Source organism: Paenibacillus sp. FSL E2-0201, from assembly GCF_037963325.1.
Classification (GTDB): Bacteria; Bacillota; Bacilli; order Paenibacillales; family Paenibacillaceae; genus Paenibacillus_AQ.
Window position 1 is genome coordinate 1,153,426 of the sequence record NZ_CP150154.1, and the last position, 115,343, is coordinate 1,268,768.

Genomic DNA, 115,343 nt, shown 5'->3' on the forward strand with positions numbered 1-115,343 from the left:
ATTCAAGGGAAGCGTCATCTTGAATTTGATGTTTATGGCAGGATTATTTATCAATGTGAATTATATTGTTGTTCCGATCTTCCTAATGCTCAATAACGGTGACAAGGTCGCTCGCAATTTATTTGGACAGCCGATACTCCTGAATAATTTATTCATTCTGGCACTTGTCTATGCTGCAATGGCGCTTCCGTTCACGATTTATCTATTGGGGGGCTACTTTAAATCATTACCCAGGGAATTTGAAGAAGCTGCTTCTGTAGATGGTGCAAGCTATTTCCGAACGATGGTGCAGGTTATTATGCCAATGGCTAAACCTAGCATTGTAACGGTTATCTTGTTTAATTTCCTCTCCTTCTGGAACGAATATATCATTTCGATGACTTTACTGACGAAGCCAGGACTTCGAACATTACCAGTTGGTTTAATGAATCTGATGGCTGCTCAGAAATCAGCTGTCGAATATGGACAAATGTATGCAGGTCTAGTAATAGTCATGCTGCCAACCCTTATTCTTTATATGTTAGTACAAAAGAAGCTTACCCAAGGCATGACCATGGGCGGGTTGAAAGGTTAAGGTGATACCATGAGTAATCCGTTACGCAATTTGTTGATGCTGATTGTCTTCATCTTCGCGCTAGTACTCGTTATTATTGGGCAAAAAAATATTGGTGCACCCGGGCTCGGAATTATGCTACTGGGGCTGGCACTTCTAATAGGTCTTCTCTGGTTCTATAATCGGAAATTTAAATAAAGGGAGAGTTATTTAAGATGAACAAAGGACGGGTCACGATTCCAACAGATCTGGATGTTATTCCTGAAACCATAGAAGTCATGAAACGTTGGGGTGCGGATGCTGTACGTGATTGCGATGGTACTGATTTCCCAGCAGAATTGCGGGATATCGATGCTAAGGTGTATTCCACTTACTATACCACTCGTAAAGAAAATGGCTGGGCAAAAGCAAATCCGGATGAAATCCAGCAGATGTATCTTATGACGCCTTTTTATACTGCTGAAGGCACCAGTCTCACTATCCCTTTAATGAAGGGACTATATCCAGATATGCTGAAAGTGAATACTCATGACGATATCAAGCGCTGGTGGGAAGTTATCGATCGTACCACAGGAGATGTGCTATCGACTGAGCAATGGAGCTATAACGAAGAAACGGGCAGTGTTATTATTCATGCAAGTCCCTTCCACGATTACACGGTTAGTTTTCTAGCCTATATTATGTGGGATCCCGTTCATATGTACAATGCGGTCACGAATGGTTGGGAAAATGTTGAGCCCCAGATCACCTTTGATGTTCGCCAACCGAAGTCGCGTGAGTTCACAATGCAACGACTACGTCAATTTATTGATGAACATCCATATGTCAATGTCATTCGATTTACGACCTTCTTCCACCAATTCACACTCGTCTTCGATGAACTTGCACGTGAGAAATATGTGGATTGGTATGGCTATTCAGCATCGGTTAGTCCTTATATTCTTGAACAATTTGAACAAGAGATGGGCTATCCGTTTAGAGCCGAATATATCATTGATCAGGGCTACTATAATAATAACTATCGCATTCCGACCAAGGAGTTCCAAGACTTTCAGGCATTTCAGCGGCGTGAGGTTGCCGCGCTTGCCAAGGAATTAGTCGATATTACTCACGAATATGGAAAGACAGCCATGATGTTTCTTGGTGATCACTGGATTGGTACCGAGCCATTTATGGAAGAATTCTCATCGATTGGGGTAGATGCTGTTGTCGGTAGTGTAGGCAATGGCTCCACCCTTCGGCTGATTAGCGATATACCTGGTGTGAATTATACAGAGGGACGTTTCCTACCGTATTTCTTCCCAGATACGTTCTATGAGGGTGGAGATCCTGTACGTGAAGCCAAAGTAAACTGGGTCACAGCAAGACGGGCGATCCTTCGTAAGCCAATTGACCGAATTGGTTATGGCGGATATTTGAAGCTGGCACTGGATTTTCCGGATTTCATGAGCTACATCGAGAGTGTGTGTGATGAATTCCGTACTTTGTATGATAATGTACACGGAACAACACCGTACAGTGTCAAAACCGTTGCAGTACTCAACTGCTGGGGTAAAATGCGTGCATGGGGTAATCATATGGTTCATCATGCCCTTTATCAAAAACAAAATTATAGCTATGCAGGGATCATAGAGACGTTATCTGGTGCACCCTTTGATGTCAAATTCATTAGCTTTGATGATATTAAGAATGACCCCTCAATCCTTAAAGGAATCGATGTCGTTTTGAATGTAGGGGATGGCGATACGGCCTACACAGGTGGGGATTGGTGGCTGGATACAGATATTGTAACAGCAGTAAAGCAATTTGTTCATGAGGGCGGAGGATTCATCGGAGTGGGCGAACCCGCAGCTCATCAAGCGAACGGAAGGTACTTCCAGCTTGCAAGCATCCTCGGTGTTGAGCAAGAAAAAGGATTCACTCTCGGTTATGATAAATATAACTGGGAAGAGCAGGATCATTTTATTACTGAAGACTTCGGAGTAGATGATAAAGGAAAGAAGATTATCGATTTCGGTGAAGGAAAGAAGAATATATTTGCTCTCGAAGGCACCACTGTCCTTCGTCAGGTTGATAAAGAAGTTCAACTTGCAGTGAATGAATTCGGTAGTGGACGATCTGTCTACATTAGTGGATTGCCTTATAGTTTTGAGAACAGTCGCTTACTGTACCGTGCAATCCTCTGGAGCACTCACAGCGACCACGAGCTAAATCGCTGGTTCAGTGAAAACTATAACGTTGAGGTTCATGCCTATGTTAAAAATGGTAAATACTGCGTCGTGAACAACACTTATGAGCCACAGGAAACTGTCGTTTATCGTGGTGATGGCTCTAGCTTCTCACTCAAGCTGGAAGCGAATGAGATCAAGTGGTACGAAATCTAAACATAATATCAGCACAAAGAAGCTGTACCAAAGTCATGAAAATGGCTACTTGGTACAGCTTTGTCTTTTAATTAGGATTAACGTGTTCGCTTAGGTGAACGCTTCGCTTTTATCTCTTTGTATGCGAAACGGGTACGCCTCTTGCTACTTTATACTTTTAAACTCGTTTCTTATATGTTATAACTAATGCTACATTCTGAAGATCATTTGCGTAGATTTGATTACTTGAGGGGAGATTTAGTTTTTGCAATCACCACAGACACAAGACAACAAGAATTCGTTATATATTATTTTACTTATTACGGGGATTGTTCTGGTAGCCTTTAATTTACGGCCCGCTATTACATCGGTTGGTCCACTAGTGGGAATTATTCAAGAGGATGTAGGGCTTGCACATTGGAGTGCAGGTTTATTAATGAGTATACCTTTGATATCCTTTGCTGTTATGTCGTCTCTCGTTCCCAAAATCGCTACTCGTTTATCCAACGAGAAGACACTATTGTTAGGTTTGGTTGTTCTTTTGGTCGGTATTTGTATCCGTTCTATTTCAATGACGCTCTTTATTTTCTTTGGAACGTTATTGGTGGGGGTAGGAATAGCCATTGGAAATGTTCTTTTGCCGGTAGTTGTGAAGGAGAAATTCCCTCAAAGGTTCGGTCTAATGACAAGTGTGTATTCCACTTCAATGGGATTATTTGCATCGTTAGCATCAGGTATTAGTATTCCTCTAGCTCATGATCTGAAGCTTGGGTGGGACGGAGCTTTAATTGTATGGGGAATACCGACAATCATAGCGATCTTGGTATGGATCGTTCTGCTTCGATTAAATCCAGCCAAAGGTAAGGCAATAAAAAGTGTAAGTGTCAGTGCTAAGCAAATCTGGCGTTCACCACTCGCTTGGAAAATAGCTCTATTCATGGGGTTTCAGTCTTCATTATTTTATATAACAATGTCTTGGTTACCTGAAATCTTATATAACTATGGCATAAGTAGAGGTACAGCAGGCTGGTTGCTATCCTTCACACAAATTGTAGGCGTACCTGCTAGTTTTCTTGTTCCTATTCTGGCTGGACGACTACGCTCTCAAGTGTGGATTGCATTTGCATTAGGCATGTGCTCCATTGTTGGTTATGGTGGACTATGGATGGGCGCATCTTACCCAATAATGATCCTAAGTATTATCTTAATTGGTATTGCTTTGGGAGGGAATTTTCCACTGGCGTTAAGTTATATCGGAATTCGTGCCCGAAACGGAAATCAAGCTGCAGAATTATCTGGGATGGCTCAATCAACGGGATACATGCTTGCAGCCATAGGACCTATATTGATCGGGTATTTATACGATATGACCCAAGTGTGGACGATTCCACTGATCACACTGATCGTTATTTCTGGACTCGTGATGACGTTTGGAATGTTGTCTGGCCGAGATAAGTATGTCTAAGAAAACTCCCCATATAGTAGACAGGTGAAATAATGAACCCTGCTGCTGTATGGGGAGCTTTTTTTTAAATCGTTTTGTTTAAAATGCTATATATCTTTAATGCTAATTGAATCCGCAGTAGTTCTTCTGAATGCTTTAAGTCCAGATTTAGGATTTCCTTAATTTTCTCGATTCGATAGATAAGTGTGTTTCTGTGCAAAAACATAGCCTTTGAAGTTTCGGTGACATTCAGATTGTTAATAAAGTAATTTTCTAAAGTTAACATATAACTTGTACCATGTAATTGATCATGATCAAACACTTTACCTAGACATTTTCGGAAAAATTCTTCTAAGGCTACGACTTTGATATTGGCTTCCAACAGGTGGTAAACCGAGTAATCCTCGAAATGTGAGACCTTGTTTTGAAGGTTTTTTTGTTGCATTAATTTAATCATTTCGTTCGCCTCAGAAAAGCTTTTATGCAGCGAGCTGATTGTACTATATTGCTGACCAATGCCTATTAAGAGTGTTTCCTTCGTTTTTTGAATAAGTACCTCGAGTAGTTCATTCGCATATAACTTGGCATCACTAATCGAAACAGGAGGTCTTTCTTCATTTTGTCCCACTAGAATGATGACTCTGTTATTTCTATAAAAGCACTTAATTTCTCCAATCGCTTGATGTGAATAGCCATAAATGATATCCACACACTTTTTGGCAGTGGACTCCATTTTGTACTTTCCAATAATCATATCTTCAAACTTATCTGCTTCATTCATTTCAATATTTATCACCATACTGTAATACATATAGCTCGGATTTAATCCATGAAGATAGCATAAGGTTTGCAGCGCTTCCTGCGAAGAGATTTTCCCCGAAAGTAAATCATCAATGGAGTCCTGCTTAATTCTTATTTCAAGTTCGCTAATTTCCTTTGCTTTGATCAGCTCGAGTGCCATGATGGTGGAGGCTTGCTGCAAAATAATATAATCAAATTCGGATAGCTCTTGCACTGTCTGCCAAATCACAATATAGCCATAAATATAGTTAGAAGCAGCGACAGGAATGACCCGACATTTTATTTCCGCACCTTCTGAACGATAGGTCCTCTTAATAGACTTTTTCATTTCATTTAGATTGGTGGGAATGGTATCGATGAACGCTTTATTAAAAACAGGCTGTCGATTTGAAAAATCAAGATAATACTCGAGTGGGCTGTTGTTCTTCGCATGTTCTGTGTGATGTAGTAATCGCCAATCCTTGTCTACGATGATAATAGGATTACTAATCGTTTCAGATAACATGGAGGTTATCTTTTCGATACCGCCGCCTTCAAGGGTAATTTTAAAGAACAAGTTATGTATATCTAAAGTTTTTCTATTGAGCAGATCATATCTTCCGGAAACCTTCTCATTAATGATCGAGATCATGTTAGAGAGTGTATATTCAAAAGGCAGTTCCAGAAGGGGTAAGCCGTACTTATTGGCTTCATCAATCATGTTCTGTGGAAGCTTGTCAAAGTACCGTTTCATTTTCACAACCAATCCTGAACAGTTGAGCTCTGCAAGCTCCTTAATTATTCGGTTTTGTAATTCTGCATTATTTTTAAAGATATAGCCTGTTGATAAGAGTAGTTCGTTAGGTGAAAGCCAGTCAAAGGCATCAGGATTCTCTATAATGTTAACGATGGATATGGATTTATCAATTCCTGTTTCTCCAGCCACAATTTTGATTCCCTCTATAGCCTTGATCTTCATTAAGTCTTTAACGGTTAGCAATTTTTGACACGCTCCTCAGACACACTTTTAACACATTCCCTTGTATAACATGCACAAATAGGATGCACTCTTTTTGGTTCGCTTAAACGATGACGATCCCTACCAGTATATTATATATTAAGTGCGTAAGGTAGTTACGCTCTAAGTTACCTTTGTACGATGTAACCAAATGATATTATCCAATCCATTTATCAATCTTTAGACGTGTAAAGGAGGTCAATCACCTTTTTTAAAATAAGGAATTAAAACAGAGGTGACGCTAGTGAGATTTGCAAAATCCGGTGATGACGATTTTATTCAGCAAATCAATCATCATAAGTTTCATGGTTTTGTTCATAGCACGTTTAATCGTACACTCAATATTCAATGTTTGGATAGTGGTGATTTGTATACTATTGCGTGTAAGGGAATCGATAATGCGCCTAATACACTTATTATTGACTTAGAAGACTTTGAAGAAGCAGATATTAGGGTGAATGACCTTGTAAGTTCGGATCATTCGGTTCTGTCGATTACTAATAAGATGTCTATAACAATAGAAGGTATTAAGAATTGGACTTGTATATTGCCCGAGTACCCTTCAGTAGCGGATGTCTTAGAAATGAATTTATCCACCATGAAGCAATATATCAAACTTCACGGAAATAACAGTAGAATTGAAAGGGCTTTCAAAAGTGGCAATCCTTTTGACGATGAAATGTCTAGAATGCTTCATGAACGGACGCAGTTACTTGTATCGGAATTGCAAAATAAGCGAATGGCTACTGCAATCATACATGCAGCTTCGCTCATAGGCCTTGGACCAGGCTTAACGCCAGCCGGTGATGATTTCTTGGTGGGATTGTTTACCGTCTTTAACATCGAGAATCATCAATACTTTTCACACCATTCGTTTTGTGAAGAAGTCGTCTTACATGCGAAAGCTTTAACCAATGATATCAGCTATATGGCATTAGCAAAAGCAGCCGCTGGCCAGGTAAGAGAGTCCATTATTGATTTAATGGAGGCTTTATTTAGAGGTAGTGAAGAAGTATTAATCTCATCTTTACGTAGGGTATTGGCTATAGGCTCCACGTCGGGTACAGATATAGCCCTAGGAATTATTGCAGGGCTGGAAATGAACATGTAAATGGGAGGTACAAATATGACTGTACAAGTTTTAGTAAAACCAAACACTTATATCGATTCCGTATCTTTGATGTCACTCTCAACAAAAGCGAATCAGATCGAAATCGTAGAACAAGCCATTATTGCAATGGGTACTGAAATGAATAAAGAGGTCATTAGAAATGTGGGCTTGATGACCCCTGAAGTAGAAAGTGCCAAAACAAGTGACTTAGTGATTATTGTGAAGGCTGCCTCTGAAGAGCTATGTGAGCGTGCTTTCGAAAGTATCAATGAATTATTAACGAAAAAGAAAGATTCCTCTAAAGGAAAGAGTGAAGTTAAATACTCAACAATTACCTCAGCTGTAAACGGTACTCCTGATGCTAACTTAGCGATTATTGCGGTAAATGGGAGTTACGCTCCTAGAGAAGCAAGAAAAGCGCTTGAAAATAATCTTCACGTCATGTTGTTTAGCGACAATGTAAGTATTGAAGATGAAATTGAATTAAAAACTTTAGCCCAAGAAAAAGGCTTGCTAATGATGGGGCCAGACTGTGGTACTGCAATTATTGGTAATGTCGCTTTGTGTTTTGCAAATGCCGTGAGAAAAGGCAATATTGGGATCGTCGGCGCATCAGGAACAGGTAGCCAAGAGGTAACGGTTCGTATTCATGAATTTGGCGGTGGAATCACACAGTTGATCGGTACGGGCGGTAGAGATCTAAGTGAAGAGGTTGGCGGCATTATGATGCTGGCTGGAATTAAAGCGCTAGAAGAGGATGATGCAACAAAGGTTATTGTTCTCGTATCTAAACCACCAGCACCAAGTGTAGAAGAGAAAGTACTAGCACAAATTAAACAATGTAAGAAACCAGTTGTGGTTTGGTTTGTGGGTGGGAATGAAGAAAAGGTCACCCAAGCTGGCGGTCATTTTGCAAAAATGTCAAAAGAAGCGGCACTTAAAGCGGTGCTTTTAGCTGGAGCAGACGAATCGAAGCTTAACAAACGTGCGTTAAATCTTCCACTTATTGAAGAAGTACGTGCGAAATTAAAGCCTGAGCAAAAATATATCCGTGGACTATTTAGTGGCGGTACGCTCTGTGATGAAGCGATGCACATTGCTATGGAGAAATTCGACAATGTCTACAGTAACATTCAGAGAGATCCTGAATATCGCTTAAAAGATGTTAGAGTAAGCCAAGATCATACCTTTATAGACTTCGGAGACGACCAATTTACACAAGGTAAACCACATCCAATGATAGATCCATCCACTCGGATTGAAAGATTTATTCAAGAAGCGAAAGATCCTTCTGTCGGTGTTATTGTGATGGACTTTGTACTAGGCTTCGGAGCACACGAAGATCCTGTAGGCGCAATGCTTCCAGCAATTATCGAAGCGAAGCAAGCCGCGGAAGATGAAGGAAGACATCTAGAGATTATTGGATACATTCTTGGAACCGAGCTAGATAGTCAAAATATTGAAGGTCAAATTAATAAATTGTTAGCTTCTGGTGCTACACATGCTAGCAGCAGTCAGAACGCAGGTCTACTAGCAAGAGAATTCGTTGTGAAAGGAGAATAGTCATGAGTAAAATCAATGAACTTTTTACGAATAAACTAAATGTCATTAATGTAGGCATTGAGAACTTTAGAGATGATTTGTTAAAGCAAAACGCGAATGTAACTCACTTGGAGTGGATGCCGCCAGGGAGAGGGAACCCAGAATTAATTGCTGCGCTGGATAAGCTTGAAGATCCAAGTGTTACAGATAAGATTGAAGCTGCTAACAAAGAGGCTGTCGAGCGAATTATTAATTCCCAGCCGGTACTAATTGGCTTTGACCAAGCGATCAATGTGGTTCCGGGCATGACGAAAAATACGATTTTACATGCTGGCCCGCCAATCACTTGGGAACGTATGAATGGTCCGATGAAAGGTGCGGTAACAGGAGCCATTGTATTTGAAGGCCTTGCCCCAAATATTGAAGAAGCCGCTGAACTAGCTGCATCTGGAGAGATTACCTTCTCGCCATGTCATGAACATAACTGTGTAGGCTCCATGGCTGGTGTCACATCCGCTTCCATGTTTATGCATATTGTTGAGAATAAAACTTATGGCAATATTGCTTATACAAACTTAAGTGAGCAAATGTCCAAAATCCTTCGTATGGGTGCCAATGATGAGAGTGTTATCCAGCGTCTGATTTGGATGCGTGATGTCTTGGGTCCTATTTTAAGAGATGCGATGAAACTAAATCCAAATGGCATTGACCTGCGTTTAATGCTATCCCAAGCCCTTCATATGGGGGACGAGTGTCATAACCGAAATGTAGCTGGAACAACCCTGCTCATTCAAGCGCTAACGCCTTATATTATCCAAACCGATTTTACCGTTGAACAGAAAAAAGAAGTGTTTGAATTCGTTAGCAGCAGCGACTATTTCTCGGGTCCAACATGGATGGCGCTTTGTAAATGTGCCCTTGATGCTGCGCACGGCATTGAGAATAGTACCATTGTTACCACAATGGCTCGTAACGGAGTGGAATTTGGTATTCGTGTGAGCGGAATAGCTGGAAACGTGTGGTTTACAGGTCCTGCACAACAAGTAATTGGTCCTATGTTTGCCGGTTACAAACCAGAAGATTCTGGTCTTGATATAGGTGTCAGTGCGATCACAGAGACCTATGGCATTGGCGGATTTGCTATGGCAACTGCACCGGCGATTGTGTCGCTTGTGGGTGGTACCGTTGATGATGCAATCAGCTACACCACAAAAATGGCGGAAATCACAACCACTGAAAATCCGAACGTGACGATTCCAATGCTTGACTTTATAGGGATTCCTACAGGTATTGATATTCAAAAAGTTATTCAAACTGGAATTATGCCGATTATTAATACAGCTATTGCACATAAAGATGCCGGGATTGGAATGATTGGTGCAGGTATCGTTAACCCTCCAATCGAAGCATTTGAACAAGCATTACTTGCATTAAGTGAAAATATTAAATAAGAAAAGGGCTAACTTGTTTAGCCCACCATTCTTATTTCGAACTAGACGGACATCTCGTGTTAGGTTGTGAAGGAGTGAACAATTTTGGATAGTCTATCCTTGAATACAAAACTTATTGAGGCGAGTGAACAGGGAGAACTCGCTTCTGTTGAGAAACTATTAGGCAAAGGTGCCAGTGTTGATTATAAAGATGCTGCTGGGCGAACAGCGCTAATGGCGGCAACACAAAACAATCAAATCGCGATTGCTAAAAGATTAATAGAAGCAGGAAGTGACGTAAACACCAGAGATATTACCCAACTCTCACCGTTTATTTGCTCGGCAGCAAATGGATTCTATGAAATTCTGCGTCTCATGATTGCTGGTGGTGCTGATTTGAAGAGCGTGAATCGATTTGGAGGAACAGCGCTGTTACCATCGAGTGAAAAGGGCTACTTAAAAACCGTAGAAGCGTGTATTGATGCTGGGGTGCCAGTGAATCATGTCAATGACTTAGGCTGGTCAGCCCTGCTTGAAGCAGTCATATTGGGGAATGGCGGACGACTATATTCTGACATTATTGAAGCGCTTGTTCATGCAGGGGCAGATGTGCATTTGCCTGATCGAGATGGGCTCTCATCCCTACAACATGCCGAAGAGAACGGTCAGCATAAAGTCGTGAAGATTCTAGAACATAGCTTCCAAGAAAATAACGAATATGTGAAGCAGGCAAAGGCTCTCGCTAACAGCGATCAATATGAAGAAGCTATATCTGTCATGGACAGGGCGCTGGAAGTGGATGCTGACAACCTGGATTTCATCTATTATAAAGGTTATTTCTTGCAGGAATTAAAGAGATACGAAGAGGCACTTCAATGCTATGAAAGCGTTTTATCTATGGATCCTGCTAATTTAGAATTCTATTTCTATACAGCGAATTGTTTAAGACTATGGAAAAAACCTGAGGAGGCTCTTCAGGAATATGATAAAGCCTGTGAGCTGGCACCTAATGAAACGTTCTATCGTTACCACAAATCAAATTATTTAAGAGAGCTTGGGAGACACGAAGAAGCAGTTATTGAGATGGATAAGCTGCTAGCTGTTCAGCCGAATAGATATGACTTCTTCTTCCATAAGGCGAACAGTCTAAGATCGCTTGGGAAGCATAAAGAAGCCATTGAAGCCATCGAAAACGCAATAAAGAATGACCCAACGAACCCGTTATACCATTCACACAAAAAGCAATCTATTGAGTTACTCGGTTAGAGCATAAGAATTGCAACATAGGAGGCACCAGATGAAAGAGACTATAATCGTTGCTATTGGAGGAAACTCATTGGTCAAGGAAAATGGCTTGGATTCGATTCATGACCAATCTGAAGCAGTAAAAGAAGTGGTCGTCAATATTGTTGATATGGTGCAAGAAGGCTACAATGTCGTCGTTACTCATGGTAACGGGCCACAAGTAGGGTTTGGACTAAGAAGATCTGAGATTGCACATGAGATTGCCGGTATGTCTCCTGTTCCACTAGTGAACTGTGGAGCTGATACACAAGGTGGAATCGGTTATTTAATTCAACAAGCTTTAATTAATGAATTTGCAGTTAGAGGGATCCATAAGAATGTGGCTACGGTTATCACGCAAGTTGAAGTAAGCTCAGAAGATCCTAATTTTAAGAATCCGACGAAGCCGGTGGGATCTTTCTTTTCCCAAGAGCAAGCTGAAGAAATGAAACAAGAGCATCCTGAATGGAGCTTTGTAGAAGACTCTGGCCGAGGATACCGTAGAGTTGTTCCGTCCCCAAGACCTATAGATATTGTGGAGAAAGACGCAATTAAGTCATTAATCGATGGGGGATTTGTCGTTGTCGCTGCAGGCGGTGGAGGTATCGCAGTCGTGAAGTCTGATGATAACACGTACAAAGGTATCGATGCAGTTATCGATAAGGATTTTGCCACGAGTCTTTTAGCAGAACAAATCCATGCGGAGACATTAATTATTACAACGGGAGTGTCTAGAGTATGCATCAACTATGGTAAGCCGAATCAAAAAGAGCTTTCCAAAATGACGGTTGATGAGACTAAACAATATGTACTGGAAAATCACTTCCCAGCAGGAAGTATGCTGCCTAAAATCGAGGCAAGTTTAAGCTTCTTAGAGAACAGCGGAACGCGGGTTATTATTACGAATCCGGAAAGCTTGAAAGATGCGATTAATGAAAAGGCAGGCACTCATATCGTAAAGTAAATTTAAGATTTTAGTTCCTCCAGACTTCCGTAGTACACCTAATAACTATATTAAGAGGCGGGAAGTGTAGACATGGATCAAGCAAAATTGGAACAAAATTATGATAAGTACAAATCATACGGTTACGGTGAGGAATTACTGCCTAAAAAGCCTGACCAAAGAGACTGGGGAATGTCCAACTATATAACACTCTGGATGGGCGCTGTTCATAATATTATGTCGTATATGACAGTAGCAGGTTTCTTCGTCTTAGGGTTGAACACAACACAAGTGCTTTTTGCCGTCATGCTTTCAGCCATCATTGTCTCCGCATTTTATGCTTTAAATGGGTATTCTGCTTCCAAATACGGGCTGCCATTCGCGATGTTGCTTCGTGATTCGTTTGGGGTAAAGGGAGCGATTATACCTGCATTAATACGAGGCCTTGTTGCCGGATTAGTATTCTTTGGAACCACTACTGTTGTAGGTGCAGAATCGCTAAATGTTATATTTGCCAGATTTATTCCGAATTATATGGATTTAGGCGGTGGCTTTACATTATTCGGGTTAGCATTCCCGACAATGATCTCTTACGCAATTCTTTGGACAGCAACGGTTCTGTTGTTCTTAGGCGGAATGAAAACATTAGGTAAGTTCGGTAACTGGTCATCTCCAGTAGTGTATGTGTTTATTATTGGTGCTGCTGTTTGGGCGATCAAGATTGCTGGAGGGTTCGGACCGATTTTAGAGTATGTACCAGCGAATCCAAGTTCCAGTCCGCTAGTCTTTATCGCTTGCGTGAGTGCATTGGTATCTAACTGGGCGGGTCCTGTGGTGAATATGTCAGACTTCACGCATCGTGCGAAATCACCAAAAGCGGCTATGATTGGATTGCCTGTAGGGTTTATCTTGTCTTATATTCTTTTTGCCATCACTTGTGTGGCTTTAATCGCGGGTACTGAAATTGCCTTTGGTGAACCGATCTTTAATATCGTTCATGCCATTGATAAAATTGAAAACACTTTCGTGGTTGTTGTATTGATTCTTGCGCTAAACGTAGGAGCAATCGCCTTCGTAGTGTTTGCAAACTTATTACCAGCGGGCTTGCAAATGTCATCCCTTTTCCCGAAAAAATTCACTGTAAAGACTGCAGGTGTCTTAACAGCTATTGTTGGAACTTTGATTTTGCCATGGAAGCTTGTAGAAAGTACGACGACCTTATTTTACTTCTATAGCTTTATCGGGTCCATCTTTGGTCCAATTGCGGGTATTATGCTTTCAAGCTTCTTTATTCATCGGAAAAGAGTATTAAATCTTGATAATATCTATGTCCCAACAGGCAGCAACGGTGAATATAAGAATGGTTACAATCCTGTTGCGATGGCTGTTCTAGCAGTCAGCTTCATCCTTCCTATGTCAGGTGCATTTCTTAAGGGTATCCCCTTCCTAGTTAGGATGAATGATTTTGCTTTCTTTAGTGGTTTAATTGTTTCGTTTGTTCTATACACCATCTTTAGCAAAACACTAAAATCATCCCAATTAAACTAGAGGAGGAATTTTGAAATGGATTACATGAAATTGGCGGTAGATGCAACGATCGAGGGTATGAATAAGAAATTTGGGGGCCCGTTTGGTGCAACGATTGTTCGAGGCGATGAAGTAATTGCAGCGGTTAGCAATACGATGATGAGAGATACGGATCCTTCTGCACATGCGGAAATGGTAGCCATCCGAGAAGCCTGCAAAAAGCTAGACACCATGGACTTATCGGATTGCGTAATATACGCAACCTGTGAACCCTGTCCAATGTGTATGGGCGCTATCATTTGGTCAGGTGTTAAAGAAGTTCATTATTGCAGCACAAGAGACGATGCGAAAGAGCATGGCTTCTCTGACATCCACCTTCGTGAATATTTTGTGGGTCATGATGAGAGTATTGTCAATATGATTAAAGTGGAAGCAAGAGAAGATTGCGATCATTTATGGACGCATTTCCACGAATTAAACAAGAAATAATTCAGGCGGTATCCTATATTTTCCGGCACTATTTTAGTGCCGGATTTTCCTGTTCTTTTACAGAACTACTCAGTAAGATGAAGCTGAAGGAAATCAATCACCTGATGAAGAGCTTTTTGCACTACAGGATTATTGAAATCTTTTTCAAATACATGCTCTCCGTTAGGAATGGTTATAAGCTTTGCGGGTACCCCTTCTTTCACTAGCGCAGCTCTCATGAATGCTGATTGTTCATAGGGTACATCTACATCATTTGTTCCGTGCAATAACAATGTAGGGGGGAATTCCTTAGTTACATGATGAATAGGACAGAATTTGAGGAGTTCTTCCTTATGTAGAGAAGGATTCAAACCCGTCACTTCTTGTATCCACTGACCGGATTGTCTAGCATATAAATAGAGAAGAAAACGTTCGTCAACGGTTGCGTTCGTAATGATTTGATCAGACACCGTACTTTTTGCAATCTCCATAGAGACGATATCTTTTTCACAATAGAATTTACTAGGTTCTAGTGCCCATTGTGCACTAATATCGCCATATCCATAGAAGGAGACAATCGCACGCGGCTTATGGGTAAACATTCCTGTGCATAGCGCAAGGAAACCACCTGCGGAGCTTCCCACCACAGCAATCCTTGAGGGATCAATGGAGAATTCCTTGGGTCCTTCATTCACTAACCAAAGAAGGCCGTCTTGGACATCTTCAAGGATGTCAGATAGGGTTGATCTAGGAGCTAATCTATAATCAATCGAAAACAGCGCAAAGCCATTATTGGTGTAGAGTTGTATCATTTCCTCGGATAGATCTTCTCGATCACCCCAAAGTAGGCCGCCTCCGTGAATGTATACAATAGCAGGGGCTTGGGAACGGTTTGTTTCATAAAAATCAGCTTTAATTGTAAATTGATCATTTTCTTTAAAAATAACGGTCTTCTTCATCACTATCCAATACACCTCATCAAGTAAGTAATTTTTAAAGATTAGCACTACCTCTATTGTATATCATTCACGAATTTTGATGAAACCATAATCATGAATACCCAGGATTGGAGATACTGGCATGGATAGAAAGAGCAGATATCAGGCATTATTTGATAATATTAATCAATACAATTCGGGTGAGAAGGGCATCACTAGAATTGCCTATACAAATGAAGAGCAGACCTGTACGAGTGCTTTTATGCGGATGTGTAAGGCTGAGAATTTAGATATTCGGATGGATCATTGCGGAAATGTGATTGCTAGAAGAAATGGGAAGATAGAAGGGCTTCCACCCGTTGTAATGGGCTCTCACTTGGATACGGTATATCAAGGAGGGAAGTACGATGGTGTGGTAGGTGTAACGGCTGCCTTGGAAGTAATCAAACGTTTAAACGAAAAAGGGATTGAAACGGATCATCCGATCGAAGTTATTTCATTTGCCTGTGAAGAATCCTCGCGGTTTGGTATTTCAACAGTAGGCAGCAAAGTAATGGCAGGGTTATTTCAGAAGGAGAAATACAAAGGTTTAAAGGACAAAGATGGGATTACCATGGAAAAAGCATTTTCGCTATGCGCATTAGATTATAACAGTATTGATCAGGCGAGTAGAGGGGATGAAGTACTAAAAGCGTTTTTCGAATTACATATTGAGCAAGGTCCCGTCTTAATAAACAATAATAAAAAAATAGGAATTGTGACTGGAATTGCTGCACCCGTGAGACTTCATATTCAAATATCAGGGAAAGCATCCCACTCTGGAACGACCCCTATGAATATGAGAAAAGATGCTTTTCTAGGTGCGTCAGAAATAGCACTTGAGCTTGAAAAAGCAGCTAAACTCGAGCAAGAATATGGAACGGTTGCGACCCTTGGGGTGATAGACATCTTAAATGGTGCTATGAACGTGGTTCCGGGAGAAGTTGAAATTAAAATTGATATCAGATCTACTTCAGTGGCATCCAGACAACGTGTGTTAAGCCATTTATATCAAACGATATCCTCAGTACAAGCAAGCAGACAACTTGAAATTGCGAGTACGGAGATCATTTCGGAGGAACCTGTCCTATTATCAGATGAGATCAGTCATGTTCTAGAATCCATTTGTGAAGAGAAGGGGATATTGAGTCAACGGATGATCAGCGGGGCAGGACATGATGCTATGAACATGAACAAACTTTGCCCAGTAGGGCTTATCTTTGTTCCTTCTGTAGATGGACTTAGTCATCATCCTAATGAATATACAGAAATGGACGATATTATTTTGGGAATTGATATCTTAGAAGAAGCTGTTCTTCGTTATGCGTTCGCAAGACAAGCGTAGGTTCATCTTTCACTGAATTTATTAATGGCAGAGGTAATTTGAAACCGAACAGCCTTGTGATTCTTCACATCCTGAACAAGGCTGTTCTCTTTTATAGTGTTTGGTTGACAATAACAAAGGAGTGTGTTAAATTTATCTTAAGTTAAAGATAATTAATGTAAAGATAGTTTAAAAGTATTGTTTTATGAAACATAGGAACAATGTTGGAAAACAAATTTTTTTGATAGATATCTTAACATTAAGATAATTCAATTAATCTTTCTTAATTTAGGGAATTATATTGCAAAATCAAACTAAACTTTAGGAGTGTATAATCATGAGAAATCTAAAAGGGATTCACCACGTAACAGCCATCACCAGCAGCGCAGAGAAGAATTATGAGTTTTTTACTTACGTATTGGGAATGCGTCTAGTGAAGAAGACCGTCAACCAAGATGATATCCAAACGTATCACTTGTTTTTCGCGGATGATAAGGGCAGTGCCGGAACAGATATGACGTTCTTTGACTTCCCTAACATTCCTAAAGGGGTACACGGTACCAATGAGATTGCTAAAACATCCTTTCGAGTACCAACAGATGCTGCATTAGACTACTGGGTAAAGCGTTTTGATCGCCTTGATGTGAAGCATTCCGGAATTAAAGAGCAATTCGGCAAAAAGATATTATCCTTCGTAGATTTTGATGACCAACAATATCAACTGATCTCGGATGAATTTAATGAAGGGGTTGCATCAGGTACACCATGGCAAAAAGGACCGATTCCTTTAGAGTTTGCGATAACGGGTTTGGGACCGGTTTTTGTACGTATAGCTGATTTTAGCTATTTTAAAGAAATGTTGGAAAAAGTCATGATGTTCAAAGAAATTGGCCAGGAAGAGGCTTATCACTTGTTTGAAGTCGGCGAAGGCGGAAATGGTGCGCAAATTATTGTAGAGCATAATGAGGACTTACCGAATGCGCGTCAAGGCTTTGGTACCGTTCACCATGCTGCCTTCCGTGTAGAGGATCGTACCATGCTAGATGAGTGGACAAAGCATTTTGAAGAATTTGGGTTCCGTACCTCAGGGTATGTGGATCGTCATTTCTTCGAGTCGCTGTATACACGTGTTGCTCCACAAATTTTGTTCGAGCTTGCAACAGATGGTCCCGGGTTTATGGGGGATGAGGAATACGAAACGGTTGGAGAGAAACTCTCACTGCCACCATTCTTGGAGCCTAAGCGGGAGCAAATTGAGAAGTTAGTTCGTCCAATTGATACGGTAAGAAGCACGATCGATTTCGTGAAAGAGTGAAGAAGGAGCTGGGGAGATTGATTTCGATTGATCCGAAGCAAAATAGTGAGCGGGAAAATTATAAATTATTAATTGGTACTGTAATTCCTAGGCCCATTGCCTTTGTCACCACACAATCAGAAGATGGTATTTTGAATGGTGCACCGTTTAGCTACTTTAATATCGTCTCTTCTAATCCTCCGATGGTTTCACTGTCTATACAAAGACCAGCAGGGCGATTAAAAGATACAGCCCGTAATATTTATAACAATCATGAGTTTGTTGTGCATATTGTGGATGGTGAGAATGTTGGGAAGATCAATCAAACCGCAGCCTCATTGCCAAGAGCAAAAAGTGAAATTGAACTAGCGAATCTTACACCGGTCCCAAGTGAAAATGTAACTGTACCTGGTGTATTAGAAGCAAAGGTTCGAATGGAATGTAAGCTTATACAAGCGATACCTCTAGGGGCAGAAGAACCTGGGAGTGATTTATTTATCGGCGAAATCGTTCAGTTTCATATCGATGAATCGATCTATCAGGTGGGTCGGATTGACCCTAGAGCCTTAAATGCAGTGAGTCGTTTGGCGGGATCAAATTACGCTACGATTGGTGAAATTTTTGAAATTGAAAGACCGGAATAATAAACTAAGACCTGTTCGTAAGCGATGAAGCCTATCGAGCAGGTTTTTTTGTGGGCTGTTTATAGTCATCAGCTATGCCAAGCAAACCGTAAGGTTATCTCTCGAAGTTTATCTGGACTGATCGTTCCAGATATGTTATATTGCCATTACAGGAGGTGTTACTCATGGCAAGGACAAGAGAGTTTAACGAGGATCAAGCACTACATCAAGCGATGCTGTTGTTTTGGAAAAAGGGTTATGAGGCAACAAGCATACCGGACTTGCTGCAGGTTATGGGCATTAGCCGATCTAGTCTTTACGATACTTTTTCTGACAAGCAAACGTTGTACATTGCCGCACTGGAACATTACAAAAAGGTTAGCTTCAATAAACAGGTCATTCTTGAACGGGCGTCAAGCGTTAGAGCAGGGATTCAACAATTTTTTGAGCAACATATTACTTCAGCGTACGATACGAGCCTACCCGGCGGGTGTTTTGTAACGAATGCAGCTACAACACTAGAGTCGCGGGATGAAAAAATAAATGAATTGATAAAGACTAGTTTTTTGAATTTAGAAGAGGCTTTTTGCGAGCTTTTGGAAAAAGGCCGACAATCAGGTGAAATTGATAAAACCACTGATGTCAAAGCGTGGTCTTATTTATTGCTGAATCTACATCAAAGCATAAATATTATGGCAAAAGCAGATCAAGATCAGCAACGTGCCAAAGAGATGATAAACTTTGTAATTGCAGAAATATAATTTTTTTTGGTTATTCTGGAACGATCGTTCCGTTATTGTAAATCATCCTTAATGCGGAGAAGAGACTTATGAAAATATCATTTATCGGGCTTGGGAAAATGGGTTTTCCAATGGCCCAAAATTTGTTGAAAGCTGGTTATGAATTAATCGTTTTTAATCGTACTCGTGAAAAAGCGCAACCCCTAATAGATCAGGGAGCGTATTATGCCGAGACACCATTGGAGGCAGCAAAAAAGAGCGATATGGTCATAACCATGCTTTCTGACGATGCCGCTTTGGAGGAGATTGTTGAGGGTCCGAATGGAATTTTGAATGGATTATCAGAAAAAGGAATTCACATATCTGCCAGTACGATCAGTGTAGATCTGGCTCGGAAATTATCCGCGGCGCATGCGGAGAGAAAGCAATACTTTGTGTCTGCCACAGTGCTGGGGCGTCCGGATGCCGCTAAAGCAGCTAAATTGCGCATCATTTTGGCAGGTCCGGAGCAAGCCAGACAACAGTTAATTCCTGTTTTAGAACAATTAGGTCAGGAAATATTCGAGATTGGGGATTATAGCGAAGAAGGAAATGTTGTGAAAATAGGTGTAAACTTTTTAATTGCTTCTATGCTGGAAGCTTTATCAGAAACGCAGCTGATGGTAGAAAAGTATGGCATAGAGCCAGCCCGTTTTATGGATGTGGTGAATGCTCTTTTTCAATCTCCCTTATATCAGAACTATGGGGCGATAATGACAGAACAGCGGTTTGAACCAGCTGGGTTTAATATGAAGCTAGGGCTGAAGGATGTTGCACTGGCTATAGAGGCAGCGCAGTCCGTCCAAGCTCCTCTACCTTTGGGCCAACTTATCCATCATCATTTATCTGAAGGAATAGCCCGTGGTTATGGTGAGATGGATTGGACCGCTTTAATCCGTTGTCTAGAGCATTCTTCTTAAAAAAATAGGTTTGCCCCAATCTCTGTTGGTTGTAGTCCAGGAGAAAAATTAAAAGAGGTGTGATAAACCATGGAAATAGGTGTTACTTCGTTCGTAGAAACAAAGCCGGATATTGAGACTGGAATTGTAATGAGTCACGCACAGCGATTACGAGAAGTAGTCGAAGAAATCGTACTTGCGGATCGGGTGGGACTTGATGTTTTTGGCATAGGTGAGCATCATCGTGAAGATTATGCAGCTTCTTCACCAGCAATCGTGTTGTCCGCTGCTGCGTCCTTGACTAAACGGATTCGCCTGGCTAGTGCTGTGACGGTCCTTTCATCTGCTGATCCTGTACGTGTGTTTCAGGATTTTGCTATGCTTGACGGCATCTCCAATGGACGTGCCGAGATTATAGCGGGCAGAGGTTCATTCGTTGAATCCTTTCCGTTGTTTGGTTATGGCCTACATGACTATGAGGAGCTATTCAATGAAAATATCGAACTGCTTATGAAAATACGGGATTCCGAGAAAGTAACATGGAAGGGAGGCCATCGGCCAGCAATTCATAATTTGGGCGTATACCCGCGGCCCGTCCAAAACTCTTTACCTATATGGATTGGCAGCGGAGGTACGCAAAGCTCTGCCGTTCGTGCAGGACTTTTGGGTCTGCCATTGATGTTGGCGATCATTGGCGGGAATCCAATGAATTTTGCTCCGCTTGTAGAGCTGTACAAGAAGGGGGCGGCCCGCGCTGGACATGATGTATCGCAGCTTCAGGTGGGATCTCATTCGATTGGATTCGTCGCAGAAGATACGGAACGGGCAGCAGATATCTTTTTTCCATCTACCCAATATGGCATGAACAAGCTCGGGAAAGAACGAGGATGGTCGTATTACGACCGTTCCAGCTATGATGCGGCCCGAAGCTTTGATGGCGCATTGTACGTTGGAGATCCAGAAACAGTTGCTCAGAAGATCATTCATCTACGGAAGCATGTAGGTATTACACGCTTTATGATGTATGTTCCACTAAGCACGATGCCACATGAGCAGGTGTTGCGGGCTATAGAACTGCTCGGAACGGAGGTTGCTCCACGAGTACGAGAGGAAATTGCCAAGTGGGAAGCTGAGAAGGAATAGGGATTATACAAGCAATCATTATTGTATTGGAGGATTTTCATGAGTATCGATAAACGTATACTACCAGAATTAAGAGAGGCATATTCACAATTTCCAGGGTTTCAATTGGAAGAGAATTTAGAGTGGAGCAGAAGTTTAGTGTCGGCTCCGCCAGTGAAGAGATCAGAGCATGTAAACACAACCAGTCGAAAAATACCGGGTGTTGCAGGGGAGATGCTGGTAAAAATATATGAACCTGCTGGGCGAAATGCTGACAAGCTTCCAGCTATGCTGTGGATTCACGGGGGAGGATACGTATTAGGACATCCTGATATGGATGACGAGTTGTGTGAACGCTTTGTTCAGACGGCTAGATGTGTTGTCGTGTCGGTTGATTATAGGCTGGCACCCGAGCACCCCTATCCAGCTGCAATCGAAGATTGTTATGCTGGCTTAGTATGGATGACGGAAGAGGCGGAATCGCTTGGCATTGATGAGAATCGGGTTGCGATTGCTGGTGCAAGCGGTGGCGGCGGGCTGACAGCAGCACTTGCGCTGATGGCACGAGATAAAGGTGGACCCTCCATTATCTTTCAGATGCCGTTGTATCCGATGCTCGACAACCGTAACATTACGCCATCAAGCCATGAGATTACGGAAGAAGGTGCAATCTGGAACCGGACGGACAACTTAACGGCTTGGAACATGTACCTGGGCGAGGAGAACGATGCCAGTAGGATATCTTCCTATGCGGTACCAACGAGAGCGGAGAACTTAGCAGGACTGCCACCAACCTATACATGTGTAGGTCAGCTTGATCTATTCCGAGATGAGACGATCGAATATGTAACACGACTTGCGCAAGCAGGTGTAGATATCGAATTTCACCTGTATCCCGGATGTTTTCATCTTTTCGAAATATTCGTTCCAGAAGCGGAAGTGAGTCAGCGCGCCGTTCAGTGCTATATAGATGCGATGGCCCGGGCACTTCACCCCAAACACTCGCCCTCCCCAAGCGAGAGCTGTTAATAATGCAAGCACAAACCATATGATCATTGCTCCTTGTTCTAAGGTGGTCATTTCATCACACACAAAAAATACACCCTTAGAATCGACCGGATAACCCATAGGTTTATCCAATGTCTATTCCAAGAGGTGTATTTCATAAGATTAAAGCAGGTTAATCTTAACGCAATGTTTTAAGCGCACCGCTCCAAGCCAATACTTGATCAAGCATGCCGTTTACATTGGTCAGGTGAAGATCCGCTGGTTTGAACACAGAACCGTTCTCGAAATCAGTGAACAGGGACAGGGCTGGATGTACACGAACGTCTGCTACTGACAGTTCTCCCAAAATTCCACGTAAATGCTCAGCTGCACGAGCGCCGCCTACGGAACCATAACTTACGATACCCGCTGCTTTGTTGTTCCAAGCTTCACGCGCGTAATCGAGTGCATTTTTCAGTGATGCGGAAATACTGTGGTTGTACTCTTGAACGATAAATACGAAACCGTCTAATGTAGCTAGCTTTGTATTCCAAGCAGTTGCTTGTTCAGTGGCATCTACTTCTCCCATTAGTGGAAGTTTGAAGTCCGCGATATCTACGATCTCATAATTAGCATCTCCACGTGCATCTGCTACCTTTTTAACCCATTCCCCTACTTGTGGGCTTAAACGACCTTGTCGAGTACTTCCCAGAATGATTCCGATGTTTAATTTAGACATTGTTTGTTCCTCCTCGATTTTTGTTCTACCAAATAGTTTGTCTAGAAATCCCATGAATTACACAACCTTCAAATAAATAATATTAAGCGTGTTACGCTCTAGTTGTCTTTAAGTTAAGTATCTTTAACATGAGATAATAATACTTCATCAAGTTTACTTTGTCAAGCAACTTAATAATAGTTAGCATATATTTTTGTCTCACCTTTACAAAATTAGTTGTCTAGAATATAATTGTTTAAGCAACTATTTAAAATGAGCTGAAATGAGAAGAGGGCTGATCATGACAACACAGCATAACCAATCCGAACTTACGTTAGGGTTTATGATGGGAACGACCTATCGTAAATTAAGTGCGTTATTCCAAAATGGGCTAAAAGAATATGATATTACACCTGAGCAATGGTCAGTTCTTTTTCAAGTCGATAGAACGGAAGGGCTGATTCAGAAGGACATCGCGAAGCGTTCAGGTAAGGATAAACCAACTACGACGCGAATTCTGGATCACTTGGAGGGAAAAGGACTGATCTATAAAAGAACGGGAGAGAATGATCGGCGTTCTTTTAAGGTTTATATTACCGAAAAAGGAAGAGCTTTGATTAAGGAGACCTTTCCTATTGAGGATCAAGTCACAGATGAGATTATGAACTGTATTTCTAGTGATGAATATGAGCTGCTCATGGGATTGCTGCTAAGAATAAACAATCATATCGATCAAATAAATGATGGAGAGTAGGAACGTAAGTTATGCCAGAACAACTAGAACTACGTACGAAGCTTTGGACCAAGTCTTTTATTGCATTAACGATTAGTGCTTTATTTTTATTTATGAATTTACAGATGCTGCTATCTTCATTTCCGTCTTATGTAAAAAGTGAATTTCAAGCCGGAGATATTATGGTCAGCTTGGTTACAAGTGTATTTGCGCTAACTGCGATTGCTTCACGTTTTATGACTGCTTTTCTGATGCGGAGGGTTAGCCGCAATGTACTATTATATATTGGGTTAGCTATCGCGGCCGCCATAACCGGTCTTTATGTGGTAGCAGACTCCATCGGTTCACTATTGCTGATGCGGGTAGGCTATGGGATTGGGTTCGGGATTGCCAGCACGATTATTCCCACGATTGTTTCACAGATTATTCCTAGCAAAAGAATGGGCGAAGGGATCGGCTATTTCGGCTTATCAACCAGTCTTGCAATGTCCATTGGTCCTATGATTGGTTTGAACGTAATGAAGCAATCGGGGTTTGGAACACTGGCGATGATGGGAACATTTACCTTGCTTCTTGCCTTTCCAGTTCTGTTCTTCTCACGTTCGCTTCCTGCTGTACCGAAAAAACAGCCTATTGAGCGATCCATTGCACCATCCAAACCACTCAAGGTTCCTTTTAATACAAAGTTAGTATTGCCTGCAATATTGAATGTCCTGATCGCGATCACTTACGGGGGATTGCTTAGCTTTATCGCTTTGTTCGGTGAATCGGTGCATTTAGAGCAAGTAGGGCTGTTCTTCTTATTTAACGCGATTACGATCATCATTATTAGACCTATCTCCGGCAGACTATTTGATAAAAAAGGACCCGCTGCTGTTCTGATTCCTGCAGCGGTTTGTGTTGTCGCGAGCTTAACGGTGCTCTCGTATACGACATCCATGCCAATGCTCATTGTATCCGCACTGCTGTATGGACTCGGCTTTGGAGCCATTCAGCCAACTATACAGGCTTGGATGCTTCGGACGTCTACACCTGCACAGTATGGTATGGCGAACAGTATGTTTTATAACTCTACAGATTTAGGGGTAGCCAGTGGGGCCATTATTCTTGGGGCAATCTCGGCGGCATCCGATTATGGGATGATGTATCGTTATTCTGCTGGGTTCATGGTGCTGTTCCTAATGATTTATATTGGGATTCAGATTACTAAGGCCAGAAATAACCCTTCAACTTTAAGTCAATAAGGGATGATTTCAGATTAAGCTAATCTTTAGGTACTATTCATATCGTTTTAAGCTAAGAGGGTTATAGTAATCACATACCCCCCTTAAATATAGACCTTGACCCTGCCGGACGTTGGCAGGGTCCTTTTTTGTTAATGAAGAGGGCAGGGATCTTTAGTTTAAGCCAATCTTTATCTACTATTCATATTCTTTTAAGCTAAGAGGGTTATAGTAATCACATAACCCCCTTATAATATAGACCTTGACCCTGCCGGACGTTGGCGGGGTCCTTTTTTTGTGTGAAGAGAGGAAGTACATTATGTCGATGCACTTTTCTGTCGTTATGGATTATGCTTAGAAGAAAGTAATTGATGGGGAAGAGGTTTGCGAATGAATATGACATGGAATTTGGATATCTTATATCCTTCCTTTGAGTCAGAGAAGTTAAAAGGGGATCGTGAGCTACTGAGTCAACATATACAAGATTTAAAGATGTGGGCTGAGAATCATTTGAAAGCGACAGCTGTTACGGCTGCACCTGTGGAGAACTTTTTAAGACTCTACAATGATTATAAAAGCGTATATGTATGTTTATTGGCCTATGCAGAGTTAACGCTTAGTGCAGACAGCAGTTGTGAGGAAGCTATGAATCTTGCGGATGATATTGAACATATAAGCTCAGAGATTGCTGGAGTAGTTGCGGGTTTTAACCGTTGGATTAGTACTTGTGATCACATAGATGAGCTTATCGTTAGCTCAACTTATCTTTTGAAGCATCGATTTTATTTAAAGGAGCTTCTTCTGCAATCCCGTTATGTATTAAATGAGGAAGTGGAAGTTGCAATTGCCAGAATGCAGAGCACGGGTTCTAAAGCGTGGGGAAGGCTCTACATGGAGAGCGTATCGAGTACACTAGCAGATGTGGTAGTACAAGGGGAAACTAAGAAAGTAACGCTTGCGGAACTAAGGAGTATGGCCTATGAGAATAACGCTGCATTAAGAAAAGCGGCTTATGAAGCCGAGGCTGAAGCTTGCAGCCGTATTGCTGGGGTTTGTGCAGCTTGCATGAATGGAATAAGCGGTGAGGCGCTAACGGTTTATGGCATGCGTGGATATCAATCTTCTCTGGAAAAGGTGTTAGTGGCATCGCGAATGGACAGTGAAACTTTATCGGCAATGCTCGCCGCTCTTCAGGAGAGTCTGCCAGCTTTTCATACCTATTATCAAAAGAAAGCCGAATTGCTGGGACATTCTACAAAGCTGCCTTTTTACGATATTTTTGCACCGATTGGCGAAGAAAGTGTAAAAATCTCTTATGAAGATGCTCAAAAAACAATTGTTTCTAGCTTCGGAACCTTTAGCGAGGAATTGGCCAGTTTAGCGCAAAAGGCTTTTGATCAGCAATGGATTGATGCAGAACCTAGAGCGGGTAAGGGTGGATATGGGCTCTGCATTGATATTTTTCCGATAGGCGAGAGCAGAATCATGACCCAGTTCACCGGAAATGCTATAGATATTAGTATCCTTGCCCATGAGCTCGGCCATGCGTATCATAGCTCCTGTCTGGGGAATGAAACGATGCTGAACACAGATTACCCGATACCGATTGCTGAAACGGCTTCGATCTTTTGCGAGACGATTGTAAATCAGGCACTACTCACTAGTTCGACCAAGAAAGAAGCGCTGCTTCTATTGGAAAGAAGTATTTCCGATGCTGGGTATTATCTTGTAGACTTCTATGCTCGTTATTTATTTGAGCTTAAATTATATGAGAGAAGAGCCTTAGGTCCGCTTCCTGTTCAAGAGCTGAACGAATTGATGATTACTTGTATGGTGGAAGCTTACGGTGAGAGCATTGATCCTGACACGATCCATCCTTACATGTGGATGAACAAGGCCGGCTATTTTATGGCTGGTTATGAATTTATGAACTTCCCGTATTCTTTCGGACTATTATTCGCTAAAGGACTCTACGCAGAATATTTAAAAAAGGGCGAGGGATTCGTCGCCCGGTATCGTCAGTTCCTTAGTGCTACCAGCAAGCATAATATTGCAGATGTAGCAAAGTTTATGGATATTGATGTACATTCCATTGATTTTTGGAGAGGGGCTTTAAAGCTGATAGAAACCGATATTAAGGCATTCATCAGCACAACTTAAACCACTCTCCAGTTGTGATCACAGGTAGCTTCAATTTGACCGCGTTTTTCAATGTAATTCGTGACAATTTCAGACATGTCGATCAGTACTTCTTTGACAATCGGCTTGCCCTTATACATCTCATAATCTCCACCGCCGCTTGCTCTATAGTTGTTCATAACAACATCATATTCCTTAGAGTCCTCTACAGGCTGTCCACGATACAGCAGATGGAGGACTCTTTTGCCTACAGGTTTATGGACATGAAGCTCGTAGTGGATGCCTTCCCACATATCATAATTGTAATGTTGCGATTTAGGTTCTACATAAGCAGGGTTAACCATTACATTTCCCTCTATATCCTTTTGAAAATAATTGGCGGTTTGTTCCAGTGCCTCTTTTATATCTCGCCCGGTCAGTCTTAGTACAGTTAGCGTGTTAGGGTAAATGAAGTTAGAAAGAATGTCTCTCCGTGTAATGGTGTTACTGAAACCCTTGCAATCGTTACTGAGCAAAGCTGATGTTGAGATTTCTACACCGGTAGCCTCCATTTGTACCTTATTCATGAATTCTATAAAGGGATGGTCAGCCATTCGGCATTCATCTGCACTAGAAATAGATAAATCACCGATAACTGTACCTATTCTCTCATCCAGCCAGATTTCTGTTTCTGATTCAAGAGTACTGCTAAGCTCTAGAAGTGCATCATCTACAGCGGTCTTGTCGTCCACAGCAAGGAGTTCGGCTTGTTTACTCTTAATCTTCCAATGCTCGTTTTCTTTTTGAAAGATTACTGAAATCTTACCTAGGGAATGCCCATTACAACCAGGCTGTATGATCGTCACACCATTTAGCTCACTAGCTATGAAGCGATGCTGATGTCCGGTAATTAACACATCTAAGCCTTCAACCTCTGTGCACATTGCGTAGGCTTGATTCTCCCCGGTTAGTCTCTCTACAGGTTCACCACTAATGAGGTCGCGCTCAAATCCGCCATGATAAGCTACAACGAGTAAATCGGGCTGTTCTTCTTCTCGTATCGTGGCACACCAAAGTTTTACAGTCTCTAACGAATCCTTAAATTGAAGTCCTTCTATATGGACAGGATTCTCCCAGTGGGGAATGTAATGTGTGGTAACCCCTAGAATGGCTACCTTGATTTTTTGGTCTACCCACTTGATGATATAAGGTTTACCAAATGCGGGCTTACATGTCGTGCGATCTATAATCCCAGCAGATAACCAAGGGAATTTGGAATCCTGAATGGCTTTATTGAGCAGTGGCTTACCAAAATTAAACTCATGGTTGCCGATAATTGCAGCGTCATATTTTAATTCGTTCAGTGCAGCTATGCCTGGATTTAATTCGTCACTGTACTGTGTGGCTGCATAATAAGCTAGCGGTGTCCCTTGAATAAGATCGCCGTTATCCAGAAGAATCAGTTCCGGACAATGGGATCTTTCTTGTTTAATAAGGCTGGCAATGGTTGCTAAGCCCTTTTGTCGTTTCTCACCTGTACGGTAATCAATGGGTCCTAAGTGCCCATGTAGATCACTTGTTATGAGGATTTCACAGGTTAAAGTGTTGTCTTTATTCATGGGAAGCCTCCTGCAAATTATAAGTTCAGACCCCCATTCTATCAGATAATTTGGAAATTTTAAGAGATTAAAATAAATTTTACATATATTTAATAGTTAGATGCCCTAGATTTAATACAAAATATTTATAGTCTAGAAGTACTAAAAAAAAAGAAAACAGTGGAGGTCTTTCGTTTGAGAAAAATAAGTAAATTCGTATTGCCGCTAATGATGTCTATTACACTGCTTAGTGGTTGTGGTGCTAATAACACTACTAATACTGCAAACCAAGGATCTACAGATGGAACAAATGCACCGAAGGAAACGGCAGCTCCTGTAGCAGAGGGTTATGTTCCAGAGAAGCTTACAGTACAATTTGTCCCTTCCCAAAATGCAGATACGCTCGAAGCTAAGGCGAAACCTCTTGAAAAATTACTGGGTGATAAACTCGGTATTCCTGTAGAAGTAAGTGTCTCGACTGATTACAACACAGTTATCGAAGCTATGGCTTCCAAAAAAGTGGATGTGGGCTTCCTTCCTCCAACAGCTTACGTATTAGCAAAAGAAAAAGGAGCTGCTGAAGTTATTCTTCAAGCTCAGCGTTTTGGAGTAAATGATGAAACGGGTGCTCCGACAGATGAATTAGCTGATTTCTACAAATCTATGATTATTGTTAAGAAAGATTCTGCGATCAAATCCGTTGCCGATTTGAAAGGCAAAAAAATTGCCTATCAAAACGTTACATCCTCAGCAGGTTTTGTATGGCCGGCTGCAACGCTGATGGATGCAGGACTTGATCCGTTGAAAGATGTACAAGCCATCACGGTTAAGGGACATGATCAAGGCGTACTTGCTGTGCTGAACGGTGACGTAGATGCAGCAGCTATTTTCCAAGATGCTCGTAATGTAGTCCTTAAGGATTATCCGAAAGTATTTGAAGATACCCAAGTTCTTGCCTTCACTGATAAAATCCCTAACGATACGATTTCGGTTCGTTCAGATATGAACAAGGAATGGATGGAGAAGATTCAGCAAGCATTCATTGATATCGCAGCTGACAAAGAAGGACATGAGATTGTTAAAGAAATTTATTCTCATGAAGGATATGTGAAGTCACAAGATAGCAACTTTGACATTGTTCGTGAATACAACAATAAAGTAAAAACAGAGTAGTCCAAGCCGTTCAAGGATACAACGATGTTGGTGTATAACAGTCATTAAGGATAGCCAGCTCCGGATTCCCCCCCCGGATCTGGCTATCTCTTTCTCTTTTATACGATTATACGAAAACACACACAAAGGAATGATTTCATGATAAAGATTCAGAATGTATCCAAGACGTATCAAAACGGAACTAAAGGCTTGAACAACATAAATCTGACTATTCCAGCTGGGGAATTTGTAGCTATTGTTGGTCTTTCTGGAGCGGGGAAGTCCACCTTGCTGCGTTCCATTAACCGGCTTCATGATATTTCAGAAGGCGATATTCTTATCAATGGGCAATCCATCACGAAGGCAAAGGGAAGCCAGCTCCGAATGATCCGTAGAAATATCGGAATGATCTTCCAAAGCTTTAACTTAGTCAAACGTACGACGGTGCTTCGTAATGTATTGGCAGGGCGGGTCGGCTATCATTCTACAATGCGGACGATCATTGGGAGATTCCCACAGAAGGATATCGACTTAGCCTTTGAGTCACTCGATAGGGTCAATATTGCTGAGAAGGCCTACACACGTGCAGATCAACTATCTGGAGGTCAGCAGCAGCGCGTGGCTATTGCCCGTGTTCTTGCGCAGGAGGCGCAAATTATCCTTGCAGATGAACCTGTCGCTTCACTGGATCCGCTCACGACCAAGCAGGTTATGGATGATTTGAAAAAAATTAATGTGGAGCTTGGGATCACCACCATCGTGAACTTGCACTTTATCGATCTTGCTAGAGAATATGCTACCCGGATTATCGGACTCCGAGCAGGAGAAGTGGTCTTCGATGGCCCTGTATCGGAGGCAACCGATGAGAAGTTCGCTGAGATTTACGGAAGACCGATTCATCAGGATGAGTTGTTAGGTGAGCCTGTAATCGGGGGCATGTGATATGAATTTGAATGCAGAGAAACTACACCCCAAACCGCCAAGGAAAATAAAGCATTATTTCACAGTCATCATATTAGTAGTATTACTGTGGAGAAGTGCAGTTTTGACCGATTCATCTATCGGTGAGCTGATCTCCGGTCTGCCGAATATGCTGGATCTGTTTAAGGAAATGTTCCCTCCAAACTGGGGGTATTTTGACAATATTATAGATGCGATGCTGGAGACGATCCGGATGGCATTGGTCGGTACAACGTTTGGTGCCATTCTTGCAGTTCCCATTGCACTACTGTGTGCAAGCAATATTACGCAAAGTCGATGGCTTCATTATCCAGTGCGTATGCTGCTGAATTTGATCCGCACAATTCCTGATCTATTGCTGGCTTCTATTTTTGTCGCCATTTTCGGTCTCGGTGCGCTTCCGGGAATATTTGCTTTGACGGTATTTTCGCTGGGGCTGATCGCCAAGCTTACGTATGAATCGTTGGAGACGATTGAAAAGGGACCTTTGGAAGCAATGACTTCAGTCGGAGCGAATAAGACGCAACGAATTATATTCGGAGTCATTCCGCAGGTACAGGCTCATTTCATGTCCTATGTGCTGTATGCCTTTGAGATCAATGTCCGTGCTGCAGCAGTTTTAGGTTTGGTAGGCGCGGGTGGAATCGGCCATTACTATGAAGTGACATTAGGCTTTTTAGAATACGATAAGACTTGCACCATTATCTTGTTCACATTAGCAGTAGTATTGATTATTGATTATGTAAGCACTAAGCTGCGGGAGAAATTAATATGAGTAAATCATGGAATACCCTTGTCCCTAAACCTCGTAAAAATCGCTTCCGCCTACTGATTTATGTGGCATTAGTGATAGTCTATATTTGGGCCTTTTCCGGAGTACCGTTTAATGGATTTAAAGAAACCGCCGGGGTCATTACTAAGGCGATCTTTGCCGGGATATTCTCACCTGACTGGGCCTTCGTTTATTTACCAGATGGGGAGGATCTGCTTCGTGGATTGCTTGAAACGCTTGCTATTTCAATTTTAGGAACTTTTATCTCGACCTTCATATGTATCCCTTTTGCTTTTTGGGCTGCGGTCAACATGAGCAAGGGAAAGGTGATTTCGGGTTCCGGTAAGCTGGTGTTAAGCTTTATACGGACATTCCCTGAGATCATTATGGCTTTGCTGTTTATCAAGGCTGTTGGGCCGGGTTCATTTGCAGGTGTACTGGCTCTGGGACTGCATTCCGTGGGCATGCTCGGCAAATTGTTCGCGGATGAGATTGAGAATATTGATAACGGTCCACTTGAAGCCTTAATTTCTTCTGGCGCCAGCCGCATGCAGGTGTTATGGTTTGCTGTTGTACCGCAGGTATTGCCAGGCTTTCTATCCTACACTTTATACAGGTTCGAAATTAACGTTCGCTCAGCTACGATTCTGGGTGTGATTGGAGCTGGGGGGATTGGTACGCCGTTAATCTTCGCACTCAGTTCACGGAATTGGGACCGGGTCGGAATTATCCTACTAGGCATTATTGTGATGATTACGATTATTGATTTGATTTCCGGCATGATTCGGAAGAAGCTAGTATAACTGAATCGCGTAATTACATGTTAGACAAAGACCTCCTTAGGGTATGAATGGGACTGACCCCCGTTTGTGAGACAGGGATCAAAACACCTTACAAGTTTAAGTAGCCAGTCGCCGGAAATCCATCGGTGACTGGTTATTTAGTTTCGCTTGAATTCGAAATGAGTTATAGTAAATGATGTAGTCTCGAATGGTCTCTACAACGATTGCAGTCGTTGTAGATGTGAGATCTTCGAGGTAGAACGTTTCAGACTTTAGGGTGGAATGAAACGATTCAATGGGGGCATTATCAGCGGGCGTTCCTTTACGGGACATGCTCATGGTAATGCCTTTTCCTTTTACAGCTTCCTGGTACGCAAAGGACGTATACACGCTGCCCTGGTCGCTATGCAGCAACATCTTTTCCTGCTTTGGAAGTTGATTTAACGTATCCAACACCAAAGAGGTATCTTGTTTATCTGCTATACTGTAAGCCACAATCTCACCATTGTACAAGTCTAGAATGCTGGAGAAGTACAACATCTTCCCGCCAAATGGCAAATAGGTAATGTCCGTGACGAGTTTTTGCAGAGGTGCTTCTGCATGAAACTGTCGCTTGAGCAGATTTTCAAAGGAGTGTACAGATTGCCCAGTCACCTTTCGTTTTTTCATCCTCACGCGGCACTGAAGCCCCTCACACTGCATGATCCGCTGGACTCGCTTGTGATTTATACTCTGCTCTATCCGAAGGAGCGCCGTGATTTTCCGGTACCCGTAGCGGAATTTATGACGGATGCAAAGCTCCCGGATTTTCTCCACCACTTTGTCTGTATGCTTTGTCCCCACAGCTGCTTTCCAGCGGTAGTAAGTCGTTCTTGCGATTCCGAGCCATCTACAAGCCTCAGACACCGTCACTTCGTTTCGAATGGATTCGATCCAGGCAATAACGGCCTCTGGTTCCACCTCCTCTCCAACTCCTCGTACTTTTTTAGCAGTTCTAATTGTTGTTTTAAGAATCGGTTCTCTGCCTTTACTCTTTCGAGCTCCGAAGAGTCCTCCGGACCTTTTCCATAGCTGTACTGTTTACCCACCGGCTGCTGCAAACGATGCCGTTCACCATTTCGATTCCATCTCATCCATGTCTTTAGCTGTGTCTTATTCCGTATTCCGAGCTGCTCCATAACCTCTTTCACAGGTACGCCTGCTAATCTCATTTCTATAGCTTTCATCTTTATTTCCACGGGATAACTTACTCTGGTTGCCAATGCAAAAACACCTCCAAGATGATCTCCTTATCTTACGACAAGGTTCCATTCTTTTGAAGGTGTTTTGATTTGTCTCACGTTATGGGGTCAGTCCCAATAGAGCCTATGGGGGTCTTTTTATGATTAGCGCATTATTCGGAAAAGCTATATAGAAGTAATAATACTTTTTGTGTTAACATATGTTGGTCTATCCGAACTTGTACCAAAGGAGTTGAAAACTTGGAAACTGCGCTTATTGGCAGCTTTGTATCAGCAATGGCTACGGTGCTTGGAGCGTTTCCGATCCTGTTTGTGAAGAGGTTATCTGAGAAATGGAAGGACGTTCTCGTTGCTTTTACAGCAGGTATTATGGTATCGGCTTCTACATTTGGACTCATGCCGCAAGCGATTAAAGAATCGGGGATTATCGCTTTAACCTTAGGCTTGATTACAGGTGTACTGCTTCTCGATTTAATTGAAAAAAACATTCCGCATATCGACGTGGAGAATAAACCCGGATACACCAATATGGATTCGAAGGCGTTGCTCGTTTTGATCGCGCTATTCATTCACAACATACCAGAAGGTCTTAGTACGGGATTCAGTTATGCCAGTGAACAGGCGAGCCTGGGTCCGACCGTGGCCATTGCAATTGGTGCGCAAAATATGCCCGAAGGATTGATTCTTGCAGTCTTTTTGATGAATTCTAGAACAAGCAAGTTAAAAGCCCTGGGAATTGTTACGCTTACCGGACTTATGGAAATGGTATCTGCGGTGATCGGCTATTTTACAGCCAGTTATCTGCAAAATGTAGTGGGTTATGGTCTTGCTTTTGCAGCCGGGGCTATGCTATTCATCGTCTACAAGGAACTTATTCCAGAGAGTCATGGCCATGGTTACGAACGGCCTTCGACGTATTCATTTATCTTTGGATTATTAATTATGGTGTATATTACGCAGATATTTGGGTGAGTAGGAAAAAACGGCCAATGAAGTGCCAGAGCAGCATAAGCTGCCTGACCTCATTGGCCGTCTTTATGGTTTAATCTATAATTATCCTCGCAAAATCGTCTCGATTTGCTCCAGCTCTTCTGCGCTTAGCTCCGGTGCATTCAAGGAAGCGACAGCATCTTCAATCTGGCTCACCTTACTTGCGCCGATCAGAGCAGAAGTGACTTTACCTCCGCGGAGTACCCAAGACAATGCTAGCTGAGACATTTTTTGTCCACGTGCAGCAGCAATCTCGTTCAGTTTACGAACCTTACCGATAGCCTCTTCAGTGATAGCGTTCTCGGACAGGAATACACTTGGTCCAGCAGCGCGAGAATCAGGAGCGATTCCGTTCAAATAACGGTCGGTCAAAATGCCTCCTTGTAGTGGGGAGAACACAATCGAACCGATACCTTCCTCAGCTAATACATCTTGCAAGCCGTCTTCAATCCAGCGGGACATCATGGAGTAGTTTGGTTGATGAATCAGGCATGGCGTTCCAAGGCGACGCAGAATTTGTGCCGCTTCACGTGTCTGTTCAGGGTTATAATTCGAAATCCCAACATACAACGCTTTACCTTGGCGTACAATGAGATCCAGTGCAGCCATAGTTTCTTCCAGTGGTGTATTCGGATCTGGACGGTGGTGGTAGAAAATATCTACATAATCGAGTCCCATACGTTTCAAGCTTTGATCTAAACTGGAGACGAGATATTTCTTGGAGCCCCATTCGCCATAAGGGCCGGCCCACATATAATATCCAGCCTTAGTAGAGATGATCATTTCATCACGATAAGGAGCAAGATCCTTCTTAAGGATTTGACCAAAGCTTTCTTCAGCGGAGCCTGCTGGAGGACCGTAGTTATTAGCGAGATCAAAATGAGTGATTCCAAGATCGAAAGCTCTTCTTGCCATGGCGCGACCATTCTCAAATAAGTCGTTGCCGCCAAAGTTATGCCATAGTCCAAGCGAGATCGCCGGAAGGAGTAGACCGCTTTTTCCAGTGCGGTTATATTTCATATTGTCATATCTGGTAGCGCTTGCGTTATACATCATTATTTCCTCCTAAAAAGACTTATTTCTGATTACGTTACGTCCTTATTGTAGCGAAAGATCCCGGACAAACGTATGTCAGCAAGGAAGGAGTTTATAGTACAATGTCATTTTCGAGATGACGGACACGGTATTCTTTTGGAGAACAACCTTTCACCTTCTTGAACATCCGCGAAAAGAGTAAGGGGTCCTGATAGCCGACGGAACGCGAGATCTCACCGATAGTACAGAGGGTTTCTGTCAGAAGCTCGCAGGCTTTAGCGACTCGGTAATTCAATAAATACTGCTGTGGCGGCATACCGATGGTCCGTTTGAACAAGGAAGATAAATATTTGCGATCCAGCTTGAGAGAAGAAGACAGCATTTCTACCGAAATGTTCTCACAATAATGGGTATGCAAAAAGTGGAGACTTTGCTCGACATAAATACTCTTTTGACGCGGTAAAGGAAGTACATCCGGAACAGCTGGCACCGCTTGTAGCAAAAGGGAGAAAAAATCATACATGATCGCTTTTAGTGGTAAGTCAAGACAATCCGAATTGTCGGCTGCTTCTGTCAGGCGTTCGTAGAGATTAGGCATAAGCTGTTCATCCATTGGGAAGATCGGCTGCTCAGGGGTTAAGGAGGTTTTGGATAAAATATAGGATACCTGTTCTCCGGTAAAGGCTACCCATGAATAGATCCAAGGATTGGTCAGGTCCGCTGCATAAGAAGTAACGATATGAGGGTAGGTAAGAAAAGCTTGACCCGCTTGCAAGATATGGGTTTGTTCTCCCACAGATACCTTGCCCGTTCCCTCATGAATGAAATGTATTTTGTATACGTCACGAACCCCAGGTCCGAAAAAATGCCCAGGGAGACACTGCTCCCGACCCCAGTAATGGAGATGCAGATCGGGATTACCTCTGAAGGGACGCTCAGAATTATAATTAAATATCGCCATGATTGCTTCCGTCTCTTTCTTTTATAGAGTTAACCAAGGGCAAATTTGCCCGTCTTCTTTTATTATACAGTATATTTTAGCAGGCACATTACTTGGAATACTTTATGAATTCTGAGATAGAAGTTTATCCCTGCCCAGTTTGGTTAAGTAAGCTATGAAGCTGAACGTATGAGCTAACTTCGATCACTAGGAGGTAATGGAGATGAATAAGAGAATAGTGGGTGTCTTTGCTGCCGAATACGAAGCTTCGAGGGCTATTGAAGAATTGAAACGTCAAGGCTGCAGGACGGAGGACATTTCGATTATCGCGAGAAATAATGATAGCGTGGATACGCTTAGAGATGAATCAGGGACTCAAGCGCCGGAAGGAATAGCTACTGGTGCGGCTACTGGTGGTCTGCTGGGTGGTTTGACAGGGCTCCTGATGGGAATAGGCGCTTTGGCTATTCCTGGTATTGGACCGATTATCGCAGCCGGACCGCTTGCGGCAATGCTGGCTGGAGCGGCAATAGGTGCTGGTAGCGGTGGACTAGTTGGCGGTCTTATTGGTCTTGGCATTCCTGAAGAGGAAGCCAAGCGTTACGATAACTACGTAGGTGAAGGCCATATTCTTGTAATGGTGGATGTGGAGGGTGAGCGTAAGGAGGAAGAAGTGAAGCGGATTTTCGTACAGCATAATAGTCTGAACTCAGACCGTTTTGAGGATATCGCAAATATAAATACAGCTGAGAATCGAAACTATGATGGCAGTGTAAAAGAAAGCGATGCGCTCCGGGCCGCTGATCAGCAAGAAGCGAGAAATTTAGCTCAAGCCACCGGAACCATGGATGCCATGGATACCTTAGCGAGTGAGCGCATTAGAAATAAATAAGAGTGAATAGCTATTTAGTAAAAACAGACTATTTCACTAGCCATGGGTGAGCTGGTGAGATAGCCTGTTTTTTGTGATTTATAAAGAGGCGACGTTCTGTCTAACAGTCAGTGCATCCGGTATTTCTTTACCAGGAAGGAAATGAATGCTGCGGATGTAGCGGATCGTCCGACTCTGTGCCCGCATAATGACCGAATGTGTCTCTGCGCGTTCTTTCCCAATGAAACGGACGCCGTTCAGGAATTCGCCTGACGTTACACCCGTGGCGGCAAAGAGAACGTCACCTGTGCCAACCATGTCCTCCATGTATAGCACTCTCGTAGGATTGGTAATTCCCATACGTACACAGCGCTGTAACTCTATTGGTCCATCTGGGAGCAATCTGCCTTGCATTTCTCCGCCAAGGCATTTCAGTGCAGCGGCGGCAAGGACACCTTCGGGTGCTCCGCCCGAGCCCATGTACAAATCCACATCGCTATCCGGCAGTGCAGCCGCAATAGCGCCAGCTACATCTCCGTGACCTAACAGCTTAATCCTTACACCCGCTTCTCGAAGGCTATGAATGAGTTGTTCATGCCGTTTGCGGTCAAGAACCATTACGGTTAGCTCGGAGAGGGACTTGCCACTGAAGTGGCATGCTTTCTGGAGAGTGACCTCTACAGGGTCTTCGAGACTAAGCTTACCGGCAAGCTCAGGACCGCAAGCGAGTTTCTCCATATAAATGTCTGGAGCATGAAGCAGGCTGCCCTTATCTGCTATGGCAATCACGGATTGGGCATTGTGTAGACCACAGGCCACCACTTCAGTGCCTTCCAGAGGATCGACGGCTACATCGACAGAAGGGCCCTTTTGATTCCCAACTTTCTCGCCAATATAGAGCATTGGAGCATCATCCATCTCTCCTTCACCAATGACGACCGTTCCGTCGATGGAGACAGAATCAAACATGGAGCGGATGGCAGTCGTGGCTGCATCATCTGCCGCATTTTTATCTCCCCGCCCGATCCAGCGAGCCGAGGATAATGCACCTAGTTCAGTTACCCGTACAATCTCAAGAGCCAGTTCGCGATCCATTCTAATTCCCTCCAGTACATCCCATATATTTTATAAAATATAAGAATTTATAAGTTTCACGCTATATATTATCCTTATATTTCTCGCATAAACGCTTACCGTCCTTATTAGAACGCCGAAGGCGTTTTTGCTTGATTCGAATGTTAGATATAACCCATAATAATACCAGCGGTTTCTTCTATAGCTTTGTCGGTAATATCGATTACAGGACAGCATAGTTTATTGAACAGAGAAGAGGCACATTCCATCTCCTCTGTAATCCGCTCCAGACTTGCATATTGGGAGCCAGTCGGTAACCCAAGCACCTTCAGCCGCTCGGAGCGAATCTTCAGCATATACTCCGGCTTCATGGTTAGTCCGATTAGTCGGTTCGGCGGCAGACTTAGCAGCTCTTGCGGAGGAGCAATTTCCGGAATAATCGGATAGTTAACGACCTTTTTCCCCCGATGAGCCAAAAAGATACTAAGTGGTGTCTTCGAGGTACGGGACATCCCTAGCAGAACGATATCGGCTTTTAGCATGGCGCCGAGATCCCGGCCATCATCACAGGCAACTGTGAATTCGATAGCCTCCATGCGGCGGAAATAGTTCTCATCAAGCTGGTGCAACAGACCCGGTCGCTGCTGTGGAGCATCGTCAAACGTATCGATGAAAGCTTGCATCATGGGGCCCATGATATCGACGATACGAAGGTCAAGCCGTACGGCCTCTTCTTTAATCATTTCTCTTAGCTCCGGCTGCACCAGCGTATAGACGACAAAACCTTTATGCTGCGCGGCTTCTTCCATAAGCTTCCGGAGCTCATCTTCATGTCTAATGTTCCCGTATCTTTTGATGGTGATCTGCTGATTCTGGAATTGATGAATGACGGCCTGCACGACAGCTTCTGCCGTATCTCCTATAGAATCTGAGCAGATCGTTATTAGGTTGGAAGATTGCTCGATGCTCATGAATTCCTCCTGTTATCCTTTGGCTTCAAGTTCGAGGAGAAGTTTTACGATAGCAGTTTTCGTCAAACGTCCTATGACATCCAGTTTCGTACCACTGTCCTCAGTGGCGCTGGGAACAACTACCGGTAAACTATCTACCTCGTGAAAAATCATTTTATGTGCGGCGTCAAGCACCGTCTCATCTGGTGAAGTTGTAACTACTTTGGGCTGGCGTGTCATGACCATGCTTACGGGCATGGAGACAGCACCCGGATTGCCAAGGGTTACCTTCAGGAAATCCTTACGTGAAGCAACACCGGTGAGCTTACCCTCTTCGTCACAAATAATAAGGGTGCCAACATCCTGTAGAAACAGCGTAACTACGGCATCTTGAACCGTAGTAGTCTCACGGATAATGATAGGTACACTTTGAATCTCTTTAACCTTTGTCTCCTGCAACAAATAATTGCTTCCCAGACGATTAGATGATTTGAGTCCTGGGAAGTAACCGACTTTAGGTTTAGCATCAATATATTTGAGCATAACCAGAACGGAGAGATCAGAACGAATCGTTGGCCGCGTTAGATCTAGACATTCGGCAATCTGTTCGCCGGTAATCGGAGCTCTTTTGTTCACAATATCAATGATTTCTAGTTGACGTGATGTCAGTTCGATCGCAATTCCCTCCACTTCAGATAAAAAGGCATTCCTCTTAGAAAAGAAGCGCCGTTAAGCGAATCCTCCTTTCATATATGAGTCATATATAGACATTTTTAATTTAACTTGGTTATATAATACGCAATAGTGGTCATAAATGCAATATATAGTACGTCATATATTTGATTTTTTTAAACCGGATGTACTGATCCTACGCTTTAGCATTAATTGCTTCAAGGCGTCAGCGTTCACTAGGATAGTCCCAGCAATAATGGTGAATACACCGAGGATCGTAACCCAATTCACGGCCTCATTATAAAAGAAAAAGCCAACCCCTACGGCAATCGGTGGAGAAATATAGAGCCAGGTAGAAGGAAACACAGGATTTGTCTTAGCGACGAGCCAGTAGAACAACGAATGACCGACCATCGAGCCGATTACGATTAGATAGAGCAGTGAACCTGCGGTCTCGTAAGAGAGCAGAAACTCAGGATGTACATTTTCGGTCGCTAAAGAAAGAATGAATAATAACACGCCACCATACATCATTTGGGCTGCATTAAGTGCGATTGGAGAGACCTCGGGCATACTGTTGATTACTTTTTTAGAATAAATCGCACCTACTGCGTAACAGCATTCCCCAATGAGGACAGCTGCGCAGCCGATGATCCATAGCGGTGAAATATCAACGACAAGATTAGGTAGAACGAGCAGCAATACACCAGTTAATCCGATAATGCAGCCATATAGGGAGATGGCGGGTGCTTTTTGACGAAGAATAGAGGTTTGGAGTAATAGAATCATGATCGGTCCGGTCGCAGAGAGTACGGCTGCAAGCCCAGAAGATACATATTGTTCAGCCCAGTAAAGACCCGCGAAGGTGCCAAAGGTTAATGCAGAGCCGGTGAAGAGCATTTCTTTACGCAGGAGCAGGGAGAAGCTTGCCTTTCGTTTCCAGACCATCCATAGAAATAGTACAGCACCTGCAACGAAAAAACGTAAGCCAGCTGAAAAGAAGGGCGGCGCACCAGCATCCACACCGATTTTGATCGCTAGAAAGGTCGTGCCGAAGATCAGACATACAAGTGCATAAGCGAATAAGATCATTTTGAAAGTCCCCTTTAATGTGTTAAATCATTTTGTTAATCATATAGGGGAGTATACAGAACAGATGACGTTGAGTAGAACAGATGACTTCGGAAATCGTGTACAATACTGTAAATAGGAGTTGCTCGGAGAGGAGTTGCAGTGAGGTGAAGAAGTCAGCGAGCGCGGAGCATAATCATCCCTTGTTTCGGCAGGTATATGGATTTCTAGTGAATCGCATGGAGCGAGGAGAGTGGGAGGCACATGATAAGCTTCCTTCTATACGGCTGCTTGCGGAGGAATTAAAGGTACATCGACTGACGGTATTCAAAGCGTATAGAATGCTGACGGAGGATGGTAAGGTATATGTAAAAGACAAATCGGGTTATTACGTATCACCAGTAAGCAGGCTTCCTTCAAATGAAGAGGGTGCCGCAGTATCTGCTTATGCGCTCACTAATCCGCTATCAGATATACAAAGAGTGCCGACCAAGTATCAGTTCTCGCAAGCGCTGATTGATCCGGGATTACTGCCGAACCTTTTTCTATCCGACTATGTCAAAAAAGTGTTCGATTTATATCCAAAGGTAATGGGGACATATTCTTCGGTTCAGGGAGATGAAGAGCTACGTGAGACGTTAAGTCGTCATTTTCGGAAGAAACATCGGTTACAGTTATCCTCGGAAGAGCTGCTTATTACTTCAGGCGCGCAGCAGGCGATCAATCTGATTGCTCGAATTGTGCTCGGGCCTATGGACACGGTGCTTGTGGAGCGACCAACCTACAGTGTGGCCATGGATGTTTTTCGCCGGGAGGGGGCACGGTTGATTCCAGTGGAGATTACTCCGACGGGCTATGACTTGGAGAAAGTTGAAGCTTTGATGAAAAAGCATAAGCCACGCATGTTCTACATCAATCCGACCCATCACAATCCAACCGGATATACGGTGCCAGTGCAGCAACGCAAACTGTTAGTAGAGCTAGCTGAACGTTATCGCTGTCTACTGGTAGAGGATGACCCATTTCGCGATATGTATTTTGAAGAGGAGCCCCCGCCGCCTTTTTTTGCTTATGATACGGAGGGCTGGGTGATTTATATCAGCAGCTTCAGTAAATATGTAGCTCCAGGCTTACGGATCTGCGCGGTGGCTTGCCGTTATCCATTTATGGAACGCTTGATCACAGCTAAATCACTCGCGGACAATGGAACTCCGCTGCTTAACCAAAAAATATTCTTGCATTACTACACTTCAGCACGCTTGCAGAATCATCTCGGTAAGCTGCGTATTGCGCTTCAGGTGCATAAGGAAATTGTGGAAGAAGAGCTAGCTGCAACTGGGTGGGAGTGGACGCCTCCGCAAGGTGGTTTAAATCTATGGGTGAAGCTGCCGGATCATCTTTCGGTGGATCGACTGTTTGCCTCAAGTATGGCGCAGTCGATTGCATTTGTGCCAGGAGAGCTGTTTGATCCGCTGGGGGAAATGAAGTCGAGAATTCGAGTTAGCTATTCCTTCGCAAGTGAAGGGGTGCTACGTGAGGGGATTCAGCGGTTGATTGCTATAGCGCGGGGGTTATGAGTAGGTACATTAGATATGAGAGACCAATGAAGACCAATCCGGGTAGAATTGACTAGACTTGTATAACTTGTTTTAAAATTCCTGTAACACTTTCCACATCTGCTCCGTCTGTAAGATAAAGAAGGAGGTCATTAAGGTGCGAAAGTTCAATTTTCGAAGTCCAGTGATGATAATTCTATGTATTACATTAATATTTATGGCCTTGCTGACGGTGCGGCCCTCCGTTACTTATGCATGTTCCTGTGTTGTACCTGCGGAGCCGCTTGAGGCTCTGGAGTCAAGCTCGGCCGTCTTTGTTGGGAAGGTAGTAAAGATAAAGGAGCCAAGGGGAACTATAATCTCGTCCGCGGATCCAGTAAAAGTAACCTTTGAGGTTGGTTCCAGTTGGAAAGGGGTCGAGGGGAATAAGGTTACCTTGACAACTGCTCTATCGTCTGCCAGCTGCGGGTTTGAATTCGTGGAAGGGGAAAGTTATATCGTCTATGCAAATGATAATAGGGAAGGAGATTCAGGTGAAATAGTGGCCAGTTTATGCAGTCGAACGAAGCTGCTTGCCTCGGCATCAGAGGATCTGAAGGAGCTTGGACCTAGTATATCGGCAGGGACTCCTACAGCTACTCCGGAGGTAACATCAAATCATTCGCCGAAATCAGGAGCTGGGAATAATGGTGCGACTGATGTTGAGGGGAAACCAGCTGCGGACAGTGACTCTTTTCCACTTGTGAATGTTGGGATCAGTGGAGTCATTATCGTTTTGATAGCGATAGTTGGCACTGTGCTCTACCGTCGTAGAGATGGTGGAACGCGAAAAAAATGACGCTGTGATGAAGCGGTCGCCCGGGAGTTATTCGTGCGACCGCTTATTTATTTGAGCTGACCTTAACTACAGTAACCAATAATTAGGGAAATCCTCCCTTAAATTAACGTGTTTTACTCGATATTATTGATAATAAGGGAAAACCTCCCTAAAATTCAGCGGAAATTGTCCATTTTGGCAATATTCTGCTCATTTATAGGGAGGTTTTCCGCAAAAGGTACAAAATACGCTTATAAAGTTCGATTTATAGGGAGGTTTTCCCTAAACTTAGTTTCAGGGAGGGCTGATTCTGTGAAGCCAGCTGAAAGTGAGGTGCTATAGGTGTTGCAAGTGTTACAGCCGCTGCAGGTAGTGTGCGGTTCTTTACGGTGATGCAGGTGATGTGCAGTGATGTAGATGATGAACAGTGATGTACGTTGAATTTGGGCAATTTTATGCCGCAAGCTTACGTCACACCCACCCGAACAACCGAGCGAGTTGTGCAACAACGAAGGTTACTCCAATGGCGATACCGAGTGGAATGACTGCGGAGAGAACAGCCCACTTCATGCTTTTCGTTTCCTTATAGATGTTCACGAGTGTCGTACCGCAAGGATAGTGGAGCAGGGAGAACAGCATCATGTTAAGTGCGGTCAGCCAAGTCCAGCCATGTGATAAAAAGACATCTTTGATGCTGCCCAAGCTGTCGATATCGACCATAGCTCCTGAGGACATATAGCCCATAAGCAGGATAGGCAGGACGATTTCATTTGCAGGAAGACCAAGAATAAAGGCCATGATGATAAAGCCATCCATGCCGAGCATGTGTGCAAAGGGATCAAAGAATGCAGCCATATGATTCAGGACAGAATCCCCGCCAATAAACAGATTACCTAAAATCCAAGTGATAATCCCAGCAGGCGCAGCTACCACGATTGCCCGAGTAAGTACGTTTAAGGACTTATCTTTGGAGGAAATAAGTATGGTCTTCCAAATTTGCGGCCGGCGATAGGGTGGGAGTTCCAGTGTGTAATGTGTTGGAACACCGCGCAGCGCAGTTTTGGACATGACCCAGGAAACCGTCAGTGTAACAACGATGCCGATTAGCACCATCCCCATAAGTACGGAGGCGGTTGTGAGCGAACGGAGTACGCCTGTCGTAGCGGCACCTGCCATGAATAAGGAAGACAGTAGAATCAATGTCGGCCAGCGGCCGTTACATGGAACGAAATTGTTGGTCAAAATCGCGAGCATCCGTTCACGCGGCGATTCGATGATTCGTGTGGAGAGGATAGCGGCGGCATTACAGCCGAAACCCATAGACATGGTCAACGCTTGCTTGCCGTGGCCTCCTGATTTTTTGAACAACCGGTCCATGTTAAAAGCAACTCTTGGCAGATACCCGAAATTCTCAAGCAGCGCGAACACTGGGAAAAATATCATCATTGGCGGCAGCATGACGCTGATTACCCATGAGGTTCCTCGATATAATCCGAGAACAAGCACACCGTGCAGCCAAGCGGGAGCATGGATCGCCTCGAATCCGGCCGTCAGATAACCTTCAATGAAGCCGAAGAAGGAAGCTAGCCAGCTTGAAGGATAGTTGGCGCCGGCAATTGTAATCCAGAACACGATACCGAGGATGGCGAGCATAATAGGGAATCCCCATATTTTTGAGGTAACGATATTATCTAGCTTATAAGTGCTGTTCAGCTTTTTCTTATCTTGATAAGTGACTGCATCCCCGCAAATGCCTGCGGATACGCCGTAAATGCCGCTGACAATCTCATCTCGAATCGATCCGCCGTCAGCGAGCTTCTTCGCTGTAGACAGCAGGGAATCTAAAGGATCTAATCCCTTAGTGATATGCGGTGACTCCATGACCGATGACCTCCTTTGCTTCAGGTAAATCTTTATCCGTCATATTCTCTTTAAGAGAAGTTAGTAGGCTGTCATCACCGTCCAGCAGGCGGAGTGCAATCCAGCGGGCTGGGTATTTGCTGCCGATGGTTTGTTCTACCAGTGGGGTAAGCTCTGCAATTCCTCGTTCAATCTCCTCGTTGTACGTAATTCGCAGTGGTTGTGCGGTGAATGCACCTGTAGCGACTCTCTCCACCTGGTCCAATAACGCCTCAATGCCGATTTTATTACGAGCTGATATCGCTACAACAGGCACGCCGAGACGTGTCGATACCCAGTTTTCGGGCTTCATCAATGAGGTTGATGCAGACGACAGTCTGCCCGGTAATCTCTAGCACTTGCAAGGCAAGGTTGAGGTTTCGTTCTAGCGAAGTAGCATCAAGTACGACTAGTGTCACATCGGGTTGTTCAAAAATAATATAATCTCTAGCCGCTTCTTCATCAGCGGAATTCGAGTACAAGGAATACGTACCAGGAAGATCTACTGCTAGGTACGTATGGTCTTTATGCTTAAACTCGCCTTCAGCAGTAATGACGGTTTTACCTGCCCAGTTTCCAGTATGCTGGCGCATGCCGGTCAGCAGATTGAAAAGCGTGCTTTTGCCAGTGTTAGGATTGCCTGCAAAAGCGACTGTGAACTGACTCATGCCTCAACACCTCCGATTACTTCTCCGAATATTAAAGAACTTTCTTCTCTACGCAATGCAATGGTCGTGTTGCTTACCCGAAAAGCTATAGGATCTCCTAATGGACTGCGTCGCAATACCTCTACGGCATTCCCCACTACAAACCCGAGATCCAGTAATCTTCTTCTAAGTACGCCCTGAACTTCAATGCCGCTGATACGTAGCGTGCTGCCTTTAGCCGCTTCTGATAATGGAATACTAGTTCCAGACATAAGATCTCCTTCTTTCATTTATTGTTATTTGTATTTTTATGGTTATTATTTTGTGCATTGGAATTTTTCTTGCGGTCTAACACAATATTAGTATATGCGAACAACTTTGTCCCTGCAACAAGAATGTTTCCCTAAGGCAAAATTAATTTAGGCAGCAAAAAGCCCCTAACGGAAGAAGGCTTGCGCTCTCCAGCCGAGGGGCTAAGGTTGAGTCTACTCATAGGCTTGTCTTTAATTGGAACAGTCTAATCCAAGTTGTATCAGCCGTGATGTTACGTCCAGCTTCCAAAATCAAGCGTGCGACCAGTCTCTACTAAGGTTTTGGTATTACTTAGAATTTGCCACCAAGCGCTGGTGCTTCCGGCATACGAAGGATCTTCAGGATGCCATTCATCGTGGATAAGCGTGAGCTTTGTAGTTCCACCCACCGGTTCAAGCAGCCAAGAAATACGCGATTCATATCTTTCATGTCCTTTATGATAGGAGGGGCCGACCTGATGAGTGAAACGTAGTGCTTTTTGTGGGGTGAACTCGAGCAGAGTCCCATAGACATGCAGCGTTTCATCTCCATCTGCACCGGGCCCGATGTATTCCAGTAATTCTCCTTCTTTGAAGGTCGAACGAATAACGCTGCCGTAATAAATCTGCTTCGTACCTTCCGGAGAGATTAAGGTTTCCCATACCTGCTCAGGTGTTCCGTTAATATAAAACTCATAGTGAAGTTCTTTCATTGGTTATTCCTCCTTGGTTTCTACTTTCCTTAACTCCTCTTACTCTTTTACACTATATAAAAGGATCACTGACAACTACGGTCAGTGATCCTAAAGAATAATTTAAGTTTTATAATGAGCTGCTAAGTTGGAGGCAATGTCAGCTAGTCTTTCTTTCAGTGAAGAAGGTTCTATGATGCGTAACGTGGTTCCATAAGGCAACAAGAAATAGGGCAAATAGGTGAGTAAAGAAGCTTCGTCTACTAGAAAGCGGGCTTGTCCTTCCATGCGCTGTACCAGCGTATGCCCGAATAACCAATGGCTGCATAAATCATTCAAGATTCCTTCGTCTGATGCGATGATTACTGTAACTAGTTCCGCATCCGTATTGCGTGCAGGCAGTAAGTTTTTTAACAAAAAATCACGTGCAGAGAAGTCAGCAGGACGAGCAAACACAGCTTCTGTACGGTGGAGTTCAACCATTCTATCGACCCGGAAACTGCGAATTTCTTGCCGCTCGTGGCAGTAAGCTACGGTGTACCATTGGCCCTTCCACAATACAAGTCCGTAAGGATCAATAGCTCGGGAGGATATGTTTTCTCCATTCCCCTTACGATACTCCATTTGCAGGGTGTACCCGTTGGCTGTCCCCAGCTCTAATTCTTGGATCAGGTGGCTAAGCGGCGGGGAAGGAGAGTGGATCGTCTCAATACCATTCTCATGCCGCTCCATCTGTTCTAATTGCTGCGCATTGCTATACCTTTTGAGCTTAGAGAGGGCTCGGTCTAGAGCATCTACATAAGGATAACCGGTTCCCTTAGCAAAGGATGAGGCTTGTAGAAGGGCGCGTTGTTCTTCGGAATCAAAGAATAATGGAGCTTCGATAAAATGTTCGGGTAAGCTATAACCGCCGCCAGGTCCGCTATCTGCGATAACGGGTACACCACTGATGCAAAGCGCATCGATGTAACGGTATACGGAGCGGACACTGATCTCTAACGCTTCAGCTAGTTCTCCGGCGGTTCTTCCCCGCTGCTTGAGCATCCAGAGAATAGATAACATATGATCGGCCTTGGACATGAATCAGGGCCTCCTTGCCAGTGGTATTGAATAACTATAGCAAGTTTAACGTTAAGTCACTGTTTCGCCAACCGGAACCGGAACCGGATTCATTAAACCACTATTTACTTGACTAACCCTTTTAATAGAGGCAGGTAGAGATTCATTCAACTTTATTCTCAGTATCGCTTAGGAGAAACGCTAACTTGCTTCAGAGGGTAAGCTTAATTTAAGTGTGCTTTGTACATCTATTTCTGCTTAAATCACCACCAGAATCCGTTTAGTTGTACTTTGTACATTTAACAGTTCGGTAGAGGTATTGATTTTTACTCGGAGATTGGTATTTTGTGAACGCACTATTCATTTTTTGGCGTATTAAATAATAATAACTAAATTTGACATGTTATTGATTTTTAATCCCCTGTAATATGAAATTAAAGGAAAGGGGTGTGGAAAATGAAATTTAATTTTAGACCTTACCGTTCTGAAGATCTGCTTAAGGTCCGTGATTTTCTTATACATAGTTATAGTAAGCTAAAAGGTCCAAATACTTGGCTTATAGACCGCTGGGAATTCGTTATTTATTTTCAAGAGACGCAAGGTGGGACGCTGGATCAGTGGGAACGAAACGTAGGCTTATGGGAGTATGATGATGGAGAGCTGGCTGCCGTAGTATGCATGGACGATGGATTTTACTTTCAATGTGCAGAGAAGAACCCTCCAGAAAGCTTGCTTGATGACATGTTTTCCTTTGCTGAACAGAGAGTTGGGGATGAGAATGAGGGTTTCGTACAGCTGTATGTTCCAATACCGGAGTTCATGTCCTCTGCTGCAGCGGTTGCTAATAAGAGAGGTTATAGTCTAACTAAGAAACGGGAGAGTGTAAACTCTCTGCAGTTGGATAAAGAATTTCCTGTTGCGCTACCCTCTGGCTTCAGAATCTGTAGTGGTGATGAGATCGATGTGACTTCAAAAGCACTCGGACATATTATGGCCTTCGACTATGCAGACACACCGGAGGCTGAGCTAACGCTGCAGCATTATGGAAATATCAGAAAAGCGCCGAGCTACAACTCACATTTAGATCTCAGTATCGTGAACGAAGCTGGTGAAGTCGTCTCCTTCTGTAATATTTTTTGGGACAGTGTTAATGGAATTGGCATACTGGAGCCTGTAGGCACATCCATTAGATATAGATCACTGGGACTTGGTCGGGCGGTTTTGCATGAAGGATTTAACCGTTTAAGAGAGCTTGGTGCTATCAAAGTCTATGTAGGTTCGATGCAGCCGTTCTACGAAAAATTGGGGTTTAATACCGAAGTTTGGCTGCAAGTATGGGAGTACTCTGGTCACATATATGAAGCTGTTCGTGATGATCTCAACACTGGAAACGTGAGTAGTAAGTAGGTTGGCAGCACGTCATAAATAATCCCCTTGATGCGTAAGACATCGAGGGGATTATTGTTTTTTTATTTTGGCTGAACAATACAATGATACGTTAAGATATGCTCGCATAGGAGTTGAAACTTCTGTTGTTGATTGCACTTTGTACAATAGATTCTATCAAAAAGCAGCTGGAATCTGCTTCTATTGCACATTCTGCAATCAATTGTTGTGAGAACGGCTGACTATTACAAATGCGTCGTATTCTAATGTACAAAATACAACAGAATCCCATTTTCCTATAAAAAAGAATGCTTCTATTGCACAAACTGCAATAGAAGCATCAAAAGAAGTATTCTTAGAAGCCGAAGCCGAAGCCGAAGCCGAAGCCGAAGCCGAAGCCGAAGCCGAAGCCGAAGCCGAAGCCGAAGCCGAAACCAAAGCACGGAGCGTAGCACAACGCGCTTACGATCCGCCGCCTAGATCGTTCTATTGATATTTAACTACAATCGCATTGCTAATCTGACGCCCAGGGGTCGTGAGATATTTGCCATTGTAGTACAGTCCGCTCGACGCGCCGCCATCCAGATTCATGGCTTGATACGCACCAGCCTGCTTCATCATTTCGGCCAGTTGCGGGATAGTAGCTCCACCAGTGGTCAGCAGAATCAGCTTGTGGTCCCGAGTGAGACCAAGTGCGCTGCGGGCGCCGCCGCCGGTTAAGATTTTAGGATCTTTGAAGCCTTCTGCCGCTACATTAAGAGATACCTTGCCGTTCACAAGAAGTCGCGGACCGGCTTGAAGTGCTCCTTCCATGGAACCGGAAGCGAAGCGGCTTGTGAAATCCAGCCCTGGAATAAGCGAGGCAAGATGGTTACTGTCATAGGTGAAAATTGTTCGGCGATCCCCGGAGCTATTTTTGAGCATTTTTCCGCCACTGACCATGTAGCCGTAAGGAGTCTTGTAAGCCCCTTTGGTGTAAGCATCAAAGAAGGTACCATTAATTGCAACTACGGCATTATTGCGCTTAGCTAGACTGCTCAGGTCCTCTACCTTTCCAATTGTATTTCCTGCTAATACAACATCAAGCTTCACCTTAGGATGCAGTAGGGATACCGTAACCGTCTGGGCTTTGTAAGATTTGCCGCCCACCTTGAAAGTTTTACTAGCACTGACAACGGGGGAGGAATCTGTTTTGATAAGTGCGCCAGTCTGTACAGGAACGGTCGATGAAATATCGCTATTAGTCAGGGTTACAGAAGAGGCTTCCTGATTCCAATCTAATTGAATGCCCAGCGTTTTGCTGATAAAGGACAAAGGGATATATACCGTACCGTTATCACTAAAAGCGGAGTCGGTTAGTGTAACGGACTTGTCATTGACGAGTGCAGCTGCTTGTCCTACAGTAAGTGTAATCTTAGTGTCTGCGTTCGTAATGGTTATACGTTTGTCACTCGCATTCATTTCAGCATGTATGCCCGTGAAATTATTTAAGAGGCGCAGTGGGATGTACGAATGGTTATTTTTGGTCACATACACGGTGTTTTTCGGAACCGGAGCAGCACCAACAGTGGAGGAACAAAATGTGTAAACCGGAATGAAACATAGAAGGAATGCAAGAAAGAACGGGAACAATAACTTTTTCATATTAACCAAAATCTCCTTATCCTGTAGCTGATGTAAAAAGCGGTAAGGTTTATTATACCTCAAGTTCTAAAACATGGATAACTCTCATTTTTCAAATACTCATGGAAGGATTCTGATAGAATATAGATACCATTAAAAGAATAGTACTAGAACTCAACAACTAAAGGGAGATCTTTATGACTACAATAGGCTTAATTCGCCATGGAAGCACAGCGTGGAATAAGGAAGGCAGAGCACAAGGACATACGGATAATCCATTGGATACTGAAGGCTTGGAGCAGGCGGCTCTTCTTGCCGAACGGCTAAGCACTGAACAATGGGACTATTTATATTCAAGTGATTTACTAAGAGCAAGACAAACAGCAGAGGTAATTGCTACAAGGCTCGGCATGGAGATCGCCGGTTTAACACCGGGTATCCGTGAGATGAACGCAGGGCTAATTGAGGGGACTACGGAACAAGATCGCGTTGAACGCTGGGGAAGCGGGTGGAAGACATTAGATTTGGGACTGGAAAATCCAGAAGCCAGCGAGATCAGAGGTAGTCAGGCGATCGAAGAAATTGCGGAGAAACATCCGGGCAGTCGTATACTGGTGGTTAGCCACGGTGCGATTTTGCGTAGTACGCTTAGACGACTTATTCCAGATCTGAACGTAACCGTTTTGCTGAGCAATACGTCTATCACTCAGATTACTAAATCCGATGCAACCTGGAACTGCGAGCTGTACAATTGTGCGCAGCATTTGACGATGTAATTAGTGTTCAGAAAATGTTCAGAGCATTTTAATATAGTAATTGCTCAGAAAGCTAATCATTTTTGTAGTCAGAAGGATGTGCGAATCTAAGGTGGCAGAGGTCCAGATTTACTTACAAACGTTATTATCCATTCTCATCGCAGCAGCGGCCGGTTATTTAGTACTAAGGCTTTACCGGGATATTTCTTCTAAAACGCCTCAAAAAAGAGCGATTCATACCGGCCTTTCCGTTATCATTATCGTCGCCTCCCTATGGAGCATGCACCAGCTAGGCGTAAAAACTTTACTGGGAAATGAAGTGGCCGATGATGGGATTATTATACCGCTATTGGTCTATGGACTTACGATAGCCCTAATCATGTTTTTGATTACACGAATGAATCTAGTATGGGCTGAAAGAGAGCAATTGAAAGAGCTGGCATATAAGGATGCTTTGACAGGGTTACTGAATAAGAATGGAATGGATCATTTTTGGGATCGGTGCAAGGTAAATGAACAGCTTGCTGTGTTGTTTCTAGATCTGAATCGTTTCAAATCGATCAATGACAGCTTGGGGCATCATGTGGGGGACTTACTGCTGCAAGAGGTGGGTAAAAAGTTAATTCAATTCTCCAGCAAAAGAAAACGTCATATCTTCCGCGTGGGCGGGGATGAATTTGTAATTGTCGCTAAAGGTTGCTCCCAGAAGGAAGCGGAGCAGCTTGCTGTGCGGATTCTGGAGAAGACGACTAAGAGTTACCAGCTAGGTGAGCATAACTTGTTCGTCTCCATGAGTATAGGGATCAGCATAAGTCATGGTAAGGTGGATCATTTTAGGCTGCTTAACGAAGCAGATACAGCGATGTACGCCGCCAAACAACTCGGTACGGGGCGTTACTCTGTCTATAAGAATTAGAATTGAGTTTGTGTAAAATACAAGCGGCAGCCATGGACCTCATCATAAGTCCTGGACTGCCGCTATTTTTATTGGACTAACTATACTCTTGGGATGAAATTATGCGCCAGGCGAATGAATACTATTAGTCACTTGTTTGCTGCCCTTCATGAGGAACAAGCAGACAAGAGCAACTGCCATACTAATCGCCGCCACGTAGAACAGGATCGAGTAATCAAAGATATCAATCATAAGTCCCAGTAGTGGAGGCGAACTGATGGCAGCCAGAGAAGAGACCAGATAATACATCCCTGTTCGTGTCCCAATACTTTCTTCTGTTCCTGTTGCCACAACATAAGGATAGGAATTGATATTAATGCAAGCCCAGAAGACTCCACCCAGCAACAGTAATCCACGAAGGAGCAAAAGGTCCTTTGCAAAACCGACAAGAGCAAAGATGGTCATTAGTCCGCATACGCCGATGATGATCATCTTTTTCTTCCCGAATCTTCCACCCAGCCAGCCGCTCGGTATGGCGAACAGCACAAAAGCTAAAGAGAAGAAGGTGAGCGAGAAAGAAGCCGCTTGTTCACTAAGACCGAGATGATGTTTGCCATATAAGGTAAACAGTGTCTCAACGCCTTGATAAGCTACGAACCAGAAGAAAATCGCCGCTAGCAAAAATACTGTTGTACGGTCAAGCTGACTTCGAAAGGAAATACGTGAGGGCTTGGTGGCAGTAGCAGTAGCAGCTTCTGAAGGAAGCTTCATTTGCACGTTTACGCCATCCCGATTTTCTTTTATGAAGCGTGATACGATAAACAGACATAACAAGGTAATCAGTCCAGCAACGATAAACGGAAGCGCTGGATTTGATTTATACAGGATCGAACCTACGCCGAAAGCGAGTATAGAACCGAACCCACCCATGAAATTAATCAGCCCGTTTGCCTTCGTACGCTGTTCTTCAGGTGTAATATCCGGCATAAGGGCGACGGTTGGTGAACGGTATAAGCTCATGGCCAGATTCATTAGCATCATAAACAACAGAAGTGTAAATAGTCCGGTATGGAACGGAATCAGCATGGTTAGCACGGCAGCGAAAGGCATACCGATCATAAGATAAGGCATTCTGCGTCCAAAACGCGAGGTAGTGCGGTCACTGCGGTTGCCGATCCAAGGCTGCAGGAATAAGGCAAAGTAATTATCAATCGTCATCAAGAAGCTGATAAGTGCCACACTATGTACGTATTTTTCTAGAAAAAAGGGTACAAATGCGTTATACAGACTCCACGTAATGCTGATGCTGAAAAAGCCGAATCCGAGCAACTAGACTTTTTTCACACAGTCACACTCCCTTATTATTTAGCTAGAAGCTCAGCCAGCACATCTGGATGATCTGTAATAATACCTGATACTCCAGCTTCGATTAAAGCCTTCATCCGCTCTGGATCATTAACAGTCCAAGGATGATAAGCGATGCCATGCTTAGCTGCTTCTTCGACAAATTCAGGAAGTACCGCTTGATGATAAGCATGTAGTGCGTTTGCGCCAAGCGTAGCTGCATAATCCCAAGGGCGATACAGACCTTCCCCGTATAGAATTCCTGTCTTGATCTCAGGTGCGATCGTTTTACTGTGAGCTAGTGAATAATGGTTGAAGCTCGAAAAAATCACGCGATCGCTCATCTTGAAATCCCGTACAGCCGCGATAACCTTTTCCTCCATACCCGGGTAAAAGAAAGTACCATTTTTAAACTCGATATTTAGTACTGTATCTCGTCCTTGCAGCAGATCTAACAAATCCTCTAGCATCGGAATGCGCTCAGCTTTAAATTCGGGACTGAACCAAGAGCCCGCGTCCACTTCCAAAATTTCTGCAAGGGTCTTATCCTTCACATAGCCGCTTCCGCTTGTCGTACGGTTTAGAGTTTCATCATGAATAAGAACAAGTCCGCCATCTTTGGTCATTTGTACATCGGTTTCAATACCGGTTGCACCTAACTCAAGACCTTTGCGGAACGCTGCCATAGTATTTTCCGGACACACTGCCGATGCGCCGCGATGCGCAAAATTAATAATGTTTTTCATCAGCTATTCATCCCTCCAACTAAGTGTTTGCTGTCGCCCTGTAGACGAGGGCTACTGTTCATATTCCACACAGAGTAAAGAAACCCTGTTAAGAAATGCTGACAGGGTTCTTTTTCTTGAAATTTAACACACAGTTAACCTTACTATTGTTTTCGGTTCAATGGTTCATAGCGCCATAAGGGATTCGTTCCAGCAGACCTGATCCATAGATGTTTTGCAGCTTCAGCTCTGGCATATGAATATAACCGATATAACAGTCGCACACCTTCATTCGGCAGCTTCTTATAGCGGATAGACCCTCCAAGCCATCGCGGTAGAGATTGCCAATAACACCTCTGTCCTTATAACAGCGTTTCACCAGTCCAGCACCTTGTACATAAAAAACTTCATTGCCAGCATTGCAGGTTTGACCAAGACTTTCGTAATCCATAGCATTCACAGCAAAATGCGGATCAATCTTGTTAAGAAAGGAAAGATCCTCGGCTGTATAGTAATCCGGTTTATCTTTATAAGCATTGACCCACAGATATACACGCTCCGGTAATGCTGCGCGAAGCGAAGCTATCGCTGGAAAGGCGCTGCGAATCCCAACGCTCCCTACACTGAAGGGCACTTCTTTCTCGTACAAGGTCATGCATTGCGTTAGAAACTTATCCTCGCTCACTTGCCCGGGGTGGTAAGTAGCCCAAAAGGCAACCTTGCTTCGATTCAGCTTTTGGACGAAATCAAGATTTGCCGAAAGGTTCGTTTGAATCGCTACCTTCTCCACATGCTCCATATTGGAGAGCGTGATCATCGCTTCTTTGTACCAGCGGTGAATCAGTCCTTCGCCGTAAGGATTGAAAAAGATAGACAGCCGATGACCCGCTGCACCTTGCAAAGAGGCCCACTCGACAAAGGTCTCCAGACCTTGCCGATCCTTCGCGAGAGTAGCTGCGCTGTCTCTTGTTTTGCCGAAAGGGCAGTACGGGCAGTCATAGTTGCAGGAGGTGAGAGAGCCGCGGTAGTAGAGGACCGCATTCATGGCAATACGAACCTTTCCATCTGCGCTCGAATCTCTCCTGAAATAAACCAATCACCGATGGAATCGGAGTAGCCCATACCTTCGGTAGTAAGGTGCAGTACGCCGTCTGCTTCCTTCCCTAAGCCGGTATGAAGCAGGCGCGACAGTTCAGGATAATCATCCCAGAGTGAATTTCCGAAGCGCAGGTTGTAATCTTCAATCCTCAGACCTTCGCTATGTAAAATCGCCTTCAGAATAAAGCGGCGCTTCTGTTCTTCCAGACTTAGCACAATTCCGTAATCTGCCGTATCGTAACGATCTGTATTGACGTAATCGGCAATAATGCTCTCGGTTGCTTTACGGCTCACCCCATAACGGGAAGCGTAATGCACATTGCGAGTATAGGATCTAGCCCCGCAGCCCAGCCCGACCATTCCTTCTTCCTGACAGCTATAGTCAAGAATGGGTTTATCCGTTCCTGCGGTTTCCTTGGCGAAACGCCGCATGGAATATTGACGGTAACCTCTGGCATTAAGCAGTTGCCTAGCGGCTTTGTAGCAGTCTAGGCGAATATCCTCCTGACGCTGGATATCACCTGGCTTCACAATCGTATGCTCACGCGTGTAGAGCGGATAAATAAAGATTTCCTCTGGATCATGGCTAAGCGCCTGATTTAGCGAATACAGCCAAGAGTCGACGGTCTGGCCCGGAAGCCCGTAAATGAGATCCAAATTTAGAATGGGAAAATCATATTTCCCCAGTAGCTCCAGCGCCCGATATACCACATCCGGATTCTGCGGGCGATAAATGGCCGCTGATTCAGCAGCGACAAAGCTTTGGATGCCCATGCTTACCCGATCCACCGTATATTCTTTTAGAATATTCAGCTTCTCTTCGGTAATGGTCTCCGGTGAAGTTTCCACTGAGATGGAGGCTGTATTCGTATCCAGTCCCATCGTATCTACGGCAATGTGGAATAAACGGCGCAGTTGATCTGCCGCCAGTAATGTAGGTGTTCCACCACCAATCGCAAAACGGGCATACGGTTTATGTCTGGTGAATGCAGCCCACTGCTTGGCCTGACGTTCTAGCGCGTCTACGTATGTAGCGTGAACATTCGCGCGTTTATCAGGCAAGGTGAACAGGTTGCAGAATCCACAACGAGCACCGCAAAACGGGATATGCATATATAGAAAAAAGGATTCTGCAGGCTCATCTTGCCATAAGGATTCTAGTGGAATCGGCGGCTGTAGATCCCTGTAAGCTGTTTTGTGTGGATAGGAATACAGATAAGATCGGTAAGGGTGAGCAGTAATGCTGTCTTTCCACCCGTGAAGCTCTTCTAAAGAGAAGGACGATAACGTCATAACAGTTCTCCATCCTTTCCTTTTCCTTGAGATATAATAAAGTATAAGTTTCACACTATACTTTATTGTCTTATATTTCTCGCATAAACGCTTACCGTCCTTATAAGGACGTCGAAGGCGTTTATGCTTTATAAAATAAATTCCCGGTAAGGGACGTTCCATACGGTCTCGTGAGCCAAGCGATGCCCCTGATAGCCATCTTCGCCAAAAGCGGTTCCATGATCAGAAAACGCCAGACAGAAGGTAGGATTGCCACGTTCCCGGAAGGCATCGAACAATCGCCCAAGTTCACCGTCGACATAACGCAGTGCGGCACGTTGGCTGTCCACGGAGTCCTTTTTAGCACCGGGTATAAAATAATGGTTCGGCCCGTGGATGGCTGAGACATTGAGGAACATGAACAATCTTTGCTCGCTTGGAGTATCCTTCAGCAGCTTCAAGGCATGGTTCACCTGATGCTCTGTGGAACGCGGATTGGTGACCCCGAACGTCATCCGCCAGTAGCTGTGCTGGAAATAGCTTGGTAGCACACGGGCGAGTGGATTTTTTTTGGTGAAAAAAATAACCCCCCCAATACAAATCGTACGGTAGCCCTCGGCAGCAAGCCCGGATACGATATCGGGTGTATCGAACAGCCAGGTATGGGGATGTGTCTTCATTCCGGTGTTCCGGGAATGGAACATGCGGATATGTTCTTTCTTATCCGTTGTGGCTGGAGTAGGCAAGAAGCCGCCGAAGAAGGCATGATGAGCGGCATAAGTAAAGCTGCCTGGGGTATGTCTTTTCTCCCATGATCCGGTTCCGCACAAGTTCGGGCAGTTTGCTTCTTCCATAACAGCAGCATCATAACGAAGCGTATCGAGTGTGATCATAAGAATGTCATGAGTGCCGACGATGGTGTTCATATCCATTAAGATAATCCTTCCTTTATAAGCGGTGTGGAGGGAGGCGTGATATAGTCTCTAGCCGACAATACCTTCATCTCCCATTCGTAGGTGCTGCAGCCGCGGTATTTCACATCGTAAAGCAAGTCGCCAAACGGATTGACATCCGCGACAAAACATTGCTGTGAACCCCCGGATACCAGTACATCGATTCCGGCTACCCCGGAACGGGGAAAAGCAGCCAGTGCTTGCACAGCGGTATTCTGCACCTGCTCCTGTACGGATTCAGACAGCCCGGCTTCCGAAAGTGACATCCGCTGGTTGCGTAAATGCAGATTCGTAATTGGTGTAGGGCTGACCCGAGCAACCGCATGGCAGGCCTCGCGGAGAACGACTAGCTGGCGAATATCGAATGCTTTTCCCTTAAGCCCCGCTTTAGGGATCCATTGCTCAGCATAAGCACCATGCTGGAAGATCCAGTTCATAATTCCCGAGATTGTGGCGGTATCCGTGTACCGTCGCAGTGTACCGGAATTATAGTAAATGGGTGGTCGAGTGATGTAATTCTCGACCCCCACTGTTGTTAAGGCAATTTCGGCACCCGTCACGGGATGGATCTGATAAGCGACCACTCCGGAAGCGGCAGAGCCGAAGGCCAGCTTAATGAATACCCGGTGCATGCGCCGGGATAACATCATCTCCCGGAGAGAGTCGTAATCCGTAGGCTGCTGATCTTCGCCTAGTGGGCGAGGGATTGGAATCCCCGCCTTACTCAGAATCTGTTGAGTCTGGCGTTTATCGGTCATAGCCGCTATCTCGGCAGGGTCATTTAACCATAACGAACCCGGACATGCGGTTTTGGCTTCGCGCTGTAGTCTAGCCAGCATTCGGCAGTAGCCGCGGAACCATTGGGATGGATGATGCAGGACACCTTGCATGTCCTTCAATTGACGGGCTACCTTCACGCGGAGTGGCCGCGGATCAGGTCTATCGGCGTAGGGGTGAAGCGAATCATCCATATCATCCGAATCCGGCGCACCCAAAGCGATTAAGGCTCGTTCTATCTCGAAGCTGCTGCCAGGTGATTCCAGTCTCAGTAAGGGAGGAGCTGCATTGAGATCTATTCCGTTATAAACGGAGGGCTGACTGGATAACGGCTTCTGCTGCTCCTCCATAAGATCACTTAACGATCTACCTTGCAGAAACTCAGCGTACGATAAAATGATGGCAGGAGGCATTCCGAGATCGGAACGCGCTTGCTGGATGCCGCTAGTCCGTTTATCACCAGGAATACCGATAACAATCATCGGCCTCATGAGGGGCTCACTCTGTGATGGAAGGATAACGCCAGTCTTCCTCATCATCGCTTTCCTGCTTGTCGCTTACATCAACAGGTAATCCACTCTTCTGCCAGCGGTTAATCATTTCGTCAGACATATAATGATGGCTAAGGTTTAGTGCTTTCAGTCCTTTGATTCGATCGCTGGCGAGAAGTAATTCAGCACCTTCGTCGCTAAGGGTACCAAGTGACAGATCGAGCGTATCCAGTTGATCCAGAATAGGAGCGTCTGCTAATGCACCTGCGATCTCATCTTGAATCTGACTGTTTTTTAAACCAAGATAAGTAAGTTTAGGGAACTTTCCTACTTCTATAAGAGGGAGAAGATCTGCGAGACTGCCGTCAAATCCGTAATCTTCTACGCCTAGATATAGCTCCAGCTTGCGCAAATTCGGCAATTGGCTAGCTGCAATATGTTCAAGAACAGTTGTGCCTAAGCCTCCACTTATAATAATCAGTTTTTCTAGCTTGTCGTGTTTTAGTTCTGAGAGACTCAGCTCATTCCCACCTTGAATCGTGAGTGATTGCAGCTCTGGAAAAGCGGGGAGCAGCGGTGATAGATCGCTTTGGGTAATCCAAGAAATCTCACATTCCTCAGAGCTCATCTCGCCTATGAAAAGCTTGCGTAAAGCAGGGAAGCTAGCACTATGCGTAACGAGTGCCTCTACAACCTCTTCGGAACCATTCTCGTAAGCTTGGCCCCAATCGCCGATAATTAGGCTGGTCAGCGAAGAACTTTCAGAGCTGCTGCTAAGCTTCTCAATTTCTGTGCCGATTCTTTGGCCTTCCTCAAATTCGTCGTATCCGATGCTAAGCTTTACTTCCGTCATGGGCATTCCCTCCCGGAAAAATTTAACTTCGGAAATACCCTATCATCTGTAGGCGAGGGAGTCAAATCACAGGTGAAAATAATTATAGTCAAATTCGTCATGTCATTGTGCTAAGAATTTATGGTAGGTTTATGCTAGGGAGAATTACATTATTTTGAAATATAAGAAAGCGACGTTTCACACTATACATTATCCTTATATTTCTCGCTAAACACTTACCTTCCTTATAAGGATGTCGTAGGCGATTATATTTGAAGGAGCTGCTCTAATGAAGATCAAACTTCAGGAATGGATAATAGAAGCGGATATTGCAAAACTGCAAGCGGCTATGGAAGCAGGAGTAGTTAACTCAGAAGATTTGGTCGCTGCATATTTGGAACGGATTCATAAGTACGATATAGATATAAACGCAATCTTAGAAATTAATCCAGACGCTAAGGACATCGCGAGAGCACTGGATATTGAACGTAAGGAACAAGGAAGCCGGGGAATTCTACACGGTATTCCTATATTATTGAAGGATAATATTGATACCGCGGATAAAATGCATACGAGTGCTGGCTCAATAGCTTTAGCAGGATCATTTGCGGCAAAAGATTCCTTCGTAGCTGCTAAGCTTCGGTCGGCAGGGGCTGTTTTGCTTGGGAAGGCGAATATGTCGGAGTGGTCTAACTTTATGTCCAGTTCAATGCCGGCTGGGTATAGCTCACGGGGAGGGCTAGTGCTGAATCCTTATGGACCTGGGAGTGTATTTGTCAGCGGATCTAGTTCTGGCCCTGCGGCAGCTATTGCGGCGAATTTGGCAGCAGTATCGATTGGAACGGAAACCGCAGGATCAATTGTTGGTCCAGCCAGTCAGCATGCTCTCGTCGGGATCAAACCCACGGTCGGATTAGTCAGTCGTACTGGAGTAATTCCTATTTCAGTTAGCCAAGACACCCCTGGACCTATAGCTAAAACGGTTACGGATGCGGCGATTATTTTGGGAGCATTAACGGGAGTAGATGACAAGGATGAAGCGACATTTTCGAGCGAGAAGCATGCTTTCACAGACTATACTCCATTTTTAGATAAAAGCTTTATACGGCAAGCAAGAATAGGCATCCCACGGCATTATTATAACCATTTAGATGCAGAGCGGCTTTCAATTATGGAAGCAGCTATTCAGACCTTGAAGAACGAAGGGGCTACGATTATAGATCCAGTTACACTTTACGTTGAACAGCAAAACTGGAATAATGATGTGATCTGCTATGAATTTAAAAAGGGGCTCAATGCGTACTTATCTGGGGTAGATGATTCCGTTCCGGTTCACTCTTTGCAAGAATTGATAGCGTATAATGAACGTCATGCCGAAATCGCATTACAATATGGGCAAGACACATTAACAAGGTCAGAGGAAGTAACTTTAACCGAAGAAGAATATCAGCAAAAGAAACAAGAATACAGAGCAGTAGCACTCGAGCAAGGAATAGATTACGTGTTGGAACAATATAGCTTGGATGCATTATTATTGCCTGGTGATGTAGATGGTATGTATATTGCAGCGCGTTTGGGGTATCCGTTAGTTACCGTTCCGGCAGGATTTGTAGCTCAAGGCATTATTGATGCTGACGGTGATCCTACAAGGGGGCCCTTTGGTATAGTTTTTTCCGGAAAAGCCTATAGTGAGTCTACGCTCCTATCCATAGCCTATGGGTTTGAACAAGCTACGCAGCATCGTGTTCCACCGGAACTGGAATAGGTATTGACTACTTTATTATAGAAGGAAGAGATCAGCTTGAAATATTGTCTCGAATGTGGAACTGCGTTAGTAATGAAAGAAAGCGATGGGGAAGGGCAAGTGCCTTATTGTAATGCATGTGAAATGTTCAGATTCCCTATTTTCAGCACAGCTATCAGTACGGCGGTATTAAATCGGGACATGAATAAGATTCTATTAATCCAGCAGTATAACCGTCCAGATTACATATTACTTGCAGGGTACGTGAATAAAGGTGAAGATGCGGAAACAACACTTATTCGTGAGGTAAAAGAAGAGGTTGGAATTGATATTGTAGCTTATGAATATATGCGCAGCTTGTATTTCGCACCTTCTAATACGCTGATGCTGAATTTTATAGGTGTTGCAGATACGGAGGACTTAAGTCAGGTGAGTGCTGAGGTCGATCATGCACAATGGTTTACTTTGGAAGAGGCTGCCAGAGCTATTAAAAAGAACAGTCTTGCGGAAACCTTCTTATTGGCGATTATTGAGAAATTAAATGCGGGACAGGTACAGGTGAATTCGAATCCAGTAACTGTAGGAGGAACAATGTAAGATGCGAGTATATAACTTTGCCAAAGAAGCTGGTAAATCGATAGATGCATTCGGCAGTCAACAGCTTTTGATGTCGAGAATACTGACAGTGGCAGATTCTCCGCATGTAGGTTGTATGCACTTGGGTGAGAATGGACTTGTGGGCTGGCATCAGGCTCCGATACCACAGCTTTTTCTGGTCGTTAGTGGAGAAGGCTGGGTCAGAGCAGGGGAAGAAGCAGATATTTCAGTTAGCGCGGGTTCTGCCGTGTATTGGGACAAAGGCGAATGGCATGAGACACGCACGGAGACAGGACTAACAGCGATAGTGATCGAAGCGGAGAATATGAGTTTGGCGATGCCGATGGTGTGAGAGATTGTTGAGCGGAGGTAAACCAATGTTTAATCAAGAGAAGAGAACAATTACGACCGAAAGATTGACTTTGAGACCCTTTGAATTAGCTGATGCAAAACGTGTCTCTGATCTCTGCAATAATTATAATGTCTACAAAAGTACGCTGACCCTACCTTATCCATACCCTGTCGAATGTGCAATAGCATGGATTGAAGCTCATGAAGAGAACTTTATCAATAATATACATTATGAGTTTGCGATTACTGATAAAAGTTCAAACGAGCTCTGTGGAGCTATAGGACTGACAAATAAGCAAGCACACCGAAACGGTGAAGTTGGCTATTGGATCGGTGAGGAATATTGGGGTAAAGGATATGTAACTGAAGCAACAAAAGCGATCCTTGCGTTTGCTTTTTCAGAAAAGCATTATCATAAAGTATTTGCAAGACACTTTGCTTCAAATCCAGCCTCTGGGCGGGTGATGCAAAAATGTGGCATGGTAAAGGAAGGCATTTTATTACAGCATATCTACAAAGAAAATAAATATGATGATCTTATTCATTATGGAATTATAAACAAGGAAGGTTAAGCTACAAAAAGTGAATTATTAATGTTCTTACAAGTAAATAGACAAGCAAAAAGGAGCCGAGCGGCTCCTTTTTGTAGTTCTGCTATTGAACTTAGATAAACAGATCCAGTGGGTTCGATTAGCTAAGCTTATATACACGAGCTTCATAAGGACGAAGCTGAATCGTGTTTAGTTCTTCTTCTGGATTTACTTCGTAGTTGGCAATGAGCAGTTCCTTCGCTTGGTATTTCACAGTAGAAGGAAGCTCGAAAGTCGCAGGCTCTCCGAAGAAATTCAATACAACAAGCAGTTGTTCTTCTCCAAGAGTTCGCAGATAAGCATATACCTGCTCATGCTCTTCAGCCAAGATTGTATAATTTCCGTATACGATAATCTCATGCTGTTTACGAAGTTCAATAAGCTTCTTATAGTAGTGGAAAATAGAATCAGGATCAGCCAAAGCCTTCTCCACATTAATATCTTTGTAGTTAGGGTTCACAGCTAGCCACGGAGTGCCGGTAGTGAAGCCTGCCTGAGGCTCCGAGTTCCATTGCATCGGCGTACGGCCATTATCCCGACCTTTGATGTAAATGGAATTCATGATTTTTTCTTCCGAGTGTCCGGCGGCCGAGTATTCCTTATACATATTTAGAATTTCAATATCTTTGTAGTCGTCGATGGAAGCAAACTGTACATTTGTCATACCGATTTCTTCACCTTGGTAGATGTAAGGTGTACCTTGGAGCGTGTGAAGCAGTGTTGCCAGCATTTTGCCAGACTCTTTCGGGAACAGCTTATCATCTCCAAAGCGGGATAACATACGCGGCTGATCGTGGTTGTTCATATACAAGCTGTTCCAACCCTTACCGTCCAGTGCGACTTGCCACTTGGAAATAATGGACTTAATGTCCGCCAGCTTCCAAGGCTGCACATTCCATTTGCCTCCAGGTCCAGAATCGACGTCCATAAGCTCAAAATGGAATACCATGTTCAGCTCATTTCGATCCTCTGAAACATACATTGAAGCTTCTTCTGGAGTGACATTAACGGCTTCACCCACGGTCATGATATCGTACTTGGATAGGACCTCACGGTTCATTTCCTGCATATACTCATGTACGCGCGGACCATTAACAAAATAGTCTCCTCCGAAGTGGTACGTAGGCTGATCTCCGTTACTTTCTTCAGAAACGCTAGGTAATTCCGGTACTTTGGAAATCAAGTTGATTACGTCCATGCGGAATCCGTCGATTCCTTTATCCAGCCACCAAGTCATCATATCGTAGATTTCCTTGCGCAGCTTTGGATTCTCCCAATTTAGGTCCGGTTGTTTTCGTGAGAAGAGATGGAGGTAATATTCTTCCGACTTCTCATCGTATTCCCAAGCCGATCCACTAAAGAAGGAGCCCCAGTCGTTAGGCGGCTGGCCGTCCTTTCCAGGACGCCAGATATAATAATCACGATAAGGATTATCCTGTGATTTACGGGATTCCACGAACCAGGCATGTTCATCTGAGGAATGGTTAACCACGAGATCCATAATCAGCTTCATGCCACGGCTGTGAAGTCCAGCTAGCAGTTCCTCCCAATCGGAGAGTGTTCCGAAATCATCCATAATACTTTGATAATTGCTGATATCATAACCGTTATCGTCATTAGGCGACTGGTACACTGGGCACAGCCAGACCACGTCAACACCAAGATGATTTAAATAATCGAGTTTCAAAATAATCCCTTGCAGATCACCAATGCCATCCCCATTGCTGTCTTTGAAGCTGCGGGGGTAGATTTGATACACTACGCTTTCTTTCCACCATTTCTTTTCCAAGGTTATAATCTCCTATCTCTGTATAGATCTAGCTGTTTTATTTAATAGACCCTGATGTTAGTCCGCTGATAATCCATTTTTGTGCGAACAAATAGACGATGAGCATCGGGGTTAATGCGAGCAGATATGAAGCAAATGCTAAGTTGAAATCTGTGCTGAACTGCCCCTGGAAGACATATTGTACCAGCGGAAGTGTGTAGGAATCCTGATCGCCGAGCAGAACCAGCGGTAGCATAAAGTCATTCCAAGTGGATAGACAAGACAGGATACCGATCGTTGCACTAACAGGAGCAAGAAGTGGAAAAATAATCTTCCAGAACGTTCCGAAGGTTGATGCACCGTCTACTGTAGCCGCTTCTTCCAGTTCGTACGGAATGGAACGGATATAACCGGTGTATACAAATACGTTAAAGGCCAGACCATAAACAACGTATAGAATAATAATCCCTACAATGTTGTTCATGTGCAGGTCCGTAGTCACTTTGACCACTGGCAGCATAATAATCTGGAAAGGGATAAACATAGCGCTAATAAAATAGAAGTAAAGTACTTTGAAAAATCTTCGTTTCATATTACGTGCAATAGCATAGGCTACCATGGAGTTGGTAAGCAATATGAACACAACTGTTGTAATGGTAATTACGGTACTATTTCCTAATGCATTGAAGAAATTCGTTGCCTTAATGGCATTGGAGAAGTTCTCAAAATGCAGGCCGGTTGGCAGCGAGAATATAGATTGAGCCATTTCCTCGGGATTCTTGAGTGCGATGGCAATGGTCATGTAAAGCGGAAACAGGATCAGTAGTGAGCCTAGGGCGATAAGAATCGTTACTGGCCAATTGGTTGATTTTTTGATCATAAGTCCATCTCCCGTTTCTGCAGAAATTTAAGCTGAAGGGCGGAGATAACGACAATCACGATAAAATAAATTACGGCGTTCGCCGATTGATAGGCAAATTCTCCGCCTTGGAAGCCGCCTGTGTAGATTAAGTGGGCAATAGATTGTGTTGAACGACCTGGACCCCCGCCTGTCAAAGCGACGATTTGGTCAAATACCATCAGACCGCCCTTCATCGCGAGCACCATATTAATGGTGAAGAAGGAAGCAAGCATTGGGAACGTAATGCTCCAGAATTCTCTCCAGCGGCTAGCACCATCCAGATTGGAGGCTTCGTACAGATCATGAGGAATAGTTTGAAGACCCGCCAAATAGAGGATTGTGTTATAAGCAATCCCTTGCCAAACGGCTACAATGACGATACCGATCCAAGCCCAATCCGAGTTACCGAGAATGTTCTGTGATAAGAATTCGCTGCCGAGTTTCGCACCCCAAATAGGGAATACATTAGCGAATAAGTAGTTAAAAATAAAACCGACAATCAATACGCTGAGGATATTCGGCAAGAAATATACGCCACGGAAAAAGTTTTTGGCTTTAATTTTGGCGTTAAGTCCAAGTGCAATCAACAAGCTGATGATGTTGATAAGAATTGTGGTTAAAATGGCATATTTAAAAGTGAACACATATGAATTCAACACATTTTCATCTTGAAAAATGTTAATGAAGTTCTTAAATCCTACGTAATCAAAGCTGTCACTAAAGCCGTCCCAGTTTGTGAACGAATAATATATACCCTGAATTGCAGGAAAGGTATGGAAGGCAAAGAAAAGAAGTAATGCCGGTATAGTCATCAGATAAAAGGCGACTCGGCGTTTGGCCATCATGTAATCCTCCTCATTGTAAAAGCGAAAGAGAAGTGGGGAAGCCCCGTTCTCTTTCGCGGTTCATGTTTGTCTGATCTGGTTATTTCCGGTTAGCTACTTTATCCCATTCCTTATCAAGCTGATCTAGGTAAGCTTTAATATCTTTCTTTTGTAAGAAGGATTGGTTAATGGTATCCACTTTCATCGCACTTGGAATGTAGTGGTCAGCAAAGTCAGCCAAGTTGCCTGCGGTAAACGCTTCTTTGAAGCCATCCATCGTTGGATCATCTTGTGTTACACCTTGTACAGCTGGGAATGCTTTTTGCTCATTAATGTATAGGCTAACATTCTCAGGTTGAAGCAGGAAATCTACGAATTTCTTAGCTTCTTCTTTATGTTTAGTGTTCTTGGAAATCGTCAGCAACGTATCTACGCCAGAAATGACTTTGTTATCTGCAGCATCATTTGTTGCTGGGAATGGGAATACGCCAAGTTCAATGGATGGATTGGCTTTCACGATTTCCGGGATTGCCCATACGCCTTGCAGGTACATTGCGGATTCACCTTTAGCGAATGCTGTGTTTCCGTCATTGTAACCTTTACCAAAAATATCTTTTTGTCCGTATTCCGTCAGCTTAAGCAGCTTTTCAGCAACCTCGTTAAAGCTGTCTGCGAAGGTTACAGTGCCTGCTGCACGCTCCTTGAAGAAATCATTCCCTTTAATGATCGTCGCAAGGGAGTTGAACGGTGTAAGTGTTGTCCATGAATCCTTCAGTGTCAGGTAGAAAGCATTCTGACCGTTATCTTTGAATTTTTGAGCGACAGCCATGAACTCATCCCAAGTAGTTGGAACAGTCACACCGGCTTCAGCGAACATCGCTTTATTGTAAATAACACCACTTGCGTTTGAAGAGAATGGAAGACCATTCAGTTCGTCCGAACCCGTCAGGTCTTTCAGCATTTGAAGATATGCTGGCTGGATATTCTCAGCGAGTGGATCGCCTGTGAAATCTTCAAAAAGACCGCTGCCAGATAACGTCTTGTAGGTGTCAGTTGCTCCGATCCCTACCACGTCAGGAATATCTTTCTTCGCTGCACGAGTTTTCAATACCGTTTCAGCATCTGGCGGGTTAACCTGTGTGACAACAATATTTGGATTGGCTTCATTGAATTTCGCAACCAGCTTGTCGAAGGTGGCTTTGGCTTCGGTTTTATTTTGGAAAAACTCGACTTTTACCTTTTCACCGGAGGAGGCATTTCCACCACTATTTGCGCTGTTGTCAGCCGCATTGCTACCACAGGCACTAAGCACGGACATGGCCACTAAGCTAACCACTACGGGTTTGATTGTTTTTTTCATGATAAATCCTCCTAATAATTTGTTGGTATTATGAACATGTAAGAGATTAAACATGTACGTAAATGAAAACTAATTGATATTCTGCTACTTTAAGGCTGCGGATATGCATGAACCGATAAAGAGTAAACGTTTACGTAAAAGGGGTAAAAAGACTCAGGTAAGTGACCTTACCGTTTGTCTTTCCACGATGGAGTGATCGACAATTTTGCTTTCTACAGTCTCACCTGTTTCAATCATATGAATAAGTTTCTCTACGGCGATCTTACCAATATCATACAGCGGTTGACGAACTGTAGTTAACGGAGGAATGATCATTTTCGCCATTCCAAGATCGTCATAACCCATAATGGATATATCCTCGGGAACACTTAAACCATATTTGATGACAGTGGAGAGGGCACCTATCGCCATTTCATCACTAGCGGCAAAGACGGCGGTGACATCAGGGGCTTGCTCCAAGAGCGTTTCCATTGCAATGCTCCCGCTTTCATACAGAAAGTCTCCAAAGGTGAGATACCGATTGTCGAAAGGAATTCCATTCGCTTCAAGCGCTTTACGATATCCCTCGGCTCTGGGTGCACCAGCGATAGCATCGCTTGGATTTCCGCTGATCATGGCGATTTTGCTATGACCTTTGGATATTAAGTAGAGAGTAGCATCATAAGCAGCTTGAAAATCGTCTACTTTCACGTATGGCACACTGGCAAACTCCGTTTGGGAAGAAACCAACACTACTGGGATCTTCATCGTTTCTAGCACATCATAATACTCTTTCTTCAAAACCTCACTAGCGTAAATAATGCCATCGACCTGCTTCTCCCTTAGGAGTTGTAAGTACTTTAACGTTCGTTTACCATCCTGGTCGGTATTACAGACCATTACACTGTAATTGCGGTCATTGGCCAATTCCTCAATGCCTTTAAGCAGATCGGAGGAGAAAGCTCCAGATACACTCGGAAACATTACACCTATGGTCTGCGTACGCTTATTGATAAGGCCACGAGCAATTGCGTTAGGTTGATAGCCAAGTTCTTTGATAGCCTCATTTACCTTTTGTTTCGTCTTGTCGGAGTACCCACTTAAGTTGTTTAGCACGCGAGAGACTGTCGCAATGGAAACGTTCGCTTTTTGTGCAACATCTTTAATTGTTGGGTTCATTTCATACGTGCTCCTTAAATTACGGTTAGCCTTAGATTAAACGTTTACGCTTTGAAAAATGAAAGAAGGTAAAGTGAATTACGTAAACGCTTACCCTGAATATAAATCCTGGCAGGTATACTTGTCAACTCCACTTAAAAAATTTGTGGACCCTAAGAACTATGAAAGAGAATTAATTTTTAATAGAATGAAACCGATTTAATTACCAATAATTTCTTTTAAAACGAAGATAGAGTGCTGAAATGCAGTAAAAGCATGATATTAAGGACCGTGTACATCTAGAATTGACAAAAGAATATTAGAGGGCTACCATTTAGAGAGTAAACGCTTACGTAAAAATCGAATTTGCATGTTCAACTTGTGTTTAAATGTTCGATCGGATAAGGAGCTGCACACATGAATATTTATCTCGAAATTCCGGATGTGGATAAGCACTTTCCCTTTAGAAGTTTACTTTGTGGAGGGGATACGCTGTGCTATCCGCATTGGCATAAAGAAATTGAAATTATCTATGTAACTAAAGGAAGTCTAAATCTGGGAATTAACGATACCCCTATTCACATGGAGCAGGGTGAGGTTCAGTTCATCAATGGTGGGGATGTGCATTATTTTCTTGCCTCACCTGAGAGCGAACGGGTTGTGATCCAATTTGATCTTAACTTGTTTCAGGAAGTCGCAGCTTTGAGCGGAAATGACTACTCGCTTCGTGAGGTTTTTACGCTTATGGAGCATTCTAGTTCAAAATGGCCTGAGGGAACCGCCGAGAAGATCAAAGAGCTCATTGAGAGTATATACGAGGAAGACGTACAGCGGAGAGAGGGGTACGCCTACTTAATCAAAGCTAGATTGTTTGAATTACTGACCGTTATTTTGCGGGAGGTTCCGAAGAGTACAATCAATAAACAGCCTAAGTTCTCGGAAGATACACTGAATCAGTCCAGAGAGACGCTGGAGCGATTAGAGCGGATTTTTATTTATGTGGAGCAGCACTATCAGGAGGCCATTACACTGAACGAGGTAGCTAATTATATGGGCTTTAGTCCTTATTATTTTACCAAGCTATTTAAGAAGAATACCGGCATGACCTTTATAGCCTTCTTAAATGAATATCGGCTTAACAAAGCCAAATGGATATTGATCAATGATGATTTGCCGATGTCAGCAGTGGCGGAAGCCGCCGGGTTTGGAAGCGTAAAGACCTTCCATCATTTTTTTAAAGAAGCAACGGGGATATCCCCACTTAAATACCATAAGACAATATTCGGGAATAAAAGAGCAAGAATGCAGGAAGAAAGCAGGTCCCGGGCTTTGTATGATAGAGATATCAAAACAGGAACAAGTGGAGGTTAGAATATAAATGACATTAACAATAGGAATTATCGGCTGCGGAGGCATTGCGAACGGTAAACATATGCCAGCGTTAAAAAAAGTAGAAGGTGCGAGAATGGTTGCTTTTTGCGATATCGTTCCTGAGCGTGCGGAGAAGGCAAAAGCGGAGTTTGGGGATGAGAATTCTGCGGTTTACACAGATTATAAAGAACTGCTTAAAGATGCAAGTATAGATGTGATTCATGTATGTACACCGAATATTTCTCATGCTGAGATTTCCATTGCGGCTATGGAGGCAGGTAAGCATGTAATGTGCGAAAAGCCAATGGCTAAGACTACAGCAGAAGCGCAAGCCATGATCGATGCCTCAGAGCGAACTGGGAAAAAGCTAACTATCGGTTATCAGAACCGTTTCAGACCAGATTCAGCTTATCTGCATACGGTATGCGAGAATAATGGTCTTGGAGAGATTTATTATGCTAAAGCTAAGGCGATCCGTCGTCGCGCTGTTCCAACATGGGGCGTGTTTTTAGATGAGGAAGCACAAGGCGGAGGTCCATTGATTGATATCGGTACGCATGCCCTCGATTTGACCCTTTGGATGATGGATAACTACAAACCTAAATATGTTGTGGGTAACGCTTATCATAAGCTGTCCGGTCGTAAAAACGCTGCGAATGCTTGGGGGCCGTGGGATCCTGAGAAATTTACAGTTGAGGATTCCGCGATTGGATTCATTACGATGGAGAATGGCGCTAGTATTGTTCTCGAAGCAAGCTGGGCGCTGAATACCCTCGATGTTGGTGAAGCCAAGACGGTGCTTTGCGGTACTGAAGGTGGAGCGGATATGGAGAACGGTCTGCGTATTAACGGAGAAGAATACGGCAAGACATTCGAGAAGCATATTAGCCTAGAAGCTGGTGGCGTTGACTTTTATGATGGCGCAGGAGATGATCCTGCGGTGACGGAGGCTACTCAGTGGATCGACAGCATCGTCAATGACACCGAGCCTGTAGTGAAGCCAGAGCAGGCGCTCGTTGTTACCCGCATCTTAGAGGCTATTTATAAATCCTCTGAGACTGGCATGCCTGTATTTTTTGACTAATTTGAATAATCAATAAAGATTAACGACATAGATAACTATGAACTAGGAGTGTGTCCAAAGTGACCAGAGTAACGGTATGGAATGAATTCCGCCATGAACGGCAGGAAGAGAGAATTCTCAAGGTCTATCCGCAAGGGATTCACGGACAATTGGCAAGCTTCCTTCAGGAAGCCGGATTGGACGCTCAGACAGCTACGCTGGATGAACCGGAGCATGGACTGACACAAGAAGTGCTGGATAACACGGATGTACTGATTTGGTGGGGGCATGTCGCCCATCAAGAAGTTAGTGATGAGATTGTAAACCGCGTTCACCAAAGAGTGCTGCAAGGTATGGGGCTAGTGGTGCTTCATTCGGGTCATATGTCCAAAATATTCATGAAGCTGATGGGCACTAGCTGCGATCTAAAGTGGCGTGAAGCAGGGGAGAAAGAGCGTCTTTGGGTTATGGACCCAAGTCACCCGATTGCTGAGGGCATTGGCGAATATATCGATTTGGAGCAAGAGGAAATGTACGGAGCACATTTTGATGTGCCAGCACCGGAGAGTCTTATTTTTGTCGGCTGGTTTGAAGGCGGCAATGTGTTCCCAAGCGGATCGACCTATCGCCGTGGGAACGGGAAGATCTTTTATTTCCAACCCGGTCATGAATCTTATCCAACCTACTACAACAAAGAAATCCAAAGAGTCATCATCAATGGCGTGAACTGGTGTGCACCAACGAAGCGTGATTATCCAGTTTACGGACATTCTGAAGCTTTGGAGCCAATCAAAGAAAAGGTGGTATTATAAATGAAATTAGGCGTATTTGATCCTGTATTTGGAAGTTTAACTCTCGATGAGATGCTTGATAAAATCGCTGCTGCTGGTTTGAATGCGGTAGAGATCGGTTCAGGAGGCAATCCCGGAAATGCCCACTGCCCAACAGATGAGCTGCTTGCCAGCGAATCAGCACGTAAGGAATATCTGGAGAAGTTCACGAAACGTGGCATTATGATCAGTGCTTTCAGTTGCCATAATAACCCGATTTCGCCGGATAAAGAAGAAGCTCGTGAAGGCGACGAAATTTTGCGTAAGTCGATCAAGCTAGCTTCACTAATGGGCGTTAAGGTAGTGAACACTTTCTCGGGAACCGCGGGAGACAGCGACGAGGCAAAAGCACCGAACTGGCCAGTTACCCCTTGGCCTACCGTGTACAGCGACATCAAAACCTGGCAGTGGGAGCATAAACTGATCCCTTACTGGAAAGAAATCGGTAAGCTGGCAGAGGAGCATGGTGTTAAGATCGGTATCGAGCTTCATGGTGGATTCCTCTGCCATACTCCTTACACGATTCTGAAGCTTAGAGAAGCAACTTGTGATGCGATCGGCGCGAATCTAGACCCGAGCCATCTGTGGTGGCAAGGCATCGATCCTGTCGGCGCGATCAAGATTCTTGGTAAAGCTGGCGCGATCCATCATTTCCATGCTAAGGATACGTACCTGGATCAGGACAATATTAATATGTATGGTCTGACGGATATGCAGCCTTACGGCGATGTGCAGACCCGCGCATGGACCTTCCGTTCCGTTGGCTGTGGACACAGTATATCTGAATGGTCAGATATCATGAGTGCGCTGCGTACTTATGGCTATGATTATGTGGTCAGCATCGAGCATGAAGACCCACTTATGACAGTAGACGAAGGCTTCCATCGTGCAGTAACCAATTTGCAATCCATTCTTATTCGCGATCAACCACAAGGTATGTGGTGGGCGTAAGGATAGTTTAAGAACGAGAGGTCTTGATTCTCTAGTTTCTGTAGAGGATCATGGCCTTTTTTTTTGCGTGTTTATGTGGATATGGATAAGAGTAATTTTCTACGTTCCATAGGAAAGAATAGCAAGGGAGAAGGTTCTGAGATGAATGAAGGAGAGACAACAATGCTACTAGAGGTTATTGCTACAACATTAAGTGATGCAGTGCTGGCCGAGCAATACGGTGCTGACCGGATTGAATTGATCACTGGGATCAGTGAAGGAGGATTGACGCCCAGTCTGGGGCTAATAGAAAAAGTACGCGACAGCGTTTCGATCCCGGTTAGAGTAATGGTTAGACCTCACGCAAGGTCTTTCTATTATGATAAGGATGATATAGAAACCATGGCGCGGGATATTCAGCATATTGCATATATCGGTGGATTAGCTATCGTAATGGGCATGCTGGGCCAGGAGGGGTCCATTGATGAGGAGTCCCTTCAGAGGCTGCTTCATGTTGCAAAAGATCTAGAGGTGACGTTCCATCGTGCCTTTGATGAAGTGAGGGATCAATTTGAGGCGTTAGAAATATTGACGCGTTATCCTCAAATTACTGACATTCTAACATCGGGTGCTCAGACTACAGCGCCTAGAGGTGCGGAACGCATTGCTGCGTTGGAGCAGCGTACTTCGGGGCGAACTATCTCCATTTTGGCGGGGAGTGGGTTAACAGTGGAAGGGATAAGCAATTTTATACAACAAACAGGTGTGCATCGGGTGCATTTTGGTTCAGCAATTAGAGAAGATGGTGATGCGCTGAAGCCGATAGACCCTCTTCGTTTTCAGGCAGTTCGAAACCTTCTGGATCAAAGAAAAGGTGACTAGCCATACCGATCATTATTGATTCCTTCCCTCGATAGGCTTGTTAGCAGATTTCGGTTTAATTTGCGTTAATTGGATGGTATTATGAAATCGGAATATTAAAATTGTGAATGCTGATCTAGCATTAGTTGTCTAAACATGAAATACTGAGCATATACAATACAGAGCCGATCTTTGGTTATCCAAAGGTCGGCTTTTTTTAATGTGCGTTCACGTGGTTACAGTATTGCAATCTCTGCGTCAAATGCAGGGGGACGAGTTGAAAAGAATAGGTACAGGCTGGTATGCAACTAATTTGAAATGATTTCGTCTTTATATATGGAGGTGGAGAAAATTGGGATTTTTTGTTTCGAGTAGCTGGTTTCAATCTTCATTACAGCGGAACATAAAGCTGATGCTTGTGTTTGGGCTTCTGTTCGCTGCATGTTTTACAGGTGTGGGAAAGGCGGAAGCTGCTGCTGGATCCGATCTGATTATCGTGAACAAAAAAACAAACAAACTCGCGTATTTCAGTGAGGGTAAGCTGGTAAAGATCTTTCCAGTCGCGACAGGGAAGTCGAAGGAACTGACACCCGAAGGCAGTTTCAAAATGGTAGTTAAAGTAAAGAACAGACCCTATTACAAAGAGAAAATACCCGGGGGTGATCCGGCCAATCCACTTGGCGACCGCTGGCTAGGACTAGAAGTGAACGGAACGTATGGTACCACGTATGCGATTCACGGCAACAATAATGAGTCCTCCATAGGAAAGTATGTTAGCGCCGGATGTATTCGAATGCATAATGATGACATCCACTGGCTTTACCCAAAAATAGCTAAGAATACAAGGGTTATCATCACAACAAGCACACTGGCGATGGAGAACATTGCGACTAAAAATGGATATTCCGTAGGAAGTAAGACGTTTGCTGGAGCTTTTGAGATGGATGGAGTCACGACAAAGCTGAAAGATCCTTTTTTAATGGATAACTCGCGTGTATTTGTTCCGCTGAGAGAATCTGTAGCCCTGTTAGGTGGAAGTTTACAGAGTGAAGCTGGAACGGGTGCGTTGCTAATTACGATAGGCAATCGTACGGTGTCACATAAGCCGTTATCCGGTCAGGCTGTTGTGAATGGAAAAACACTTACGATGCCAGCATCCCGCAATGAAAATGGTCGATTGATGATTCCACTTAGCACCTTGCCTGAATTATTTGGTATTCAGGTGCAGTGGAGCTCGGAGTCTCAGTCGGTAAAGATTAATTTATAACTGTTCTTGAACTTTTATTTCTAAGCTGTGTTGTTATATACTGTACTCATTAAACAAATTCGGACAATGACGGAGGGCCACCGACTGATGAATAACTAACACGTTTCCTAGAAGTAGACCACTTAAGCTTGTGAAGTGCATATGCACAAGTCACGGAGCACCCATGCAGGGTGATAACGGTCAGGGATACGTGTGTCGGTCGGGAACCTTACGTTGCTTTTATATGAATAGAACGATCTATGGTTTAGTTTACTCTGCTTGTGCAGGTGATCACGGCCGTGGTCTATTCATGTTATGGCATATTCCCCCCAACATACGCTATTAGACCGCAGACCGCTGGCTGCGGTTTTTTATTTTGTAATACAATCGGAGGAATGGAATATGACCCTAATAAAAGCGAAGAACTTACGTAAAGAATGGAACGGGAACCTGTTATTTGAGAAGGTGTCCTTTGAGATTGCAGAAGGAGAGCGTGTGCTCTTGTTCGGTCGTAATGGAATCGGCAAAACCACACTGCTTAAGGGATTGATCGGTCGCCTCACTTTTGAGGAGGGAAGTATCTATCATGGCTTGCCACGCGAGGAATGGGGAGTGCTGGATCAGCAGCTAGAGATATCAGAAGAAGTAACCGCATTGGATTATGTTCTCTCCGGGTCGGCTGAGCTCCCCCAATTGAAGCGCCGGCTTGAATCCCTCAGTCAGAGGCTACAGGAGCAGAACGACGAGAGCGAAGCGGGATTGGCAGAATACGCCGAAGTATACGATCAATACTTGCAGCTTGATGGGTATGACTGGGAGGCTAAAGCGGAAAAATGTCTGAAGCAGCTCAAGCTTGATCGTTCGGTTTGGAATTTGCCATACCCATCGCTAAGCGGAGGGCAAAAGACACGTGTCCAACTGGCAGCATTACTAGCCCAGCAGCCGAAGCTGTTGATTCTGGATGAGCCGACGAATCACTTAGATGGAGAAACGATGGAATGGTTGGAACATTGGGTGTACACCTACCCCGGAACTGTGCTTTATGTTTCGCATGATCGTACGTTCATCGATCGAACGGCAACGGCTTTGCTGGAGCTTAGTCCAGAGGGATGTCGTCGGTATTCGGGTGGATATACTCAGTATCGGGAGCAGAAGGCGGTAGAGGCGCGAACGCTAGAGGGACAATATAAGAAGCAAGAACAGGAAAAGGAGAAGCTGCTTGAGAGTATCCGGAGATATGCCGAATGGTTCCAGCAGGCACACCGTGCTGCCGGCCAGCATGATTTTCTGCGTGCGAAATCTAAGAAAAATGTGTCTCGTCTTCATGCCAAAGAAGCGGCACTCGAACGCTTAAATAAGAACCGTGTGGAATTGCCGCGGGAGACAAGCAAGCTGAAGATGAAGCTGGAAAGTGAAGCGTTTATGGCTGACACTTTGCTGTCACTCCGTGAGATCGATTTTGCATATAAAGGTAGTGCGCCTGTATTAACAGATTGTAGTTTGTCATTGCATCGAGGAGACCGTCTCGCTATTCTGGGTCCTAATGGGGTTGGTAAGTCTTCTTTGTTGAAGCTGATTGCTGGGATTCATAAACCCACCAAAGGCGAAGTGCAGCTGCATCCGCGTACGAAGATTGGCTACTATGCGCAAGAGCTGGACAATTTAGCGGTGTCATCCACCATCCTGGATAGTTTGCTTGAACTACCCGGTATGACACAGACGGAGGCGCGAACGATTCTGGGTTGTTTTTTATTTTCACGGGAGGATGTCTTTAAACGAATCGGTGATTTAAGTCTGGGAGAGAAATGTCGTGTAGCCTTCCTTAAATTGTACTTTGGAAAAGCTAATCTATTGGTTCTGGATGAACCCACTAATTATCTGGACATTGACACTAGAGAGCGTGTAGAAGAAGCGCTAAGGGGATATCCGGGGGGACTTGTGATGGTCTCGCATGACCGATATCTTCACGCTAAAGTAGCTAATCGTTTGGTAATCCTAGCACCGACTCAGGCACCGAAGTTTTTTCAAGGCTCCTATGAGGAATACATCTCCAAAGATAGAAGCCGTGTGCTTACCCGTAAAGAACAAGCTCGGGAGGATGATCTTGCTCTTCTGGAGCTGCGTCTGAATCAATTGATTCAGAGCGGAAGTAGGGATACGGAGGCGGAGAATGAGGCGTTAATGGCGGAAATTGTTAATCTGAGGACACAGATCCAGGAAATAGGGATTAAGGGAGAAGTTACATCATCATAGGGAAGAAGCGACAGAACCTAGCTCAGGATAGAATGTATCTTGGGCTGGGTTGTTTTTCTAATATTTCGATAGGAGTCATCGCAGGCAAGGTGTATAATTGGATGAATATGGATGTTTTGTTGCGGCGAGGAGATCTGGAAAGGACGGTTATGTAATGATAAAACTGGGTTCTTTTATTGTGGAATTGTTTCGATTGTGCGTATTGCTTGTGTTGACCTTATTTATTTTAGGCGGAGTAGAAAGATTGGTTTATCAATCTATTTTTGGTCAGCCCTTGTATAACTGGAGTATGGGGCTTGGAAATCTATTGATATTTTTTATGCTGTATCGGAATCATTTTCAGTTTAAAGGATGGTATAAATCAGAAAAAAATGTAAAACTACCGATCCTCACCACGAGAGTCATTACTGTTATTTCCCTAGGACTTATCATCCTGCCGATTGGGCTCAGCCTGAGCCTATGAGGATTAGAAATTTGAATGGAATCGGGGATATGATCAGGAAGCGATACATAGAATAATTGAATGAATAAAGTAAAGCATAGAGAGCGGGGCCCTGATATGGATAACAATGAAGTTGAGCGTTTGGAACAGGAGGATTTCATAGGCTTTTGGAAAAGAGTTCTCGCTACTATTCTTGATCTCCTTATCATTCTGATACCTGCGGTTATTGTATACTGGATATTCAATTCATTAGCTGTATCCTTGCATTCGGAAATTCCCATCATCCTTGAATATATTTTCTTCGTCGTGTTTGATATTTTTATGATCGTTAGATTTGGCGGATCGCCTGGAAAGCTGGTTTTAAAGATAAAAATTGTCAATCAGCAAGGGAATATTCCCACGTTGAAGGAAGCTTTAATTCGAAATATTTTCCGAATCATTAGTACGATTTTTTCAATGATTGTTGGCGTAAGCCTCTACGATCTTACTGTGATTTCCACCACGCTTAATTTATGGGCACCTTTGGCTACTGACCTTAGTAAAATACTTGGCCCCATCATGCTTGTAGATTATCTATTCGTTGCATTTACTCCCCGTAAACGGGCGCTTCACGATATGATGGCTGGTACTTATGTTGTTGATAAATCTGCAATTTAAAGGATGCTTTCAAAAGCATTCTTTTTTAAATATTAAGTGTTTTACCGTTAAATAATTTACTATTAAATATTTTAGTGTTAAAATACATGTAGAAGTAGCCAATGATTATGAATATCTAAGGAGGATGTCTTGGAAAACCCAGATATTTTTAGACTTATACATGCCGTTGAATTATTCACGAATGAAATTATTGTTCGATGGATGAATGCTTTTGACCACAATATTGGGATATCACCTGTTCTCGTCTTGGGAGAATTGAATAAAAAGGGTCCCCAGAAGCAAACTACTTTGGCTAAGAAGCTAGGTTATACGCCGGGAGCGATGACGAACATTGCCAATCGCTTAATTAAGCAGGAAATGGCCGAGCGCAAATATAACGAGGATGATCGCCGAAATGTACTGCTCTCTATCACGGACAAAGGTAAAGATGTACTGAAGGAAGCACAGCTAAAAGGGCAGGAGCTCCGAGTTGAAATGTTTCAGAAGCTCGATGAGGAAGAACTGCATCAATTCTTGAAAATCTATGAGAAGTTGTTAACGAGCTTTGATAGCTCTGAAACATAAATGAAGTCATCTAAGAATCTTAATCACATTATAAAGGGGTATGAATATGGGAAGAGTTCAAGGTAAGGTTGCACTAGTAACTGGAGGCGCTTCGGGTATTGGCTTATCAGCCGCTACTTTATTGGCTAGAGAAGGAGCTAAAGTTGTCATCGCCGATTTTAATGTAGAGGCTGCTAAAGAAGCAGCGGCTAAGATTAAAAGTGAGGGTGGAGTGGCGGAAGGTCTTTTCTTGGATGCATCCCAAGCGGATTCGATTAAGGAAGCCGTTGATTTCACAGTTGCTCAGTATGGCACAATTACAGTTTTATTCAACAACGTAGGTCTAACTAATCTGCAAAAAGACCTAGATGTCGTCAACATAGATTTGGAAGAATGGGATCGCCTGATGAACGTGAACACCAAAAGTGTTCTGTTAGGCAGCCGGTTTGCCATTCCACATATGATTAAAGCGGGCGGGGGCTCCATCATTAACACAGCTTCCATGTCAGCATTTGCAGGAGATTCATTGCGTACGGCATATGGCTCCTCTAAGGCAGCTGTTGTGAACCTAACTCGTTACATCGCCACACAATATGGCAAGGATAAGATTCGTTGTAACGGAGTGGCTCCAGGCCTGATCCTAACACCTGCGGCTGCAAGAAATATGCCGCCAGCTGTTCTGGATATTTTCCAGAAGTTCAACGCTCTGCCTTATCATGGTGAAGCAGATGACATCGGAAACACAGTGTTGTTCCTGGCATCGGATGAATCTAAATTCATTACTGGCCAAACGATTGAAGTAGAGGGTGGTCACTATATGTCCAACCCAAGCATTACGGACTTCCAGAATTACATGATGGAAGCTAAATCTAAATAAAATCATGCGTAAATAAAAATCCGGTCCATGCTCGTATTTATCGAGAGGGACCGGATTTTTGTATGCATAAATGAGTTAGCTTACCTCTAGTACGGCTTTCATAAAGGTCTTTAGGGCGGAGGACTTTGCTCCTTCAATCCATTTCTTCAAAACATCCGTCTGACCATTCATGTACCATCCGAGTTTTTCCTTCAACTCTTGTTCAAAGTTACTAGGCTGTTTTGTTCGTTCGGTCATTAGCTGTTTAACCATTTGTGGCCAACGATACCCATTAAGACCAAAGCTGTGTTCTGGGTAACGTTCAGCAAGTGTTAAGACAGAAGAGAGTGACTCGCCTGCGTATAATTCTGCTGCCAAATAGCTGCCAATAAAACGATGGCTGTTATCATGCTCTAAGGCGATAGCAAATTGTTCCCGAGCTTCTTTAAGCTTGCCTTGATGCAAGAGTGCTGTCGCGTTAATAGAGCGTACATAACTGTTTAATTCGATGGAGTTTAACTCGTTGTAGAGGGAATGAAATTCGTTATATGATTTCCAGTCCTTATGATCAAAATAATACTGCGTCAATGTGAAGGCATAATTAGAATAAGGATGTAACTGTATGAGCTTTTGGAGTGAAGGAATCGCCCGATCTTCTAATGAGTCATCCTTCGTGATGGATGATTTGGCGAGCAACAGCTTTACAAGCATATGCAGGGCATGAGCATCCTGTGGATCATCCAAGACATTTTGTTGGTACATTTCAAGGGCTTGCTCTGGGTTCTTATAAAGCAATAGTCTATCAGCCGTGGTCAGTTCTCGTTCCTTGAGATAGAAGAAAGGAAGATTTCCGACGGTGTCTTCGTTTAACCTGTAGCCATTACTGCGGGTAATCAGGCGTCCATCCGCATCAAATGCCTCGATATTCCAAGAAAAGCGTGCTTCCGGATTCATGAACACGAGAAAAGAAAGAGGATCAATCGATTCAAAGCCCTCTCCGCCGCTGCCGTAGGAGAAACCACTGTTGTAATAGAGTTCATCTACTGGAATGGAGACTTGATTATCTGTAATATAGTCCCGAATCTGCGAACTGAAGGAGCTTCCCACCGTCGATACCCCTCCGCTTAAGCGATAGTAAGCCGCACCTTTAACAGCCTTCCAGCGAAAATCTACAGACTGACCTATTATCGTCTCTTGATTAATAGGAGACTGAAGCTCTAGCAGAGGTTGTAGAACAATGCTCTCATTCAACCTATCATCCGGTTTAACTTCAATCCAATCGTCATACTGTACAGGCCAAGTCCAGCCGTCGATCTGATCATAGCTAAGTCCAAGCTGGAATTGATAGAAGCCCGGAATCACACCGTGGAATTCGAAACGCCCTTTATCGTCGGTAACGACTCGGTACGGTTCAGCCTCAGTAATGCTATGATGAACCTCGCTTTCAGCACGGAGAAAAATACCTGCACGTGAGACCGGCAAACCATCGCTACGAGTCAGTGTTCCGGATACGACAGCTGTAGAGGTACTTCCCATATCTACAGCTGACTGAATGGCGGATTTTAGCGCTTCAAGCTGCATTTCGGTTTCTGAAGTACCTATCTCTGGCGCTGAACTTGATGATGGACCTGCTGTATGAATATCCTGCCAGAATTTTTTGTAGCTTGCTAAGCCATTGTCTACTTCGGCAAGAGCTTCCAGCGCTTCTCCTTTCGTGAAGAGCACGCGTCCAGTAAGCCATGCTTTTTGTGCATTTAAATCTTCCTGATTCTCGGATGGAAATGTGGTTTGTTCAAGAATAGCTTCAGCGGTTATTATATCCCCACGATTCAGGGCACGTTCTGCACGAAGGAGAGCTAGCTTTTTTGCCACGCTAGAATTGCTGTCTAACTGTTTTGCAGCGGTGTATAGCGCTTGATCTCCGTCGTCCCTACGACCAAGAGCATCATATTCATAGACAAGCAGCTTAGCCGCAAATATCCGTGTATTATTCGCTGGTCCATCTAGGATGTATTCCTCTAACAAAGCGATTTTATCCTCCGGTAGCAAATCGGAAATACTCGGTTCATCCTGATTCCACTGACTCATAGAGGGACCAATATTTACGTCGTATCTATAGGGATCGTAGCCGTGCTCCTTATCGATGATATTGGTTTGAATAAGCTCCATACGTTTACTGCCAGTTGTAGACTCTAGCTTTTGCAGCAGTTCTGTACGGGCCAGGTTAGATTGGATAGCTGGGCTTTCCTCCATTTGCGCCTTTGAGGAGGGCAGAAAGTTAAATAGAAGAATGAGCAGGGAGGCCGGGAGTAGCACGAATGACACCAGATGTTTGACCTTGATTTTAATTCGCATGTTTCTTCACCGCCTGCTCATAGATATCTTTCCAGTACGTATTGCCTCCGGCCTCAATGAGTTCCCGGTTTTTTTGCTGCTGGACGCCTTGTTGTGGATGGTGTTTAACCTCTGGTTGATGCAGGGTCAGTGTAACGACTAGAATAATGGCGCCGATCGCGCCTATAGGTTTGACAGGGATCTCAATTTCCTTATTCCAGAATGCTAAGAGGCGGGCTCCAAAGGTTGGAGGGTGGGTCATTTTGAGGACGCGTTCGTGTCCTTCAAAGTGTATGGATTGTAGTTCTTCGTCTAGTAATTGCTTGATAGCTTCGCGTTCCGTATTCTCCGTGTTCATTAGAAATGTCCCTCCTTCTCCAAAATCTTTTTTAAGAGCGTCCGTCCTCTAGCGAGCCGGGATTTAATCGTATTCTCAGGGGTATTTAATTGCTCGGAAATTTCTCGGATGCTCATCTCATGAAAGTAATATAATGTCAGACATTCTCGGTATACATAATCGAGAGTCCTCATGGACTCAGCGAGTCTGATATTGTGCCATTCCACCATAAAAAGCTCTTCCGCTCCAGCAGTGAAGCCTGCATCATCGCTTCCTTGAAGCTCTGACCCGCCCGAAGGGAAAATATTACGCCAGCTCCAAGTCCGTTGCTTCATACGGCAGCGGTTAACTACGATGCGAATGAGCCAAGCCTTTAACCGTTCCGGGTCCTGCAGCTGACTCATTTTGGCATAGGCTTGAATAAAAGTATCTTGCACCGCCTCTTCGGCACTGTGCCGATCTTTGAGCAGCAAGCAAGCGGTTCGGAGCAGCATATCGCCGTAATCGTCCATTAACAGGCGGAGAGCTGACTCATCCTTTGCTTTGATTCTCTCTATAATATTCAGATGAAGCTCCCCTCCCTTTACTAATAAGATGCGGCTTGGAGGATTAAGGTTGCGTTTGTGTGGAATATTTTTACTTAGGGGGAGTATTTCCTGAGATGATGATCCGAGACGACGTTCCCGAGACGACGTCCTATGAGCTTCCCGAGATGTTCCCTCATTGCAGTTTGTGCAATAGAATCTATCCTGAAGTGAGCGGAAATCAATTCTGTTGTACTTTGTACATTCAAAATAGTTAAGAAACGCCTAGTTAGGGGGTTTTTATGAATTCTATTGCACGTTCTGCAATGAAATGCCCTGATAGTGCGCATTAATCCGTAATTTATTGATGTTCCGCAGATTTGGGTAAATGATAGATATGTCCGGTTCCATTTTTACAATCGGCTTTAAGCGAATTTACTAAGGAGATGTCATCATGTCAGCACAGATTAAATTTTTAGCAGCCACTATTTTGCTCACAGGGATGATTGGATTAGCCGGATGCAGCTCGAACAATGAACAAGCAAATTCAGCTACCCCAACCACAGCACCTACTGAAACTGCCGTAACAGCAACCTCTGAACCGGAAGTCAGCCCATCAACCACACCTACGGAAACAGCATCAGCAGCGACCACTTCCCCTACGGAGACTAATAAAAATGCAGCCGACGCTAATCCGCAATATAGCGCTGAACAGCTTAAAGAACTACTTGTACTTGCCAAAAAAGGAAAGGTGCCCGGTGTTGAATATGCTGCACATACCGGTCTTATTGATGAGGTAGAAGCGGACTGGGGTAAGCCTGATCAACAAGAGTCAGCTGGAAAAGGTATTTATGCTACTTACACTGACAAACATGTTGTATTTGGATTTAACAAAGGGAGCCTGATCTTCGATGTTCGTTCCAGTGATGCTGCACTGCAAAAGCTGACACTGAAACAAATCGAGGGAACACTTGGCAAACCGGATGACACCACAACAAATGGTGACGATAAGATTTACACCTATCAAGCCAATGACCAATACCAGCTGAAATTTATTATTCCAAGCTCAACCGGCACAGTAGATCATATTTCTGTGTTTAGTGAACAGGATTCCTTTAACAATATGGCTGGGTAAAACCAGCAATGGGTGCATAGAGCAATCATACAGAGAAATCTGTAGGTTGCTCTTTTTGTATGTTTTCTCTTTGTTCTGGAGTACGCCTTGGACGGACTGATATAATGTAATCAATGAGCGGATTCGGGGGAAAGTGAGGTTCTATCATGCAACTGGAATTAAACGAAAGCGAATATAAAGTGACCACAGATGGGATAACGATAGAATTATTTCCAAAGGAATTTACGCTTTTTCAGTTCTTGTACAAAAATAGAGGACGTACGTTCAGTCGAGAACAGTTGCTGGATAAGGTCTGGCCCTTGGAATATCCGGTAGAGCGAACGGTAGATGATCATATTTATCGGCTTCGTAAAAAGCTAGGGAAGCTACAAGACTTAGATATTAAGACTGTTCGGGGATTCGGCTATAGCCTGACGATGAAGGATTCCTCTGCCGCCATGGCTAATCCGACTACATATGACCTGGAAATGCAAAAGACGATGCGGGAAGTATTCGTAAAATATCATCAATACGGCCAAGGCCGATCCATGTTAACCTTAGCGCGACAACAGGATGTTTTGGGTTATGAAATGGATCCGTTCTATTCGATCTATATTCATTTTGTACAGGGAGATTTGGAATGGCTTCTGAACACGGAGGAAGTTGAGATAGAAGAGCGATTCTATTCGCTGTTAATATGTTATATGTTTTTGGGTGATCCAAAGCAGAAACTGGAGTTCTGCGAGCTAGTCCTTGAGAAAAAGATTCTTTTGCCGCCCCAGCATGTTGAAATGGAGATCCTTAATATTCTGGATTTATACACGCTGGCCGGGCAGCCGGAAAAAGCATTAGAACGATTAAAGCTGACGCATGAAGTGATTAAAGAGCCAGGGTATGAGAACTTCATTCCTGTAACGGCAATTTCTGAAATGCTCGTACACTTGTGGATGGGAACAGAAGATCAGGAATTAGAACGGATGGCGAAAGACATTGAAGCGCTTTTGCAGGAGAAGCCTTTTTTGCGGGAGATCGGCAGTTATAAAGTTGCAAGAGGCCTGTGTTTTCTACGGCGCAAGTCTTGGCGTGAAGCAGAGCAGTTATTGGATGAGGCACTTCAGGTGCTTGAAATGTCAGGATTCGTGCCGATGCAGATATATGCATTATACAGAATTGTTCACTATTGTAACGAGTTTTCTCCACAGTCAGCTTTACATCGGAAATATGCAGATTTATTTGAACGAGAGAAGGAAGAACGGGGATTCCATCGTTTGGAGCAATCCTTGGAAACCGTGCTTATGAATATCGTGACAGCTCTCTGATAATTCTCTGACAATTCTCCAGTACATTAAGGTCATGCTTCATATGTTCTTAATCGTAACTTGGAGGAATGTCCGATGAATGCTTCATCACAAGCAGGAACGAGTCTGCTAAAAAACAAAGTGTATATGCGTGTATACAGCGCATTCGCGACAGCTACTTTTGGGGATTGGTTCGATGCGCTGGCGATTCAGGTACTCGTAGGATACCGTTGGCAAGCTAGTCCGCTAATGCTGGCTTTGATTCCAGTCTCTATAGCTTTACCTGGGATTCTGCTTGGCTCCGTGGCAGGAGTAGCGGCTGACCGACTGAATAAGCTAAAGCTAATGCGGATGTGTGATCTACTTACGGCATTGTTAACAGTACTAGTACTTTTCGCTCCCAGTATGGTGTGGTTGCTCCCATTACTGATGCTGCGAGCTGCTATTTCTACCTTAAACGTACCTGCCCAGCAGTCAATGACTCGCAGTTTGGTTAGAGAGGATCAGCTTCTGCAAGCGACTTCACTGAATGGAATTGTAAATCAAGGCTCCAAAATCGCTGGACCGTTACTAGGAGGTTTCGCATTGTCAGTGCTAACACCACAATGGTGTATATTGATCAATGCTTGTCTCAGAGGTTGCTCGTACCTGCTTCTACTGACCGTTAAGAATAATGAGGTAGGACAAGTCAGCTCAGATCAGGGCGATAAAGAGGAACAGGTTCCCCTTCGTACGATGTGGAAGGAAGGCTGGGGCTTTATACTGCGCAGCAGACTGCTGCTAAACAGTATGCTGTTTGGTTTAATCGGTGCGTTAGCTATTCAAATGATCGACTTCCAGTTTACAAGTCTATTCAGAATTATTGCACCTGCTGAGGAATCTATGCTGGGCTGGCTTGTCGCGGCAACTGGCGTGGGTGCTATATTCATGATCATGGTCATGAACAAAATGAACCGGGGAACAGGCTACGGCTGGAAGCTAGGAACGGGTTATGCACTCATTGGCGTATCGGTCGGAGGGCTTGGTCTGCTTCAGCCAGGCGTCACAAGCCTTCCTGTATTGCTGTTAGGATTCGTACTGGGTCTCGGAAACGGAATGTTTATGATTACCTTCAATTATTGTTTGCAAAAAGAAACTCCCCCGCATATGACAGGGCGTGTGTTCGGTATTCAGAGTACGATTCTTAGCGGTGTGATGATTGGCGCTCCACTCCTTGGTGGTATGCTGGTTCAGGCCGCTGGGCCTAGCCGGATCTTTTTTAACTTTGGTATCGTAATTGCTCTGATTGGTGTGCTGGGCATCGCATTCGGACGCGTGCTGTGGCCTAAGGAGAAGGAGATGACGGATAGCATAGTGGAGCAATCGGCGAAGGTTAAAGTGATGGAAACTTAAGGCTGCTGATTTATTCAGAAAAAAGCTTGCAGAAGTCTGAGTGGAGGTCAGGCTAACTAGCCAGACTAGAAAGCTTGAGTAGCACAGACTACCTAGCGAGGATACCTAGCATTTAGTTGCAGAATCTGCAATTAAATGCTGTTCCATCGTTCAGAGCGAACGTTAGTTGTATTTAGTGCAGCTATAATTTGATTTTTTCTCCATTTGGGTAGAAATGATGGTTTTTAGATGTACGAATTACACTTAGTTGCTCAGCAGAGCTCTTTTTACGATTAATAGTTGTATAGAGTGCAATTAAGAGACTTTTCTAGCTCGCTAGGATTGATTCTTGCCCGTGAGGGCTTTTTTTATTTTATTGTATGGAGGAGTTTAGATAGAACACGAGAAATTATAAAGATAGAAGGAGGGAAACGAATGGCTACTTATATTTATATGGTTAGGCATGGAGAATCACCCAAGCTGCCCGGAGGAACTGAGAGAACACGTGGATTAACAGCGAAGGGGGAGGAGGATGCCCGCAAGATAACGGAGAAGTTACGTCCCGAAGGAATTCAAGTTTTCTATTCAAGTCCATATCTTCGGGCGATACATACGATTTCTGGATTGGCGCAGGAGGTAGGTGCAGAGATTCAGGGTGTTGAAGACCTCCGAGAAATCCATTTTCCTGACGGAAATAAGATCATGCCTGACCAGGAGTTATACCCATTACTGACAACAATGTTTGCTGATCCGGATTTTGTTCCGGTTGGTGGGGAATCCATTCATACGTGTCAGAAACGATCTGTTAACGTGTTGCAAGAAATACTGAATAAACACCGTGGTCAAAAGGTTGCGATTGGCACTCACGGTGCAGTCATGACACTAATGATGAATTATTTTGACACCAAATATGATCTGAATTTTCTGCTTCAAACCACTAAGCCGGATGTTTATAAAATGGAGTTCGCCGGCAGAACGCTAATGGGCGTGGAGAGGTTATGAACTCCCAAATTGGGATAAAGCTGTGATTATTCATAAGGATGGCCTGGCATTAGCCGTTAGCTAGGGGCCATCCTTTTGTCTATCTACAAGCTATAAAATCGCCTAGTATTCGCAATCAGTATTTCTTCCGCTTGGCCAGTGGTGTAGCCATGGAGCGCTCCCCAAGCGGCGGCGACGTCTAGAATCATAGATGGATGAGTGATTTTTCCCGTAAAATGTCCTTCAAACGGCCAAGGGCCATCGGTTTCCGCCATGACAAGCTGAGGAGGGTAGCGGCGGGCAAGCTCCTGAATCTCCGGCTCGTATAGGATATCAGGGGTGAAAGAAATATAGCAGCCGTTGTTGATCATGCGGACAATGGCTTCTTCGGGTCCCTTAAACCAGTGGAAGTGGGCACGCTTTATAACATGCTTCTCTAGTAGATCGCAGGCAATCAGCGCATCCTCATAAACAGCGTGCAAGACCACTGGTTTATCTATACGGGCGGCAAGTCCGAGTAACTGATCAAGAAGCTGAATATAAGGCTCCATATCAAAGGCTTCGCCGCGCTCCAGTGCCTCAGCACGCGAATAATAAGGCAGTCCGATTTCACCCACAGCGATGAAATCCTCCCGATCTTGACGCTCAATCCATTCCAGCAGATTGGAAAACTCAGTTTCCTGCGGTAGTGGTTGCTCCGGATGAAAGCCATAAGCGGGGTGTACCACTCCGGGATAGGTAACGGCAAGCTTTTGGGTACGGAAGCAAGAGTTTAAATTCATAGAGACAGCAATCAAGGCTTCGATCCCTAAGGTAGGCAGCTCACTTAACATTTGTTCTGAAACCTCAGGATCATATTGCTCTAAATGGATATGGGCATCAATCATAGCTGCTTACCCACTACATAAGAGGCATACTCCTCATGAGGCTCAAAGCGAATGGATTCAGGTTCCATTCCAGTCTTTCCCGATTTGTAGTCAAAGGTTAGTGTGCCAATGCTCTCCAGAAATCCAATATAAACATTGGTTTCAGCCTTCAGCCTGCCTTCTTCCACCATGTAGTAAGTAACAGCACCAATACCCGCTTCTTCGCCAAGATTGTCATCCTCTCCACGATCTGGATACCGCATAGTAACCATAGATGGAGTTGAACCTTTAACCTGAATTTGTATGAGGGCATCGCCTTTTTCATTGAAAATTTTTGAAGTAACCAATGCGGAGACCGCTTCATCTGCGGAAGGTATATTCATTTCTTTCCACTGGTTAGGTTTAATCACGTGAAGCTCTTGCATAGACATGCCCGTTCCTGTACCGAGCCACAGTATGACAACAACTTCTTCCTGCCCATCCTGATCTATATCGGCATAATGAATCTCAGGAGTGTAACCTAGCAATCTTGGTGCTTCCCAATTAAACGTATGCTTATTGCCGTTCACCTCTACAACAAATCCCTCGTAGGTATCTCCATTTTTAAGGGCAGTATACAGCTTAACTTGGTCATTTTCTGTAGCAATAGCGAGAGGTTCGTTGGGGGTTCTTACGGTCGTACTAACATCTCCAGATGTAATTGATATTTCAGTTTGCGAGGCATTCAGCTTCACTTCTGCTCCGGAGAGGCTGCTTAATGCGTCAGCAGGAATATATAAATTGCCGTTTCGTAGAATCGCAGGTCCCCCCAGCGTATTTTGATATTCGTCACCTTGCATATATTCATTGCCCGGCTTCAGTACATAACTACTGCTTCCGTCAGAGATGGTTAAGGTTTTCGTAGCACTATCCCATCGTTGTTCAGAAGAATAGTACTCCATGAGTACTTTTGCAGGTACATAGACCTTATCACCTGAGAAAAAAGGTGGGAGAGATGGAAGAACTGTTTCTCCATCAACGATTAGCTTCAGGGGTGCTTCAGTTGTTTGTGTTTGGTTAATTGCTATTGATGTATCCATATCTATAGATGCCGATGTTCCGCATCCGGCTAAAAAGAGCATGCTAGCTCCGATTACGATGATTTTATTCATAATTACCTCCGAGGATTAAGTCCAGTCCTCATAAGTATAGATTAAATCAGCGCGTAGTAGGTCACTTTCTGTAAACAAAGCAGATACAAGCTTGTTACGTTTGCTAATGATTTAAAAACTCGGTCCGATCAACTTGTGATTTCGGGTCTACTGTTAGACTTTTGCTATAGCGGATCTCCCCGATAGAACAACCCGGCCCGATGATGATATCTTCCCCGCAGACGAGATCGGCTGTTGTTCGGTATAAAATGATGCTAGTTCCTTCAATCGTTTCGCAAGTAAGCTTCCGGAAGTAGGGGATTAGCGCATTCATTAGTTTCAAAGAAGGCTTAATAGTAATTGTTCCGCTAGATTTCATGACCTCAATTGTGCTTCTGTTTCCTAAACGTAGCTCAATCGATGAGCCAGCAGTTAATCTATGGATCTTCACAGCACCTTCGGCATAAAAGGTTTCGACTGCAACATTTTGTGCTGCGGAGAAGTATCCTGACGATTGCAGTCTATTGGCTTGGAGTTGTTGTACACGGAGTCCTCCCAGATTTATAACCTGCTCGGCCCTGCAATGACCTCCAATCGAACAATCACCAGATACTTTTAGCTTCACGGTAGTTACATTCTTCTGAGCACTTAAATGTCCAACAACATCGACAGTATCCGCACGAATATCCTCTTGGAGGATTAATGAACCTCTCACCTTCAGCGGTGGACCGATCATTTCATTACGTTCAAAAGTATCACTAGCATGGGGCATTTTATAGGGAGCCGCCTTTCAAATTATATTTTAATGATTAAAATATATATCCATTATAATATATAGTCAATATAACATTTCGGAGTTATAAGCATAAAAAAACTGCCGTCAGTTTCCTGACAGGCAGTTATATAAACATTAGTTCATCATTTTATCCATTAACTCATTGATTTGTTCTAAGGTTCCTGAGATTTTATCCAACTCCGAGGTAGGAAAGGCTTCGAAGATATGGAGAATCCGCTGATGTCCTTGTTCTGTAAGGACTATGTTGACGACTCTGCGATCTTCCTTCGTCCGCACACGTTCGATAAGACCGGCATCTTCCAGCTTATCACACATCGAGGAAGCGGCTCCCGGTGTAATAATAAATCGTTCGGAGATGTCAGTAATGTTCAAGCTTCCAATAAGTCTGAGCTGGAACAGCAGTAGGATCTGATTGTGAGTCAGTGTCTCCTGCTTGGTGATCATATCAATGAAGAACTGGGATTTCTGCTGCACATTTGCCATAGATTCCATAACCTTATGGATAGCGTATTGTTTATCTTGCTCTGTGCTCATAGCCACGCTCCAATTTACTTTAGTTTCTAAAATATATAGAAGCTATAATAAGCTTGTCAAGTTGAGGAGTCGAGTTGACGCTCAAAATAAATCGAACGATATCTCTTTTTTTTACCAATATATATTGTAAGACCGAAGGAGGGGGTTGAAAGGGATGAAACATCCAAATGAAAATTCTAAGCTCATTACGCTTGCGCAAGCCGGCAGTCGTGAAGCGTTCAGTGAGTTATATGATGCAACGATCCGGGATGTATATCAGACCGTTCATTTCCTCGTTCGTGAATCATCTGATGTGGATGATATTGTTCAAGAAATTTATTTGCAGATGCACCGGTCTCTTGAACGCTTCGACATGGAACGCCCCTTTAGACCCTGGCTTATGGGATTGGTCATGAGACAAATTTATGCCTATCGGAGGAAGAGATGGACGCATCTTCGAATCCTGAAAAAGGCAGAGCATGCTGATTTGATCATGGAACACGAATTTACGAATGATGTTGTGGACAGATTATCCAACCAAGCCCTGCTAGCAAGTGTAGAGTGTCTTCCATTTAAGCTGAAACAGGTGATCATTCTGCATTATTTAAACGAATTTTCCCAAGAAGAAAGTGCCTTGATACTAGGTATTCCTCTCGGAACCGTGAAATCTCGTATTCATGCTGCACTGCACAAGCTTCGCCAGAAGCCAGCGAACCATATTCTTTTTAAGGGAAAGGTGGTGGACCTGGATGAATTTCAATGAAGAGCTACGGACAGCTCTGCAGGAAGAGGCTAGAAATTGTACAGCCCCACCGGAACTGAAGGAGCAAATACTAAATAGGACTGCACCCAAACAAGGGGGAAGACGAATGAAAAAATGGCTTGTAGCAAGTATTTTGGCGGCAGCATTATTAATTCCTACTGGAGCTTATGCCGGATATAATTATTTGGCGGACACCCTATATGGCTCACAGATAACCGTTGCTACGATTGGAGTAACCCAGCAACAATACGATAGGCTTGAAGCCAAGCTGCAGAACGCGAAGCAAACCTTTAACGAAGAGGAATTCACAAAGCTGATGTCCTTACTGAAAGAATTGGGAGCTTATAATCTGCAAATGGCTGATGCTGAAGGCGTCTTTCACCTAGAACAATTAAGTGCGCAGGAGAAGAAGGCTTACAAGAAATTACAGATGGAGCTTGAACCTTATTTTGAACAAATGAATGAAGCCAAAACATCAAAGAAATCAGTGAAATCCGTTGATCGTGATACTTTCTGGAATAGCTTGCTTGAAAAAGCTGAACAGAGGCTTACAAATAAGGAGTTTGAGGAAACTAAACGATTAATAATTGAGTTACAAAGCTATGATGCCAAGGTATTTGATTCAGATGGTAGTGTTCATATGGAACGGCTTTCAAATGAGGAGATACAAAACCAAGAGAAGTTAATGGAAGCGCTAGACCCTTACATTAAAAAGCTAGATTTGATGATTAAACCCAGCTCATAGTTGAATTTATATGCATGTATTGAATAACAATAGATAGAATTATCATCGGAAAAACCATCGGAAAAGGTCTATTACACCTTGCATTCTGATGGTTTTTGCTTTTTACTAATCTATAGTCTATACATTACTCACCGAATAATTGTATATTGAAGAGCGATAGGAAAAAAGTATTTGACCACTGGAATAATTAGACATATATTTATTAAAATACTATTAATTTATATCTGTATTATGTTGGGCGAAAGGTGGCTTTGATCATGAAGCGGATGACCATTCGTGCAGAACTGGCGGACTATCTCAAGAAGCATGGGACTACGATCAATCAGTTCTCAGAGGTGTCTAAGGTAAATTCAGGCACGATCAGTAATATCATTAATGGGAATCGTCCAATAGCCATGCAACAATTAGATCGAATTACAGAAGGTATGGGATTAGAAGAAGGCAGCTACTATGATTTATATGTGGATGAGTGTTTTGTACATTCCAATCCGAATTGGAGACGCCTTCGGCCATTTCTATATCGCTGTGCAGAGCTGGATAAGCTGGATTGTATTGCACGGGTAGTTGGGATCATGATGGACAGCTTATCTTATACGCCTTCGTTATTTGATACTGCGGAAGATTTTTTTGCGCAAGGGAAATATGAAGCAGCAGCGATGTTATATCAGAGTGTGGCTGAGAGTGAGAAGTATCAGCATTCAGAGCGTTTGGCTCTTTGCCAATACAGACTGTTCACAATCGCTTTGGGTGAGGATCAGGATGCTAATTTGCGAGCAGCGGTGCAATTTGAAGGATTTGTTAACCGGCTTGATGAGGTGGACCAGCTCGATGCGCTGAAAGATTTGGCGAATACATATAGCGCTTTGCGACATTGGGACAAGGTAAAGGCAATAGCTAAGGAAATGGGGAATAAAGCAACGATTCAATATCATTCCAAATACGAACGTGCCAGAAAAAGCAAGCTTCAAAAGGAACCCGAAATACCACTATTCTCGTATATTCAATACTCTTACATGTTACGTTCAGTAGTTTATAGAGAGCTTGGCAATTATGATAGAGCATTACATTATGTTAACTTATATATGGATATGAGCTGGATTCGTGAAGACACGGAAGAAGCTTTGCAGCATATCAATCAATGCATGGAGTGGGCGCGGGCTAATATTTACTTGCTGCGAATTTTAAAAGGGGATGTAACGGTGCTGCCGGAATATGTGGCATACATTGAACAAAGAGAGGAAGAAATTCTTTCAGGTCTGTTCAAAATCCTTCAAGCAGCTAATTACTATCAATTTAATGTGGATGATATTCTTCTGCGGTTTAAACAAAAAAAATCAGAATGTAGAGATCATCGCCTAGAAAATAGATCCTATAATCAACAAATCCTCGAAGATAGATATACCAACTTGATGGCTGAGATCGCTTCTTACTACATAAAAAGAAATGAATATGAGATTAGTATAAAGTATATAATGATAAGTTTGGAATGTTCAGTAAAGATAAATAGCGAATCATGTATTATAAAATGTGTTGGGATGTTCGAACAGCTAAGACACATAGCATCCATCGAAACGCAAAAAGAATATCAAAACCTAATTAGTAAGGTGCAGCGAATCAACGAAAAGAAAAATGGCTTTGTATCTAATATTTCTTGATCCTAAATCTTTATAGTACTGCACTCTATTGTAAAATTTGGAATTTGACATATGCCTCTAATATATTACTTTGAGGAGGTTGTGTTAATGAATAAGCCAGAAATTATCCAAAAAAGAATAGAGGGTGCTAGAGCCAAACTTTATTTAATGGAAAGGCAACACGGAGGATTGTTACATCCCAATGTGATCAGACAGTCCATGAGGTTGGATGAATTAATTAATGAGTACAATAAAGCCGTACATAACGATAACGAGAGTTGAAACAAGAAATTGATCCTATAATTTTCGCTCTATTCAATAGATAAGACTTACATAATGTTATTGCATTTCTGTATAAAACATAAAGCCAGCGCTTTGCGTGGGCTTTTTTTGTTTGTATATTCCTAAAAAATAAATCTAACTCCCAGCTTGTCATGCCCGTCTGCATATTGCGGCCAAGTCCCTCATAGACATGTACTAATCAATGCATTCAAAACAGGTTAAGGGGATGATGTCATGCGCCGGACAATATGGGTACTCGCGATCATTATGAGCGTGGCCCTGGTGATGACGGGGTGCGGGAAGAAGGATGCCGCTTCCGTGGTCAAGGATTTGAACAATGTGGCTGACAAGTTGGAAAGTAAGCAGGGAACGTACCAAGCTTCAGGCATTATGACCCTATTCACCGGCGAGCAGCCGCAGGAGTATAAGGTAGAGGTATGGTACAAGAACCCTTCTTATTACCGGATCAGCTTGGCAAATGTTCAGAAGGATATTACGCAGATCGTGCTTCGTAATGATGAGGGAGTATTCGTACTCACACCAAGTATGAATAAGAGCTTCCGCTTCCAGAGTGATTGGCCGGACAATCAAGGTCAGGTTTATTTGTATCAGACGCTAGTTCGGGGCATCGTCTCTGATAACAATCGTCAATTTGTGGAAGATGGAGATAACTATGTGTTTGAGGTAGCTGCGAATTATCAAAGCAATGCTCTTGTGCGGCAGAAGATTTGGTTGGATAAAAAGACTTATGAGCCTAAACAGGTTCAAGTCTCTGATTCTGAAGCTAAGGTCGTTGTGGATGTGAAGTTTGACACCTTTAAATTCGATACAGATTTCACAAAGGATTCCTTTGATATGCAAAAGAATATGACCACAGGTGCTGCTTCAGAAAGCACAGTAGCTGAGGTTGACGAAAATGGAAATCCAGTAGTAGTTCCGGAAGGTCAGGAGCAAGAGGGGCAACCAGTCGCTGCTGAGCTTGGTGACTTTGGGATCATCGAACCGGGATATGTTCCGGCAGGTGTTGAGTTGAAGGACTCCCATAAAATGGAGGGGAACAAAGATCATGCCGTTCTCATCCGGTATGATGGGGTTTATCAATACACCATCATGGAGGCCCGTCCATTGGACCGTGCAGTAGCGTTGGCTCCTGGAACACTGATAGATCTTGGTTTTACCGCAGGACTTCTTAGTGGTGATGAGCAGCAGACGTTGACATGGATGTCTGAGGGTATAGAGTACAGAATTACAAGTGCTAATCTTCCTGTTAACGAAATGATGCAAATTGCCGCTTCTATGGAGGCACAATCGGGTAAATAATATAAAGTAGGCGGATACTGCGTTTTGTGGGATTCTTTCCTCTACAACGTAGTATCCGCCTTTCTATATTTGCCAGCACTCCAGCCTCTTTGATCTGAAGGCAAAAGATAACTGAGGTCACATTGACAGCCACCTTCCATAGCATTACCATGAGTACTAAGACAATGATTGATGTTATGCAGCTATGACGTTTTACTACAACGTAAGAAGGTGACTTTGAAGTGCAAGCAAGCTATCGACCGACAGTAGCCGAAATTAATCTGGATGAATTGCGTGCCAATTACGAAGCCTTTCGCCGCTACTTGCCGGCAGAGACAAAGTTTATGGGATGCGTCAAAGGAAATGCGTACGGCCATGGAGCAGTGGAAGTAACACGGGAACTGGAAAGACTCGGAGCAGATTATGTTAGTGTGGCTTTTTTGGATGAAGCATTGGAGCTGCGTCAGGCGGGAATACTGATTCCTATACTGGTGCTTGGCTACACTTCTCCAGAAGGGATAGCCGTTGCCTGGGAGAACCATGTAACTGTAACACTGTTCACTCCGGAAGTATTAGAGGCTATCAGACAGCTTCCTATAGATCCGGATCATCGGCTGAAGGTGCATATCAAGATTGATAGCGGGATGGGGAGACTGGGGCTTTTACCAGCTGACGCACCTGCATTTATCTCTGAAGTGCAGTCTGTTGCGCAGGCGGAGCTGGAGGGTATGTTTACCCATTTTGCCAAGGCAGACGAACTAGACAAAAGCTATACACTGGAACAGCATCGACGGTTCATGAGCGTGGCGGAAACGCTGCGGGAGCAGAACATTCAGATCCCGATCATACATACGGGCAATAGCGCTACGGCCATTGATTCACCTTATTTATCCAGCAACATGGTGCGGGTAGGCATCAGCCTGTACGGATTTTATCCCTCAACTGAGGTAAACCGTCAACTGGTAGATCTACATCCGGTAATGACGCTGAAGACGCAGGTTGTATATGTGAAGAGCCTGCCTCCTCATTGGGGCGTCAGCTACGGCACTCGGTACTTCACAGACAGCGAGGAGATTATCGCAACGCTACCTGTGGGGTACGCAGATGGATATTCCCGCATGCTAACTGGCAAAGCGGAGGTGTTAATACGTGGACGCCGCGTTCCTGTCGTCGGAACAATCTGCATGGATCAGTGTATGGTATCACTCAAATCTTTCGCTGAAGAAGCGGAACAAATTAAAGCAGGCGAAGAAGTTGTACTCATCGGGCGTCAAGCTGACGTGATGGTCACGGCAGACGAGTTGGCTCTCCATCTTGGAACAATTCACTACGAGGTAATTTGCATGCTGGCTCATCGGGTGCCCCGCGTTTATATCCGTGAAGGCACACTTCCTAAGTTAGTAAATGCTCTGCTACAATCTTAAAGTTCTTGACAGTGATGTTATTCAAGGGAGAAAATAGAAGGAATTGTATCGTATTAGGAGATATGACTAAAAGCCTATACGAACCGCCATTTCTAGTTTATAATGGGATGCAGCATACTTGATATACTGGCGGCATATATTCCTTGTATAAAATTCCTTGTATATTGCAACACTGGAACACAAGGGCAGAAGGTTTGTGGGGGTGGAAGAGAAGGTGGCCAATTTGCAGAACACCAAAAGAATCATGATCAGCTTGCCCGATCATCTCTTACAGGAAGTGGACGGAATTGTTCAATTGGAGAATTCCAACCGGAGTGAATTGATTAGGCAGGCCATGAAGCTGTATTTGAGCGAACGGAGGAAACGTTCTATCCGGGAGTCCATGCAGCGCGGCTACATGGAAATGGCTAAGATCAACTTGACCATGGCATGCGAGGCGTTCCTCGCGGAGGAAGATGCAGACAGCACTCTTGGCCGCTTAGTAAGCGGGGTGTAGACATTGATCGTTAAACGTGGCGATGTTTTTTTTGCTGATCTTTCGCCGGTTGTAGGTTCTGAGCAAGGCGGAGTAAGGCCAGTACTGGTTATCCAGAATGATATTGGCAATCGCTTTAGCCCGACGGTAATTGTGGCTGCAATCACAGCCCAAATCCAGAAGGCTAAATTACCTACGCATGTGGAAATTGACGCAGCGGCTCATGGCTTTGACAGGGATTCTGTTATACTGCTGGAGCAGGTTAGGACGATTGACAAACAACGCTTAACTGACAAGATCACCCACCTTGATGATGAAACGATGAAGAAGGTGGATGATTCGCTGCAGATCAGCCTTGGACTGATTGATTTTTAATCACCTAGGGTTATAGATAATCCATGAGATAGGCGCTCGGGTACGAATCCGGGCGTCTTTTGATGTGCATTTTTGCGTACTGATGGTAAAGAAGGATTAGGGGTTCACTTTTTTGAAGTGTTCTGATAACATTAGACCGTACGGTCGGTTTAGGAGGTGCTTAGAATCAAAGGACGTTCAGATGGAGAAGAAACAAAAAAACGAATTGTACTTAAAGCCACACAGCTGTTTGTTCAGAAGGGGTATGCAGCTGTAACCATGAATGAAGTTTGCGCAGCCTCGAATGTCAGCAAGGGCAGCTTATATCATCATTTTCCGAGCAAGGATGAACTTTTTCTATATGTAGTAGAAGAGGATACGGTGCAGTGGCTACAGGCGTGGGAAGATAAGAAGAAGGAAATTGTAGGTGTTCAGGAGCGTTTATATGCGTTAGCCGAGCACTATGCAAATGATTTCCAGAATCCGTTGATTCGGGCGCTTGAGGAATTCTCAAGAGGTAGAGCTCATCCGGAGGATATCACTAAGCGGCTTGCTCTTTTATATGAGGCTGCCTCGCATGCGTGTCGCGATCTTCTGAAGGAAGGCATGGACACGGGGGATTTTATTAAGGGTGACTTAGAGGATTATGTGATTATTGTAAATGGTATGCTCGAAGGGATCGGGCGAGCTGCTGAATGTTCTATTCCTGAAAAGACTCCGGAAGATATCAAAAAATATTACCGGGAATCAGTACGATTGTTATTACAAGGGATATATACGGGGTAAGATATATGGGGGCATGAAAGAAGCTTTACATTCAGGAATTATGAAGGCTGAAGCTTCTCGAGGGCACCGGAAATGGAAGGACTATTTTTTTGGCTATAATTTAGACCGGATGGTCGGTCTCTACAGTAAAACTACTACTCGAAGAATTGGCTTTAGAAACCACGGAGGTTAACACAATGTCGTTACTACTTAGAAACAGAGGCGCAATGCTTCTTGTTATGCTTAATATTTTTCTTGCTTTTACAGGAATCGGGCTTGTAGTTCCTATAATGCCTACTTACATGAATGAACTTGGGATCACCGGAAGTACCGTGGGGTTGTTAGTGGCTTCATTCTCACTTGCCCAATTATTAGTATCACCATTCGCGGGCAGGTTATCCGACAGAATTGGCAGAAAAAAAGTGATTGTTGCGGGTCTGATCGTGTTTGCTTTTTCAGAGCTGCTCTTTGGTCTGGCAAATGTATCCTGGCTTTTGTTCGTTTCCAGATTGCTCGGTGGTGTAGGTGCTGCATTAATTATGCCGGCAGTTATGGCCTATGTAGCGGACACGACTTCTTTTGAAGAAAGAGCTAAAGGCATGGGGCTAATTAATGCAGCCATTACTACCGGATTTATTATCGGTCCAGGAATTGGCGGCTATCTTGCTGAGCTTGGAATGCGGGTGCCTTTTTTCTGTGCAGCGGGTGCGGCTGGGGTTGCAGCTCTAATTACAGTTTTGATCTTGCCTGAGTCTCTGTCTGCAGAGAAGCGGATGGAAGCGAAGGTATCGAAAAATAATCAAGAGAGCTTCTTCACGCAATTGATGCGCTCTTATCGTGAACCGTATTTTTTCGGATTAATTATTGTATTTGTCATGGCTTTTGGATTGGCTAATTATGAAACGGTGTTCGGATTGTTCGTGGACCATAAATTTGGCTTTACTCCTAAAGATATTGCATTCGTGATTACCTTTGGCTCGATCGCCGGTGCTGTAGTGCAGGTATCTGCGTTTGGCTGGATTCTGAATAAATTCGGAGAGAATAAGGTAATCTCCACTTGTCTTATAACTGCTGCAATGTTTATTCTGTTGACGCTGTTTGTAAGTGGCTTCTGGGCGATTTGTGCGATTACCTTTGTCGTATTCTTGGCTATGGATATTCTTCGACCAGCAGTAGGCACTCAGCTATCCAAAATGGCGGGGGAATCGCAGCAAGGCTTCGTAGCAGGGATGAACTCTGCTTATACGAGTCTTGGTAATATCGCAGGGCCTATCGTTGCAGGATATCTTTTTGATCTAAGCATTAACTTCCCATATGTGGCAGCGGCGTTTGTTCTAGCATTATGCTTTATGTTGTCACTTAGTTCCGGCAAAAGAGGAATGGGACAACGCGCTTAAACCATTGAATCTGCCCCCTCGCTAGGCTGGACTTTGGTACAGAGCCGATCTGTGATACTATTTTAAGTATGAGAACAAGAATTGTATAAGCAGATTGTGTACGGGAAGAGGGATACTAATGACGGTAGATAACAGCAATACGGGAGTCATTACGGATGAGGCGGCCGCACAGCGGGAGCAGGAACTGATTACTGTAGCGATTGCCAAGGAATTAAACATTAGCCTGAAGCAGGTGCGTACAACGGTTGGACTGCTGGATGAGGGGAATACGATTCCGTTCATCGCCAGATATCGGAAGGAAATGACGGGTGAGCTGGACGAAAATGCGCTGCGTGATATTGAAGAACGGCTGGCTTATCTTCGCAATTTGGGCGAACGTAAGAAAGACGTGATCCGCAATATTGAAGAGCAGGGCAAGCTGACCAAGGAGCTTCATGAACAAATCACTAACGCAGTCAAGCTTCAGGAAGTGGAGGACTTGTATCGTCCTTTCCGGCAGAAGCGTAAGACTCGTGCTAGTGTTGCCAAGGAAAAAGGCTTAGAGCCGCTTGCCAACTGGATTATGGAGCAGCAGAGACAAGGGGACCCACAAACCGAGGCTGCGAAATATATAGATGTTGAAAAAGGAGTAGAGACCCCAGATCAAGCACTTCAAGGCGCGCTAGATATCATCGCCGAGAATATTGCTGACGATCCTGCGATCCGCTCTTGGGTACGGCAATATACGGCAAGTCAGGGCATCCTTGTGTCTGAAGCTAAGGATGCAGAGCAGGAATCCGTATACGAGAACTACTATAGCTACCGTGAACCTGTACACAAAATGCCACCTCACCGTATACTCGCTATTAACCGCGGTGAACGGGAGAATATTCTGAAGGTAGGCATTGAGGTTGTCACTGACAAAATTCATGCTTACATTGCGCGGAAAATCATTAAAGGGCCATCCCCGGTGAAGGAGCTTCTGGAAGCAGTGACCGAGGATGCTTACAAACGTCTGATAGCTCCTTCTGTAGAGCGTGAAGTTCGTGGAGAGATGACCGAACGGGGTGAGAACCAAGCGATTTCGATCTTCTCTGGGAATCTACGCAGCTTGCTGCTGCAGCCGCCCGTTAAGGGACGTTGTGTGCTGGGTGTTGACCCTGCATACCGTACCGGCTGTAAGCTGGCCGTCGTAGACGATACGGGTAAGCTGCTTGAAGTAGCCGTGACCTATCCTACGCCGCCGAACAACAAGAAAATTGAAGCTGCAGCTAAGTTTAAAGAACTAATCGCTAAATATGGCATTCAGCTTATCGTGATCGGAAATGGGACAGGCTCTCGTGAAACAGAACAATTTACGGCAGAAGTGATCGCCGATATTGGCGATCCAGAGCTGGCCTACCTGATCGTAAATGAAGCGGGAGCGAGTGTCTATTCGGCTTCCAAGCTGGCGCAGGAAGAGTTTCCGGATCTGGATGTGGCAGAGCGCAGTGCGGCTTCAATCGCCCGTCGTGTGCAGGACCCGCTGGCAGAGCTGGTGAAGATCGATCCGAAAGCTATCGGTGTGGGACAGTATCAGCATGACGTCTCCCAGAAGCATCTGGAAGAGAGTTTAAAGGCTGTCGTAGAATCGGCGGTTAACCATGTGGGCGTAGATGTGAATACGGCATCTCCAGCCTTGCTCTCTTACGTAGCAGGCGTTAATGGAACGATTGCTAAAAATATCGTTAAGTACCGTGAAGAGAACGGTAAGTTCACGACACGGAAGCAATTGCAAAAGGTACCTCGTCTAGGTGCCAAGTCCTATGAGCAATGTATCGGCTTCCTGCGGATTCCTGGTGGAGACAACACCTTGGATCGCACGCCTATTCACCCCGAGTCTTATCCGGTGGTGGATCGGTTGTTCCGTGAACTAAGCCTAGATGTTAACAAGCTTGGCAGCAAAGAAGTGGCTTCGCAGCTGGAGGCACAAAATGCCGAGGAGCTGGCTGTGAAGCTGGATGTCGGCGTGCCAACGCTTCGAGACATCCTGGAGAGCTTGCAGCGTCCGGGCCGCGATCCGCGCGAGGAGCTGCCGTTACCGATCTTCCGCACCGACGTGCTGAAGATCGAGGATCTGGTTCCCGGCATGGAAATGCAGGGAACCGTCCGCAACGTGATCGATTTCGGCGCATTCGTCGATATCGGCATCAAGAACGATGGGCTGGTGCATATTTCCCAGCTCAGCGGCAGCTTTGTGAAGCACCCGATGGACGTTGTCTCCGTAGGAGACAATGTCACCGTCTGGGTGATGGGTGTTGACCTGAAGAAGGGCAGGGTCAGCCTGACCATGCGTCCACCGCGTGTTGAGGCGGGAAGCCTTAATTAAATAAACAAAGAAAGCCATCTATTCCTGGAGTAGATGGCTTTTTTCAATATAAGAAAGTATAAGTTTCACGCTATCCTTATCTTTATAGTTCTCGCATAACTGCTAACTGTTCTTATAGGGATGCAAAGGCGTTTATGCTTGTTTGAATGAATGGTATTAACACAGCATGACCTATGAGGGTCTCGTTAAATTATTTAGCTTAGTAGCTAATTCATTTAGATTGCGGATGCTGACTACTGTTTCAGAAACATGTTGTTGCTGAACCTCAGCGCTCGCAAGAACCTGCTCAATTGCTGCTGTATTCTCTTCGGTAATCGCAGTCACGGAATGGACTTCACCTAGTACAAGGGAGGAAGCGTGTTTGATGTGATCATTCCTATTCTTCAAATCTTCTGCTTGTTCAAGCACCTGTTGTGTATTATTCCGAATACCCTCGAACAATCGAGCAATATCATCTGCGGAATTTCTTCCGGATTCTACAACTAGCAACCCGTTAGATACCATATCGCCAACCTGAGCAATATGACTTTGAATGCTTCTAAGAATTTGAGTAATGTCTGCGGAGGCATTGTGGGAGCTCTGTGCTAATTTACGGATTTCATTGGACACCACTGCGAATCCTTTGCCATGTTCTCCTGCGTGTGCGGCTTCAATAGAAGCATTTAGCGACAAAAGATTCGTCTGCTCAGCGATCCCCACGATACTGGAAACAATCGATTCAATCTTCTGATTCTCTTCATTCATTTGTGTCAGCAAGTCAGCAGTACTCTTTACGATATCCGTGACCTCTGACATATTTCCAGTTAAGCGAACGATTTGCGCTTGCCCCTCTTGCGTGATTTGATCGGTATTACGGCTTCTTGTGCTCATTGAGATGGATGCCGTATTTGCCTGCGTAGCCGATTCGTTTAATTGCTGCATGGCATTTGAGATATCGCTGACACTTTGTGCTTGTGATTCCACTCCGCTGGCAATCTCTTGAAAGGCAGTCACGACTTCTTTGGAAATTCGATCTGTAGTCAATACGTTGTTATTCATTAGGTTACTAGATTGACTCAGAACTCCTACGGATTCAGTAACACCTTTTAGAATGGTTTCCATTTCTGCTCTAGCATGTTCAGCTTCGTTGCTGCTCTTAGACATATTTTTGAACATTTTCGTACCAATCTGACTCTGATAGATCAGAACCAATATCATGACGATGAGAAGTGTATTAATTCTTAATACATCTACTGAAGCGTAAATTGGTTTCGTCATCAGGAAATAGTTGAGTAAGATCCAAGAAATTACTCCATTAAGGAGTAGCGGACGATAGTTGTGATAGAGGGATACGATGCCTAGTCCCCAATATAGAATAAATGTGCTTATAATGCTAGTTCCTGCATCGATATAGAAGTATGTAATGATATTAAAGCCAATAGCTGTTATGTACATAATATAGGGTGTAGCCACACGTTTCCAAATTAGTATCGTACACAATAAGCCAAGGGGTACCGCTGCTGACATAATCGCCATGATTGTTTGTGGAAATCTGTAAAGCGAAATTGAACCGAACAACAAACAGCCCCAAAACAAGTAAATAATTAATTTGTTTCTCTGGTGTAATTCGGACATCTGATTCAAGGGCATATTCACACTCCATAATGTAATAGTACTTCTGATTTTTTAGTTTAAGAGATTCCTGAAATGATGTCTATGATGTTAAGCTCGGGGATGTTCAGAACAATGATGTTTGGGAGAGTAATTAGGGAAAAACTCCCTGAAAAAAGCTGATATTTGCATAAAATCAATGGAATTAGGGAATTCCTCCCTGATAATTAGGCGAATATCTACATTTACCAACGAATCACCTGAATTATAGGGAGATTTTCCCTAATTAGTAGTCTGAAGCGCAGAATTTTTTTGATTTTAGGGAGAAATTCCCTAATTATCATCAAGGCATCAGGTAAGTGTCTATGATTCTAAAAAACACAAAAATCCCCTAGGTAAAATGGAGTTACCAGCACCATTTCAAATCCAAGGAGAGGCTTTTTTGTGTTTTTAGATGGATGATGAAAGTCTTTATTCCGCAACAATCAAGCTCGTACGTTTGGGTTTAAACTTCTGTAGGAAGCTTCGATCTATATTACGGTCGGTAATAATGTACCCGATTTTATCGAGTGAGGCGATGCCGATGGTCACATCTTTCCCGAATTTAGTATGGTCTGCGGCAACATAAACCTCTTTGGAGAGATCGATAATTTTTTTACGAGTTTGGGCTTCCTCCAGGTTATAGTCGGAGATGCCTTTTTCAAGGGTAATGCCGCTTGCGCAAATAAAAGCTTTAAGGATATTTAACTCACTGAAATTAAATAGATAATCATATGCAATGACAGACTGCTCATTTAGCCGGACCTTTCCGCCGATGATAATAAGCTCAACCGCACTGTTCATCAGTTCGTTAACCACAGGAATGGAGTTCGTAATGACCGTGAGATTCTTTTTATTCTTGATATATTTGGCGATCTGATAGGTGGTAGAGCCGCTGTCCAGATAGATGCAATCCCCATCGTTGATATATTCGCTGCACTTTTGCGCGATCATTTTCTTTTCCTCTAAGTGACCGACCATCCGCGCATCCATTGGAGATTCGGCAAACTCCGATTCCACCAGTTTAATTCCACCATAAATCTTCTTGATCTTCCCTTGCTTGTCCAGCAGGTTGATATCTCTGCGAAGGGTATCGATAGAAATATTAAGCTCTTCTGCTAGCTCCGGCAGCTTCTGAACCTTTTTCAACATTAAGATTTCTATGATTTTCCTTTGCCTTTCCAGTGGAAACATGTTATCACCCATTCAAAGTTTATATCGCTTTCGATAGTTGAAGTATAAAGGGATTAGGATAGGGTAGCAACAACTCCTTTGCAACTTAGTCATGATATACTTATAATGTAGTCACAACTTATTTAAATTTTACATACATTTTACGTAACTGTTTATCCTCAAAAACAAAACCTTTTTATACTGAGGTTGTACTTGAGGAGGTGGAACCTTTGCTTAAATTACAAAACATAAGCAAGCATTACGATAACAAGGTTGTTCTAGAGGATATTAGTCTAGACATCCAAGCAGGGGAAATTGTCTCCTTACTCGGCCCCAGCGGGAGTGGAAAAACCACCTTGCTAAACATCATCTTGGGATTGGCTAAGATGGAGCAGGGGCAAATCATTTTTAATGATCAAGATTTAAGTAATGTACCCATGAAGAAACGCGGATTTAATATAGTGTTCCAGGATTATGCGTTGTTCCCTAACTTAAATGCTTACGAGAATATCGTTTATGGTCTGAAAAATAAAAAGGGATTAACGTCGGAGCATGAGGTTCAGGAGTATATCGAGTTTCTGGAATTAAAGCCGCATTTAACGAAGAAGATTGGCGCTCTATCCGGTGGGCAGAAGCAAAGGGTGGCTTTGGCAAGAACGCTCGTGATGAAGCCCAAATTATTACTGCTCGATGAACCTCTAAGCGCACTGGATGGAATCATCAAGGAATCTATTAAAGCCCGGATTAAATCCATCGCCAGAGAATATAAGCTTACGACGATTATCGTCACCCATGACCCTGAAGAGGCGTTAACCCTGTCGGATAAAATTCTCATCATTAATCAAGGTCATATTGCCCAGTTCGGAACGCCTCAAGAGATCATTCAACAACCTAGCAATGATTTTGTAAAAGAATTTATTCTGGGGCAGCTGCAAGTGAAACGGGAAAATATCTATAACCTGTTCGGTGAACATTATGCCTAAAGCTAAACCGGAAATGCGGATCATTTTTATCCCAATCGTATTGTTATTTATCGTTTTCCTGATCTTGCCACTGGCAGTTTTATTCATTCGCTCGTTTGAAACGGACCAAGGTTATTCGGTATCCAATTATCTCACCATTCTGGCAGATCAAGAGATTCGAGAGTCCATCGGAAATAGTATGAAGGTCTCCGGTGCGACGGCACTCATCACTACTGTTCTAGCTTTTATCCTTTCCTATACTATCCACTGTACAAGAATCTATCGCCCTTTAAAAAGCATCATTAGAACTGGAATCCTGATCCCCATGCTGCTGCCTACGATTACATATGGGTTTGCGATAATGTACTCTTTTGGCAACCAGGGACTGATTACTAAAATCTTCGGGCGGAATTTATTTGAGATTTATGGATTTAATGGTCTGTTGATAGGCTACGTAATTTATACCTTACCTTCGGCTTTCCTGCTGATTCATAATTCGTTCAAGTACATTGATAAAAAGTTCATCGTCGTCTCCAAGCTTATGGGTGACGGGACGGTGCGCAGCTTCATGAACACCATTGTTAGGCCTTTGTGGGGCACCTTGGGAGGGGCGTTTATTCTTTCTTTTATCCTGAGCTTCACAGATTTCGGGATCCCTGCATCGGTGGGCGGGACTTATAACGTAGTTGCTACACAGCTATATCAAGTCATGCTTGGGGCGATACCGGATTTCAACAATGGTGCTGTGATTGCTGTACTGATGTTAATACCGGCGGCGTTTGGGGTGGTGCTGTTAACTTATCTTGAAAAGTTCAATTTCCATTATGACAAGGTGACTGAAATCGAGATGATCCGGAATAAAGGCAGAGATTCGGTTCTTGGACTGATTTCATCCGTGATTCTAATCGGACTGCTGGCGGTGTTTGCTGTCATGTTCGTTGCACCGCTGGTGAATGGCTATCCTTATGATCTAACGTTTACGTTCAAGCATTTTGTGGATGTTTTTCAATCAAGCGATTTAATCAATGTATATAAAAACTCCTTGCTGGTAGCAGGATTGACGGCAATCATAGGTACGATCGTAGCGTATGCTGCGGCTATCATTAATGTACGAACACCTATAAAAGGGAAAGCGACTTTCGACATCCTGTCGATGGTGACGAACACGGTACCGGGTATGGTCCTTGGTCTGTCGTATCTACTTCTGTTCAATAACAGCAGTCTCAAGGGAACCTTTACGATTCTTGTGCTCTGCACCCTTGTTCATTACTTTACAACTCCTTATTTGATGGCAAAGAACTCTCTGGCGAAAATGAATCCATCGTGGGAAACCACTGCTGAATTATTAGGTGACAGCTGGCTGCAGACGATTCGCCGGGTCATTCTGCCGAACTCTGCATCCACGGTGATAGAGATGGTCAGCTACTATTTTATCAATGCGATGGTTACCATTAGTGGAATTATCTTTCTAGTGACTGCCCAAACCTCGGTAGTGGCTAGCAAAATAAAGGAGTTGCAGCATTTCGCCAAATTTAATGAGGTGTTTGTCCTATCCATCCTGATCTTTTGCACCAACCTTATTATCAAGCTCCTAGGTGACTATTTTCAGAAAAGGCAATCAAACTCTCGTTAGTTAACGATTTTAAATATAAAAAAACCAGTTAAAGTGAGGGAGAAATTATGTCTAAGAGAATTAAGGGAATCAAGGGGATTATGTTGTCTATCGTGTCTTTGAGTTTGGTGTTTACATTAGCAGGTTGTGGAAATAAAGCATCGGGTGATGCGAGTAAAGTAGTGATTTTGACCAATGCGGATGAAGAAGCTGTGGCTTCTATGGAGACTGCGCTAAAAGGTGCGGGGTACGAAGGGCAATATCTCTTTCAATCCTTGGGTACTTCAGAGCTGGGTGGAAAGCTGATGGCTGAGGGAGACAAAATTGAGGCTAACCTGATCACGATGAGCTCTTATTTTGTAGAAAGTGCGCAAGAGAAACACAGCATGTTCAAAGACCTATCGTTTACGACGAACGCGCTAGATTCCTATCCAGCCTACTATACGCCGATCTTGGCGAATACCGGTGCTATTTTTGTTAACACAGCGGTTCTTAAAGATAAAGGACTGGCAATGCCAACGTCCATTAAAGATTTAACGAAACCAGAATTTAAAGGCTTGGTATCTGTTCCGAACATTATGGATTCTTCGACAGGCTGGTTGTTAGTTCAGGCGATTATTTCGCAATACGGTGAGGAAGAAGGCAAAACGGTTCTGCATGATTTAGTTGCTAATGTAGGCCCACATCTGGAAAGCTCCGGTTCCGGTCCGATTAAAAAGGTAAAAGCAGGAGAAGTAGCTGCAGGCTTTGGACTTCGTCATCAGGCAGTACTAGCTAAAGAAGAAGGCGCACCGATTGACTATGTAGATCCAACGGAAGGTAACTTCTCGCTTACAGAATCCGTAGCCGTGGTGAAAAAAGATGATGCAACGACAGAACTGGCTATGAAAATGGCAGAAACGATTATTAAAGATGCTAGAAAAGACTTAATTACAAATTACCCAGTAGCTCTTTATAAAGATGAAACGGTTAGTGATATCCATAAACCTGCACACAGTATGAAATTTGTTAAGCCGTTGACTGTGGAATTGCTGGAGCAACATCAACAATTCTTTAAAGAAAATAAATAAGATTAGAAGGAGTGAAGGGCCATGAACAACTATAAATTACTGACACCCGGTCCATTGACAACTACTAACACGGTCAAAGAGCAAATGCTCTTTGACCGTTGTACTTGGGACCAGGATTATAAGAATATTACACAACAAATCAGATCCAGACTTCTGGATTTGGCAAGGGCAACGAACGATGAATATACGACAGTTCTCATGCAGGGTAGTGGTACGTTTGCAGTGGAATCTGTGCTGACTACGGCGATTTCAGCGGATGATAAGCTTTTGATTATTACAAACGGTGCCTACGGAGAACGTATTGTGCAAATGGCGCAATATATCGGACTCCATTATCGTGTGTATAGTGCCCTATATAATGAATTCCCCCAAGAGGCAGAGCTTAGAGGGATTCTTAAAGAGGATCCAGCCATTACGCACATTGCGATGGTGCATTGCGAGACGACGACAGGGATTCTTAACCCGCTTGAGATGATCTCACAACTGGCAAAAGCCTGCGATAAAACATTAATTATCGATGCGATGAGCAGTTTTGGCGGAATAGAGATTGATGTTCCTGGGCTTGGAATTGACTATTTAATCAGCAGCGCCAATAAATGTATTCAGGGTGTTCCGGGGTTTGGTTTTGTCATTGCAAAACTGAATAAACTGCTCACCTGTAAAGGAAATGCACGTAGTTTATCACTTGATCTATATGATCAATGGAAGGCGATGGACGCGGATGGGAAATGGCGCTATACGTCTCCGACCCATGTAGTGGCTGCTTTTTCGAAAGCGATTGAAGAACTGATCGAAGAAGGCGGCATTCCTGCAAGGGCAGCAAGATACCAGAATAATAACCGCGTACTGAGAGAAAGACTTGCGAGAATAGGAATAGAGGCGTATATCACAGACGAGAAGCAATCTCCTATTATAACCACCTTTCTTTTTCCGAACGAGACATTCAGCTTTGAAGATTTCTATGAATATGTGAAAGAAAAGGGGTACGTCCTTTACCCAGGCAAATTAACGGAGCATGATACCTTCCGGATTGGGAATATTGGTGAGATTTACGAAGAAGATATCCAGAACTTATGTAATATTATCGAAGCATACATGGGAGGAATGACACAATGAATCAAATCGAAGGCGTAATTCTGGATTGGGCAGGAACAACGGTTGATTTTGGCTGCTTTGCACCGGTGAATGTGTTTCTTGATATTTTTCGGGAAGCTGGGATTGAAGTTACGATGCAGGAAGCTAGAGCCCCTATGGGGATGCTGAAAATAGATCATATCCGCGCGATGATATCCATGCCAAGAGTAGGTGGCTTGTGGGAAGAAAAGTATGGCAGAGCTTTTACTGAACAGGATGTAGAGAACCTGTATGCTGAATTCGAACCGGCCCTGATGGCATCCTTATCCGAATATACTGATCCGATTCCGCAGGTTATTGAGACCGTCCAAGTGCTCAGAAGCCAAGGACTAAAGATTGGTTCAACTACTGGATATACAGAGTCCATGATGGAAGTTGTCATTCCGAATGCCGCTGGGAAGGGCTATCAACCGGATTATGTAATCACGCCAGATGGAACGCATTCACTGGGAAGACCTTACCCGTATATGATTTATCATAATATGGAAGCTTTAAAGCTATCGGCAGCATGGAAGGTTGTTAAGGTAGGCGATACGATTTCAGACATTCAAGAGGGTGTTAATGCAGGCGTCTGGTCCGTAGGTGTAATCATTGGAAGCTCTGAAATGGGCTTAAGCCAGGAGGAATTTAATGCACTTTCAGACGTGGAGAAGGAAACGGTGATCTCAGCGACACAGACCTCTTTTATTCAAAACGGGGCAGACTTTACGATTCAATCGATGAGTGAGCTGCCTCAGCTGATTGTGAGAATCAATGTACTGATTTCTCAAGGAATCAGACCTTATGCGAGATAATCATGAGCTAAAAAGAGAAGGTGACATCAACTTTAGCCCCTTACGGACAGAGTGGATGACTCAGTTAAGCGCTGTGAGTATAGATAGGATCGAAGCGGACGAGCGTGCGTATATGCGACAATCCATGTCTACGCCGTGCTTGAACAGTATCGTAGATGCTGAGGGATGTTATATCACAGATGTGAATGGACGCAAATATCTTGATTTTCATGGAAATAGCATTCATCAGATTGGCTATAAGAATCCTTACGTAACTGAAGCTGTGAAAAAACAGCTCGACGAGCTACCGTTCATTCCAAGAAGATTTACGGCAGATATTGCGGTACAAGCTGCAGAAGCTTTAATCAACAAAACGACCTCAAAGGACTACAAGGTGTTGTTCACTCCTTCTGGAAGTGCAGCTGTAGGTCTGGCTCTTAAGATTGCTCGCAAATGGACGGGAAAACATAAGGTCATCTCCATGTGGGAGTCCTTTCATGGTGCGGGGCTGGATACGATCGCTGTGGGCGGAGAATATGTGTTTAAAAAGGATATGGGCCCGCAAATGCCAGGGATGCTAAAAGCCATTCTTTTTAACGGATACCGCAACCTGCTGAGAAGTTATTCGCATGAAGCAGTTGCTACCTTCTGCCTCGACTATTTGGAGTATATGATTCAACATGAAGGAGAGATCGGGGCGATCTTACTTGAGCCTATTCGGGCGACGGATACGCATATCCCGCCAACATCCTATTTCACAAGATTAAGAAAAATATGTGATGAATATGGGATTTTGCTCATTTTTGATGAGATTCCAACAGCGTTGATGCGGAGTGGAAGATTCTATGTTCATCAGCATTTTGATATCGAACCGGATATCCTCGTGCTCGGAAAAGGGTTAGGTGGAGGGGTGATCCCGCAAGCAGCGGTGCTTACCAGAACGCAATATGATTGTGCGGGGGATATTTCTTTGGGGCACTATACCCATGAAAAACCGGCGTTAGGAAGTGCAGCGATCTGTGCCACCATCGATTATGTCGATGACTTAAATCTGCAGGAACAATGTATCAGCAGGTCTGAATTTGTAAGAGGGAAGCTTGAGACTCTGTCGGCTAAACATCTTTGCATAGGAGATGTCCGTATTGCTGGACTACTGATTTCTATTGAACTTGTGAAGTCCAGAGAGACTAGAGAGAAGAATGAGGAATTAGCTGAGCGAGTACTGTATTATTGCTTGGAGAAGGGTCTTTCTTTTAAATTGGCAGGAGGGAACTGCATCACCTGGCATCCTCCGCTTATTGTATCTGAAGAGCAATTAACCTTTGCAGTTAATCTTTTGGATGAAGGCTTGAGTAGATATAGTTGAGGGATATGCAAGCTTCAAAACAGGTTTCTTCGGCTCCGTACTGGGGTTGAAGGAGCCTTCTTTGTTGTTTAAGGAGTGAAGGAACGGCTCTCTTTGGGTAAGTTTAGAGTAACAGTTGAAATACAGGCTTATTACTAGGAGGAGATAGACGTGGAAAATCCATTGAAGGAATTAAAGAATAGTGTGAATGGACTAAAGTAGTCCATTGACGGAGTTAAGAAATCGGTAGAGGGGTTGAAAGAACCTATAGATGAGATGAAGGTAAACATTCAAGCCACATTGGAGCAGGCGAAGGATAGATCTGAGGGACTCCAATCGGAGATCAATCGTCTGAAGGAATGCGTAGAGGAAACTAAGCTGGTTGTAACGGAGACAAAGCAATCGGTAATGGAGGCGGGCGAAGTGCTATACACCCAGAAACGCTATAAAAGATTGTTGAACCGAAACCGAAAAACGAAGCCTGCAAAGGCAGGCAGTCGTTAACTAGTATAAAAGGAACTGTAGGAGCGATAGCGCCGTCTTTGTCTTAGTCACGACCCATACCTAGAATTAGTAATTATACGAATGGGTTGGAGCAGCATTTAAAAAGATCCGGAGCAGCTCGTCCACCGCAGTATCTAGACGGGAAGGACTTTCGGCTGCAAGCCAATCCTCTTGCACGATGATATAGCTGCAGGAGCTGCTTTTTAAATAGCTGTATATAATTTGTGCTTCGTCAATTTCATGGCGGCTGATTGCTACCGGGGCCTGGTTAAGTTCACCGCGGAAAGCGTCCATAATCGCTGATGTTATAACGGCTTGCAGGTGGGTGATATCGGGTTGATCATATTCGAGTTTAGTATGCATCAGGATGCGGTTACCCTTGAGCAATAGGAGTTTAAGCGTCTGTTCATCCATGGCTTCAAGGATCGCGATATTCTGATTCTCTGCAGCGAATTCGATAACCTTCTCTTTGTGAATGAGGAAGCGGATGGCTCCAATATAATCCCTGTATTTGGCGGCGGTTTCGAAGTCATATTGCTCTGCGGCCTCAGTCATCTGTTGTTCCATCTGTTCAAGAAGGCTGGCATCCGTTCCGTTTAGTAGGGCTATGACTCTATTAATGATTGTATTATATTGAACGGCGGCTTCTCCGCCTGCACACATCCCTATGCATAAGCCAAGCGAATGGTTTAGGCATAAGGAATTTTTGAAGCTAGGATTGCTGCAAAGGATTCTTGAGCTTTCCTTGATACCTTGTACGGCGCGTTCCACAGTACTTCTGCTCGTGTAGGGACCCCAAATCTGATTTCCTTCCTGAACAGCAGGGTCATAGGTAATCTCTAACGAACGCATTTTATCATCCGTTCCTATTACGATATACGTATAAGCCTGTGGATTTTTCATTTTTCTATTGTACATGGGCTTTATTTCTTTAATTAATTTGCACTCCAGCATAAAAGCTTCAAATTCGGTATCTGTAAGGATAATATCCAAATCTTTAATATGGCGAACGAGTTGTTTTACCTTTGGGGAATGGGACTTCGAGTTTTGAAAATATGATTTTACTCTCCGTTTCAACTGTTTCGCCTTACCAACATATATAATATGGCCGAGACCATCCTTCATGAGATACACGCCGGAAGTCAGGGGAAGGCTCTTTAGTTTCTCTGATAAATTGATAGTAACCCCTCCGTCATTCAAGAGTTGATTGATAGTTTTAGTATAAGCTTGCAACCTTCATTTGTTCAAATCAGTCTAAGTAAGAAATGATTAAAAGGTGAGGAGGAATCTTATGTACTTTGCAAAAAATATCGGTGGGCTGGCGCTGATAGCAGCTATGTTATGGCTTACTGCATGTAACGGAACTCCAGAAGCGGGTACGGAGCCGAAGCAGACACCAGAGCAGTCACAGACGGCACAACCCTTGGCTACGACGGAACCACCACAGCAGACGGAACTACCACAGCAGACGGAACTACCACAGCAGACGGAGCCATCAAGCACGGAGCAGCCGCAGGATCTAGAGGGATTGCCGCCATTAGTTGAGGAAGCTGCGTCTACGGTTATGAACGCCATTAGGAATAAGGATA

Annotated in this window: 109 protein-coding genes and 2 pseudogenes (2 of these 111 only partly in view); 71 read left to right on the top strand and 40 right to left on the bottom strand. The window is 43.9% G+C overall.

All coding sequences use genetic code 11. The features are described 5' to 3' along the window. The 4 genes from NSU15_RS05060 to NSU15_RS05075 all read left to right on the top strand — a co-directional run. Window positions 1–574, top strand: the 3' portion of a protein-coding gene (locus NSU15_RS05060; RefSeq protein ID WP_042124581.1) for a carbohydrate ABC transporter permease. 320 nt of this gene lie to the left of the window's left edge; only the last 574 of its 894 coding nucleotides appear in the window; its start codon lies off the left edge, out of view; it ends in the stop codon at window positions 572–574. Window positions 575–583: 9 nt separating this feature from the next. After that, window positions 584–751: a hypothetical protein gene (locus NSU15_RS05065; protein WP_170880250.1), complete on the top strand. Its 168-nt coding sequence runs from the start codon at window positions 584–586 to the stop codon at window positions 749–751. Between the two features lie 17 nt (window positions 752–768). Then, complete coding sequence (gene gnpA / locus NSU15_RS05070) at window positions 769–2,937, top strand: 1,3-beta-galactosyl-N-acetylhexosamine phosphorylase (protein ID WP_339289429.1); 2,169 nt, start codon at window positions 769–771, stop codon at window positions 2,935–2,937. A gap of 244 nt (window positions 2,938–3,181) precedes the next feature. After that, on the top strand, window positions 3,182–4,381 hold the full coding sequence (locus NSU15_RS05075) for an MFS transporter (protein WP_339289430.1): 1,200 nt from the start codon (window positions 3,182–3,184) through the stop codon (window positions 4,379–4,381). Window positions 4,382–4,445: 64 nt separating this feature from the next. Here NSU15_RS05075 and NSU15_RS05080 read toward each other — a convergent pair whose 3' ends face one another. Then, complete coding sequence (locus NSU15_RS05080) at window positions 4,446–6,140, bottom strand: PucR family transcriptional regulator ligand-binding domain-containing protein (protein WP_339289432.1); 1,695 nt, start codon at window positions 6,138–6,140, stop codon at window positions 4,446–4,448. A gap of 262 nt (window positions 6,141–6,402) precedes the next feature. Here NSU15_RS05080 and NSU15_RS05085 point away from each other — a divergent pair, with 262 nt between their 5' ends. From NSU15_RS05085 to NSU15_RS05115, 7 genes are all read left to right on the top strand, one after another. Further along, complete coding sequence (locus NSU15_RS05085) at window positions 6,403–7,269, top strand: DUF2877 domain-containing protein (RefSeq protein WP_339289433.1); 867 nt, start codon at window positions 6,403–6,405, stop codon at window positions 7,267–7,269. Between the two features lie 15 nt (window positions 7,270–7,284). Beyond that, the gene (gene fdrA, locus NSU15_RS05090; RefSeq protein WP_339289435.1) at window positions 7,285–8,832 is read left to right on the top strand and encodes an acyl-CoA synthetase FdrA; all 1,548 of its coding nucleotides are present in this window, start codon (window positions 7,285–7,287) and stop codon (window positions 8,830–8,832) included. Between the two features lie 2 nt (window positions 8,833–8,834). Continuing rightward, complete coding sequence (locus NSU15_RS05095) at window positions 8,835–10,262, top strand: DUF1116 domain-containing protein (RefSeq protein ID WP_339289436.1); 1,428 nt, start codon at window positions 8,835–8,837, stop codon at window positions 10,260–10,262. A gap of 99 nt (window positions 10,263–10,361) precedes the next feature. Further along, the gene (locus NSU15_RS05100) at window positions 10,362–11,507 is read left to right on the top strand and encodes an ankyrin repeat domain-containing protein (RefSeq protein WP_339289437.1); all 1,146 of its coding nucleotides are present in this window, start codon (window positions 10,362–10,364) and stop codon (window positions 11,505–11,507) included. Between the two features lie 31 nt (window positions 11,508–11,538). Continuing rightward, window positions 11,539–12,489, top strand: coding sequence for a carbamate kinase (arcC, locus tag NSU15_RS05105; protein ID WP_042124596.1), 951 nt, complete (start codon window positions 11,539–11,541; stop codon window positions 12,487–12,489). Between the two features lie 72 nt (window positions 12,490–12,561). Beyond that, the gene (locus NSU15_RS05110; protein ID WP_339289439.1) at window positions 12,562–14,016 is read left to right on the top strand and encodes a cytosine permease; all 1,455 of its coding nucleotides are present in this window, start codon (window positions 12,562–12,564) and stop codon (window positions 14,014–14,016) included. Between the two features lie 15 nt (window positions 14,017–14,031). Continuing rightward, on the top strand, window positions 14,032–14,484 hold the full coding sequence (locus tag NSU15_RS05115; RefSeq protein ID WP_339289441.1) for a nucleoside deaminase: 453 nt from the start codon (window positions 14,032–14,034) through the stop codon (window positions 14,482–14,484). 65 nt (window positions 14,485–14,549) lie between these two features. On the opposite strand, the gene NSU15_RS05120 is transcribed toward NSU15_RS05115, so the two are convergent. Continuing rightward, window positions 14,550–15,422 (bottom strand): alpha/beta hydrolase, encoded by an 873-nt coding sequence (locus NSU15_RS05120; protein ID WP_042131873.1) that lies wholly within the window; start codon window positions 15,420–15,422, stop codon window positions 14,550–14,552. A gap of 121 nt (window positions 15,423–15,543) precedes the next feature. On the opposite strand from NSU15_RS05120, the gene NSU15_RS05125 reads away from it, so the two are divergent. The 7 genes from NSU15_RS05125 to NSU15_RS05155 all read left to right on the top strand — a co-directional run bounded on the left by NSU15_RS05125 (window position 15,544) and on the right by NSU15_RS05155 (window position 22,510). Next, a complete protein-coding gene (locus tag NSU15_RS05125; RefSeq protein ID WP_339289442.1) occupies window positions 15,544–16,785 on the top strand; it encodes a M20 family metallo-hydrolase in 1,242 nt (413 codons plus the stop codon). A 316-nt stretch (window positions 16,786–17,101) separates the two neighbouring features. After that, complete coding sequence (locus NSU15_RS05130) at window positions 17,102–18,079, top strand: ring-cleaving dioxygenase (RefSeq protein WP_339289443.1); 978 nt, start codon at window positions 17,102–17,104, stop codon at window positions 18,077–18,079. Window positions 18,080–18,096: 17 nt separating this feature from the next. Further along, window positions 18,097–18,702: a flavin reductase family protein gene (locus tag NSU15_RS05135; RefSeq protein ID WP_339289444.1), complete on the top strand. Its 606-nt coding sequence runs from the start codon at window positions 18,097–18,099 to the stop codon at window positions 18,700–18,702. Window positions 18,703–18,866: 164 nt separating this feature from the next. After that, a complete protein-coding gene (locus tag NSU15_RS05140) occupies window positions 18,867–19,442 on the top strand; it encodes a TetR/AcrR family transcriptional regulator (protein WP_339289445.1) in 576 nt (191 codons plus the stop codon). Between the two features lie 68 nt (window positions 19,443–19,510). Continuing rightward, window positions 19,511–20,380 carry an NAD(P)-dependent oxidoreductase gene (locus tag NSU15_RS05145; RefSeq protein WP_339289447.1) on the top strand — a complete coding sequence of 290 codons (870 nt, stop codon included), beginning with the start codon at window positions 19,511–19,513 and terminating at the stop codon, window positions 20,378–20,380. A gap of 69 nt (window positions 20,381–20,449) precedes the next feature. Continuing rightward, window positions 20,450–21,502 (top strand): LLM class flavin-dependent oxidoreductase, encoded by a 1,053-nt coding sequence (locus NSU15_RS05150; protein WP_339289449.1) that lies wholly within the window; start codon window positions 20,450–20,452, stop codon window positions 21,500–21,502. A 39-nt stretch (window positions 21,503–21,541) separates the two neighbouring features. Further along, window positions 21,542–22,510 (top strand): alpha/beta hydrolase, encoded by a 969-nt coding sequence (locus NSU15_RS05155; protein ID WP_339289451.1) that lies wholly within the window; start codon window positions 21,542–21,544, stop codon window positions 22,508–22,510. Window positions 22,511–22,667: 157 nt separating this feature from the next. Here the strand turns inward: NSU15_RS05155 and NSU15_RS05160 are convergent, their stop codons facing one another. Continuing rightward, window positions 22,668–23,207 carry an NADPH-dependent FMN reductase gene (locus tag NSU15_RS05160; protein WP_042124617.1) on the bottom strand — a complete coding sequence of 180 codons (540 nt, stop codon included), beginning with the start codon at window positions 23,205–23,207 and terminating at the stop codon, window positions 22,668–22,670. A gap of 280 nt (window positions 23,208–23,487) precedes the next feature. Between NSU15_RS05160 and NSU15_RS05165 the strand changes: the two genes are divergently transcribed. The 3 genes from NSU15_RS05165 to NSU15_RS05175 all read left to right on the top strand — a co-directional run bounded on the left by NSU15_RS05165 (window position 23,488) and on the right by NSU15_RS05175 (window position 27,302). Then, window positions 23,488–23,940 carry a MarR family transcriptional regulator gene (locus NSU15_RS05165; RefSeq protein WP_042124619.1) on the top strand — a complete coding sequence of 151 codons (453 nt, stop codon included), beginning with the start codon at window positions 23,488–23,490 and terminating at the stop codon, window positions 23,938–23,940. 11 nt (window positions 23,941–23,951) lie between these two features. Beyond that, on the top strand, window positions 23,952–25,163 hold the full coding sequence (locus tag NSU15_RS05170) for an MFS transporter (protein WP_042124621.1): 1,212 nt from the start codon (window positions 23,952–23,954) through the stop codon (window positions 25,161–25,163). 369 nt (window positions 25,164–25,532) lie between these two features. After that, entirely contained in the window at window positions 25,533–27,302 is a 1,770-nt protein-coding gene (locus NSU15_RS05175) for a M3 family oligoendopeptidase (protein WP_042124623.1), read from the top strand. On the opposite strand, the gene NSU15_RS05180 is transcribed toward NSU15_RS05175, so the two are convergent. Beyond that, the gene (locus NSU15_RS05180) at window positions 27,299–28,879 is read right to left on the bottom strand and encodes a bifunctional metallophosphatase/5'-nucleotidase (protein ID WP_042124625.1); all 1,581 of its coding nucleotides are present in this window, start codon (window positions 28,877–28,879) and stop codon (window positions 27,299–27,301) included. The genes NSU15_RS05175 and NSU15_RS05180 overlap by 4 nt on opposite strands. A 174-nt stretch (window positions 28,880–29,053) precedes the next feature. Between NSU15_RS05180 and NSU15_RS05185 the strand changes: the two genes are divergently transcribed. The 4 genes from NSU15_RS05185 to phnE (NSU15_RS05200) all read left to right on the top strand — a co-directional run bounded on the left by NSU15_RS05185 (window position 29,054) and on the right by phnE (NSU15_RS05200) (window position 32,545). Then, complete coding sequence (locus NSU15_RS05185; RefSeq protein WP_042124627.1) at window positions 29,054–30,031, top strand: phosphate/phosphite/phosphonate ABC transporter substrate-binding protein; 978 nt, start codon at window positions 29,054–29,056, stop codon at window positions 30,029–30,031. A 138-nt stretch (window positions 30,032–30,169) separates the two neighbouring features. Continuing rightward, entirely contained in the window at window positions 30,170–30,952 is a 783-nt protein-coding gene (phnC, locus tag NSU15_RS05190) for a phosphonate ABC transporter ATP-binding protein (RefSeq protein ID WP_339289455.1), read from the top strand. 1 nt (window position 30,953) lies between these two features. Continuing rightward, window positions 30,954–31,745, top strand: coding sequence for a phosphonate ABC transporter, permease protein PhnE (gene phnE / locus NSU15_RS05195; RefSeq protein WP_042124631.1), 792 nt, complete (start codon window positions 30,954–30,956; stop codon window positions 31,743–31,745). Beyond that, window positions 31,742–32,545 carry a phosphonate ABC transporter, permease protein PhnE gene (gene phnE, locus NSU15_RS05200; RefSeq protein ID WP_042124633.1) on the top strand — a complete coding sequence of 268 codons (804 nt, stop codon included), beginning with the start codon at window positions 31,742–31,744 and terminating at the stop codon, window positions 32,543–32,545. Before phnE (NSU15_RS05195) ends, phnE (NSU15_RS05200) begins: the two co-directional genes overlap by 4 nt. A 96-nt stretch (window positions 32,546–32,641) precedes the next feature. On the opposite strand, the gene NSU15_RS05205 is transcribed toward phnE (NSU15_RS05200), so the two are convergent. Continuing rightward, window positions 32,642–33,786 (bottom strand): IS3 family transposase gene (locus tag NSU15_RS05205; protein ID WP_339287325.1). Its coding sequence is split into 2 segments (ribosomal slippage): window positions 32,642–33,498 and window positions 33,498–33,786, totalling 1,146 coding nucleotides; the frame shifts between segments, so codons are not numbered across the junction. Window positions 33,787–34,005: 219 nt separating this feature from the next. Here NSU15_RS05205 and NSU15_RS05210 point away from each other — a divergent pair. Next, window positions 34,006–34,737 (top strand): ZIP family metal transporter, encoded by a 732-nt coding sequence (locus NSU15_RS05210; RefSeq protein WP_042124635.1) that lies wholly within the window; start codon window positions 34,006–34,008, stop codon window positions 34,735–34,737. 81 nt (window positions 34,738–34,818) lie between these two features. On the opposite strand, the gene NSU15_RS05215 is transcribed toward NSU15_RS05210, so the two are convergent. Together NSU15_RS05215 and NSU15_RS05220 are read right to left on the bottom strand one after the other, a co-directional pair. Then, on the bottom strand, window positions 34,819–35,811 hold the full coding sequence (locus NSU15_RS05215; RefSeq protein ID WP_339289458.1) for an aldo/keto reductase: 993 nt from the start codon (window positions 35,809–35,811) through the stop codon (window positions 34,819–34,821). A 91-nt stretch (window positions 35,812–35,902) separates the two neighbouring features. Beyond that, window positions 35,903–36,751: an AraC family transcriptional regulator gene (locus NSU15_RS05220; RefSeq protein ID WP_076117960.1), complete on the bottom strand. Its 849-nt coding sequence runs from the start codon at window positions 36,749–36,751 to the stop codon at window positions 35,903–35,905. A 202-nt stretch (window positions 36,752–36,953) separates the two neighbouring features. On the opposite strand from NSU15_RS05220, the gene NSU15_RS05225 reads away from it, so the two are divergent. Beyond that, window positions 36,954–37,622 carry a general stress protein gene (locus NSU15_RS05225; protein ID WP_339289460.1) on the top strand — a complete coding sequence of 223 codons (669 nt, stop codon included), beginning with the start codon at window positions 36,954–36,956 and terminating at the stop codon, window positions 37,620–37,622. 78 nt (window positions 37,623–37,700) lie between these two features. Here NSU15_RS05225 and glpX read toward each other — a convergent pair whose 3' ends face one another. From glpX to NSU15_RS05245, 4 genes are all read right to left on the bottom strand, one after another. Continuing rightward, on the bottom strand, window positions 37,701–38,696 hold the full coding sequence (gene glpX / locus NSU15_RS05230) for a class II fructose-bisphosphatase (protein ID WP_042124641.1): 996 nt from the start codon (window positions 38,694–38,696) through the stop codon (window positions 37,701–37,703). Window positions 38,697–38,839: 143 nt separating this feature from the next. Further along, on the bottom strand, window positions 38,840–39,646 hold the full coding sequence (locus NSU15_RS05235; protein ID WP_042124643.1) for a pyruvate, water dikinase regulatory protein: 807 nt from the start codon (window positions 39,644–39,646) through the stop codon (window positions 38,840–38,842). Between the two features lie 12 nt (window positions 39,647–39,658). Then, the gene (locus tag NSU15_RS05240; RefSeq protein ID WP_042124644.1) at window positions 39,659–40,315 is read right to left on the bottom strand and encodes a CBS domain-containing protein; all 657 of its coding nucleotides are present in this window, start codon (window positions 40,313–40,315) and stop codon (window positions 39,659–39,661) included. Between the two features lie 141 nt (window positions 40,316–40,456). After that, a complete protein-coding gene (locus NSU15_RS05245) occupies window positions 40,457–41,389 on the bottom strand; it encodes an EamA family transporter (RefSeq protein ID WP_042124645.1) in 933 nt (310 codons plus the stop codon). Between the two features lie 146 nt (window positions 41,390–41,535). On the opposite strand from NSU15_RS05245, the gene NSU15_RS05250 reads away from it, so the two are divergent. Both NSU15_RS05250 and NSU15_RS05255 read left to right on the top strand, forming a co-directional pair. After that, entirely contained in the window at window positions 41,536–42,945 is a 1,410-nt protein-coding gene (locus tag NSU15_RS05250) for a PLP-dependent aminotransferase family protein (protein ID WP_042124647.1), read from the top strand. A gap of 136 nt (window positions 42,946–43,081) precedes the next feature. Continuing rightward, a complete protein-coding gene (locus NSU15_RS05255) occupies window positions 43,082–43,762 on the top strand; it encodes a hypothetical protein (protein ID WP_052414470.1) in 681 nt (226 codons plus the stop codon). Window positions 43,763–44,212: 450 nt separating this feature from the next. On the opposite strand, the gene NSU15_RS05260 is transcribed toward NSU15_RS05255, so the two are convergent. The 5 genes and pseudogenes from NSU15_RS05260 to NSU15_RS05280 form a co-directional block, all read right to left on the bottom strand. Further along, a complete protein-coding gene (locus NSU15_RS05260; RefSeq protein ID WP_042124649.1) occupies window positions 44,213–45,622 on the bottom strand; it encodes a nucleoside recognition domain-containing protein in 1,410 nt (469 codons plus the stop codon). Then, window positions 45,600–46,308 (bottom strand): annotated as a pseudogene (locus NSU15_RS05265) (FeoB small GTPase domain-containing protein). The gene NSU15_RS05260 and the pseudogene NSU15_RS05265 overlap by 23 nt, the downstream one beginning before the upstream one ends. Further along, window positions 46,305–46,559: a FeoA family protein gene (locus NSU15_RS05270; protein WP_042124651.1), complete on the bottom strand. Its 255-nt coding sequence runs from the start codon at window positions 46,557–46,559 to the stop codon at window positions 46,305–46,307. Before NSU15_RS05270 ends, NSU15_RS05265 begins: the two are co-directional and overlap by 4 nt. 272 nt (window positions 46,560–46,831) lie before the next feature. Then, window positions 46,832–47,290 (bottom strand): SRPBCC domain-containing protein, encoded by a 459-nt coding sequence (locus NSU15_RS05275; RefSeq protein ID WP_042124653.1) that lies wholly within the window; start codon window positions 47,288–47,290, stop codon window positions 46,832–46,834. Window positions 47,291–47,392: 102 nt separating this feature from the next. Beyond that, window positions 47,393–48,349, bottom strand: coding sequence for a YafY family protein (locus tag NSU15_RS05280; protein ID WP_042124655.1), 957 nt, complete (start codon window positions 48,347–48,349; stop codon window positions 47,393–47,395). Between the two features lie 435 nt (window positions 48,350–48,784). On the opposite strand from NSU15_RS05280, the gene NSU15_RS05285 reads away from it, so the two are divergent. Further along, window positions 48,785–49,735: a GNAT family N-acetyltransferase gene (locus NSU15_RS05285; protein ID WP_052414471.1), complete on the top strand. Its 951-nt coding sequence runs from the start codon at window positions 48,785–48,787 to the stop codon at window positions 49,733–49,735. A 465-nt stretch (window positions 49,736–50,200) separates the two neighbouring features. On the opposite strand, the gene NSU15_RS05290 is transcribed toward NSU15_RS05285, so the two are convergent. Then, complete coding sequence (locus tag NSU15_RS05290) at window positions 50,201–51,358, bottom strand: phosphodiester glycosidase family protein (protein ID WP_042124657.1); 1,158 nt, start codon at window positions 51,356–51,358, stop codon at window positions 50,201–50,203. A gap of 176 nt (window positions 51,359–51,534) precedes the next feature. Here NSU15_RS05290 and NSU15_RS05295 point away from each other — a divergent pair, with 176 nt between their 5' ends. Both NSU15_RS05295 and NSU15_RS05300 read left to right on the top strand, forming a co-directional pair. Further along, window positions 51,535–52,113, top strand: a complete 579-nt coding sequence (locus NSU15_RS05295; protein WP_339289466.1) for a histidine phosphatase family protein — start codon at window positions 51,535–51,537, stop codon at window positions 52,111–52,113. A gap of 76 nt (window positions 52,114–52,189) precedes the next feature. Beyond that, window positions 52,190–53,008: a GGDEF domain-containing protein gene (locus tag NSU15_RS05300; RefSeq protein WP_081389765.1), complete on the top strand. Its 819-nt coding sequence runs from the start codon at window positions 52,190–52,192 to the stop codon at window positions 53,006–53,008. Window positions 53,009–53,107: 99 nt separating this feature from the next. On the opposite strand, the gene NSU15_RS05305 is transcribed toward NSU15_RS05300, so the two are convergent. From NSU15_RS05305 to NSU15_RS05335, 7 genes are all read right to left on the bottom strand, one after another. After that, window positions 53,108–54,316: an SLC45 family MFS transporter gene (locus NSU15_RS05305; RefSeq protein WP_339289467.1), complete on the bottom strand. Its 1,209-nt coding sequence runs from the start codon at window positions 54,314–54,316 to the stop codon at window positions 53,108–53,110. Window positions 54,317–54,348: 32 nt separating this feature from the next. Further along, window positions 54,349–55,077 (bottom strand): glycerophosphodiester phosphodiesterase, encoded by a 729-nt coding sequence (locus NSU15_RS05310; protein ID WP_339289469.1) that lies wholly within the window; start codon window positions 55,075–55,077, stop codon window positions 54,349–54,351. Between the two features lie 157 nt (window positions 55,078–55,234). Next, a complete protein-coding gene (locus tag NSU15_RS05315; protein ID WP_339289470.1) occupies window positions 55,235–56,101 on the bottom strand; it encodes an STM4011 family radical SAM protein in 867 nt (288 codons plus the stop codon). Further along, entirely contained in the window at window positions 56,098–57,447 is a 1,350-nt protein-coding gene (locus NSU15_RS05320) for an STM4012 family radical SAM protein (RefSeq protein WP_339289471.1), read from the bottom strand. Before NSU15_RS05320 ends, NSU15_RS05315 begins: the two co-directional genes overlap by 4 nt. A 128-nt stretch (window positions 57,448–57,575) precedes the next feature. After that, the gene (locus tag NSU15_RS05325; RefSeq protein ID WP_076117939.1) at window positions 57,576–58,358 is read right to left on the bottom strand and encodes an STM4013/SEN3800 family hydrolase; all 783 of its coding nucleotides are present in this window, start codon (window positions 58,356–58,358) and stop codon (window positions 57,576–57,578) included. Continuing rightward, entirely contained in the window at window positions 58,358–59,695 is a 1,338-nt protein-coding gene (locus tag NSU15_RS05330; RefSeq protein ID WP_339289472.1) for an STM4014 family protein, read from the bottom strand. The genes NSU15_RS05325 and NSU15_RS05330 overlap by 1 nt, the downstream gene beginning before the upstream one ends. Then, window positions 59,655–60,500: an STM4015 family protein gene (locus NSU15_RS05335; protein ID WP_339289474.1), complete on the bottom strand. Its 846-nt coding sequence runs from the start codon at window positions 60,498–60,500 to the stop codon at window positions 59,655–59,657. The genes NSU15_RS05330 and NSU15_RS05335 overlap by 41 nt, the downstream gene beginning before the upstream one ends. A gap of 268 nt (window positions 60,501–60,768) precedes the next feature. On the opposite strand from NSU15_RS05335, the gene NSU15_RS05340 reads away from it, so the two are divergent. The 4 genes from NSU15_RS05340 to NSU15_RS05355 are packed head-to-tail and all read left to right on the top strand — an operon-like array spanning window position 60,769 to window position 63,743. After that, on the top strand, window positions 60,769–62,244 hold the full coding sequence (locus NSU15_RS05340) for an amidase family protein (RefSeq protein WP_339289476.1): 1,476 nt from the start codon (window positions 60,769–60,771) through the stop codon (window positions 62,242–62,244). Window positions 62,245–62,280: 36 nt separating this feature from the next. Then, window positions 62,281–62,820, top strand: a complete 540-nt coding sequence (locus tag NSU15_RS05345) for an NUDIX domain-containing protein (RefSeq protein ID WP_076117933.1) — start codon at window positions 62,281–62,283, stop codon at window positions 62,818–62,820. Between the two features lies 1 nt (window position 62,821). Further along, window positions 62,822–63,172, top strand: coding sequence for a cupin domain-containing protein (locus NSU15_RS05350; protein WP_076117931.1), 351 nt, complete (start codon window positions 62,822–62,824; stop codon window positions 63,170–63,172). Window positions 63,173–63,197: 25 nt separating this feature from the next. Then, complete coding sequence (locus NSU15_RS05355; RefSeq protein ID WP_339289477.1) at window positions 63,198–63,743, top strand: GNAT family N-acetyltransferase; 546 nt, start codon at window positions 63,198–63,200, stop codon at window positions 63,741–63,743. 118 nt (window positions 63,744–63,861) lie between these two features. On the opposite strand, the gene NSU15_RS05360 is transcribed toward NSU15_RS05355, so the two are convergent. The 5 genes from NSU15_RS05360 to NSU15_RS05380 all read right to left on the bottom strand — a co-directional run bounded on the left by NSU15_RS05360 (window position 63,862) and on the right by NSU15_RS05380 (window position 69,772). Next, on the bottom strand, window positions 63,862–65,550 hold the full coding sequence (locus NSU15_RS05360) for an alpha-glucosidase (RefSeq protein ID WP_339289478.1): 1,689 nt from the start codon (window positions 65,548–65,550) through the stop codon (window positions 63,862–63,864). Window positions 65,551–65,587: 37 nt separating this feature from the next. After that, window positions 65,588–66,409 carry a carbohydrate ABC transporter permease gene (locus NSU15_RS05365; protein WP_170880249.1) on the bottom strand — a complete coding sequence of 274 codons (822 nt, stop codon included), beginning with the start codon at window positions 66,407–66,409 and terminating at the stop codon, window positions 65,588–65,590. Next, window positions 66,406–67,272 (bottom strand): sugar ABC transporter permease, encoded by an 867-nt coding sequence (locus NSU15_RS05370; protein ID WP_036680400.1) that lies wholly within the window; start codon window positions 67,270–67,272, stop codon window positions 66,406–66,408. The genes NSU15_RS05365 and NSU15_RS05370 overlap by 4 nt, the downstream gene beginning before the upstream one ends. 82 nt (window positions 67,273–67,354) lie before the next feature. Beyond that, window positions 67,355–68,614 (bottom strand): extracellular solute-binding protein, encoded by a 1,260-nt coding sequence (locus NSU15_RS05375; RefSeq protein ID WP_339289479.1) that lies wholly within the window; start codon window positions 68,612–68,614, stop codon window positions 67,355–67,357. Between the two features lie 153 nt (window positions 68,615–68,767). Continuing rightward, window positions 68,768–69,772: a substrate-binding domain-containing protein gene (locus tag NSU15_RS05380; RefSeq protein ID WP_042124684.1), complete on the bottom strand. Its 1,005-nt coding sequence runs from the start codon at window positions 69,770–69,772 to the stop codon at window positions 68,768–68,770. 396 nt (window positions 69,773–70,168) lie between these two features. Between NSU15_RS05380 and NSU15_RS05385 the strand changes: the two genes are divergently transcribed. From NSU15_RS05385 to NSU15_RS05435, 11 genes are all read left to right on the top strand, one after another. Then, window positions 70,169–71,122, top strand: coding sequence for an AraC family transcriptional regulator (locus NSU15_RS05385; protein WP_339289481.1), 954 nt, complete (start codon window positions 70,169–70,171; stop codon window positions 71,120–71,122). Window positions 71,123–71,129: 7 nt separating this feature from the next. After that, window positions 71,130–72,206 carry a Gfo/Idh/MocA family oxidoreductase gene (locus NSU15_RS05390; RefSeq protein WP_339289482.1) on the top strand — a complete coding sequence of 359 codons (1,077 nt, stop codon included), beginning with the start codon at window positions 71,130–71,132 and terminating at the stop codon, window positions 72,204–72,206. 59 nt (window positions 72,207–72,265) lie between these two features. Further along, window positions 72,266–72,997, top strand: coding sequence for a ThuA domain-containing protein (locus NSU15_RS05395; RefSeq protein WP_042124690.1), 732 nt, complete (start codon window positions 72,266–72,268; stop codon window positions 72,995–72,997). After that, window positions 72,998–73,966, top strand: a complete 969-nt coding sequence (locus NSU15_RS05400) for a sugar phosphate isomerase/epimerase (RefSeq protein WP_042124692.1) — start codon at window positions 72,998–73,000, stop codon at window positions 73,964–73,966. 141 nt (window positions 73,967–74,107) lie between these two features. Next, window positions 74,108–74,827: a copper homeostasis protein CutC gene (locus tag NSU15_RS05405; protein ID WP_339289483.1), complete on the top strand. Its 720-nt coding sequence runs from the start codon at window positions 74,108–74,110 to the stop codon at window positions 74,825–74,827. Window positions 74,828–75,158: 331 nt separating this feature from the next. After that, window positions 75,159–76,073, top strand: coding sequence for a L,D-transpeptidase family protein (locus tag NSU15_RS05410; RefSeq protein ID WP_339289485.1), 915 nt, complete (start codon window positions 75,159–75,161; stop codon window positions 76,071–76,073). A 381-nt stretch (window positions 76,074–76,454) separates the two neighbouring features. Continuing rightward, window positions 76,455–78,305 (top strand): ABC-F family ATP-binding cassette domain-containing protein, encoded by a 1,851-nt coding sequence (locus NSU15_RS05415; RefSeq protein WP_339289486.1) that lies wholly within the window; start codon window positions 76,455–76,457, stop codon window positions 78,303–78,305. Window positions 78,306–78,459: 154 nt separating this feature from the next. Further along, complete coding sequence (locus NSU15_RS05420) at window positions 78,460–78,768, top strand: hypothetical protein (protein ID WP_339289487.1); 309 nt, start codon at window positions 78,460–78,462, stop codon at window positions 78,766–78,768. A gap of 60 nt (window positions 78,769–78,828) precedes the next feature. Continuing rightward, window positions 78,829–79,404, top strand: a complete 576-nt coding sequence (locus NSU15_RS05425) for an RDD family protein (protein WP_339289488.1) — start codon at window positions 78,829–78,831, stop codon at window positions 79,402–79,404. 129 nt (window positions 79,405–79,533) lie between these two features. Further along, window positions 79,534–79,968, top strand: a complete 435-nt coding sequence (locus NSU15_RS05430) for a MarR family transcriptional regulator (protein ID WP_339289489.1) — start codon at window positions 79,534–79,536, stop codon at window positions 79,966–79,968. A gap of 46 nt (window positions 79,969–80,014) precedes the next feature. Then, window positions 80,015–80,824, top strand: a complete 810-nt coding sequence (locus NSU15_RS05435; protein ID WP_339289490.1) for an SDR family NAD(P)-dependent oxidoreductase — start codon at window positions 80,015–80,017, stop codon at window positions 80,822–80,824. A gap of 75 nt (window positions 80,825–80,899) precedes the next feature. Here NSU15_RS05435 and NSU15_RS05440 read toward each other — a convergent pair whose 3' ends face one another. Genes NSU15_RS05440 through NSU15_RS05450 form a run of 3 tightly spaced genes read right to left on the bottom strand, consistent with a single transcriptional unit; the run spans window position 80,900 to window position 84,106 of the window. After that, a complete protein-coding gene (locus NSU15_RS05440) occupies window positions 80,900–83,158 on the bottom strand; it encodes a carboxypeptidase-like regulatory domain-containing protein (protein WP_339289491.1) in 2,259 nt (752 codons plus the stop codon). After that, entirely contained in the window at window positions 83,148–83,495 is a 348-nt protein-coding gene (locus tag NSU15_RS05445; RefSeq protein WP_339289493.1) for a hypothetical protein, read from the bottom strand. Before NSU15_RS05445 ends, NSU15_RS05440 begins: the two co-directional genes overlap by 11 nt. Then, window positions 83,495–84,106 (bottom strand): sigma-70 family RNA polymerase sigma factor, encoded by a 612-nt coding sequence (locus NSU15_RS05450; protein WP_339291253.1) that lies wholly within the window; start codon window positions 84,104–84,106, stop codon window positions 83,495–83,497. The genes NSU15_RS05445 and NSU15_RS05450 overlap by 1 nt, the downstream gene beginning before the upstream one ends. A gap of 346 nt (window positions 84,107–84,452) precedes the next feature. Here NSU15_RS05450 and NSU15_RS05455 point away from each other — a divergent pair, with 346 nt between their 5' ends. From NSU15_RS05455 to NSU15_RS05470, 4 genes are all read left to right on the top strand, one after another. Continuing rightward, window positions 84,453–85,133 (top strand): YjgB family protein, encoded by a 681-nt coding sequence (locus tag NSU15_RS05455; RefSeq protein ID WP_339289494.1) that lies wholly within the window; start codon window positions 84,453–84,455, stop codon window positions 85,131–85,133. A gap of 146 nt (window positions 85,134–85,279) precedes the next feature. Continuing rightward, complete coding sequence (locus NSU15_RS05460) at window positions 85,280–86,431, top strand: winged helix-turn-helix domain-containing protein (protein WP_339289496.1); 1,152 nt, start codon at window positions 85,280–85,282, stop codon at window positions 86,429–86,431. Window positions 86,432–86,506: 75 nt separating this feature from the next. After that, window positions 86,507–87,802 carry an MFS transporter gene (locus NSU15_RS05465; protein ID WP_076117905.1) on the top strand — a complete coding sequence of 432 codons (1,296 nt, stop codon included), beginning with the start codon at window positions 86,507–86,509 and terminating at the stop codon, window positions 87,800–87,802. Window positions 87,803–88,216: 414 nt separating this feature from the next. Then, window positions 88,217–88,783: a histidine phosphatase family protein gene (locus tag NSU15_RS05470; protein ID WP_339289497.1), complete on the top strand. Its 567-nt coding sequence runs from the start codon at window positions 88,217–88,219 to the stop codon at window positions 88,781–88,783. Window positions 88,784–88,866: 83 nt separating this feature from the next. Here NSU15_RS05470 and NSU15_RS05475 read toward each other — a convergent pair whose 3' ends face one another. The 4 genes from NSU15_RS05475 to NSU15_RS05490 form a co-directional block, all read right to left on the bottom strand. Further along, entirely contained in the window at window positions 88,867–89,649 is a 783-nt protein-coding gene (locus NSU15_RS05475; RefSeq protein WP_339289499.1) for a TatD family hydrolase, read from the bottom strand. After that, complete coding sequence (locus NSU15_RS05480) at window positions 89,646–90,779, bottom strand: copper amine oxidase N-terminal domain-containing protein (RefSeq protein WP_339289500.1); 1,134 nt, start codon at window positions 90,777–90,779, stop codon at window positions 89,646–89,648. The genes NSU15_RS05475 and NSU15_RS05480 overlap by 4 nt, the downstream gene beginning before the upstream one ends. 103 nt (window positions 90,780–90,882) lie before the next feature. After that, entirely contained in the window at window positions 90,883–91,530 is a 648-nt protein-coding gene (locus tag NSU15_RS05485) for a hypothetical protein (RefSeq protein ID WP_076117897.1), read from the bottom strand. 138 nt (window positions 91,531–91,668) lie between these two features. Further along, window positions 91,669–92,088, bottom strand: a complete 420-nt coding sequence (locus tag NSU15_RS05490) for a MarR family transcriptional regulator (protein ID WP_042124717.1) — start codon at window positions 92,086–92,088, stop codon at window positions 91,669–91,671. 154 nt (window positions 92,089–92,242) lie between these two features. On the opposite strand from NSU15_RS05490, the gene NSU15_RS05495 reads away from it, so the two are divergent. From NSU15_RS05495 to NSU15_RS05550, 12 genes are all read left to right on the top strand, one after another. Continuing rightward, window positions 92,243–92,830, top strand: a complete 588-nt coding sequence (locus tag NSU15_RS05495; protein ID WP_042124719.1) for a sigma-70 family RNA polymerase sigma factor — start codon at window positions 92,243–92,245, stop codon at window positions 92,828–92,830. After that, window positions 92,817–93,575: a DUF3600 domain-containing protein gene (locus NSU15_RS05500; RefSeq protein ID WP_339289501.1), complete on the top strand. Its 759-nt coding sequence runs from the start codon at window positions 92,817–92,819 to the stop codon at window positions 93,573–93,575. The genes NSU15_RS05495 and NSU15_RS05500 overlap by 14 nt, the downstream gene beginning before the upstream one ends. 254 nt (window positions 93,576–93,829) lie before the next feature. Further along, window positions 93,830–95,230, top strand: coding sequence for a helix-turn-helix transcriptional regulator (locus NSU15_RS05505; RefSeq protein ID WP_042131890.1), 1,401 nt, complete (start codon window positions 93,830–93,832; stop codon window positions 95,228–95,230). An 87-nt stretch (window positions 95,231–95,317) separates the two neighbouring features. Continuing rightward, on the top strand, window positions 95,318–95,491 hold the full coding sequence (locus NSU15_RS05510) for an aspartyl-phosphate phosphatase Spo0E family protein (protein WP_197069747.1): 174 nt from the start codon (window positions 95,318–95,320) through the stop codon (window positions 95,489–95,491). A 234-nt stretch (window positions 95,492–95,725) separates the two neighbouring features. Next, window positions 95,726–96,811 (top strand): outer membrane lipoprotein carrier protein LolA, encoded by a 1,086-nt coding sequence (locus NSU15_RS05515; RefSeq protein WP_042124723.1) that lies wholly within the window; start codon window positions 95,726–95,728, stop codon window positions 96,809–96,811. Between the two features lie 221 nt (window positions 96,812–97,032). After that, window positions 97,033–98,214: an alanine racemase gene (gene alr / locus NSU15_RS05520; protein ID WP_339289503.1), complete on the top strand. Its 1,182-nt coding sequence runs from the start codon at window positions 97,033–97,035 to the stop codon at window positions 98,212–98,214. Between the two features lie 214 nt (window positions 98,215–98,428). Then, entirely contained in the window at window positions 98,429–98,710 is a 282-nt protein-coding gene (locus NSU15_RS05525) for a CopG family ribbon-helix-helix protein (protein ID WP_025698676.1), read from the top strand. 3 nt (window positions 98,711–98,713) lie between these two features. After that, entirely contained in the window at window positions 98,714–99,064 is a 351-nt protein-coding gene (locus NSU15_RS05530) for a type II toxin-antitoxin system PemK/MazF family toxin (protein ID WP_042124727.1), read from the top strand. Between the two features lie 156 nt (window positions 99,065–99,220). Further along, on the top strand, window positions 99,221–99,829 hold the full coding sequence (locus tag NSU15_RS05535; protein WP_052414476.1) for a TetR/AcrR family transcriptional regulator: 609 nt from the start codon (window positions 99,221–99,223) through the stop codon (window positions 99,827–99,829). Between the two features lie 13 nt (window positions 99,830–99,842). Continuing rightward, window positions 99,843–100,001 carry a hypothetical protein gene (locus NSU15_RS05540; RefSeq protein WP_339289505.1) on the top strand — a complete coding sequence of 53 codons (159 nt, stop codon included), beginning with the start codon at window positions 99,843–99,845 and terminating at the stop codon, window positions 99,999–100,001. Window positions 100,002–100,005: 4 nt separating this feature from the next. Beyond that, window positions 100,006–101,205 (top strand): MFS transporter, encoded by a 1,200-nt coding sequence (locus tag NSU15_RS05545; RefSeq protein WP_339289506.1) that lies wholly within the window; start codon window positions 100,006–100,008, stop codon window positions 101,203–101,205. A gap of 118 nt (window positions 101,206–101,323) precedes the next feature. Further along, window positions 101,324–103,552: a Tex family protein gene (locus NSU15_RS05550; RefSeq protein ID WP_339289508.1), complete on the top strand. Its 2,229-nt coding sequence runs from the start codon at window positions 101,324–101,326 to the stop codon at window positions 103,550–103,552. Window positions 103,553–103,723: 171 nt separating this feature from the next. On the opposite strand, the gene NSU15_RS05555 is transcribed toward NSU15_RS05550, so the two are convergent. Further along, window positions 103,724–105,181, bottom strand: a complete 1,458-nt coding sequence (locus NSU15_RS05555; protein ID WP_339289509.1) for a methyl-accepting chemotaxis protein — start codon at window positions 105,179–105,181, stop codon at window positions 103,724–103,726. 432 nt (window positions 105,182–105,613) lie between these two features. Then, window positions 105,614–106,387: a DeoR/GlpR family DNA-binding transcription regulator gene (locus NSU15_RS05560; RefSeq protein ID WP_339289511.1), complete on the bottom strand. Its 774-nt coding sequence runs from the start codon at window positions 106,385–106,387 to the stop codon at window positions 105,614–105,616. 197 nt (window positions 106,388–106,584) lie between these two features. Between NSU15_RS05560 and NSU15_RS05565 the strand changes: the two genes are divergently transcribed. The 7 genes from NSU15_RS05565 (at window position 106,585) to NSU15_RS05595 (ending at window position 113,754) form a co-directional block, all read left to right on the top strand. After that, on the top strand, window positions 106,585–107,337 hold the full coding sequence (locus NSU15_RS05565) for an ABC transporter ATP-binding protein (RefSeq protein WP_042124736.1): 753 nt from the start codon (window positions 106,585–106,587) through the stop codon (window positions 107,335–107,337). After that, on the top strand, window positions 107,330–108,949 hold the full coding sequence (locus NSU15_RS05570; protein ID WP_339289513.1) for an ABC transporter permease subunit: 1,620 nt from the start codon (window positions 107,330–107,332) through the stop codon (window positions 108,947–108,949). The genes NSU15_RS05565 and NSU15_RS05570 overlap by 8 nt, the downstream gene beginning before the upstream one ends. Window positions 108,950–108,996: 47 nt before the next feature. Then, on the top strand, window positions 108,997–109,998 hold the full coding sequence (locus NSU15_RS05575; protein ID WP_339289515.1) for an extracellular solute-binding protein: 1,002 nt from the start codon (window positions 108,997–108,999) through the stop codon (window positions 109,996–109,998). Between the two features lie 21 nt (window positions 109,999–110,019). Further along, window positions 110,020–111,114, top strand: a complete 1,095-nt coding sequence (phnW, locus tag NSU15_RS05580) for a 2-aminoethylphosphonate--pyruvate transaminase (RefSeq protein WP_042124742.1) — start codon at window positions 110,020–110,022, stop codon at window positions 111,112–111,114. After that, complete coding sequence (gene phnX / locus NSU15_RS05585; RefSeq protein ID WP_339289517.1) at window positions 111,111–111,926, top strand: phosphonoacetaldehyde hydrolase; 816 nt, start codon at window positions 111,111–111,113, stop codon at window positions 111,924–111,926. Before phnW ends, phnX begins: the two co-directional genes overlap by 4 nt. Next, window positions 111,916–113,271 (top strand): aspartate aminotransferase family protein, encoded by a 1,356-nt coding sequence (locus NSU15_RS05590; protein WP_339289519.1) that lies wholly within the window; start codon window positions 111,916–111,918, stop codon window positions 113,269–113,271. Before phnX ends, NSU15_RS05590 begins: the two co-directional genes overlap by 11 nt. A gap of 234 nt (window positions 113,272–113,505) precedes the next feature. Then, a complete protein-coding gene (locus NSU15_RS05595) occupies window positions 113,506–113,754 on the top strand; it encodes a hypothetical protein (RefSeq protein ID WP_339289521.1) in 249 nt (82 codons plus the stop codon). Window positions 113,755–113,820: 66 nt separating this feature from the next. Here the strand turns inward: NSU15_RS05595 and NSU15_RS05600 are convergent, their stop codons facing one another. Continuing rightward, window positions 113,821–114,657, bottom strand: coding sequence for a UvrB/UvrC motif-containing protein (locus tag NSU15_RS05600; protein ID WP_339291255.1), 837 nt, complete (start codon window positions 114,655–114,657; stop codon window positions 113,821–113,823). Between the two features lie 18 nt (window positions 114,658–114,675). Further along, a pseudogene (locus NSU15_RS05605) lies at window positions 114,676–114,879 on the bottom strand (GIY-YIG nuclease family protein); the annotation flags it as partial. 166 nt (window positions 114,880–115,045) lie between these two features. Here NSU15_RS05605 and NSU15_RS05610 point away from each other — a divergent pair. Beyond that, window positions 115,046–115,343 carry the beginning of a hypothetical protein gene (locus tag NSU15_RS05610; protein ID WP_339289523.1) on the top strand. The gene runs 449 nt beyond the window's last position, so 298 of the gene's 747 nt are visible here — the first part of the coding sequence; it begins with the start codon at window positions 115,046–115,048; its stop codon lies beyond the right edge, outside the window.

What these genes read in the sequence shown, in the direction of transcription:
- NSU15_RS05465 (WP_076117905.1), top strand. Translation starts at nt 86,507, where the DNA reads ATGAATGCTTCATCACAAGCAGGAACGAGTCTGCTAAAAAACAAAGTG.
- NSU15_RS05380 (WP_042124684.1), bottom strand. Translation starts at nt 69,772, where the DNA reads ATGAACCCAACAATTAAAGATGTTGCACAAAAAGCGAACGTTTCCATT.
- NSU15_RS05355 (WP_339289477.1), top strand. Translation starts at nt 63,198, where the DNA reads ATGTTTAATCAAGAGAAGAGAACAATTACGACCGAAAGATTGACTTTG.
- NSU15_RS05235 (WP_042124643.1), bottom strand. Translation starts at nt 39,646, where the DNA reads ATGAGCATCGAGCAATCTTCCAACCTAATAACGATCTGCTCAGATTCT.
- NSU15_RS05160 (WP_042124617.1), bottom strand. Translation starts at nt 23,207, where the DNA reads ATGTCTAAATTAAACATCGGAATCATTCTGGGAAGTACTCGACAAGGT.
- NSU15_RS05575 (WP_339289515.1), top strand. Translation starts at nt 108,997, where the DNA reads ATGTCTAAGAGAATTAAGGGAATCAAGGGGATTATGTTGTCTATCGTG.
- NSU15_RS05470 (WP_339289497.1), top strand. Translation starts at nt 88,217, where the DNA reads ATGGCTACTTATATTTATATGGTTAGGCATGGAGAATCACCCAAGCTG.
- NSU15_RS05220 (WP_076117960.1), bottom strand. Translation starts at nt 36,751, where the DNA reads ATGGCGATATTTAATTATAATTCTGAGCGTCCCTTCAGAGGTAATCCC.
- NSU15_RS05155 (WP_339289451.1), top strand. Translation starts at nt 21,542, where the DNA reads ATGAGTATCGATAAACGTATACTACCAGAATTAAGAGAGGCATATTCA.
- NSU15_RS05425 (WP_339289488.1), top strand. Translation starts at nt 78,829, where the DNA reads ATGAATAAAGTAAAGCATAGAGAGCGGGGCCCTGATATGGATAACAAT.
- NSU15_RS05460 (WP_339289496.1), top strand. Translation starts at nt 85,280, where the DNA reads ATGCAACTGGAATTAAACGAAAGCGAATATAAAGTGACCACAGATGGG.
- NSU15_RS05475 (WP_339289499.1), bottom strand. Translation starts at nt 89,649, where the DNA reads ATGATTGATGCCCATATCCATTTAGAGCAATATGATCCTGAGGTTTCA.
- NSU15_RS05280 (WP_042124655.1), bottom strand. Translation starts at nt 48,349, where the DNA reads ATGTCCAAGGCCGATCATATGTTATCTATTCTCTGGATGCTCAAGCAG.
- NSU15_RS05590 (WP_339289519.1), top strand. Translation starts at nt 111,916, where the DNA reads ATGCGAGATAATCATGAGCTAAAAAGAGAAGGTGACATCAACTTTAGC.
- NSU15_RS05350 (WP_076117931.1), top strand. Translation starts at nt 62,822, where the DNA reads ATGCGAGTATATAACTTTGCCAAAGAAGCTGGTAAATCGATAGATGCA.
- NSU15_RS05600 (WP_339291255.1), bottom strand. Translation starts at nt 114,657, where the DNA reads ATGAAAAATCCACAGGCTTATACGTATATCGTAATAGGAACGGATGAT.
- NSU15_RS05420 (WP_339289487.1), top strand. Translation starts at nt 78,460, where the DNA reads ATGATAAAACTGGGTTCTTTTATTGTGGAATTGTTTCGATTGTGCGTA.
- NSU15_RS05245 (WP_042124645.1), bottom strand. Translation starts at nt 41,389, where the DNA reads ATGATCTTATTCGCTTATGCACTTGTATGTCTGATCTTCGGCACGACC.
- NSU15_RS05500 (WP_339289501.1), top strand. Translation starts at nt 92,817, where the DNA reads ATGAATTTCAATGAAGAGCTACGGACAGCTCTGCAGGAAGAGGCTAGA.
- NSU15_RS05270 (WP_042124651.1), bottom strand. Translation starts at nt 46,559, where the DNA reads ATGTCTGGAACTAGTATTCCATTATCAGAAGCGGCTAAAGGCAGCACG.
- phnX (WP_339289517.1), top strand. Translation starts at nt 111,111, where the DNA reads ATGAATCAAATCGAAGGCGTAATTCTGGATTGGGCAGGAACAACGGTT.
- arcC (WP_042124596.1), top strand. Translation starts at nt 11,539, where the DNA reads ATGAAAGAGACTATAATCGTTGCTATTGGAGGAAACTCATTGGTCAAG.
- NSU15_RS05405 (WP_339289483.1), top strand. Translation starts at nt 74,108, where the DNA reads ATGAATGAAGGAGAGACAACAATGCTACTAGAGGTTATTGCTACAACA.
- NSU15_RS05325 (WP_076117939.1), bottom strand. Translation starts at nt 58,358, where the DNA reads ATGGATATGAACACCATCGTCGGCACTCATGACATTCTTATGATCACA.
- NSU15_RS05320 (WP_339289471.1), bottom strand. Translation starts at nt 57,447, where the DNA reads ATGACGTTATCGTCCTTCTCTTTAGAAGAGCTTCACGGGTGGAAAGAC.
- NSU15_RS05300 (WP_081389765.1), top strand. Translation starts at nt 52,190, where the DNA reads ATGTGCGAATCTAAGGTGGCAGAGGTCCAGATTTACTTACAAACGTTA.
- NSU15_RS05365 (WP_170880249.1), bottom strand. Translation starts at nt 66,409, where the DNA reads ATGATCAAAAAATCAACCAATTGGCCAGTAACGATTCTTATCGCCCTA.
- NSU15_RS05480 (WP_339289500.1), bottom strand. Translation starts at nt 90,779, where the DNA reads ATGAATAAAATCATCGTAATCGGAGCTAGCATGCTCTTTTTAGCCGGA.
- glpX (WP_042124641.1), bottom strand. Translation starts at nt 38,696, where the DNA reads ATGGATCGCGAACTGGCTCTTGAGATTGTACGGGTAACTGAACTAGGT.
- NSU15_RS05125 (WP_339289442.1), top strand. Translation starts at nt 15,544, where the DNA reads ATGGATAGAAAGAGCAGATATCAGGCATTATTTGATAATATTAATCAA.
- phnE (WP_042124631.1), top strand. Translation starts at nt 30,954, where the DNA reads ATGAATTTGAATGCAGAGAAACTACACCCCAAACCGCCAAGGAAAATA.
- NSU15_RS05165 (WP_042124619.1), top strand. Translation starts at nt 23,488, where the DNA reads ATGACAACACAGCATAACCAATCCGAACTTACGTTAGGGTTTATGATG.
- phnE (WP_042124633.1), top strand. Translation starts at nt 31,742, where the DNA reads ATGAGTAAATCATGGAATACCCTTGTCCCTAAACCTCGTAAAAATCGC.
- NSU15_RS05290 (WP_042124657.1), bottom strand. Translation starts at nt 51,358, where the DNA reads ATGAAAAAGTTATTGTTCCCGTTCTTTCTTGCATTCCTTCTATGTTTC.
- NSU15_RS05440 (WP_339289491.1), bottom strand. Translation starts at nt 83,158, where the DNA reads ATGCGAATTAAAATCAAGGTCAAACATCTGGTGTCATTCGTGCTACTC.
- NSU15_RS05140 (WP_339289445.1), top strand. Translation starts at nt 18,867, where the DNA reads ATGGCAAGGACAAGAGAGTTTAACGAGGATCAAGCACTACATCAAGCG.
- NSU15_RS05225 (WP_339289460.1), top strand. Translation starts at nt 36,954, where the DNA reads ATGAATAAGAGAATAGTGGGTGTCTTTGCTGCCGAATACGAAGCTTCG.
- NSU15_RS05150 (WP_339289449.1), top strand. Translation starts at nt 20,450, where the DNA reads ATGGAAATAGGTGTTACTTCGTTCGTAGAAACAAAGCCGGATATTGAG.
- NSU15_RS05540 (WP_339289505.1), top strand. Translation starts at nt 99,843, where the DNA reads ATGAAAGAAGCTTTACATTCAGGAATTATGAAGGCTGAAGCTTCTCGA.
- NSU15_RS05310 (WP_339289469.1), bottom strand. Translation starts at nt 55,077, where the DNA reads ATGAAAAACATTATTAATTTTGCGCATCGCGGCGCATCGGCAGTGTGT.
- NSU15_RS05175 (WP_042124623.1), top strand. Translation starts at nt 25,533, where the DNA reads ATGAATATGACATGGAATTTGGATATCTTATATCCTTCCTTTGAGTCA.
- NSU15_RS05115 (WP_339289441.1), top strand. Translation starts at nt 14,032, where the DNA reads ATGGATTACATGAAATTGGCGGTAGATGCAACGATCGAGGGTATGAAT.
- NSU15_RS05375 (WP_339289479.1), bottom strand. Translation starts at nt 68,614, where the DNA reads ATGAAAAAAACAATCAAACCCGTAGTGGTTAGCTTAGTGGCCATGTCC.
- NSU15_RS05415 (WP_339289486.1), top strand. Translation starts at nt 76,455, where the DNA reads ATGACCCTAATAAAAGCGAAGAACTTACGTAAAGAATGGAACGGGAAC.
- NSU15_RS05455 (WP_339289494.1), top strand. Translation starts at nt 84,453, where the DNA reads ATGTCAGCACAGATTAAATTTTTAGCAGCCACTATTTTGCTCACAGGG.
- NSU15_RS05485 (WP_076117897.1), bottom strand. Translation starts at nt 91,530, where the DNA reads ATGCCCCATGCTAGTGATACTTTTGAACGTAATGAAATGATCGGTCCA.
- NSU15_RS05490 (WP_042124717.1), bottom strand. Translation starts at nt 92,088, where the DNA reads ATGAGCACAGAGCAAGATAAACAATACGCTATCCATAAGGTTATGGAA.
- NSU15_RS05435 (WP_339289490.1), top strand. Translation starts at nt 80,015, where the DNA reads ATGGGAAGAGTTCAAGGTAAGGTTGCACTAGTAACTGGAGGCGCTTCG.
- NSU15_RS05510 (WP_197069747.1), top strand. Translation starts at nt 95,318, where the DNA reads ATGAATAAGCCAGAAATTATCCAAAAAAGAATAGAGGGTGCTAGAGCC.
- NSU15_RS05130 (WP_339289443.1), top strand. Translation starts at nt 17,102, where the DNA reads ATGAGAAATCTAAAAGGGATTCACCACGTAACAGCCATCACCAGCAGC.
- NSU15_RS05110 (WP_339289439.1), top strand. Translation starts at nt 12,562, where the DNA reads ATGGATCAAGCAAAATTGGAACAAAATTATGATAAGTACAAATCATAC.
- phnW (WP_042124742.1), top strand. Translation starts at nt 110,020, where the DNA reads ATGAACAACTATAAATTACTGACACCCGGTCCATTGACAACTACTAAC.
- NSU15_RS05390 (WP_339289482.1), top strand. Translation starts at nt 71,130, where the DNA reads ATGACATTAACAATAGGAATTATCGGCTGCGGAGGCATTGCGAACGGT.
- NSU15_RS05495 (WP_042124719.1), top strand. Translation starts at nt 92,243, where the DNA reads ATGAAACATCCAAATGAAAATTCTAAGCTCATTACGCTTGCGCAAGCC.
- phnC (WP_339289455.1), top strand. Translation starts at nt 30,170, where the DNA reads ATGATAAAGATTCAGAATGTATCCAAGACGTATCAAAACGGAACTAAA.
- NSU15_RS05295 (WP_339289466.1), top strand. Translation starts at nt 51,535, where the DNA reads ATGACTACAATAGGCTTAATTCGCCATGGAAGCACAGCGTGGAATAAG.
- NSU15_RS05170 (WP_042124621.1), top strand. Translation starts at nt 23,952, where the DNA reads ATGCCAGAACAACTAGAACTACGTACGAAGCTTTGGACCAAGTCTTTT.
- NSU15_RS05335 (WP_339289474.1), bottom strand. Translation starts at nt 60,500, where the DNA reads ATGACGGAAGTAAAGCTTAGCATCGGATACGACGAATTTGAGGAAGGC.
- NSU15_RS05515 (WP_042124723.1), top strand. Translation starts at nt 95,726, where the DNA reads ATGCGCCGGACAATATGGGTACTCGCGATCATTATGAGCGTGGCCCTG.
- NSU15_RS05180 (WP_042124625.1), bottom strand. Translation starts at nt 28,879, where the DNA reads ATGAATAAAGACAACACTTTAACCTGTGAAATCCTCATAACAAGTGAT.
- NSU15_RS05330 (WP_339289472.1), bottom strand. Translation starts at nt 59,695, where the DNA reads ATGATGAGGAAGACTGGCGTTATCCTTCCATCACAGAGTGAGCCCCTC.
- NSU15_RS05215 (WP_339289458.1), bottom strand. Translation starts at nt 35,811, where the DNA reads ATGATGTATAACGCAAGCGCTACCAGATATGACAATATGAAATATAAC.
- NSU15_RS05550 (WP_339289508.1), top strand. Translation starts at nt 101,324, where the DNA reads ATGACGGTAGATAACAGCAATACGGGAGTCATTACGGATGAGGCGGCC.
- fdrA (WP_339289435.1), top strand. Translation starts at nt 7,285, where the DNA reads ATGACTGTACAAGTTTTAGTAAAACCAAACACTTATATCGATTCCGTA.
- NSU15_RS05400 (WP_042124692.1), top strand. Translation starts at nt 72,998, where the DNA reads ATGAAATTAGGCGTATTTGATCCTGTATTTGGAAGTTTAACTCTCGAT.
- NSU15_RS05445 (WP_339289493.1), bottom strand. Translation starts at nt 83,495, where the DNA reads ATGAACACGGAGAATACGGAACGCGAAGCTATCAAGCAATTACTAGAC.
- NSU15_RS05370 (WP_036680400.1), bottom strand. Translation starts at nt 67,272, where the DNA reads ATGGCCAAACGCCGAGTCGCCTTTTATCTGATGACTATACCGGCATTA.
- NSU15_RS05285 (WP_052414471.1), top strand. Translation starts at nt 48,785, where the DNA reads ATGAAATTTAATTTTAGACCTTACCGTTCTGAAGATCTGCTTAAGGTC.
- NSU15_RS05065 (WP_170880250.1), top strand. Translation starts at nt 584, where the DNA reads ATGAGTAATCCGTTACGCAATTTGTTGATGCTGATTGTCTTCATCTTC.
- NSU15_RS05145 (WP_339289447.1), top strand. Translation starts at nt 19,511, where the DNA reads ATGAAAATATCATTTATCGGGCTTGGGAAAATGGGTTTTCCAATGGCC.
- NSU15_RS05545 (WP_339289506.1), top strand. Translation starts at nt 100,006, where the DNA reads ATGTCGTTACTACTTAGAAACAGAGGCGCAATGCTTCTTGTTATGCTT.
- gnpA (WP_339289429.1), top strand. Translation starts at nt 769, where the DNA reads ATGAACAAAGGACGGGTCACGATTCCAACAGATCTGGATGTTATTCCT.
- NSU15_RS05340 (WP_339289476.1), top strand. Translation starts at nt 60,769, where the DNA reads ATGAAGATCAAACTTCAGGAATGGATAATAGAAGCGGATATTGCAAAA.
- NSU15_RS05260 (WP_042124649.1), bottom strand. Translation starts at nt 45,622, where the DNA reads ATGGAGTCACCGCATATCACTAAGGGATTAGATCCTTTAGATTCCCTG.
- NSU15_RS05120 (WP_042131873.1), bottom strand. Translation starts at nt 15,422, where the DNA reads ATGAAGAAGACCGTTATTTTTAAAGAAAATGATCAATTTACAATTAAA.
- NSU15_RS05095 (WP_339289436.1), top strand. Translation starts at nt 8,835, where the DNA reads ATGAGTAAAATCAATGAACTTTTTACGAATAAACTAAATGTCATTAAT.
- NSU15_RS05555 (WP_339289509.1), bottom strand. Translation starts at nt 105,181, where the DNA reads ATGCCCTTGAATCAGATGTCCGAATTACACCAGAGAAACAAATTAATT.
- NSU15_RS05570 (WP_339289513.1), top strand. Translation starts at nt 107,330, where the DNA reads ATGCCTAAAGCTAAACCGGAAATGCGGATCATTTTTATCCCAATCGTA.
- NSU15_RS05560 (WP_339289511.1), bottom strand. Translation starts at nt 106,387, where the DNA reads ATGGGTGATAACATGTTTCCACTGGAAAGGCAAAGGAAAATCATAGAA.
- NSU15_RS05315 (WP_339289470.1), bottom strand. Translation starts at nt 56,101, where the DNA reads ATGAATGCGGTCCTCTACTACCGCGGCTCTCTCACCTCCTGCAACTAT.
- NSU15_RS05385 (WP_339289481.1), top strand. Translation starts at nt 70,169, where the DNA reads ATGAATATTTATCTCGAAATTCCGGATGTGGATAAGCACTTTCCCTTT.
- NSU15_RS05275 (WP_042124653.1), bottom strand. Translation starts at nt 47,290, where the DNA reads ATGAAAGAACTTCACTATGAGTTTTATATTAACGGAACACCTGAGCAG.